Origin of the sequence: Bacillus cereus group sp. BfR-BA-01309 (genome assembly GCF_022664315.1) — a bacterium.
Lineage (GTDB): Bacteria > Bacillota > Bacilli > Bacillales > Bacillaceae_G > Bacillus_A > Bacillus_A mobilis.
On record NZ_JAKUHE010000018.1, the window covers coordinates 1 to 81,982 of the forward strand.

Sequence of the window (81,982 nt, forward strand, 5' to 3'; positions counted from 1 at the left end):
AGAGAGGTCACACCCGTTCCCATACCGAACACGGAAGTTAAGCTCTCTAGCGCCGATGGTAGTTGGGACCTTGTCCCTGTGAGAGTAGGACATCGCCAAGCAAAAACCTAAGTCGAATCGACTTAGGTTTTTTTTGTGTTTATTTTTATATAACCTTAAAGAAGAAAAAAGAATGAAAATAAGGCTATTCAAAGTAATAGCAATGATTTTTTGTTTTTCAGGTTTTCCGAGTGCTCTTAAAATAATCCTTATGATAGGAAACGTTAAAAAAAAGTGTGATGTGATATAAAGGAGTATTTGATCATTACAGCAATAACTGCGATACAAAAGAATAAATGAGAAAGAGTGTAGTTGTTTTTTTGTTATTGTTCTCCTTATAAAATGAATATAAACGATTATATGTAAGATAGATTTCTAGAAATATATGTTCTAATTTCTTATCCTTCTTGCATATAGTTACAATTATTCTTTTGAATATAACTAAAACACGAACGTTATTGGTAAGTAATAAAAAAACATTCGATTATTTGTTGACATTGTTTATGAAATATTGTTAATATAGCCATAGAAAGAATAATATATAAGACCTCATATAATCGCGGGGATATGGCCTGCAAGTCTCTACCTAACGACCGTTATTCGTTAGACTATGAGGGAAAGTCACTCGGTATTTTTCTATTCACAAGGGATACGTATGCCTGAGTAGAGCACTTTCTCTCATAGTAAAAGAGAAACTGTTCTATTTCAGGCTTTTTTTATTTGAATCGGGGGGATTCTAATATGAAATCACTAGTTGGAGTCATAATGGGAAGCACGTCAGACTGGGAAACAATGAAATATGCTTGTGACATTTTAGATGAATTAAATATACCGTATGAGAAAAAAGTTGTATCAGCTCATCGGACTCCGGATTATATGTTTGAATATGCAGAAACGGCTCGTGAACGTGGATTGAAAGTTATTATTGCTGGAGCTGGTGGAGCAGCGCATTTACCAGGAATGGTTGCAGCGAAGACGAATCTTCCTGTAATCGGAGTTCCAGTTCAATCAAAAGCGTTAAACGGCTTAGATTCATTATTATCCATCGTCCAAATGCCAGGAGGGGTTCCGGTTGCAACTGTTGCAATTGGTAAGGCTGGTTCAACAAATGCTGGTTTACTTGCTGCACAAATACTTGGATCATTCCATGATGATATACATGATGCATTAGAATTGAGAAGAGAAGCAATTGAAAAAGATGTGCGCGAAGGTAGTGAGCTAGTATGACGAGAATCATTTTACCTGGAAAAACAATCGGCATTATTGGAGGCGGCCAGCTAGGAAGAATGATGGCACTGGCTGCTAAGGAGATGGGATATAAAATTGCTGTTTTAGATCCTACAAAAAATTCACCATGTGCGCAAGTTGCTGATATTGAAATTGTTGCATCATATGACGATTTAAAAGCAATTCAGCATTTAGCAGAGATCAGTGATGTCGTCACATATGAATTTGAGAATATTGATTATAGATGTTTACAATGGCTAGAAAAACATGCTTACTTACCGCAAGGCAGTCAGTTGTTAAGTAAAACGCAAAATCGTTTTACAGAAAAGAATGCAATTGAAAAAGCGGGATTACCAGTAGCAACGTATAGATTGGTTCAAACGCAAGAGCAGCTTACTGAAGCAATCGCCGAGTTATCATATCCTTCCGTCTTAAAAACAACGACAGGTGGATATGATGGGAAAGGGCAAGTTGTTTTAAGAAGTGAAGCTGACGTTGATAAGGCGCGAGAGCTTGCAAATGCAGCAGAGTGTATTTTAGAGAAATGGGTGCCTTTTGAAAAAGAAGTATCAGTTATTGTCATTCGTAGTGTAAGTGGTGAAACGAAAGTATTTCCGGTAGCGGAAAATATTCATGTAAATAACATTTTGCATGAATCTATCGTTCCAGCTCGCATTACAGAAGAACTTTCTCAAAAAGCAATTGCTTATGCAAAAGTGCTCGCGGATGAACTAGAACTTGTGGGAACACTAGCGGTAGAGATGTTTGCTACAGCTGATGGTGAGATTTACATTAATGAATTAGCGCCAAGACCTCACAATTCAGGACACTATACACAGGATGCATGTGAAACGAGTCAGTTTGGTCAACATATTCGAGCAATCTGTAATTTACCTCTTGGAGAAACAAATTTGTTAAAACCAGTTGTCATGGTAAACATTTTAGGCGAACATATAGAAGGGGTCCTAAGACAAGTGAATAGATTAACCGGGTGCTATTTACACTTGTATGGAAAAGAAGAAGCAAAAGCGCAGCGAAAAATGGGGCATGTTAATATTTTAAATGATAATATTGAAGTCGCTCTAGAAAAAGCGAAGAGTTTGCATATTTGGGACCATCAAGAACAACTGTTGGAGGGAAAAAAATGATTAGTCGTTATACACGCCCAGAAATGGGTGCAATTTGGACGGAAGAGAACAAATTTAAAGCGTGGTTAGAAGTTGAGATTTTAGCTTGTGAAGCATGGGCTGAGCTTGGCGATATTCCAAAAGAAGATGTTAAAAAAATTCGTGAGCATGCATCATTTGATATTGATCGTATTTATGAAATTGAAAAAGAGACACGTCATGATGTAGTTGCATTCACTCGTGCTGTATCAGAAACACCAACATTAGGTGAGGAACGTAAATGGGTTCATTACGGTTTAACATCTACAGACGTAGTAGATACAGCGTTATCTTATATCTTAAAACAAGCGAATGAAATCATATTAAAAGACTTAGAAAACTTTGTAAGCATTTTAGCTAACAAAGCGAAAGAGCATAAGTACACGATCATGATGGGAAGAACACACGGTGTTCATGCAGAACCAACAACATTTGGTTTAAAACTTGGTCTTTGGTATGAAGAAATGAAACGTAACGTAGAGCGTTTCAAACAAGCTGCTGATACAGTTCGCGTTGGTAAATTATCTGGTGCGGTTGGTACATACGCAAATATCGATCCATTCGTAGAAAAGTATGTTTGTGAAAACTTAGGCTTAGAAGCAGCGCCAATTTCAACACAAACATTGCAACGTGATCGCCATGCTCATTACATGTCAACACTTGCACTAATTGCAACATCTATCGAAAAGATGGCAGTTGAGATCCGTGGTTTACAAAAGAGTGAAACACGTGAAGTTGAAGAAGCTTTCGCAAAAGGCCAAAAAGGTTCTTCTGCAATGCCACATAAGCGTAATCCAATCGGATCTGAAAACATGACTGGTTTAGCTCGTGTTATCCGTGGTTATATGATGACAGCTTATGAAAATGTTCCATTATGGCATGAGCGTGATATTTCTCACTCTTCAGCAGAACGCGTAATTTTACCAGATGCTACAATCGCGTTAAATTACATGTTAAATCGCTTTGGTAATATCGTTAAAAACTTAACTGTATACCCAGAGAATATGAAACGCAATATGACAAGAACATACGGCTTAATTTATTCTCAGCGCGTAATGCTTACATTAATCGATAAAGGTATGGTACGTGAAGAAGCTTATGATATCGTACAGCCTAAAGCGATGGAAGCTTGGGAAACACAAGTACAATTTAAAGAGCTTGTAGAAGCTGATGAGCGTATTACGAGCAAGTTAACACAAGAAGAAATTAATGAATGCTTCAACTATGAGCATCATATGCAACACGTTGATACAATCTTTGAACGCCTAGGATTAAACGAAGCGTAAAATTTCATATGGCACAGAATAGAGTCATTCTGTGCCATTCTTTATAAAAACATTATTCACATTTTTCAAACTACAGGGGGCTTGCGAAATGCAAAAGCTAGAATTGCTGTATGAAGGTAAGGCAAAAAGAATTTATCGTACAGAATCAGCAGATATGGTTTGGGTAGAGTATAAAGATAGTGCGACTGCTTTCAATGGGGAGAAAAAAGAGACGATTACAGGAAAAGGTCGTTTGAACAATGAGATTACAACTTTATTGTTCAGAAAGTTACAAGAAGTAGGAATTAAAACACATTTTGTTGAGAAGTTATCTGAGATAGAGCAACTTGTTAAAAAAGTGAGTATTATTCCTTTAGAAGTTGTCACAAGAAATGTAATTGCAGGAAGTCTTTCAAAACGATTAGGAATGGAAGAGGGAACTGCACTTGCAGAACCAATCGTAGAATTTTACTTCAAAGATGATGATTTAGGAGATCCGCTTGTAACGGAAGATCATATTCGTGTATTAAACGTTGCATCGCCAGAGCAAGTAAGCGTATTACGAGAAATGGCTCTACAAATCAATCAAGTGTTGATTGATCATTTCGCAAGCTGTCGTGTAAGATTAGTAGATTTTAAATTAGAGTTTGGTGTAACGGAAGAGGGAGAAATTATTTTAGCGGATGAAATTTCACCAGATACTTGCCGTTTATGGGATGAAACGAGCAATGAAAAGTTTGATAAAGACGTATTCCGTCGCGATCTTGGAAATTTAACAGATGCTTATGAAGAGATTTTAAAACGTTTAGGGGGAATTTCACATGTATAAAGTTAAGGTATATGTAACATTAAGAGAAAGCGTATTAGATCCACAAGGAACAGCGGTAAAAGGAGCACTTCATAGTCTTTCATTTACAGAAGTACAAGACGTTCGAATCGGAAAATACATGGAACTAACAATTGATAAATCGGTATCTGACCTTGACGCAAAGGTAAAAGAAATGTGTGAAAAACTATTAGCAAACGTTGTAATGGAAGACTTCCGTTATGAAGTTGAGGAGGTTGTCGCACAGTGAAATTTGCCGTAATAGTATTTCCAGGTTCGAACTGTGATGTTGATATGTTCCATGCAATTAAAGATGAGCTCGGCGAAGAAGTAGATTACGTTTGGCACGATACAGAGAATTTAGATGAATATGATGCAATCTTACTACCAGGTGGATTCTCTTACGGTGACTACTTACGCTGCGGTGCTATTTCTCGCTTTGCGAATGCAATGAAAGCAGTGCAAAAAGCTGCTGAGCAAGGAAAGCCGATTTTAGGTATATGTAATGGATTCCAGATTCTTGTTGAATCAGGATTACTACCAGGAGCGTTAATGAGAAACGAAAACTTAAAATTCATGTGTCGCACTGTTCAGTTGCGAGTTGAAAATAATGAAACGATGTTTACATCACAATATGAAAAAGATGAAGTAATCAATATTCCAATCGCGCATGGTGAGGGTAATTACTATTGTGATGAAGAAACGCTAAAAAGATTAGAAGAGAATAATCAAATCGCATTCCGTTACGTAGAAAATCCGAATGGAAGCGTTTCAGATATTGCTGGTATTGTAAACGAAAAAGGAAATGTACTTGGTATGATGCCACACCCAGAGCGTGCTGTAGACGAATTACTTGGCGGTGCTGAAGGGTTAAAAGTCTTTCAATCTATCTTAAAACAGTGGAGGGAAACATATGTCGTTAATGCTTGAACCAAATCCAACACAAATTAAAGAAGAGCGCATATATGCGGAAATGGGGCTAACAGACGAAGAGTTTGCTATGGTTGAAAAGATTTTAGGCCGTCTGCCGAATTATACAGAAACAGGATTATTCTCTGTTATGTGGTCTGAACATTGCAGTTATAAAAATTCAAAACCAGTACTTCGAAAATTCCCAACAACAGGTGAGCGCGTTCTGCAAGGACCTGGGGAAGGTGCTGGAATTGTAGATATCGGTGATAATCAAGCGGTTGTATTTAAAATGGAAAGTCACAACCACCCATCTGCTATTGAACCATATCAAGGAGCAGCAACAGGCGTTGGTGGTATTATCCGCGACGTATTCTCTATGGGAGCACGCCCAGTAGCTCTATTAAACTCACTTCGCTTCGGTGAATTACAGTCACCACGTGTGAAATATTTATTCGAAGAAGTAGTAGCAGGGATTGCAGGATACGGTAACTGTATCGGCATTCCGACTGTTGGCGGCGAAGTACAGTTTGATCCATGTTATGAAGGGAATCCACTTGTAAATGCAATGTGCGTAGGCTTAATTAACCACGAAGATATTAAAAAAGGGCAAGCGCACGGTGCTGGAAATACAGTAATGTACGTAGGAGCATCAACTGGTCGTGACGGTATTCACGGTGCAACATTCGCATCTGAAGAGTTATCTGAAAGCTCAGAAGCGAAGCGCCCAGCAGTTCAAGTAGGAGATCCATTTATGGAGAAACTTCTGATTGAAGCTTGCTTAGAACTTATTCAGTCGGATGCACTTGTTGGAATTCAAGATATGGGTGCAGCTGGTTTAACATCATCTTCTGCAGAAATGGCAAGTAAAGCGGGAATGGGTATTGAAATGTACTTAGATGATGTACCGCAGCGTGAAACAGGAATGACACCATATGAAATGATGCTATCTGAATCACAAGAACGTATGCTAATTGTTGTGAAAAAGGGTAGAGAGCAAGAGATAGTAGATTTATTTGAGAAGTATGGTCTTGCAGCCGTTACGATGGGGAAAGTAACGGAAGACAAAATGCTTCGCTTATTCCATAAAGGTGAAAAGGTAGCTGAAGTACCAGCAGATGCTCTTGCAGAAGAAGCACCGATTTATCATAAACCATCAAAAGAAGCAGCATACTTTGCTGAATTCCAGGCAATGAAAATGGAAACACCAAAAGTAGAAAATTATAAAGAAACATTATTCGCTCTATTACAACAACCGACGATTGCAAGTAAAGAGTGGGTTTATGATCAATATGATTATCAAGTTCGCACAAGCACAGTTGTTACACCAGGTTCAGATGCAGCAGTTGTACGTGTACGCGGTACGGAAAAAGGATTAGCAATGACGACAGATTGTAACTCTCGCTACATTTATTTAGATCCAGAAGTGGGCGGTAAAATTGCAGTAGCAGAGGCAGCACGTAATATCGTATGTTCTGGGGGAGAGCCACTTGCAATTACAGATTGCTTAAACTTCGGTAATCCAGAAAAACCAGAGATCTTCTGGCAAATTGAGAAATCAGTAGATGGTATGAGTGAAGCTTGTCGTACATTACAAACGCCAGTTATCGGCGGAAACGTATCAATGTATAACGAACGTAGTGGTGAAGCTGTATATCCAACACCGACAGTTGGGATGGTTGGACTTGTACACGATTTAAAACATGTAACAACACAAGAATTTAAGCAAGCTGGCGATTTAGTTTATGTAATTGGAGAGACGAAAGCTGAGTTTGGTGGAAGTGAATTACAGAAAATGATTCACGGCAAAATTTTCGGTCAATCACCAAGCATCGATCTAGATGTAGAATTAAAGCGTCAAAAACAAGTATTAGCAGCGATTCAAGCTGGCCTTGTTCAATCTGCTCATGATGTTGCAGAAGGTGGTTTAGCAGTTGCGATTTCAGAAAGTGCGATTGGTGCTAAGGGCTTAGGTGCTACTGTGAAATTAGATGGAGAAGCAACAGCCGTATTATTCGCTGAATCACAATCTCGCTTCGTTATAACTGTAAAACATGAAAATAAGGAAGCGTTCGAGAAAGCGGTAGAAGCAATTCAAGTTGGAGAAGTGACAAATACAAATGAAGTAACAATTCATAATGAAGAAAATGAAGTATTACTTACAGCAAATGTAGATGAAATGAGAAAGGCTTGGAAAGGGGCAATCCCATGCTTGCTGAAATAAAGGGGTTAAATGAAGAATGTGGCGTTTTTGGAATTTGGGGGCATGAAAATGCAGCACAAGTTTCGTATTACGGATTGCATAGTTTGCAGCACCGTGGACAAGAAGGCGCAGGCATTGTCGTAAATAATGGTGAGAAAATTGTCGGTCACAAGGGGTTAGGTTTAATATCGGAAGTATTTTCAAGAGGTGAGCTAGAAGGCTTAAACGGAAAATCAGCAATTGGACACGTACGATATGCGACAGCTGGCGGAAGTGAAGTTGCTAACGTTCAACCATTATTATTCCGTTTTTCTGATCATAGTATGGCATTAGCTCATAACGGAAACTTAATTAATGCAAAAATGCTTCGCCGCGAATTAGAAGCAGAGGGAAGTATTTTTCAAACAAGTTCAGATACAGAAGTACTTTTACATCTTATTAAACGTAGTACGAAAGATTCATTAATTGAGAGTGTAAAAGAGGCTCTAAATAAGGTGAAAGGTGCGTTTGCATATCTTTTACTAACTGGAAATGAAATGATCGTTGCGCTAGATCCGAATGGATTCCGTCCTCTTTCAATTGGAAAGATGGGGGATGCTTACGTTGTAGCATCGGAAACATGTGCTTTCGATGTAGTAGGTGCAACATACATTCGTGATGTAGAACCAGGTGAACTACTTATCATCAATGATGAAGGAATTCACGTAGATCGTTTTACAAATGAAGTAGATCATGCAATTTGTAGTATGGAGTACATTTACTTTGCACGTCCAGATTCTAACATTGCAGGTATTAACGTCCATGCAGCACGTAAAAACATGGGAAAACGTTTGGCGGTAGAAGCTCCTATTGAAGCTGATGTTGTTACTGGCGTGCCAGACTCTAGTATTTCGGCAGCAATTGGTTATGCGGAGGCAACAGGTATTCCATATGAGTTAGGATTAATTAAAAATCGTTACGTTGGACGTACGTTTATTCAACCTTCTCAAGAACTGCGAGAGCAAGGGGTTAAGATGAAGCTTTCAGCAGTAAGAGGTGTAGTTGAAGGAAAACGAGTTGTTATGATTGACGATTCTATCGTAAGAGGAACAACGAGTAAACGAATTGTTCGTATGCTTCGTGAGGCTGGAGCGACAGAAGTTCACGTAAGAATTGCGTCACCACCTCTGAAATATCCATGCTTCTATGGCATTGATATTCAAACGAGAAAAGAATTAATTGCAGCAAATCATACAGTAGAAGAAATTCGTGAAATAATCGGTGCAGACTCATTAACATTTTTAAGTGAAGATGGATTAGTAGATGCAATTGGACGTCCATATGAAGGGAAATATGGCGGTCTATGTATGGCGTACTTCAATGGAGATTACCCAACAGCTCTTTATGATTATGAGCAAGAGCTTTTAGAAAGTATGAAATAAGAAGAAAAAGGCTTCTACTTCTTTTGATGTAGAAGCTAGCTTCTTTCTTACAACGGCCGGCCCTAGATAGGGAGAAATTAAAAGACGAGGTGTAGATAACGATGGCGAATGCATATAAGCAAGCAGGAGTAGATATTGAAGCTGGATATGAAGCGGTATCTCGCATGAAAAAACACGTACAAACAACAATGAGAAAAGAAGTGCTAGGCGGTTTAGGCGGTTTTGGAGGTATGTTTGATCTATCAAAATTTGCATTAGAAGAACCTGTATTAGTATCTGGAACAGATGGCGTGGGAACGAAATTGATGCTCGCTTTTATGGCAGATAAACATGACACAATTGGTATTGATGCAGTAGCAATGTGTGTAAATGATATTGTTGTCCAAGGAGCAGAGCCGCTTTTCTTCCTTGATTATATTGCTTGTGGTAAAGCTGAACCTAGTAAAATTGAAAACATCGTCAAAGGTATATCAGAGGGCTGTCGCCAAGCTGGTTGTGCATTAATTGGTGGAGAAACAGCTGAAATGCCAGGGATGTATTCTACGGAAGAATACGATTTAGCTGGTTTTACAGTTGGTATTGTTGATAAAAAGAAAATTGTAACAGGTGAAAAAATTGAAGCTGGTCACGTATTAATTGGCTTAGCATCTAGCGGTATTCATAGTAACGGCTATTCTTTAGTACGAAAAGTATTACTAGAAGATGGAGCACTATCTTTAGATCGCATTTACGGACGTTTAGAACTACCTCTTGGTGAAGAATTATTAAAACCAACGAAAATTTATGTCAAACCTATTTTAGAACTATTGAAGAAATATGAAGTATACGGTATGGCGCATATTACAGGTGGCGGATTCATTGAAAATATTCCACGTATGTTACCAGAAGGAATCGGTGCAGAAATTGAATTAGGATCTTGGAAAATTCAACCGATCTTCAGTTTACTTCAAGAAGTTGGAAAACTAGAAGAGAAAGAAATGTTCAATATTTTTAACATGGGTATTGGTATGGTAGTAGCGGTGAAGGAAGAAGAGGCAAAAGATATTGTTCGTCTACTTGAAGAGCAAGGAGAAACAGCTAGTATTATTGGACGTACTGTACAAGGGGCTGGCGTTACCTTTAATGGGGGAGCGACACTATGAGTAGATTAGCAGTTTTTGCTTCTGGGAGCGGCTCTAACTTTCAATCTCTTATCAATGCGGTAGAAGAAAAAAGGTTAGACGCCGATATTAGTTTATTAGTATGTGATAAACCAGAAGCACGCGCTGTTGGACGAGCACATTATCATCATATCCCATGTTTCGCTTTTTCAGCGAAAGCATATGGGTCAAAAGAAGCGTTTGAAAAAGAAATATTAAAGAAGCTAGAAGAGTATGAAATTGATTATGTTATTTTAGCTGGATATATGCGTTTAATTGGACCGACTTTACTAGAAGCTTACGGCGGAAGGATTATTAATATTCATCCATCACTACTGCCGAGTTTTCCAGGGAAAGATGCTGTTGGTCAAGCGTTAGAAGCAGGTGTAAAAGTAACTGGAGTAACGATTCATTATGTAGATGCAGGTATGGATACAGGGCCAATTATTGCGCAAGAAGCGGTAGTTGTTTCTGAAGGGGATACGAGAGAAAGCTTACAAAAGAAAATTCAACAAGTTGAACATAAATTATACGTAAATACAGTGAATCAAATTGTTCAATCTGTGAAAGAACCAACTGTTAACTAACATACAACCAGGGGTGAAGGATAGATGAAAAAGCGTGCATTAGTAAGTGTTTCAGATAAAACAGGAGTAGTAGAATTTGTTAAAGGTTTACTAGAACAAGGGATCGAAGTTATATCAACAGGTGGTACGAAAAAATTACTAGAAGAAAACGGCTTACAAGTAATCGGTATTTCTGAAGTAACTGGGTTCCCGGAAATTATGGATGGTCGTGTAAAAACATTACATCCAAATATTCATGGTGGTCTATTAGCAGTTCGCGATAATGAAACGCATGTAGCGCAAATGAATGAGTTAGGTATGGAGCCAATTGATTATGTTGTTGTTAACTTATACCCATTCAAAGAAACAATCGCTAAGCCTGATGTAACATTTGCTGATGCAATTGAAAATATTGATATCGGTGGTCCAACAATGATTCGCTCTGCTGCGAAAAATCATAAATTTGTATCGGTAATTGTAGATCCAGTAGATTATGATGTTGTATTAACAGAACTGAAAGAGAACGGTGAAGTAAAAGAAGAAACGAAACGTAAATTAGCAGCGAAAGTATTCCGCCATACAGCGGCATATGATGCGTTAATCTCTAACTATTTAACAGAGCAAATGGGTGAAGAAAGCCCAGAAACATTAACAGTAACATTTGAGAAAAAACAAGATTTGCGTTATGGAGAAAATCCACATCAAAAAGCAACATTCTATAAAGCACCATTCGCTGTAACTTCTTCTGTTGCATACGCAGAACAATTACACGGTAAAGAATTATCTTATAACAATATTAACGATGCAGATGCAGCGCTTAGTATCGTGAAAGAATTTACAGAACCAGCAGTAGTAGCGGTAAAACATATGAATCCATGTGGTGTTGGAGTAGGAACTGATATTCATGAAGCATACACACGCGCTTATGAAGCAGATCCAGTATCCATTTTTGGTGGTATTATTGCAGCAAATCGTGAAATTGACAAAGCTACAGCTGAAAAGTTACATGAAATTTTCTTAGAAATTGTTATCGCTCCTTCGTTCTCACAAGAAGCTTTAGACGTATTGCAAAGCAAGAAGAACTTACGCTTACTAACTGTAGATATTGAAAAATCGACAAGTGCAAGTAAAAAATTAACTTCTGTACAAGGTGGTCTTCTTGTTCAAGAGGAAGATACGTTATCATTAGATGGAAGTACAATTTCAATTCCGACAAAACGTGAACCGTCAGAGCAAGAGTGGAAAGATTTAAAACTAGCTTGGAAAGTTGTAAAACATGTGAAATCAAATGCAATTGTTTTAGCGAATGATAACATGACAGTTGGTGTAGGTGCGGGACAGATGAACCGTGTAGGTTCTGCGAAAATCGCAATTACACAAGCTGGTGAAAAGGCACAAGGTAGCGCACTTGCATCTGATGCTTTCTTCCCAATGCCAGATACAGTAGAAGAAGCAGCAAAAGCAGGAATTACAGCAATCATTCAACCAGGCGGATCAATCCGTGACGAAGATTCTATCAAAGTGGCAGATAAGTATGGGATTGCTATGGTGTTCACTGGCGTACGTCATTTCAAACACTAATAGAGGATGTTTAAAAGGTCCGGTCAAGATAACTGTCGCATGTCGTCGTTGCATTGCCAGTGCGGTACTCATGTAGGAAAGCTACACTCCGTGTCCTCCTGGCGAATGCGCCTCGACCTGCTTGGTTCTCTTGATCCTCCCTTTTAAACTTTTATTGATATGAAAACAAACTAGGAGCATAGCTTCTAGTTTGTACTTATTTAAGTATTGGGGGATGAAATATGAATGTTTTAGTAATCGGACGCGGTGGGCGTGAGCATGCTTTAGCTTGGAAGTTTGCGCAATCTGAAAAGGTAGAAAAGGTATATGTAGCACCGGGTAATGAAGGTATGCGCGATGTTGCAACACCAGTTGATATTGATGAAAATGATTTTAATGCATTAGTTCTATTTGCCAAAGAGAATAAGGTTGAGTTAACTTTCGTTGGACCAGAAATTCCACTTATGAATGGAATTGTTGATCGTTTTAAAGAAGAGGGACTTCGTGTATTTGGTCCAAATAAGGCGGCTGCTGTTATTGAAGGTAGTAAGGCTTTTACGAAAGAATTGATGAAAAAGTATGATATTCCAACTGCGGCATATGAAACTTTTACAGATTATGAAGAAGCAGTACAGTACATTCAAAAAGTTGGTGCACCGATTGTTATTAAGGCAGATGGATTAGCTGCTGGTAAAGGTGTAACAGTAGCAATGACACTAGAAGAGGCACTACAAGCTGCGAAGGAAATGTTACAAGATGTAAAGTTCGGCGAAGCAAGTAAGAAGGTTGTTATTGAAGAGTTTTTAGATGGACAAGAATTTTCATTAATGGCATTTGTGAATGGGACAATTGTGCATCCGATGGTAATTGCGCAAGATCATAAACGTGCTTTTGATGGTGATAAAGGTCCAAATACAGGCGGAATGGGCGCGTACTCTCCAGTACCACAAATTCCAGAATCAGCAGTGCAAGAGGCGATAAAAACGGTATTACATCCAACTGCTAAAGCGATGATTGCAGAAAACCGTTCATTTACAGGGATTTTATATGCGGGACTTATTTTAACAAATGATGGCCCAAAGGTAATTGAATTTAATGCCCGCTTTGGCGATCCTGAAACAGAAGTAGTATTACCTCGCTTAGAAAATGATTTAGTTGATGTATGTAACGCTGTATTAGATGAAAGTGAGTTAACGTTACAATGGTCAGAGGAAGCAGTAATTGGTGTTGTACTTGCTTCGAAAGGATATCCAGAAGCATATAAAAAAGGTGACATTATTAACGGATTAGACGCATTGCGAGATGTGATTGTTTTCCATTCAGGCACAGCGATGAAGCATGGTGACTTTGTAACAAACGGTGGCCGTGTACTATTTGTTGCTTGTAAGGCAAATAGTTTACAAGAAGCGAAAGATAAGGTATATAAAGAAATCGGCAAAATTGAGAGTGATGGTCTATTTTACCGAAGTGATATAGGATATCGTGCAATTGGGCATGAGATGACGAGAAGCTAGTAATATTAAATTTTTTAGTGGTAAGAAAAGCGGAGAATGATGTAGGTCATTCTCCGCTTTTCATGTTATTTTATTTAGGAATTTTTACAAGATCGATAATGTCAGGGCATTGTAATTGATAAGTTATTGCTGTTGATGAAACTTTCTTTGAAATTTTTTGGCAACTACTATTGGAATATCGAATTTCTTTGTTTTCTGTATTTCGGTCGCTTATTTTTGAGTAATCAACATCATAATACAAAGAGGTTGTCTCTCTCCCTTTTTTTACCATTAAATCTATGATGAGAGGTTCATCTTTTTCGTTAAATCGGGTGATGCGAATGGCGTGACTCTTATTTGAATTATATTTTTTAATGAAGGTATCTAATTTTTCGATATTGTAAACTGTGTCATTCTTTTGAATGACATCACCATATTTTTCGGCGGTTTCAAAACTATATTCTTTATTGGATGTATCAATCGTTGGTCGTTTATTTGAGCAAGCGACAAGATTGAATGAGAGTAGTACAATGATGAATAAACTCGTTCTTTTATAGTAATGTTTTATAGGCAAAGCGAACCACCTCTATTAATAATGTTATATTTGTATTTTAGAATATAATTACAAAGAAAACATCATCATTGTATTAAAAAAATCCCGCTGATTTCTCAGCGGGATTTTTTATGCATCTTTATCTTTTTTCAATTTTCCTTTTTGCTTTGCCATTTCTCGAAGCAAATATTCGATGTGTGCATTGACGCTACGAAACTCATCATTCGCCCATTTTTCGATGACAGCGTGTAATTCAGGATCAATACGTAATGGAAAGCTTTTCTTTTTAGCCATAATGATTTACAACCTTTTAGTAGAGGCTTCCTGTATTAATAACTGGTTGCGCACCTTTATCTGAAACGATGGCAACTAATAAATTGTTCACCATATTTGCTTTACGCTCGTCATCGAGTTCCAGTACGCCTTCCTCATCTAACATATGGATTGAATCTTTTGCCATCTTCACAGCACCTTCAACAATCTCTTTTCTAGCAGCTAATACTGCTTTTGCTTGTTGACGCTGTAGCATTGCATGGGCAATTTCTGTTGCGTAAGCTAAGTGTGTTAAACGAGTTTCTAATACTTCTACGCCAGCGATTTCAAGGCGTGCTTCTAACTCACGTTTTAATTCTTCAGAGATTTCTTCCGTATTTCCGCGTAACGTGATGCAAGTTTCATCTTGGAAATTGTCATAAGGATATTTTGTTGCAACGTGGCGGATTGCTGTTTCACTTTGAATTTCTACAAATCGATCGTAATGTTCAACACCGAACATTGCTTTTGCAGAATCAACTACTTTATATACGATAACGGCTGCAATTTCGATCGGATTTCCCTCAACATCGTTTACTTTTAATTTCTTACTATTAAAGTTTTCCACACGTAACGATACAGTTTGACGGAATGCGAACGGAATCGTTAAAAATAAACCATTTTGACGAATTGTTCCTAAGTAATTACCGAAAAACGTAATGACTTTCGCTTGGTTTGGTTGAACAATACCAATACCTGTAGCAAGAACTACGGCTAAAATAATAGTTAATGCTGCTCCTATGAAAATTTCTTGTATAAGGAAAAATACACCGATAGCGGCTAAAATCAAAATTCCAATAATCCCAAGAAAACCATTAACATAAAAAACTTGTTTTTCTTTCATATGATCGCCTCCTGATATAAAAATGATATCACTTTTATATCACTTTAAGCAAGAGGTTTACACCTAATTTTCTGAATTTTATTGTTGGGTATCTCTTATGTATATTTTAAGGTTCAAAATAAGAATATACGTTCTGTTTTGTGGTAAAATAAAGAAGACTTAACCGCCCACTGCAGCAGCTAAGTCCCTTTGAGAGCATCTTGCATCGTGACAAATGATTCAAAGCGGTTTTGCCAGGATTATATCTTCAATCGCTGACTCAATCTCTTTGTCAGAAGCGTCAAAACTTCCATTTGACCGTGGTTTGTCGTGATTGGAAGTTTGATTCACTTCTTCTTTAGCATGTCCCTTTTCAGTAAAATTCATGCTAGGCATTTTAAATGCCCCCATATTCATGTATTTTCCGAATTTCCACATTTCAACAACAGGGCAGAAACGAACAATTCCCTCTGCGATTTTCATTGCACCAATCCATAGCAAGACGTTAGACCAAGTGCACCACGGCTTGCGTACAAGTTTAGCACTACTACAGCCGAAGAGGATAAGTCCGAGTGTAATTCGAATTAGGGCATTTATTGTACCGATGTTTTGCTTCATTAGAAAAACACTCCTTTTTATGAAAGTTGAAATAGATAATACTATTTCTCTTATTAGTATCCCATGTGATTTTGGGGATATGTAATCCAACATTTGACGTTGAAAAAGATGTTGGAATGTGCGTGTGTGTAAGTAGCTTTTTTTGTTATAATGAAAGAATGCATAAAAGGAAGTTCAAAATTAAATCCTCTAGTTTGAAAAAATATGGAAGAGGGAATTCCAAACTTAATTCTCCGTTTTAAACAAATATTTAAGATGAAGTTAAAAAATCCTAATGAAAATAAACTGTTATTTTGAACAGAAATATATATAAATAGAGAAAAGAAAGGGTGTTTTCATGTACGATATTTCCGGGTGGAAACATGTATTTAAGCTTGATCCAAATAAGGAGTTAAGTGATGAACATTTAGAAATGATTTGTGAGTCTGGAACAGATGCTGTTATTGTGGGCGGAAGTGATGGAGTGACAATTGATAATGTACTGCACATGCTAGTTAGTATTCGTAGATATGCAGTTCCTTGTGTGTTAGAGGTTTCTGATGTAGAAGCAATTACACCAGGATTTGATTTTTATTACATCCCAAGCGTTTTAAATAGCCGAAAAGTGGAATGGGTAACAGGCGTTCATCATGAGGCTTTGAAAGAATTTGGGGATATTATGGATTGGGACGAAATTTTCATGGAAGGGTATTGTGTTTTAAATCCTGAAGCGAAAGTAGCCCAGCTTACAGATGCGAAATGTGATGTAACAGAAGATGATGTGATTGCATACGCGCGTTTAGCAGACAAGCTATTACGTTTACCGATATTTTATTTAGAATATAGCGGTACGTATGGAGATGTTGAACTTGTTAAAAATGTAAAAGCAGAATTAAAACAAGCGAAGTTGTATTACGGAGGCGGTATTTCTAATGCAGAACAAGCGAAAGAAATGGCGCAGTATGCTGATACAGTAGTTGTTGGAAATATTATTTATGATGATATAAAATCCGCGTTAAAAACAGTTAAAGCAGTAAAAGGAGAGTAGGTGCAGGCATATATGAGTAAGACAGATAGATTATTGAATGGTTTAAATCCGCAGCAACAAAAAGCAGTACAAACAACGAACGGACCACTTCTATTAATGGCAGGTGCAGGTAGTGGTAAAACACGTGTGTTAACACATCGTATTGCGTATTTACTTGGTGAAAAAGGTGTAGCACCATGGAATGTACTAGCTATTACCTTTACAAATAAAGCGGCTCGTGAAATGCGTGAGCGTATTGATACACTTGTCGGACCAGAAGCAGAAGATATTTGGATTTCTACGTTCCACTCTATGTGTGTACGTATTTTAAGACGTGATATCGATCGTATTGGTATTAATCGTAACTTTACAATCTTAGATTCAGGCGATCAGTTAACGGTTGTGAAGAAAATCATGAAAGAACGTAATATTGATCCGAAGAAATTTGAGCCACGCTCTATTTTAGCGGGTATTAGTAATGCGAAAAATGAATTATTATCTGCAGATAAATATGCAAAGAAAATTACAATAGCTGATCCATATGAAAAATTAACGAGCGATGTATATACAGAATATCAAAAACGTCTTTTGAAAAATAACTCATTAGACTTTGATGATTTAATTATGACAACGATTCAGTTATTTGAACGTGTTCCAGAAGTACTAGAGTTTTATCAGCGCAAGTTCCAATATATTCACGTGGATGAGTATCAAGATACGAACAAAGCGCAGTACCTTCTTGTTAAACATTTAGCAGCACGTTTTAAAAATTTATGCGTTGTAGGTGACTCAGATCAGTCTATTTATCGCTGGCGTGGGGCTGACATTTCTAACATTTTGTCATTTGAAAAAGACTATGAGAATGCGCAAGTTATTCTATTAGAACAAAACTATCGTTCGTCACAAAATATTTTAAATGCAGCGAATGCTGTTATTGAAAAAAATTCAAACCGTAAACCGAAGAAATTATGGACAGATAATCAAGTTGGAAGCAAAATCTCGTATTACCGTGCTGCAACGGAAAAAGACGAAGCGTATTTTGTTGCGAAAAAAATTCGTGACGATATTCAAATGGGAAAAAGAAAATATACTGATTTTGCAGTGTTATATCGTACAAATGCGCAATCTCGTATGGTCGAGGAGATTTTCCTGAAATCTAATATTCCTTACAAAATTGTCGGCGGTACAAAGTTCTACGATCGTAAAGAGATTAAAGATATTTTGGCGTATTTACGTTTAATTGGGAATCCAGATGATGAGATTAGTTTCGCACGTATTATTAACATGCCAAAGCGCGGAATTGGTGCGACTTCTATCGATAAAATTATTAATTACGGCGTACAAAATGGAATTTCATTAACTGCTGTATTCGATGAGATTGAGCATGTTGGAGTAAGTGCAAAAATTACAAAGGCAGTAAAAGAATTCGCAGGTTTATTACACAACTGGGTAAATATGCAAGAGTATTTATCTGTTACGGAATTGGTAGAAGAAGTTATTGAAAAAACAGGCTATCGCGATATGTTGAAAAACGAGCGTACTTTAGAAGCGGAAGGTCGTCTAGAGAACTTAGATGAGTTTTTATCTGTTACGCAAACATTTGAATCTCAAAGCGAAGATAAGAGCCTTGTTGCATTCTTAACAGACTTAGCGCTTGTTGCTGATATTGATCGTGTCGATGAAGATCCAACTGCTGGTGAGGAAGTTATTTTAATGACGATGCACTCAGCGAAAGGGTTAGAGTTCCCAGTTGTCTTTATTGTAGGGTTAGAGGAAGGAATATTCCCGCATACTCGTTCTCTAATGGAAGAAGATGAAATGCAAGAAGAGCGTCGCCTTGCTTATGTAGGTATTACGCGTGCAGAAGAAGAGTTATATTTATCCAATGCACAAATGCGTACTTTATTTGGTCGAACAAGTATGAACGCTGCCTCTCGATTTATTACAGAAATCCCGGCAGAGCTAGTAGAATCGTTAAATGAAACAGCGCCGAAGCGTGAAACTTCGTTTGGTGCAAAAGGCAGAACGGCTAGTAACAGCAGAACGACAATGACAACTACAACACGCTCTCGTTCAGCTTTCGCGAGTCCTGCAGCTAAGACGACAGGTGGCGAGCAAATCGGCTGGGCAGTAGGAGATAAAGCTTCCCACCAAAAATGGGGAGTCGGTACAGTTGTCAGTGTAAAAGGTGAAGGTGATGCAAAAGAATTAGATATTGCGTTCCCAAGCCCAATTGGTGTTAAACGTTTGTTAGCAAAATTTGCACCTGTGACGAAACAATAGGAAAGGAATGAGGATATGTCAAAAGAGATAGCAAAACAACGTATAGAAGAACTGCGTGATTTGTTAAATACATTTAACTATCAGTATCACGTATTAGACAATCCTTCTGTTTCTGATGCGGAGTATGACCGTAATATGCAAGAGCTTATAAAATTAGAAGCAGAGAATCCAGAGTTTATGAGTGAGGACTCTCCCTCCATTCGCGTTGGGGGAACTGTTCTTGATATATTTGAAAAAGTAACACATAAATCACCGATGTTAAGTTTAGGAAATGCATTTAACGAAGGAGATTTACGTGATTTCGATCGACGAGTACGCCAAGGAATTGATGATGCGAATGTAAGATATATATGCGAATTAAAAATTGACGGACTTGCTGTTTCACTTCATTATGAAAAAGGACGCTTCATTCAAGGAGCAACACGTGGTGATGGTGTAACAGGTGAAGATATTACCCAAAATTTAAAAACGATTAAAGCGATCCCGCTTCGTTTAAATGAAGAAGTAACGTTAGAAGCACGAGGCGAAGCTTATATGCCGAAGCATTCATTCGTTAAATTAAATGAAGAAAAAGAACAAAATGGTGAAGATGTATTTGCGAATCCGCGTAATGCGGCGGCAGGTTCAATACGCCAACTTGATCCAAAAATTGCAGCGAAGCGTAACTTATCTATGTTTGTGTATGGTCTTGCGAATGTAGAAGAAAAAACAATTCCATCACATAGTGAATCGCTTGATTTCTTAGGTGAACTTGGATTCAAAACAAATCCAAATCGTCGTACATGTGAAACAATTGAAGAAGTTATAGCTTATGTAGAAGAATGGCAAGAAAAACGCCCGCATCTTGATTATGAGATTGATGGAATCGTTATAAAAGTAGATGATGTTGCTCTTCAAGAAAGTTTAGGAACTACAGCAAAGAGTCCAAGATGGGCAATTGCTTATAAATTCCCGGCTGAAGAAGTTGTAACAAGATTAACAGGTATTGAATTAAGTGTTGGTCGTACAGGGGTTGTAACACCGACAGCAGAGCTAGAGCCAGTGCGAGTGGCTGGTACTATCGTTCGTCGTGCTTCTTTACATAACGAAGATTTAATTCGTGAAAAGGACATTCGAATTGGTGACTATGTTGTAGTGAAAAAGGCCGGAGATATTATTCCTGAAGTTGTGAACGTTATTTTCGATAAGCGTACTGGTGAGGAAGAAGAATATCATATGCCAACGCATTGCCCAGCATGTGAGAGTGAACTAGTTCGTTTAGAAGAAGAGGTAGCACTTCGTTGTATAAATCCAACTTGTCCAGCTCAAATTCGAGAAGGGTTAATTCATTTCGTTTCAAGAAATGCAATGAATATTGATGGACTTGGAGAACGTGTCATTACACAACTCTTTGATGCGGATTATATTCGTACATTTGCTAATTTATATTCGTTGACGAAAGAGCAATTATTGCAGTTAGAACGATTCGGTGAAAAATCAGCAACGAATTTAGTGCAAGCAATTGAGAATTCTAAAGAAAACTCATTAGAGCGATTACTATTCGGTCTTGGTATTCGCCATGTCGGAGCAAAAGCAGCACGTACATTTGCAGAGCATTTTGAAACGATGGATGCACTTGTGAAAGCAACGGAAGAAGAGCTAAAAGCAATTAACGAGATTGGTGAAAAAATGGCTCAATCCGTCGTGACGTATTTTGATAATGAAGACGTATTAGAGCTATTACAACAATTTAAAGAGTATGGCGTGAATATGGCATACAAAGGTATAAAAATTGCTGATTTACAAAATGTTGAGTCGTACTTCGCAGGAAAAACTGTCGTTTTAACAGGGAAATTAGAAGTTATGGGACGTAGTGAAGCGAAGAAGAAGATTGAGGCATTAGGTGGAAAAGTAACAGGAAGTGTTAGTAAAAGTACGGATTTAGTTGTTGCAGGTGAAGCAGCGGGTTCGAAATTAGCACAAGCAGAGAAGCATAATGTTGAGGTTTGGAATGAAGAGAGGTTCTTACAAGAGCTAAATAAGTAAGAGGTGCAAACTTACCATGAAAAAAATAGCATTAGCGGTATTAAGCCTTGGTCTACTTGTAAGTGGATGTAGTGCAGGTGCCGATAAAGATGAAAAAGTGGTTGAGAAATCGGGGAAAGCAAAAGAACAAGCAATCGTTCCGAAGTACTCTATTTCGGATGAATATTATAAGACGACTATTCCATTTGACGCAGGAGCTGCACGTGGTTTAGTTGTACAAGGAGTAAGTAATCGTCTTGATATAGATGAATTTGAAACAGGATTAATGCGTATTGCAAAAGAATCCTTTAGTACGAAAGATCATTTCTTTAAAGGTGGAAGTGCTCTAGATACTCAAAATGTGCAGATGCTTGTTAAAAGAAAGCGTACAGATGCTGAACAAAAGGAACTAGAGGACAAGTTAAAAAAAGATGCCGTTAAATTTCCTAACATTGGGTTAAACCCAGCGTTAGGTGGAGGATCAGAATCATTAGAGGAAAAAAATAAAAAAAATCCAATATATATTTCAAATATTTTAGAGCATGATTATTATGTGAAAAAAGGTGAAACAGATGAACTCCAAGGTATTGTAGTTGGTTTAGCAATGAATTCGGTTCACTATTACGAGGAAGAGCATGGTTATCCGCGTGAAACTAAAATCGAGCAAGAAAAAATGTTAGCCGAAGGGAAAAAAATGGCGCAAGAAGTCTTGAAATTTATGCATGAAAAAAAACCTGACACAAAAAATGTTCCGATAACGTTTGCGATGTATCGTCAGGCTCCAAAGTCTTCGCTCGTACCAGGTAACTTTGTCTCTTATGCGAATGTAGAAAAAGGTAGTGAAAAGGTTGAGGATTGGAAACAAATTAATGAGAAGTATTATTTGTTCCCATCTGAACAAGCGAAAACAGATAATAAACGTGAAGATCTTGCGAGAGTATCGAACTTTAAAGCGAAACTAAGCGATTATTTCCAGGGCGACTATACAGCTGTTATCGGTACTGGTATGTATAGAGACGATGAATTAAGGGAAATAAAGCTTGATATTCCGGTCCAGTTTAATGGGAAAGCAGAAATAATTGGCTTTACACAATATGTAGCTGGGCTTGTGACAGAATACTTCCCGAATTATATGAAAGTACAAGTAACGATTAAATCTGTAGAACGCCCAGAAGCGATTATTATACGTGAAGCGAAGCAAGATGAACCATTTGTGAAAATTTTAGATTAAATAGGAGGGCCGTTCCTTTATGGAACGGCTTTTTTTCTTGAATAATTTTGTTATAATTTAAAATGTTATAAATAATGGGGGTAAGGGGTAAGCACATGGAAGAATTAAGTTTTCAAGTCATTATTTTATTAATTGCATTCGGCTTTTTAGCAGCTTTTATTGATTCAGTTGTTGGCGGTGGAGGATTAATTTCGCTTCCTGCACTTATGTTTGTTGGTCTACCACCAGCTTCGGCAATTGCAACAAATAAATTAGCGGCAACGATGGGGACGTTTACGAGTGCAATTTATTTTATTCGATCAGGAAAGGTCGATTTTAAAATTGTAGGAAAGTTAATCCCGTTAACTATTATAGGGGCGGTCTCAGGTGCTTTAGTAGTAAAGTTTATTCCGCCGGATATTTTACGTCCGTTAGTGCTTGTGATGTTGGTGTTTATTGCTATTTATATTATTGCAAAAAAGGATTGGGGAAGTGTATCTACCTATAAGAAGATGACGAAAAGAAAAACATTAATATTTTTCTTTGTTATTTTGATGATAGGGTTTTACGACGGTTTTTTTGGACCAGGGACAGGATCCTTTTTAATTTTTGCATTTTTATTAATTGGTTTGGATTTTATTCAAGCGGCAGCATCTGGAAAACTTTTGAACTTTGTTAGTAATATCGTATCTTTAATTACTTTTTTATTTTTAGACGTAATTCATTTTGAATACGGTATTATTATGGGATTGTCGATGATTTTTGGCGCTTATTTTGGATCGAAGTTTGCAGTCCAAAAAGGTGTTGGATATGTAAGAACTTTATTTTTATTAGTAACTATTTTATTGATTGGAAAAAATATTTTGGAATATACTCATATTTTGTAGAGTTATACGTATGTATAACTCTATTTTTTTATTATATTTTAAAAATTTATTAATTTTTAAAATATAAGTCTAGGAATATTTGAATAAATCTAAATTATCGTGTAGAATAATGTTGTAAAATGTAAACGTTTTTCTAAGGGGAGGCTAAAAAAATGGTAGTAGCATACAAACATGAGCCATTTACAGATTTTTCAGTGGAGGCTAACAAATTAGCGTTTGAAGAAGGTTTAAAGAAAGTAGAATCTTATCTTGGACAAGACTATCCATTAATTATTGGGGGAGAAAAAATCACTACAGAAGACAAAATTGTTTCTGTAAACCCTGCAAATAAAGAGGAACTTGTTGGTCGCGTTTCAAAAGCAAGCCGTGAGTTAGCTGAAAAAGCAATGCAAGTAGCGGATGAAACATTCCAAACTTGGAGAAAATCAAAGCCAGAAATGCGTGCAGACATTTTATTCCGCGCTGCAGCAATCGTTCGTCGCAGAAAGCATGAATTCTCTGCTATTCTTGTAAAAGAAGCAGGTAAACCATGGAATGAGGCAGATGCTGATACAGCAGAAGCAATCGACTTTATGGAATATTATGGTCGTCAAATGTTAAAATTAAAAGACGGTATTCCAGTAGAAAGCCGTCCAATTGAATATAATCGTTTCTCTTACATTCCATTAGGAGTAGGTGTTATCATTTCTCCTTGGAACTTCCCATTCGCAATTATGGCAGGTATGACAACAGCTGCTTTAGTTTCTGGTAACACAGTATTACTAAAACCAGCTAGTACAACTCCTGTAGTAGCAGCGAAATTCATGGAAGTATTAGAAGAAGCTGGCTTACCAGCTGGCGTAGTAAACTTCGTTCCAGGTAATGGTTCTGAAGTTGGTGACTACTTAGTAGATCACCCTCGTACACGTTTCGTGAGCTTCACTGGATCTCGTGATGTAGGTATCCGTATTTATGAGCGTGCAGCGAAAGTAAACCCAGGCCAAATTTGGTTAAAACGCGTTATCGCTGAAATGGGTGGTAAAGATACAATCGTTGTTGATAAAGAAGCAGATCTTGAATTAGCAGCTAAATCTATCGTTGCATCAGCATTCGGATTCTCAGGACAAAAATGTTCTGCATGTTCTCGTGCAGTAATCCATGAAGATGTATACGATCACGTATTAAATCGTGCTGTTGAATTAACGAAAGAATTAACAGTTGCTAACCCAGCTGTATTAGGTACAAACATGGGTCCTGTTAATGACCAAGCTGCATTCGATAAAGTAATGAGCTATGTTGCAATTGGTAAAGAAGAAGGTAGAATCTTAGCAGGTGGCGAAGGAGACGACTCTAAAGGCTGGTTCATCCAACCAACAATCGTTGCTGACGTTGCAGAAGATGCTCGCTTAATGAAAGAAGAAATCTTCGGACCAGTAGTAGCATTCTGTAAAGCAAAAGACTTTGATCATGCACTAGCAATTGCAAACAATACAGAATACGGTTTAACAGGTGCTGTTGTTACTAATAACCGTGACCATATTGAAAAAGCACGTGAAGAATTCCATGTGGGTAACTTATACTTTAACCGTGGATGTACTGGTGCAATCGTAGGTTACCAACCATTCGGTGGCTTTAACATGTCTGGTACAGACTCTAAAGCTGGTGGCCCTGACTACTTAGCGCTTCACATGCAAGCAAAAACTACTTCTGAAACTTTATAAGAAATAGTAGGAGAGATCTTCGCAGTCTGCGAAGATCTCTTTTTTTTTTTTTGGGGAAATTTCTATATATGGATTAAGATAGATATACCTAGAAAAACTAATAAGGTTTACTTCAGTAAATAAGATATATTATATTTGTTGAATAGATTCTCTTTAAGGACAAGAAAAGTAGGTGAACAAAGTGGGAAAATATCAATTGGATTACAAGAGTCAGGTAGCTGTGGCAAAGTTTCATGAAAAACAGACGCCTGCCAAATTTGATAAAAAGCAACAAATTGAAAATTTGCGTGCGGAGTATTTGAAAAAGAAGCAAAAACAAACAGATAAATAATATGTTATGTTTTTGATAGGAGAAACTAGTTCTAATTACCACATATTACCGTTTGGTGATTAGAACTAGCTAAACCCTATTCATATCGGGATAAACATGTAAATAGAAACAAAACAACGAGAAAAATTGACTTATTAGTCATATTTTTTAGTATTCATTTTAAGGATTTCCTGTATAATACAATTTGAAAGAAAATCTATGGTTTGACAAGAAACACTCTTTTCGGTTTTGCTCACTGAATGGAGTGTTTTTTTGTAGCTAAAAACTCCTCTGTACTCACTACATTTGCATATACTCCATTTAAACTAGCTAAAATTGTGTTATGAATATAAACGGCTGGTATTGTAGCATTCTTAAAAGAAAGATCTTTTGTCGCACAAGCATCATGTATAACGGTACATGGAAAGCCGAAATCAAAAGCAGCCCTTACGGTAGCATCAATACACATATGAGTCATCATCCCGCATATGAAGATGTGCTCAATATTTAAACGTTGTAATTGTTCTAGAAGATCGGTTTCGCGAAAACTATTTGGATAATGTTTGAGTATAACGGTTTCTTCTCTAAGTGGACGTACGCTTTCATGAATATGTACACCTTCTGTATTAGGTAGGAAAAAAGTAGCGTCATCTTTAATTGCTACATGTTGGATATGAAAAATAGGTTCGTTTTTCGTTCTAAAGAGTTGTAGTAGCTGACTAGCGTATTCGCTTGCTTCTACTGGATTACGCAACTCCATCTTTCCATGTGGAAAATAATCATTTTGAATATCAACGAGTAAAAGAGCTGTTTTCATATATTTATCTTCCTCCGATTTCATATTCAAATAATGGTATTCAATTTATCCGACATTAACGGGCAGTAAAACTCCCACCTCAAAATTCGGCTGGAGCAAAGAAGTTAGGTGGGAGATCAACTGTCCGTAAATGTCCGATTGGTGAGGGCTGATAATCAGTGGGGGATGAACAAAACCCCCACTGATTATAGTTTCACTTTATAGGGAGGATTCTCCTTTTAAAAAATATGAAGGAAAAGAATTTTACATAACTTTAAAAATCACTATTGTAGTGTGATTTTTTTATTTGAAAATTTTAATAGAATAATAATTAATATTTTTCTAAAAAATGTATTGACTCTTATTATTCTGAGTTCTATAATAAGAATTAATTAAACGACAATTAAATCGATACATTCTTATCCAGAGAGGTGGAGGGACTGGCCCTACGATACCTCAGCAACGGGTTTTTTAATACCGTGCTAACTCCAGCAAGCCTTATAAAGGCTTGGAAGATGAGAAGATGTGACCGAGTACATACAAGTGCTCTCCTTCTTATCTTTATGTTTGATAAGAGGGAGAGCACTTTTTATTTTACCTCGAAAGCTCTACTCCAAGTTTTTACAGCATATAGGAGGGAAGAAAATGATTTCTTTTAAGAACGTAAGTAAAGTATATGAATCAGGTGGGCAATCTGTTCATGCGGTGGAAGACGTAACATTATCAGTTGAGAAGGGCGAAATTTTTGGCATTATCGGTTTTAGTGGCGCTGGAAAGAGTACGTTGTTACGCTTAGTAAATATGCTAGAGAGACCGACGGCAGGAACGATTTCAATAGATGATAAAGATATTACATTACTATCGACGAAAGAATTACGGAAGCTAAGGCAAAGAATCGGGATGATTTTTCAAAGTTTTAATTTATTTAATTCAAGAACAGTGTTTGGAAATATTGCGTACCCATTAAAGTTAGCGAAAGTACCAAAGAATGAGATAAAAGAAAGAGTAAATGAACTGCTGAAGTTTGTGGGATTAGAAGATAAAGCAAACTATTATCCAGAGCAATTATCAGGCGGCCAAAAGCAACGTGTTGGTATTGCTAGGGCACTTGCAACATCACCGGATATTCTTATATGTGATGAGGCAACATCAGCCTTAGATCCAGAAACAACGACAGAGATATTAAACTTATTAAAGAAAGTAAATCGAGAATATAATGTAACAATTCTTCTTATTACACATGAAATGCACGTTGTGAAAGAAATTTGTCACCGTGTAGCTGTAATGGAGAAGGGAAAGGTTATTGAAGAAGGAAAACTGTTTGACGTTTTCACACAACCGAAAACAAAGACGACTCAAAACTTTGTACGTTCTATTATCAATGATCATTTACCAGAAAGTGTTCTAGCGAAAATTCAAAATGGAGGACAGATTTATCGCTTAACATTTACTGGTGAGGAGACAGGGCAACCAGTACTATCATATATCGCAAAAAACTATAACGTCGATGTAAACGTGCTTTACGGAAATATTATTGAACTTCAAAATGTGCTATTTGGAAACCTTCTTGTAGAACTGCAAGGTGAGCAAAAAGAAATCCAAAAAGCATTACAACATCTAAGACTGCAAGTGCAGCTGAAGGAGGTAGAAGCTCATGCGAGTTGATTGGAGTATATTTTGGCCTCGCATAGTAGAGGCGACGGGGGATACCCTCTTAATGGTAATCGTAACCCTTATATTCGCTACAATCCTCGGTATACCTCTAGGTTTACTGTTGTATGTAACGAGAAAAGGAAACTTTTTAGAAAATAAATGGGTCTTTTCTATTCTTAATATCATTATTAATACAATTCGTCCGGTTCCATTCATTATCTTCTTAGTAGCTTTAAGTCCACTAACAAGAAGCGTTATTGGAACGACGATTGGAACAGCAGCAGCGATTTTCCCAATGACGTTAGTTGCATCAATCGGTATTGCGAGAATGGTTGAAACAAATCTTGTTTCAGTTCCAAAGGGAGTCATTGAAGCAGCGCAAGCAATGGGTGCTTCACCAATTAGAATTGTTTTTGAAATTCTTGTACCAGAAGCGTTAGCACCATTGATTTTAGGAGTTACATTTATGACAGTTGGTTTAATTGAATTTTCTGCAGTTGCTGGGCTTGTCGGTGGTGGTGGCCTTGGTGACTTAGCGATGACATATGGTTATCTACGCTTTGATACATCAGTTATGTTCGTAACGGTCGTTTTACTTATTATTCTCGTACAGGTAGCTCAAAATTTAGGAAACTACTTTGCGAAAGTCTTTTTACGCAGATCATAAACAGGAAGAGGGGAAAAGAAAATGAAGAAAATTTTAGCATTTGCATTATCAGCAATTGTAGGAATTTCAGCATTAAGCGGCTGCTCAAGTGGGGACACGGGGGCAGGAGCGAAAGAGAAAACAGTTCGCGTAGGTGTAACCGGAACAGATGGAGACGCTTGGGAAATTTTAAAGAAAAAAGCTGAAAAAGAAGGAATTAAAATTAAACTGGTTGAGTTCTCTGATTACACAACGCCAAATAAAGCGTTAGCTGATGGAGATATTGAACTAAACTCATTCCAGCATATTGCTTTCTTAGAGCAATTTAAGAAGGAGCATAAGCTAGATATTACAGCTGTTGGTACAACGCAAATTGCGCCAATGGGCTTATACTCTGAAAAACATAAGAAAGCAAGTGAAATCCCAGATGGTTCAGAAATTGCGATTCCAAATGATCCAACGAACCAAGCGCGTGCATTAAAACTTCTTGATGCAGCTGGATTAGTAAAGCTTAAGAAAGACTTTGGCTTATTCGGAGATCCAAGCGGCATTGCTGAAAATCCGAAGAAGTTAAAAATTACACCGGTTATCGCACAGCAAACACCTCGTGTATTAAAAGACGTTGCAGCTTCAGTTATTAATAACGGTGTTGCTGGTCAAGCTGGATTAGATCCAGCGAAGGATCCGATTTTCTTAGAAGATCCAAAGAATGAAAATGCGAAGCCATATATTAATATTTTTGCAGCTCGTACGAAAGATAAAGATGATCCAACACTGAAAAAAGTAATTGAACTCTATCATTCAAAAGAAGTAACAGATGCAATTAAGAAAGAAACAAATGATGGTTCCATTTCAGTAGATCTTTCACTTGAGGAGCTTGAAAAAATCGTAAAATAATTATTGGGTTTAACGATTAACAGTAGGAACCCCTCCGCTGTTAGCTCGTTCAACATATAATCTACTTAACAAACAAAACCCTAATTCTGTACCTTCCAATTCTGTATAACGTAGAATCCAATGTTTGTTAAGTAGAGTGATGGACTAGGAGTTTTCCTGGTCTTTTTTTATGGATGAAAGCAGCTAGCAAATAGTAAGGTAATCCAAATTATAACAGGATAAGAAAATAAGCTAAAAATGAGTGTAATTATGAATTGTTTTTTATGCATGAGGTGTTTTTCGAATGAAAAAAAGAAAATAGAAAAGATCATAATGAAAACTGCTGATATTACGCCAGGATTATACGAACGATATATGAAAAACAAAATAATATGTTGAACAGAGTTGAAGAATATAGCCCCTTGTATAAAAATAACCCAGTATATAGAAGACAAGAAGTTTAGTTGATATAGAAAGACGATAAGTAATACAAAGATTGTTAATGCGGAAATGGCAATGAAAAATTGCTGGCTTGTTATAAAATGAATTGAAAATTGATTAGCAAGATATTGCGGCATTTGGAAAGATTCTTCAAGGTTATGAATGAAAAATAACAAGGGAATAATCCAAAGCATAATAGTGGAATGTTTTTTCAACAACTTATATCACTCCAATATGGAGATAGAAAGCCTAGAAAGGCCTTCTATCCAGAGATGTTCATTCAATTATAATACTTTTTAAATCATCTTCTTGGTGCTCTCGTTCTTTCGGATAGGCAGCTAGCTCCTCTTGTAAAATATTTAGCATTTGCTTAGCTGATTGCTGGATTGGGGCGGGTAATTCTTCTAATATATTCATACCGACTTTTATTTTTGCATGAATTATCTTCCTTAGTAATTCCTCACGCATGCACTACACCTCCAAATCGAATGTTTAGTACATCATCTTCGAATTTTGCTCCTTGAATAGAAAGGTGTGTTAACGTTTTGGGTAATGTGATGTTTCGTTTAACAGAACCAGCACGAATGATAAGCTCGTCACCTTTTTGATTTAATGCAAGCTCACTTTTGTTAGAGAAGGGAATGGACAGAACGAAAATATACTCATCGCCATCTTTTTTTACATATTGAGTGCGACCGTTAAATTTCACTTTTGTAGGAGAAGAATCTGATTTAAATAAAGCATCTCCTACACGCTCTAACATAGACAAACCAACAACTTCTTGTTCAAACATAGGAGCTTCGTAAATAGGAAGTGGATCGAAACTATTTTGAATTAATGTTTTATATTTCTTTTGCGTATCTTTCCATGCTTGAAAATAAGGATCGGTGACAGTGTTAGGGATGACGCGGTTAATCATAATCGCATCTACGTTATAATCGTATAAATTTAAATACGTGAAGCTGCGCTGAGCCTCTTTAATGACCATTTTTTCGGGATTTACAACGATGCGGATACTTGTTACGTCTCGGTTTGATAAAATATCTCTCATTTCTCCAAGCTGTTCAAGTGTATTTGTTAATTCGTCCATAATATCATCGGTTGGAAGGGGGACACCAAGAAGTGGTTGAGCTACAGGGCGAACAACTTTTAAAACTTTTCTTTTAATAGGAAAGAGTTTTTCCATCCACCAGCCAAGCATGTCTGGAAAGCTGAGCATTGCTAATGTTTCTCCTGTTGGAGCACAATCAATGATAATAACATCATATGTGTTTTGTTTATAATAATCGAGTACGCGGAGTAAGCTAATTAAATCTTCCATACCAGGAAACATCGTTAACTCTTCTGCTGTAATATCATCAGATGCTTTGGAAGTGAAGAGTAGTGTAATATATTTCTGTAATTTCCCCCAGCCTTTTTCCATCTCATAAATCGTATTAATTTCTTGTGCCCACAAATTTTTACGAATTTCTAGTGGCTCAGAAGATAACTTTATACCAAATGAGTCTCCTAAACTATGGGCTGGGTCTGTGCTCATTACTAATGTTTTTAATCCTTGTTTTGCGCTTTGAAGTGCTGTTGCTGCTGAAATGCTAGTTTTTCCTACGCCGCCTTTACCTGTATACAAAATAATTCTCATCATTCTATCCCCTTTATTTCGAGTGTCGGATATTACGAGTTACGAAATATTTTTTTGAATAAAAACCCTAGTAGGGTTTTATTCAATCGGAATGTTTTTCATTTTAGGTGTAGAAACCTTTTCTTCTGTTTTTTGCTGTGACGTAGCAATGTGGTTCATAATCTTTTGGAAGATTTGTAGTAAGAATGCTTTTTCTTCTTCTGATAATGCTTCTGTCACTAGGCTAAAGTAATGGGCTGCATTTTGTTTTACTTCTTGAACGAGCATTACGCCGTTTTCTGTTAAACGAATTAATACAATGCGTCGGTCATTTTCATCACGGTACCTTTCGATATATCCCTTTTTTACAAGGCGATTTACAACACCCGTCGTTGTACTCATTGGTATATCAAGAAGGTCAGCGATTTTTGTCATTGTAATATCTGTATTTCGTTCCATCCAAAGTAAACAAAATATTTCTGTTTTAGAAAGTGTTAAATCTAGGCTTACCCATTCCTCAGGATAGAAAAGTTTCTTGGCGTTATCTAGCAGTAAGTCTAAAAAATGTTCGTATTGCAACAATTAATTCCACTCCCGTATATTTCGAGGTTCGTAATATTTATTTTTATTTTATGTAGAATAGAAATAAATGTCAATGTTTTTAACTGTTTTTTTCAGATTAAACAGAAAACTAACTTTAAAATAGTATTGTTTTATGGTAGATTTATAAATATAAAACTAGAATTTACATAAAAATCCATCATGGTAAATATACTTATCTATAATGGATGTACAGCTAACGAGGGGGAGAACGATGAGAAGACGTAATACGCAAGCGTTCACGTTTTTAGCATGGACTTCATTTGTTTGTGCGCTTTCAGGTATGCTAATTGGAATTTATACGTTAGATGAAACGCTTAGTGTAAAAGGATATTATTTAATTGGAACATTATTTTTAACGATGTCTTGTTTTGTATTACAAAAAACAATTCGTGATAATGAAGAAGATAACGAGAGATTTCCGAAAAATAAACCGTTAGATAAAGAGTAAATCGTAAAGAAAGGCATTCGCCTTTCTTTTTTTATGTAAAAATGCAGTAAGTGCCGTGTGTTGACTTGCTTGAAGTACTGAAAATTTGGTATCATCAATAGTATTGTAGATTGAACGATATATTATGGAGGTGGCCTAGCCGTGTCAAGAATTTCCGTTGAGAATGTAAAGCACGTAGCACATTTAGCACGTCTTGCAATTACTGATCAAGAAGCTGAAAAATTTCAAAAACAACTAGATGCAATTGTTACATTTGCAGAACAGTTAAATGAATTAGATACAACTGATGTAAAACCAACAACTCATGTATTAACTATGAAAAATGTTATGCGTGAAGATGTACCAGAAAAAGGTTTACCAGTCGAAGAAGTATTAAAAAATGCACCGGATCACAAAGATAATCAAATCCGTGTTCCAGCAGTATTAGAATAGAGGAGGGGAATTTCGATGTCATTATTTGATCATTCCGTATCAGAGTTACATAAGAAGTTAAACAACAAAGAAATTTCCGTTACGGATTTAGTAGAAGAATCTTACAAACGTATTGCGGATGTTGAAGATAACGTAAAAGCTTTTCTTACATTAGATGAAGAAAACGCACGCGCGAAAGCGAAAGAATTAGACGCGAAAATTGGTGCTGAAGATAATGGTTTATTATTCGGTATGCCAATTGGTGTGAAAGATAACATTGTAACTAACGGTCTTCGTACTACTTGTGCGAGCAAAATGTTAGCAAACTTTGATCCAATTTATGATGCAACAGTTGTGCAAAAGCTAAAAGCTGCTGACACAGTTACAATCGGTAAATTAAATATGGACGAGTTTGCAATGGGTTCTTCAAATGAAAACTCAGGTTTCTACGCTACGAAAAATCCATGGAACTTAGATTACGTTCCAGGCGGATCTAGTGGTGGTTCTGCGGCAGCTGTAGCAGCAGGAGAAGTATTATTCTCTCTAGGTTCTGATACGGGTGGTTCTATCCGTCAGCCAGCTGCATATTGCGGCGTTGTAGGTTTAAAACCAACCTATGGACGTGTATCTCGTTACGGATTAGTTGCATTCGCATCTTCACTTGACCAAATCGGACCGATTACACGTACAGTAGAAGATAATGCATACTTATTACAAGCTATTTCAGGTATTGACCGTATGGATGCAACTTCTGCAAACGTTGAAGTAGGAAACTACTTATCTGGTTTAACAGGCGACGTTAAAGGTTTACGTATTGCTGTACCGAAAGAATACTTAGGAGAAGGTGTTGGCGAAGAAGCTCGTGAGTCAGTACTAGCTGCTTTAAAAGTATTAGAAGGTATGGGCGCAACTTGGGAGGAAGTATCTCTTCCACACTCTAAATACGCTCTAGCAACGTATTACTTATTATCTTCTTCTGAAGCATCTGCTAACCTTTCACGCTTTGATGGCGTACGTTACGGTGTTCGTTCTGATAATGTAAATAATTTATTAGACCTTTACAAAAACACACGTAGCGAAGGTTTCGGTGATGAAGTAAAACGTCGTATTATGCTTGGTACATTTGCACTTAGCTCTGGTTACTATGATGCATACTACAAAAAAGCACAACAAGTACGTACATTAATTAAAAACGACTTTGAAAATGTATTTGCTAACTACGATGTTATTATTGGACCAACAACGCCAACTCCGGCATTTAAAGTGGGCGAAAAAGTTGATGATCCAATGACAATGTATGCAAACGATATTTTAACAATCCCAGTAAACTTAGCGGGTGTTCCAGCGATTTCTGTTCCATGTGGATTTGGTGCTAACAACATGCCACTTGGTCTACAAATCATTGGTAAACACTTCGATGAAGCGACAATTTACCGCGTTGCACATGCGTTTGAGCAAGCAACAGACTATCATACAAAAAAAGCAAGTCTGTAAGGAGGCGAGCATAGATGAATTTAGAAACAATTATTGGTTTAGAGGTTCACGTTGAGTTAAAAACAAATTCGAAAATTTTCTCTGCGAGTCCAACAGAATTCGGAGCGGAGCCAAATACACAAACAAGTGTAATTGACTTAGGATACCCAGGGGTACTTCCTACTTTAAATAAAGAAGCAGTTAACTTTGCAATGAAAGCTGCAATGGCATTAAACTGTGAAATCGCAACGGAAACGAAGTTTGACCGTAAAAACTATTTCTACCCAGATAATCCGAAAGCTTACCAAATTTCTCAATTCGATAAGCCAATCGGTGAAAATGGTTGGATTGAAATCGAAGTAGACGGTAAAAAGAAACGTATCGGTATTACACGTCTTCATTTAGAAGAAGATGCTGGTAAATCAACGCATACAGCTGATGGTTCATTAGTAGACTACAACCGTCAAGGTATGCCTTTAATCGAGATCGTATCTGAGCCAGATATGCGTACGCCAGAAGAAGCATATGCATACTTAGAGAAGTTAAAATCAATCATTCAATACACTGGCGTATCTGATTGTAAGATGGAAGAAGGTTCCTTGCGTTGTGATGCGAACATTTCCCTTCGTCCTGTTGGACAAGAGAAGTTCGGTACAAAAGCGGAACTGAAAAACTTAAACTCATTCACTTACGTACAAAAAGGTCTTGAGCACGAGCAAGTGCGCCAAGAGAAAGAATTGTTATCTGGTGGTATCATCCAACAAGAAACACGTCGTTATGATGAAGCAACGAAGAAAACAATCTTAATGCGTGTGAAAGAGGGATCTGACGATTACCGTTACTTCCCAGAGCCAGACTTAGTTGAACTTTACATCGATGATGAGTGGAAAGAAGAAATTCGTGCTTCGATTCCAGAACTTCCAGATGCACGTAAAGCTCGCTACGTTGCAGAAATTGGCTTACCGGCTTATGATGCACACGTATTAACATTAACGAAAGAGATGTCTGATTTCTTTGAAGCAACTGTTGCAGACGGTGCTGATGCGAAATTAACATCAAACTGGTTAATGGGTGAAGTGCTTGCATACTTAAACAAGCAACAAAAAGAATTAAAAGACGTTGCATTAACGCCTGCTGGTTTATCTAAAATGGTTCAATTAATTGAAAAAGGTACAATTTCTTCTAAAATCGCGAAGAAAGTATTTAACGAATTAATTGAAAAAGGTGGAGACCCAGAAGAAATCGTTAAAGCGAAAGGTCTTGTTCAAATTTCTGACGAGGGTACACTTCGTAAAGTTGTAACAGAAATTCTTGATAACAATGAACAATCTATCGAAGACTTTAAAAACGGTAAAGACCGTGCAATTGGCTTCTTAGTTGGTCAAATTATGAAGGCTACAAAAGGACAAGCAAATCCACCGCTTGTTAACAAAATCTTACTTGAAGAGATTAATAAGCGATAATAGTAATAACTTTTAAAGATTAAGCAGAAAAACACCCGTACATGGGTGTTTTTCTAGGTTAATCAAACGTTTGTTTAAATGAGAGAAGATCATTTAAACAAACGTTTGATTAACTGTCAAAAGTGGAAAAATGTTTGTATAGCAACTATGGTATGATAGTTGCAAAAAGGTGGGAATAATGATAAATCTAGACATAGAGGTTTTTTTCATCTCATGAAATAATAGATAATTATTATTCGTTATATGTAAATTGTTGTGAGGAAATAGATGGACATAAATTTTTTGTCAAATAAAACAAAACCATTGAAATGAATGTTTACTTTTGATGGACTACACGAATCGGGTTCTTACTGCCTGTTTGAGCGGGATAAAAGAAGGATAGGAAGATGAGAGGAGGTAGGCATGGGAATACTGAATAGAAGTTCGGTATGTTCTTTTTCGATACATAAAGAAATTTCCTGTGCTAATAAATGATGAAGCGAGCAAGAATTATTTATAATCCTACTTCTGGGCGCGAGCTATTTAAGAAGAGCTTACCGGAAGTATTACAAAAATTAGAACAAGCTGGATATGAAGCGTCTTGTCATGCGACAACTGGTCCTGGCGATGCGACTGTGGCAGCGAGGCAAGCTGCGGATCGTAAATTTGATGTTGTTATTGCAGCTGGTGGTGATGGTACATTAAATGAAGTAGTGAACGGTTTAGTTGGACATGAACATCGTCCGAAGTTTGGAATTATTCCAGTTGGAACGACAAATGATTTTGCGCGTGCGATTGGTGTACCTCGTGCGATTGAAGAGGCTGCGGATATTATTTGTGAAGGGAAAACAGTTCCGTTAGATCTTGGTAGAGCGAATGATACATATTTCATTAATATCGCTGGTGGCGGCCGTATTACAGAATTAACATATGAAGTACCAAGTAAGCTAAAGACAGTATTAGGCCAACTTGCTTACTATTTAAAAGGAATCGAAATGTTACCATCATTACATCCAACATATGTTGAAATTGAGTATGATGGAAAGATGCTACAAGAAGAAATTACGATGTTTTTAATTACGAATACTCGTTCAGTGGGTGGCTTTGAAAAGGTAGCACCATATGCATCAATTAACGATGGATTATTTGATTTATTAGTACTGAAAAAAGGTTCTATTGCTGACTTAATTAAAGCAGCAACACAAGCGCAGCGTGGTGAACATATTAACAATCCAAAAGTGCTATACACACAAGCAAATCGAATTAAAGTGCATTCACCAGATAAATTAATGATTAACTTAGATGGTGAATACGGTGGAGATGCACCGATGGAATTCGAAAATATATATCATTGTCTGGAACTATTTGTTCCTGAACATCAAGAGGATGCCCTGTAAAGGCATCCTTTTTATTATATAGAGGAATTGTAAATTGGAAGTTAGTTTGATTTTTATGGTATTTTTACAATTCGTTTATGTTATATCCATACTTTATTGATACACTGGAGGAGATAAGAAACGAGAGGTAGTGTGCTATGGAGAAGGTAAAAGCAATATTATTTGATAAAGATGGGACATTAATGGATTTTCATTCAATTTGGATAAAAGTAGCTGAAGAACTGGTGGCAGAATGTATAAATTTATATCAACTTCCAAAGTCAATGCAGCCTACTGTATTAAAAGAAATCGGTGTGGATGGGGCATTTGTGAACCCTCATAGCGCAATAGCGGCAGGAACAAGCCTTGATGTTGCAAAAGGGCTTTGTAAGTATATTACGTCATCTAAGGAAGAAGAGATGCATGAGTGGGTAAGTGAAAAATTATTTTCCCTTATGTACGAGCACCGTTCCTATATGAGAATGACGGCAGATTTACCAAGAATTTTACAAAGCTTAAAGAATAGAGGATTTATTTTAGGCGTTGTTACAGCTGATGATTTCGCACCGACAGAATTATTTTTAAAACAGTATCAATTAGAGTCTTATTTTGATTATGTTGTAGCTTCAGATACGTTTCCGGCACAAAAGCCAGATAAAAGAATTGTAGAATCGTTTTGTGAAATGTTTCATTTAGAGGCGTGTGAAGTAGCAGTCGTTGGAGATACTCCAACTGATTTACATTTAGCGAAAAATGGCGGCGATTGCTATGCAATTGGAGTACTATCTGGTACAGGGGATCGTCAAACTTTAGAACCACTTGCGGATTTAGTAGTACAATCTGTTGAGGATTTTATTTCTCATTCAGGTGAGTTTATTTGGGAACAAGGAAAGTCTAATGTGTAAGAAAAATAAGTCTATAAAGACTCTTAATGAGTCTTTATAGACTTGTTTTTTATGCTGAAATAGAAGGCATGTAGGATGAATGCTGGAAAAGAATGTTGGCATACATTTTGCAATGTAAAAAGAAAATAATGTAAAGAAAAGGATGGGGTACGTAATGAACACAAAAAAATTTGCTAAAGTAAATGAACAAATTCCTGGACCGAAAGCAGCGTCTTTATTAGAACGCCGCCAAAATATAGTACCAAAAGGAGTAAGTAACGGCATCCCAACGTTTGTACAATCTGCAAGTGGTGCTCTTGTAACAGATGTTGATGGCAATCAGTACATTGATTTCGCGGGAGCAATCGGAACAATAAACGTAGGGCATTGTCATCCAGCTGTTAAAGAGGCGCTCCATAAACAAGTAGATCAATACATTCATACTGGATTTAACGTCATGATGTATGAGCCATATATTGAATTAGCAGAAAAACTTGCAGCATTAGCACCGGGAAGTTTTGATAAGCAAGTACTATTTTTAAATAGTGGTGCAGAAGCAGTTGAGAACGCTGTGAAAATCGCTCGTAAATATACAAAAAGACCTGGTATTATCGCGTTTTCTAAAGGATTCCATGGGCGTACATTAATGACAATGACGATGACAAGTAAAGTAAAACCATATAAATTTGGATTTGGCCCATTTGCGCCTGAAGTCTATAAAGCACCATTCCCGTACGAATATCGCCGCCCAGAAGGATTAACGGAAGAGCAGTATGATGACTTTATGATTGAAGAGTTTAAGAATTTCTTCATATCAGAAGTAGCACCAGAAACAATTGCAGCCGTTGTAATGGAACCTGTTCAAGGGGAAGGTGGATTTATCGTTCCAAGTAAGAGGTTTGTGCAAGAAGTACGCAATATTTGTTCAGAACACGGCATCCTATTTGTAGCGGATGAAATTCAAACAGGATTTAGTCGTACAGGAAAATATTTTGCCATTGATCATTATGATGTCGTTCCAGATTTAATTACGGTATCTAAATCATTAGGCGCTGGTGTACCGATTAGTGGTGTTATTGGACGCAAGGAAATTATGAATGAGTCTGCACCGGGAGAGCTTGGTGGAACGTACGCAGGAAGCCCGCTAGGATGTGTAGCAGCATTGGCAGTACTTGATGTAATAGAGAAAGAGAATTTAAATGATAGAGCGATAGAATTAGGAAAAGTCGTAATGAACCGATTCGAAGAGATGAAAAATAAATATAATTGCATTGGTGATGTGCGTGGTTTAGGGGCAATGTGTGCATTCGAGCTCGTTCAAGATCGTAAGACGAAAGCACCTGATAAAACGTTAACAGCTAACTTGTGTTCAGAAGCAAACAAACGTGGATTACTTCTACTATCAGCAGGGACATACGGTAATGTTATTCGTGTGTTAATGCCATTAGTTATTACAGATGAGCAACTTGAAGAAGGATTAACAATTATTGAAGAATCATTGCAAGTCTGTTATGAGAAAGCAAATACTGCGCATGTTTAAAGGCTAAATAATAAATCGCAAACATTCTAGCTGACTCTATATAAAATACAGAAAATTCACTTTATAATAAAGGTAGTGAAGTGAATCGATGGATTGGAAGTTAGGGGTGGCTAGGATGGTTGCAGAAAAGGAACGAATGTTAATGGATTTACAAGATGTATTTGAATATGCGTTTGACGAAATTTTTGTAACTGACGAAAAGGGAATCGTTGTGCGTGTAAATAGTACATGTGAAGGGCACTATCAATTAGCTGCTAAAGAGTTAGTAGGTAAGCATGTAAAAGAATTGCAGAAGGATGGTATCTTTTATCCATCGGCAACGTTAGAAGTAATTGAAAAAAAGAGACCGATTGAACTCGTTCAAACGACAAAATCAGGAGAGTATTTACATGTTCGTACAAGGCCTGTTTTTGATGATGAGGGGAATTTAAGAAGAGTAATTAGTTACTCTCGTGATCTTACAGAACTCTACCAATTACGTCAAAAGGTAGAGGAAATGGATAATCAGTTAAAAACATATAAAAAAGAATTAAGAGAAACGTATGAGCATGAAGGACTTATTTTTAAAAGTATCGCTATGCAAAAAATAGTCGAGACAATTAAGAAAGTATCTGTGGTAGATAGTACAGTTCTCGTTTTAGGTGAGACAGGAGTAGGGAAGAGTCGATTAGTACGTCATTTACATGAAGTGAGTAACCGGAAGAATGAAAGTTTCTATGAAATTAACTGTGCGGCATTGCCAACGAATTTAATTGAATCAGAGCTTTTTGGATACTCAGGTGGATCTTTTACGGGTGCGAATCGTGAAGGGAAAAAGGGACTATTAGAATCCGCGCATAAAGGAACTCTTTTCTTAGATGAAATTGGCGAAATGCCGCTTGAAATTCAAGCGAAGCTCTTGCAAGTGTTGCAGGAGAAGACATTTCGCCCTATTGGCGGAAGAGAATTAAAAAAAGTGGATGTGAGAATTGTAGCGGCAACAAATCGAGATTTAAGTATGATGGTGAAACAGGGAACATTCCGGAAAGATTTATATTATCGTCTGAATGTCATTCCAATTTTAATTCCGCCACTCAGGGAAAGAACCGAAGACATTTTGCCACTCATTTATCATTATTTACAGCACTTTAATGAGAAATATGGCCGGAATGTAAAATTAGCACCTAGCACATTGCAAATGTTTGTTGGTTACCCTTGGGAAGGAAATAATAGAGAAATTGAAAATGTGATTGAGCGAATTGTTATAACTGTTGACGATATCGTTACGATAGAAGATTTGCCAATAGCGATGCAAGAATCAACGGTTGAACAGTCCGGTCAAAGTCTCTATAAAATGTTAGAAGAAGTAGAACGGAATATTATTTTGAAAGCATATAAAACATACGGATCGAGTTATAAAGTAGCGGAGTTTTTAAAAATAAGTCAATCTGCTGCCACTAGGAAAATAAAGAAACTTATAGAGGAGGAAGAAAACATTGGATAAAAAAGCGACGTTTGTAAATATAGAGAAAAAGGCGATGTATATAAATGGTGAGTGGATTACATTGCAAGAACAAATCGAGGTAAATAATCCAGCAACGAAGGAAATATTTGCGACGGTACCAAGGGGCGGAGTAACAGAAGCAAAGCAAGCTGTTGATGCGGCCCATGAAGCTTTTAAATCATGGTCTAAGTTAACAGCAGCAGACCGTGCAGTGAAGTTGAAAAAATGGTTCACACTTATTGATGAAAATAAAGAAGAGATTGCAGCAATCATGACGAGAGAACAAGGAAAGCCGTTTGCAGAAGCACTTGGTGAAGTGAATTATGCAAATAGCTTTGTTGAATGGTATGCAGAAGAAGGAAAACGCGTATACGGTGAAATGATTCCTGCTTCTCATCCGAATAAACGTATTTTAGTTATGAAGCAACCAGTTGGAGTTATGGCAGCTATTACACCTTGGAATTTCCCGGCTGCTATGATTACGAGAAAGGTAGCCCCGGCGCTTGCAGCAGGATGTACAGCAGTTGTAAAACCTGCAAGTCAAACGCCGTTAACTGCGTTGAAATTAGCTGAATTAGCTCATGAAGCGGACATTCCAAAAGGCGTAATAAATATTGTAACAGGCAGTGCGAAAGCAATTGCTGATACGTGGATGAAAGATGGACGTGTTCGAAAGGTTTCCTTTACAGGATCAACGGAAATTGGGAAGGAATTAATGGCCAGTGCTGCACAAACGATGAAAAAGGTTTCACTTGAGTTAGGTGGTCACGCGCCGTTTATTGTTATGAACGATGCGGACTTAGATAAAGCGGTAGAGGCGGTAATCGGTTCGAAATTCCGTAACGCAGGACAAACGTGTATATGTACAAACCGAGTATTTGTTCAGGAAGAAGTATATGAAGTATTTGCAGAGAAGTTTCAAAAGGCAGTAGGACAGTTGAAAGTAGGAGACGGTTTCGGTGACGGAACGACTGTAGGACCACTTATTGACGAGAATGCAGTTTCGAAAGTACAGGAACATATTGAGGATGCTATTCAAAAGGGTGGAACAGTTTTATTTGGTGGTCAAAAGGTTGCAGAGCTAGATGGACACTTTATGCAACCAACTGTAATTGGGTTGGCGAACGATACGATGCTTTGTATGAATGAAGAAACATTCGGACCAGTGGCACCAGTTGCGAAATTTAAAACGGTTGAAGAAGTAATTGAACGTGCAAATAATACACCATACGGTTTAGCTGCATATATTTTTACAAAAGATATTAGTCAAGCATTCCAAATTAGTGAAGCATTAGAGTACGGCATTATCGGATTAAATGATGGTCTTCCATCAGTTGCACAAGCACCGTTCGGTGGCTTTAAAGAGAGTGGTATTGGCCGCGAAGGAGGCCATTTCGGTATCGAGGAATATTTAGAAATTAAATATATTTCATTAGGGCTATAAGTAGTATACTAGAATCTCTATAAGGTAACAGAGAAGGAGATTCTAGTATGGTATATTGGCTATTATTACTCGTAACAATTATTTTTGAAGTAGCTGGAACAATTGCGATGAAATTATCGAATGGTTTAACAAAGCTCGTTCCAAGTGTACTGATTTTCGTATTTTATGGAATTTGTTTTAGCGTATTTGCTATTGTTGTCAAAAAAATTCATTTAAGTATCGCTTATGCCATTTGGTCTGGTGTAGGAACATTACTTATTACAATCATTAGCGTGTATTTCTTTAAAGAGCACATTAGCTTATTCCAAGCATTTTGTATTCTCTTTATTGTTTTAGGAGTAATTGGACTTAAGGTTTCATCGGCATCATAAAAGGCTATCTTCCGGTGTGGAAGATAGCCTTTTATTTGTGTTAAAATGCCCAGTTACCTTTACGGAAGATTGGTTCATGTCTTCCATCACCTGTAATACCATCGATATCAAGCTCAGCTGATCCGATCATAAAGTCGTTGTGTGTAATACTAGTATTTGCTCCATTTTCAGCAAGTTCTTCTTTAGACATTGTTTTTCCGCCAACTAAGTTGAAAGCATAAGCACTTCCGATTGCAAGGTGGCAAGATGCGTTTTCATCAAATAGCGTATTGTAGAATAAAATATTTGTGTTTGAAATTGGTGAGTCATGAGGTACTAAAGCCACTTCTCCTAAGAAGTGAGAACCTTCATCTGTTTCTACTAAATGTTTTAAAGCTTCTTCACCAGTTTCAGCTTTATAGTCTACGATACGTCCGTTTTCAAATGTTAACGTGAAATTATCGATAATGTTACCTGCAAATGCTAACGGTTTTGTGCTAGATACTTGACCGTTTACACCTGTTTTAAGTGGCATTGTAAATACTTCTTCAGTTGGAATGTTCGCCATAAATGGTACGTTCTTTTCATTTAAGCTACCAGCACCAGCCCATACATGCTTTTCTGGAAGTTCGATTGTTAAATCTGTTCCAGGACCTGTATAGTGAAGAGCTTTATAATGCTTTTCGTTTAAGTAATCAACTTTTGTATGTAACGTTTCATCGTGTTCTTTCCATGCTTCCACAGGATTTTCTAAATCAGCACGAGTAGCTTTGAAAATAGCATCCCATAGTTTTGCTTCCTGTTCTTCTGGTGCAACGTCAGGGAATACTTTCGCAGCCCATTCTTTCGTAGGAACAGAAATGACACACCAGCTTACTTTATCAGCTTGTACGTAATCACGGTATACTTTCATTGCTTCACCAGCTACTTTATGAGCTGTTGCTATACGAGTTGCTTCTACACCTTTTAATAAATCAGGGTTTTCTGCATAAATAGACATAAATGCAGCGCCTTCTTTTGCTAATTCTTCACGAGCGTGTGCTTTCCAAGTTGGGAATTCAGCGAATGCTTCTTCAGGAGCTAGATCGAACTTTAAGCGTGTTAACGTCTCATCATTCCAATCCACATATACGTGTTTTGCACCAGATTTATATGCTTTTTCTGTAACGAGGCGTACAAATTGTACAGCTTCAAGAGGTGCACTAATTGATAATGTTTGTCCTGGTTGAATATTAACACCAACATTGACTGCAAGAGCAGCATATTTCTCTAACGTTTGTTCAAATGACATATGTATAATCTCCTTTAATTTGAAAGATTTCTTACTATATATAATACAAGAAAATTCAAAAAATATATATAAATATAGCGTAAAAAGAGAGCTCAAAATATATTGAGCTCTCATCGTTATTTAATCGAAGAAGCAAATTGTTCTACAGTCGTCGAATTGTGTATGCGAACACGCTTCATTTTTAACAACTCATCGGGTTCACCTTTTGTGATGAACTTTCCGGGTTTTGTTGTCGTCGCAAATTGATAATATTTTTTCGTTTCTGCAACGACTTTATCATCTACATGACCGAATGGATAAGCAACTGCGATAACGGGCTTACCTGTTATTTTTTCTAGCTTTTCTTTCGATCCCTTTAATTCTTCTTCATAGTTTGTAATCTTCGGTAAGTCTGCATGCGTTGCAGTATGAGATTGCATGGAGAAAATGCCGGAATCAACCATTTCTTTTATGTCAGATGTAGACAGTGATCCTTCTACATCAACGTTATCAACAATCATATATTCTGTTGCTGTTGGTTTAAACGTATCGTTTTTTAGCTTTTGCAAAATATGAAATGCATTCATATTATTTTTCATACCGTCATCAAATGTAACAAAGATAGGTTTATTCACTTTATTTATATCGCCCCAGCGTTCAAAAGTTAGTAATGTATAATCATTGTCTTTTAAATATTTCATTTGGGCTTCGAAGTTAGCGGGGGATACGAATAAATCTTTAATGCCTTGTCCGTGATAATCATCGATTGCATGGTACATAAGAACGGGAACCTTTTGCTCGAAAGCAATAGCAGATTTTGTGAGCGGAATGGTTTTCCCATCTTCTTTCATTCCTATTGCTTCAATTTGAAACTCACCGCGTTTTCCTTCAAATTCTTTTATGTCAAAAGGCATTGTAAACTGTTTATCCTTTTCTTTAGAAGAAAAAGATTTAGTGTGTTCCTTTCCGTCAGCTGTGCGCCAAATTTTATATTGTACCTCAGTTAAAGTATCCTTTATATCTGTCATATGAATAGTAGTATTTGTAGATTCATGTGTAATTGGAGTATAAGAAATTTTACCCTGTTCTTGTACGGTCACTTCTTGTTTCTTAGTCTCTTGAACCTTTTTCTCTTTTTTAGGTTCAGGACTTACGTTGCTACTGTTACAGCCAGCTAAAATGGCAGATGTACATAAAGCGATTACTGCGTATTTTCTCATAAAATCACCTTCTATTGTGTATTATGTTGCATACGTATTTAAAATCCCCACCGCTGTAAGAGCGGTGGGGACATACCCTTGTTCATCATATCATTTTAGTAATGAGATAGGTTAGTGACTTTCAATAAATCTATTCGTTCGTCTTCTAGTGAAGTTTACTTTATCCTGCTATTTGTGGGCAGTAAGACCCCACCTCAAAATTCAGTGAAAACAAAGAGGTCAGGTGAGAGCTGATTAAAGTTTCACTTTATAAGAGATATGAATTGTTCCATCGATGTATTAGGCCCTACAAAATGGCGTTTAATTAAGTACTGCTCGTTTGGCATCCCTTTTGTAATGTGATTGCCGTGATCAGTAGTTACTGCGAACTCATAGTGTTTTTTTGTTTCTTCAACAGCTAGATCATTATAAGAACCTACTGGATAGGCGAGAGCGATGACCTTTTTACCAGTAAGGGCTTCGATTTTTTCTTTCGAACTACGTAATTCCTCATCATAATTACTGGAATGAGCCATCATCGTATGATTAGCAGTATGTGATTGAATAGAAAAAATGCCTGAATCCATCATTTGTTTTATCTCATCTGTTGATAGACGATTTGGTTTGTCTATCTCATTTGCAGTAAGAAATTCAGTAGCCGTAGGTTGAAATCTATCATCCTTTAATTTTTGTAAAATATGAAGAGCGTTCATATTATTTTTTCGACCATCATCCATTGTTACAAAAACAGGTTTATTTACACGATTTATATCATTCCAACGTTCAAACGTAAGCATCGTATAACCGTTATTTTTTAAATATTGCATATGCTTTTCGAATTGTTCAGGTGGTACGTATAAACCGTAATCCCCATCATTTGGTCCAGGGTATTTTTCAATTGCATGGTACATTAATACGGGTACACTTTGCTGGAATGTAATTTTAGATGTTATTAGATTTGTTTCAGTATTATCTTCTTTGATTCCTACTGTTTCAATTTGGAATTCGCCACGTTTTAAATGAAATGATTTTAAATGTAGTGGGAGGGCAAAGTCACGTTCTTTTTCTTGTGAAGTAAAAGTTTGTTTGCTTTCAGGACCATCAGCAGTACGCCAAATATTGTAACGTACTTGTTTGAATGAATCTCTTAAATCCTTTGTATAAAGCGTGGTGTTTTGTGCGTTATATTCATACGGATCCCATGTAATAATCCCTTGTGTTAAAGGAAGTTCAACTGCTTTCGCTTTTTTTTGTTCAACTGTTTGTTTCACCGTAGCTTCTTTTATTTGTTTATCACTAGTGCTACTAGTGTTACAACCTACGAGAATAGCAGAAGAAAGTAAAGCGATATATGTATATTTTTTCATTCTATCATCCTTCTATTGTGTTTTAATTATCATCAATTATGTCATGCAATCATCATTTGTATAAGTGACACTAACTCAAATTTTCGATTTTAAAAATTTGAATTATACCCTTGTACATCATATCACTATAGAATATATAGGGGAATACATTTTTGGGATAATTAGGAAAAAACTTATATTTTTCTGGTGGGATTTACATAAGCATACATATAGAAGAAAGTAAAAAAACTCCACCTAAATTTCCTTTTGGAAAAGGAGAAGTAAGGTGGAGTTTTTTATTAAATAAACAATCCAGCGATTGTTGCAGATAAAATAGAAGCAAGTGTTGATGCAAATAGCATTTTCCAACCAAATTTAGAAACGATGCTTCCTTGTTTTTCAGAAAGGGCACGGATTGTACCTACAATCGCACCAATTTGGCTAATACTTGCGAAGCTAATTAAGAATACTGTAACGATTCCAACTGTACGTGGAGATAATGTTGCTGCAACATCTTTTAAATCAAGAATTGCTACAAACTCGTTTAATACAATCTTCGTACCCATAATACCACCAGCTGGGATAATATCTTGAGTTGGAATACCCATTAAGAACGCGAATGGAGAAAGTATATAACCGAAGATTTGTTGTAAAGTAACAGCATATCCCATTGCACCTGAAGCTGCGCTAATTACGTAGTTTACAACTTCCATTACACCGATGAAGGCAATCATTAATGCGGCAACGATACCAGCTACCTTTAAACCATCAAGCGCACCGTTAATCATTGCGCCGATAAAGCTGTCTCCGAATAAAGTTCTATCAAATTTTTGAATCACTTCATCTTCTTTCTTCGTATCAACTGGTGTTAATAGCGAACAAACGATCAAGCTTGAGAATAAGTTTAGCGGAAGAGCTGCTAGTACATATTTCGCATCTAACATCATTACGTATGATGCTGTAACAGAAGCAGAAACGGAACTCATCGCAGAACAACAAATGATAAACATACGGTTTTTGTTAAAATGCTGTAAATCGTTTTTAATAACGATTAACGCTTCACTTGAACCGAAGAATACAGAGTTTACTGCGTGGAATGACTCGACGCGTGGTAAACCAGTAATTTTTGAAATGGCACCGCCGACAACGCGAACGATGAATGGTAAAACACCTAAATAGCTAAAGATAGAAAGTAGTGCTGAGAAAAATACGATAATTAATAGTACGTTTAAGAAAAAGACAAAATCTCTTTGAATTCCATTAAAGAGAAAATCGACACCTGTCGTACCAAGTTTAATTAGTTTGTTGAAAACTTTACCAATGAAAATAATGATTTGTTGACCAATCTTTGTGCCAAACATAAACCAACCGATTAAAATTTGAAAACCAATCATAATAGCAATTGCACGGAAGTTGATTTTACTTCTATTGTTTGACAAAGCAAAGCATAAACCTAAAACGACAAGAATACCGATAATGCTCATTACATATTGCATGTAGTTGCCCCTTTCAGAAGTTCGTATAAAGTTTGTACATAAAACGCTCGTTATATTACTAAAAATAAAACAAAGAGGTTTTATGTCATACGTAAGATGTCTGACCTTTTAGAAAAATAAAAATAAAAAAAGACCCATATGGATTCACTTTCATCTATGAGAGAAAGCTAATCAATATGAGTCTTTTTTTGCACATAGGCTAATATTCATTAGTTTTCCCCATAGTCCAGCAATTTAAGGTTGCCGGGTAGAAACTCTCGATCCATATTATCGAATATATATGAGGTAACATCGTCCGTATTAAATTAGTAGTAGCGTAACATTAACAGAGAACTATCGTCAATAGCTTTTTTTCTTCCGATAGAAATAGACCATATAAGTATGATAAAATGTAACGCAGTGTTATGAAAAAGAGAGGTCGGAAAATGAGTACAAAAATGACGCCACCAGTTGAGAAAAACGAGTTTATAGATGTAGTATTTGAAGATTTAACACATGATGGTGCCGGTGTTGCGAAAGTAAAGGGCTATCCTATTTTCGTTAAAAACGGATTACCAGGTGAAGAAGCACAAATTAAAATTATTAAAGTGAAGAAAAACTTCGCATTCGGTCGTTTAATGAAACTTCATACAGAAAGCCCATATCGTAAAGATGCAGAATGCCCAGTGTACAATCAGTGCGGCGGTTGTCAGCTTCAGCATTTAACATATGAAGGACAATTACAAGCGAAAGAAAAACAAGTACGTGACGTTATGCAGCGTATTGGCGGATTAAGCGATGTTCCTGTGCACCCTGTACTTGGCATGAAGAACCCATGGGTATACCGTAACAAAGCACAAGTACCAATTGGCGAACGTGAAGGTGGACTTGTCGCTGGTTTCTATCGCCAAGGAACACATGACATCATTAATATGGAATCATGTTTAATTCAGGCTGAAGAAAACGATACATTAATCCAGGAAGTAAAACGTATTTGTGAAAAACACGGTATTTCGGCATATAACGAAGAACGTAATAAAGGAACACTTCGCCATGTAATGGCTCGTTACGGACAAGTAACAGGGGAAATTATGCTTGTCTTTATTACTCGTACAGCAGAATTACCAAACAAGAAAGCAATCATTGAAGAAATTGCTGCAAAATTCCCAGAAGTAAAATCGATTGTTCAAAACGTAAACACGAAACGTACAAACGTAATCTTCGGAGACACAACGAAAGTACTGTACGGATCAGAATATATTTATGACTTTATCGGTGACATTAAATTTGCAATTTCAGCACGTTCATTCTATCAAGTAAATCCAGAACAAACGAAAGTGCTATACGATAAAACGTTAGAATACGCAAAACTAGATGGCAACGAAACAGTAATTGATGCCTATTGTGGAATTGGATCAATCTCCTTATTCCTAGCGCAAAAAGCGAAAAAAGTGTACGGCGTTGAAATCGTCCCAGAAGCAATCGAGGACGCAAACCGAAACGCAGCACTAAACAACATGACAAACGCTGAATTTGGCGTAGGAGAAGCAGAAGTAGTTATTCCAAAATGGTACAAAGAAGGCATAATCGCCGACACAATGGTCGTAGATCCACCGCGTAAAGGTTGTGATGATGCACTACTAAACACAATCATCGACATGAAACCAAAACGCGTCGTATACGTATCATGTAACCCAGCAACATTAGCACGTGACTTAAAAGTACTAGAAGAAGGCGGATATAAAACGCAGGAAGTACAACCTGTTGATATGTTCCCGCATACGACTCATGTGGAGTGTGTGGCTTGGCTGAAGTTGGTATAATAGGAAAGCAGTTGATATAGGAAAATCTATACCATCTGCTTTTTGGTTTATCCCGCTTTAATGGGCAGTAAGACCCCCACCTCAAAATTCAACGAAAGCAAAGAATTTAGGTGGGGAATCAACTGCCCATAAAAGTCCGATTGGTTCAACTAATAACCAGTGGGGGATGAAGAAAACCCCCACTGATTAAAGTTTCACTTTATTGAGAGTTTGAAATTGCATTCATATTGAGAGGATTTGAATTTGAAATGATAGATAATTTTTGGCGTGATTTACCACGACCATTTTTCGTACTTGCACCAATGGAAGATGTGACAGATGTTGTTTTCCGTCACGTAGTAAGTGAAGCTGGTTGTCCAGACGTATTCTTCACAGAGTTCACAAACTCGGATAGTTATTGTCATCCAGAAGGTATGAAAAGTGTACGTGGCCGTTTAATTTTTACAGAAGATGAACAACCGATCGTGGCGCATATTTGGGGAGATAATCCTGAATATTTCCGTCAAATGAGTATTGGTATGGCAGAGCTAGGATTTAAAGGCATCGATATTAACATGGGTTGCCCTGTACCGAACGTTGCATCAAGAGGAAAAGGTAGTGGCCTTATTCTACGCCCAGACGTTGCGGCAGAACTTATTCAAGCAGCAAAAGCGGGCGGACTACCTGTCAGCGTAAAGACGCGACTGGGCTTTAAAGAGTTAAGCGAATGGGAAGATTGGTTAACGCATATTTTCAAACAAGATATCGCAAACCTTTCTATTCACTTACGTACAAGAGAAGAAATGAGCCAAGTGGATGCGCATTGGGAACTAATTCCGGAAATTAAAAAATTACGTGACCGTATCGCACCAAATACACTAATAACAATCAACGGAGACATTCCTGACCGTAAAATCGGACTAGAACTTGCTGAAAAATACGGCATTGATGGTGTTATGATCGGACGAGGTATCTTTAAAAATCCATTTGCTTTCGAAAAAGAGCCAAGAGAGCATAGCAGTAAAGAACATCTAGATCTTTTAAGACTACAACTTGATCTTCAAGATCAATATGCAGAAGTATTACCACGCTCCATCACAGGACTACATCGCTTCTTCAAAATTTATGTAAAAGGCTTCCCTGGAGCTGCTGAATTAAGAAATCAATTGATGAGCACAAAATCAACTGATGAAGTACGCGCATTACTTGATAAGTTTGAGGCGAGTGTGAATGTGGTAGAAGGTAGTGAAACGGTGTAACTTTTGAAAGTTACACTGTTTCATTTTAATTAAGGTGAACCGTATCATAAGTAAGGGCGGTATTCTATTCTATGTAAAAATACGAGCAAGAAAAGAATGCAGGAGAAAATCGAAAGTGGTAGGTTGATCTGGATTTTCAATGATAGTATCATGTTTATTTATTATGCCTATAATTGGAGGCGATGTGAATGTTAAGTGATCAGGCGAGATATTCTAGGCTCGCGAATATAACAAAAATAATAAATACAAAATTAGAACTACGTGAAGTATTACAGCGTGTAACAATGGCGATATCAGAGGAGATTGTTAAGTGTAACTCTGTTGGAATTTATTTACCCCAGGAAGATGGAACCTTTAGAGGATTTGCAGGAAAACCAAAGACCATAAATGGCGTAACGCTCGATACCCAGGTAATTGATCCTGAAATAGACTTACTGGCAAAAGAGGTTATTGAAACAAAAAAAACGATTTATATCCCTGATACGTCAAAGGATGATCGGCCGGATTCGAGACCAGTTGCTGCGTTCAAAATTAAGTCCTTATTAGCTCTGCCTATATCATTTGGGCAAGAGTTATTTGGTTTGGTTTTTTTATTTGATTATGGAGTTCCAATGAACTTAACAGATTCAGAAATCCAAAGTGTTGAAGCTTATGTAAATATGGCGGCGGTCGCGATTCAAAATGCGAATAATTTAGCACAAAAGGAAAACCTTATTGCAGAGAAGCAGCTGTTACTAAATGTTACCCGTGATTTATCAATGTGTTCCTCGATACAGGAGAGTTTTGATAAATGTTTTTTTTACTTAGGACAGATTTTAGAGAGTAAAAACATGGTAGCCCACCTTTTAGACCCCCTAGACAAAACAATGATTAAAACAACGAAGTTAAGCAAGGACTGTGGTTGGACAGAAGCGGATTGGATGGAGAAAAGCTATGAAGCCAAGATCCAAGAGGTTATCCAAACAAAAAATATAGATAGTAAGGGTCTACTGATGATTCCATTGGTTTCAATGGGAGAAATATTAGGGGTAATTGTTGTTGGCAAAGAGGGAAAAGCTCACAATTATGATAACTCCAAAATACAACTGGCAAAATCTATCGTTGATGCAACAGCGCCTACGTTTTCAAACTTGTTATATATGGATCGGCTTGAAAGCATGGTGGAAGAGCGAACGAGAGAACTAGCTGTTGCTAATGAAAAAGTTACAAGTGTGATTGAAAGTATTACGGATGGATTCTTTACTTTAAATAATACATGGGAATTTACGTACGTAAATAAGCATCAATATTTTCCACAAAGAAAAACAGCAAAAGATGTATTAGGCAAGAATATATGGGAGGTTTTCCCGAGTAGCGTTGACGAAGTCATGTATAAGGAACTTCATCGTGTAATGTCAGAGCGAAATACAGTATATTTTGAATTTTTTTCTACCTCTGATGAATATTGGCACGAAGTTATTGCATATCCGTATGATGATGGTATTTGTTGTATTTTTAAAAACATAACGGAAAAAAAGCAATATGAGCAGGAATTGAAAAGATTATCCAACATAGATTTAATAGGACAAATGGCAGCTGGCATTAGCCATGAGATTAGAAATCCAATGACAACAGTACGAGGATTTTTGCAGTTATTAAAAGAAGAGCCTGCCTATGAGAAACATAATAAGCACTTTAATTTAATGATTGAAGAACTTGACCGTGCCAACTCTATTATTACTGAATTTCTCTCAATGGGTAATACAAGGAAATCGGATTTACAGATGTTAGATTTAAATTCAATTATTCGCGATATTATTCCTTTAATAAAGATTGATACGCATAATCAAAATAAATATATTCAAGTCGATACAAGTGACATTCCGGAATTACTTTTAAATCGTAATGAGATACGGCAATTATTAATAAACTTATACCGTAATGGCTTAGAAGCGATGGACACAGAGAAAGTTCTAACCATTAGCACATACAAAGAAGATCGAGATTGTGTGGTGCTTGCAGTGCGTGATCAAGGAAATGGTATCAGGCCTGAAGTATTAGAGAAACTGGGTACTCCATTTTACACGACCAAAGATAATGGGACAGGATTGGGATTAGGTATATGTTATGCCATTGCTGCCCGTCATAATGCAAAAATAGAAATTCAAACGGGATCCGAAGGCACTACCTTTTTTGTTAAATTTAATTATGAAAATAATAAAAAATAAATTTATTTAGATTAGTTTTGTTGAACTGTACCACAAATATTCATATTTGAGTTGCATAAAAAAATGGACAAATTTATATCAGGTTTGTCCATTTTCAATTGTGTTAATTAATAGTGAATTCCCAACAGAGGTTTCGTTCAGCATCTTTATAATCAATTAAATAATTCAATATTGATCTTTTCCCATATTAACTCTAGTATCAGTATGATTTAATTGGAAGAAAATATGAAATGAAAATACCTAAACAGCATATGTTGCGGTTTTAAAATCATCCCCACCAGCATTAATCCACCTAAGACTACAAAACCTCCCCCTAAAATGTTAAAGTAGTAACTTAACGACATTCATTTATACATGCTAAAAGCATTACTATAATCAACATTTCAGGAGGCAAAACAATGGCAATGAGCAACAATGATATATTAAAAAGAGTAAGGTACGCTTTAGATATAAGAGATATAGATATGGTAGAAATCTTTAAACTTGGTGGTATGGAAGTAACGAAAGAAGACGTAGTTGATATGCTTACAAAAATAAAGAGAGCGCCTCAGCATGAAGCTGAAAATGATGATGTGGTCGAAGATGAGTACGTATTAACATGCGATATGATGATGTTAGAGGCATTTTTCAATGGATTTATTACTTTAAAAAGAGGGAAGCAAGATCCGAAACCAGGACAACCTGCACCTGTACAAAGCAAAGAGAGTGCGAATAACCTTCTTCTAAAGAAAATGAAAATCGCACTATCTTTAACGAGTGAGGATGTACTTGATATATTAGATAGCGTAGGCGTTACGGTGACTAAGGGAGAACTAGGCGCTCTATTAAGAAAAAAAGGTCATAAAAATTACAAAGAGTGCGGCGATAGATACGCAAGGAATTTCATTAAAGGATTAGGTGTTAAGTATAGAGGGTAATGAATCTGCTAAAGTGGTAAATGATATAATAGGTAGAGTAGGGCGTTCGTATCCTACTCTTTTTTATTTGTAAAATAATACGTTAGGTGATGAAATGGTACATACATATTTAAGTGAGACGATTAATTTTCATATAACTTATAAGAAAAAAAAGTCGGTGCGTCTTTTTGTAGATTCGTACGGAAATGTGGAAGTGCAGGCTCCAAAGGGAACACCTGTTGAATACTTAGTCCAGTTGCTAGAGGAGAAATGGGATTGGATTCAGAAAACACGTAAGGAAATGCAAGAGCGAGCGCTTGGACCGCAGGAAAAGGAGTACGATCAAGGAGAGGGCTTTCTATATTTAGGCAATACGTATCCGATACAGATTTCTCAAGATGCAAATATTACGCAAGACAGTGCAGTACTTGAAGGAGATAAGCTACACATTTATGTGAAAGAGCTTAAGGATGAGAAAATCCAGCAGGCTTTAAAACGATTTTACTATAAGCAGTGTAAGTCATTAGTAGAGAAGAGTATTAAAGTGCATCAAAGTAACTTCAAAACAAAACCGCGTTCTATTCGTATTACAGATAGTAGTCGTACGTGGGGAACTTGTGATTCAAATCTACAATTAACATTCAATTGGAAACTAGCGATGGCACCACAGCGAGTAATTGATTACGTAGTTGTTCATGAAATGTGCCATATGGTTCATTTAAATCATGATCGATCTTTTTGGCGTCTTGTCGGGAAAATAATGCCTGATTATAAGGAAATGGAGAATTGGTTAGCATTATCTAGTTGGAAGATGACGGTTTAGTAATGCGCTTTATATAGGTTGCGATTATTGGCAATGTGTGTCGGTAAGTCGATATATTTCAAAAATCGCTGATATATTCAAGTAAGAAAAAGGAGATGTCACAGCAGACATCTCCTTTTTCTTACTTAGCAATTATCGTCCAAATTTCACAACAAAATCTTCGTCTATTTTCTCCATTTCATACCCACGATACCCCTCTGAAAGCAACGCCTGTTGTCCATCAGCATCGCTCATCAGAACGTTCTCAATCTCCGTCCAATCTCTCTCCTTGTCCCCACGTAATTCCTTCACAAACACATATCGCATACTCCCGCCATATTTCTTCTTCAGTGCAGCAACTTTCATCCCTTGCGCGAACTTATCCTTCAAACTCGGAATGTTAAAAGGGGCAACAGTGCAACAAACATAGTCGTATTTGCTATCTTCTTTTTGTAATTCGTCCATAATAACTGTAGCTAATATTTTTTGCATCCCATTTCCTCGGCTGTTGGGATGAACATTTGAGATTTCTTGATAGATGACGCGGTGTAGTTCGCTTTCTGCTATACCAATATCAAGTCCTAAATGTTCATCGTCAATAGGAGGGACGAGTAGGGCACGAAATGCGATGAGTTCGTTTTCGATAAAAGCACCGATCATCATGCCATTTCCTTCTAGAATGTATTGAAATTCTTCTAACGAGAGTGGTTGTAGGCGACTTTTATCCTCTAGCGCTGCAACTACAACGTTTTGTAGTGATAAGATTTGATCGATGTGCTCTAGTGATAGTAATGTAACGTGAAATGGCTCGTTATTTTGTTTTAATGATCCTTTGTATAGAACTGTCATGTGTTAGTCCTCCTTTAGCGTACAACGTCTTGAAAGACGGTTAGTTCTTGTAATGTATCTTCATTTATTTCAATGCCCAGTCCTGGCTTTTCGTTTAAGCGAATAAATGGTACGTCGTAATGCAAGTTTCCGATGTCTTTCGTGAACTTTAATGGACCTGTAAGTTCAACGCTCGTAATGATTTTTTTCGAGAAAGCGACATGGAATCCTGCGGAAGAGGCAACGGATGATTCGACCATGGATCCAACTTGGCATTCAATGCCGGCCATTTCTGCTTGGTGAGCGAGTTTTACAGCGGGATATATGCCACCGCACTTCATTAGTTTGATATTTACTTTATCAGCCGCGTCTAATTTAATGATTTGGCGCATTTCACGAGAACCTTTTAATCCTTCATCAATCATAAGCGGAAGGTCTGTTTTCGAACGAATGTGAGCCATTGCGTCAATATCGTCTGCGGCAACAGGCTGTTCAATCCAATCGATGTTTACATGACCTAATGAACGAAGTGCCGTTAATGTGTTGGCGCTATTTTTCCACCCTTGGTTTACATCAACACGAATCGCAATATCATTGCCTACACGTTCACGTACCGCTTCAATTCTTTTTACATCTTCTTTTACATTCGTACCGACTTTCATTTTGAAAGATTGGTAACCTTTTTGAATCATGGAAGCCGCTTCTTCAGCCATGTCTTCAGGTTCGGCGATACTTAAGACGTGAGTGACAGGGAAGTCTTCATGGTAGCGACCGCCAATTAATTGATATACAGGTTGATTTAGTTTTTTGCCCATTATATCAAAACAAGCAATATCAATCGCGGCCTTCGCAGTAGGCACACCGTAAATTGTATTGTCCATCATATCGTGTATTTTCTCAATATTCATTGGATTTTGCCCGATGAGCGCAGGAGCAAGTGTATGTTTTAAGGTATGGAAAGTACTTTCCCATGATTCGCCTGTAACGTGATCATCAGCAACACCTTCACCGTAACCGATAATCCCTTCATCTGTTTCCATTTTGACGATAATAGAAGGCATATCAGAATAAGAACCATAACTAATAACAAACGGATTGCGAAGCGGTAAACGAATTGCATAAAGATGAATAGCTGTAATTTTCATTAGGTAGAGACCCCTTCCTGTTTACAATAGTTTTGTACATTTGATATAGTTGACGTTAAATAGTCGTTAATTAATGATAAGGAGTTAGAGAAATGATGATAAAAATTGCAGTCGTCGGTTCAAAAGAGTTTATGGAGACACTTTTACCTATTGCTCATAAACTAGAAGAAATAGAGATTGATCCATATATTTACCTTCATCCAGCAGAATCTTCTGAATTATTGAAGCGCTTAAAGCCTTGTGACTTCATCTTTTTCTCAGGTGCTTTACCTTATTATATGGCAAAAGAAATAAGAGAACAATTACGAATTCCAAGTACGTATTTACAGCAAGACGAGACAACTGTCGTATCTTCCATTCTTTCTGTCATGTATCACCAAGGAATTCAACCACATAAAATTTCAATTGATTTAGTAGATCGCTCATTCATTACAAATGTGTTCCATGATATCGGTATAAAAGAAAGTCCACAAGTGTTTGATTATGAAAATATGCTGTGGAGTAAAAATGAAATAAATAGAGTTACGGATTTTCATATAGCTAAATATCAATCAGGAGAAGTTCATTTAGCTTTAACTAGTATTCACGCTGTCTATGATGAACTTCAAAAAGTAGGTATTCCTTCAGAGCGTATGATAGATCCGAAGCAATCTATTATACATGGGTTAAAAGATGCAAAAATAAAAGCTGAGTTAGTAAAAAGCCATTCAGCTACTGTCGGTGCTTGTATGATTTCTTCTTTAGAATTACGAGAAGGTTTGCTTGAGCAATTAGATGCCATTTCAAAAGCACTACATGGTTCATTTAAAAAAGTTGATGAAATGACGTTCATTTTGTATACGACGCGTGGTGATATTGAATCGATTATAAAAACAAATATGATAAATACTTTATTTGCGAGTATAGAGGGAACGATAGCTATTGGATTTGGTTACGGGAAAACTGTGAAAGAAGCGGAGCAAAATGCTAAAATCGCTCAAAGTTTCGCGAAGAATAATCCAATAGACCACTGCTTTTATATACTAACAAGTGATAAAGAACTATTTGGCCCGTTCCCGAAAGAACAGAGAGTACAAAGTTTGAAGAATGAAAACCCGGAACTCATGAAAATAGCGAAGGAAACGAAACTTAGTCCAGCAAACTTATCAAAAATTATTCAATTTAGTCAATCACATCCGTCATTGAAGTTTACAGCAGCAGATCTTTCTGAATACTTACAAGTGACTCGCCGATCAACAGAAAGGTTATTAAAGAAACTAGTTGATTATGGGTATGCTCATATTTGCGGCGAGGAAATGCCCTATCAACAAGGGCGCCCTCGCGCAATATATGAACTGAATTTACCGTTATCTTTAAGCTTCTAATTGAGCTTGTTGTTTTTTTAGTAGTTCTGCTTTTTCAATGTCTGATAGTTTCGTAATTGTGAGACCAGTTATGCCGTAAAGGATTGAAATAATAGGTACGATGAAATTCAATATAGCATAAGGAGCATATTCGAATGCGCCAACTCCAAGTGTTGCGAGTATAAATACACCACATGTATTCCATGGTACGAAGACAGAAGTTAATGTTCCGCCATCTTCTAATGCTCTGGATAAATTTTTAGAATGTAGTCCTTTTTCTGTGTATGCATTTGCGTACATTCTTGAAGGAACAACAATCGAAATATATTGTTCAGAGCAAGTAAGGTTGGTTGCAAAGCAAGATGCGATAGTAGAAGCGATAAGTCCTTTTGCTGATGTCGCTAATTTTAAAATTTGATTTACAATTGAGCGAAGAATGCCAGTATGTTCTAGTACCCCTCCGAAAGTCATAGCGACAATTGTCATAGAAACTGTATTCATCATCGAATCTAAGCCACCGCGGTTAAAGAGTTCGTCTACTAGCTTGTTGCCAGTGTCTATGACAAATCCATTTTGGAGTGCACCGACAGATGCGGAGACAGAACCGCCTTGAATAAAGACTTGTGATAAGAATCCTAAAATAATACCTACGAGAATAGCTGGGATCGCAGGAACCTTTTTAGCGACCAATACCATAACGACTACAGGTATAATTAATAGGAAAGGTGAGATAACAAAGTTTTGTTGCAATACTTGTAACGTTTGATCGATACCTTTTGCATCAATATTGTTATCGCCGAAGCTTCTTCCTAAGAACGCATAAACGATAAGAGTAATAAGTAAACCTGGAATTGTAGTAAATAACATATGACGAATATGTGTGAATAGATCTGTATTTGTTAATCCTGCAGCTAAGTTTGTTGTGTCTGAAAGCGGTGACATTTTATCGCCGAAATAAGAACCGGAAATGATAGCACCGGCAACCATTGGAGCTGGGATTCCCATACTTAGGCCAATTCCCATTCCTGCAACACCAATTGTTCCCATTGTAGACCAAGAGCTACCGATAGCTAATGCAACAATAGAACAAATAATTGTAATTGAAACTAAAAATAGCGATGGAGTTAAAAGATTTAAACCGTAATAAATCATTGTTGCGACGATTCCGCCGCCAATCCAAGCACCAATCGTTAAACCTACTAGAATAATGATAACGATAGCGGGTAATGCGAGGCGAATTCCTTTATACATTGCTTCTTCAATATCGTGCCATTTGTAACCGTAACGCCAAGCTACGATAGAAGCAACGGTAGTACCGATAATAAGTGGGACGTGAGGGCTTTGTTTTAATACAACAATTGTGACCATCATAACTGCAACTGTAACGATAACAGGGATCATTGCTACGCCAAAAGGTATTTCTTTTTTCATAAACTGCCTCCTCATTATGTATGTTTTTATTTTTTGAATTGTCGCAAAATAGACGTTATTAAATTATAATAACTAAAAACTGATATGAGCGTCAATAAAAAACAGAAAATAAGGAATGTTCTATCGTTATGAAGTGAGTGGAAATAAGTTGTCGATCGTATTTAAAAATAAACAATTGACTTTTTTCTTAAAATTCAATATGTTCATAAAAACATCTGTTTTTCATAAGTATAATTAACCTGAATGGTTTTGGAATTTGGGAAGGAGAATGTAGCTTTGAAAACATTAGAACTACAAGAGCGTTTAACTGAAATTTTTCAGCATTTACATGAAAACCCTGAAGTGAGTTGGAAAGAGTATGAAACGACAGCGTATATTACTAACTTTTTAAAAGAAGAAGGAATTTCATATAAAATATTTGATGATTGCCCAGGCGTGATTGCTGAAATCGGAAGCGGGAATCCAGTTATTGCGATTCGTGCCGATATGGATGCACTATGGCAAGAAGTGGACGGAGAATTTAAAGCGAATCATTCATGTGGTCACGATGCTCATATGACAATTGTGATGGGGCTTATTTTACAATTGAAAAATATGAGATGGAATAGTGGAACAGTTAGATTTATTTTTCAGCCGGCAGAGGAAAAAGGAAATGGTTCTTTAAAGATGGTAGAGAAGGGTGCTGTGGATGATGCGGATTTCCTATTCGGTGTTCATTTGCGACCGATCGAAGAACTGCCTTTGAAACAAGCTGCCCCATCTATTCGTCACGGAGCAGCAGGATTTTTAGAAGGAACGATTCATGGAGATGATGCACATGGGGCACGTCCGCATCAAGGGGTAAATGCAATTGATGTCATTTCTATGATTAACATCGGTTTAAAAAATATATGGCTACCACCGCAAAGTTCATATTCAGTGAAGATGACGAGGTGCCAAGCTGGTGGAGATAATTTAAATATTATTCCGGGGAACGGCCATTTTAGCTTAGATGTTCGAGCAGAAAATAACATATTATTAAATGAATTGAAGCAAAAAATAGAGCGAGTAATTCTGTCGGCTGAATCAATGGGATCTAAAGTATCGTATGAGTGGATCGATCTCGCACCAGGAGCTGAAGTGTCAGAAGAAGCTGAGCGCTTTATGCGAAAAGGAATTCTTGAAGTATACGGGGAAGAGGGATGCACTGGACCACTGTATACGACAGGGAGCGATGATTTCCATTACTACACAGTGAAGAGACCGCATTTAAAAGCTGTCATGCTTGGACTAGGGGCAAACCTACAACCTGGATTACACCATCCGTATATGAAGTTCGATCATAGTTGTATTATGGACGGAGTAGAAATATTGAAACAAACTGTATGGAAAGTATTAGAGGACAGGGGCTAGATAGCTCCTGTTTTTTTGTCGTGAATTGTCGTTAAGTCGATATTCCTTGTCGAAACGTCGATATATTGAAAAAATCGTTGATATATTTGAAGTTATGATAGATATATTCAGAAAATCGTCGATATAATTTCACGTACCAGTTAATCCAATGAAAAATGAGTCTCCAGTACATGGTGTATAATAATAAGTACCATTTCTTAATAGGAGAAAATCAATGAACGAACAATATTATGATGCAGTTTTACATATAAAAACTGTCGGTGAGCAAAAGGGCTTTAACAAGTCTATGCACTATCACCGTTATGAACCGACGCCATATAGCGGATTAGATGAACTATTAAATCAGTATGAAATAAGAAGTAGCGACCGAGTTGTAGACTTTGGATGCGGAAAAGGACGATTAAACTTTTACATGCACCATAAGTGTGGCGCTTCAGCGGTTGGAATTGAAATGAATGAAGAGTTTTATAAAGAAGCAATGGATAATCTAGAGCGCTATGCAAGAAAGGTAAGAAAAGGTAAAGATAAAATTGATTTTGAATGTTGTTTAGCGCAGGAATATGAAATTGATCCGCGTGATAACCGGTTTTATTTCTTTAATCCATTTTCTGTACAAGTGTTTATGAATGTAGTAAATAACATTTTGCTTTCGGTAGAAGAGGCGGAGAGAGAAGTCGATATTATTTTATACTATCCTTCTGAAGATTATATTTTCTTCTTGGAGAATCAGACAGCGTTTGAGTTGAAGAGGGAAGTAAGGTTGCCAGGGGCTTATGGGAAGAATGGGAATGAGAGGTTTTTAGTTTATACATTAAGATTATAAAAAAGCAGGTGCCAAGGCACCTGCTTTTCTTTACTCACGTCTATATAATTAGTTACGGATTAAGTAATCAAATGCACCTAAAGCTGCGTTTGCACCTGAGCCCATAGAGATGATGATTTGTTTGTACGGATTATTTGTACAGTCACCTGCTGCAAACACTCCTGGTACGTTTGTAGCACCGTGCTTGTCTGTTACGATTTCACCGCGAGCGCGTTCAACTGTTTCGCCTAACCAGTCTGTGTTTGGCACAAGACCGATTTGTACGAATACACCTTGTAATTCAACGTGATGAACTTCTTCAGTTTCACGATCGATGTAAGAAATACCGTTTACTTTATCAGTACCAGTGATTTCTTTCGTTTGAACGTTTTTCAGAACAGTTACGTTTGGTAAGCTGTTAAGACGCTCTTGTAATACAGCATCAGCTTTTAATTCTGGCATGAATTCAAGAACAGTTACGTGCTTAACAATACCTGCTAAGTCGATAGCTGCTTCAATACCAGAGTTACCTCCGCCGATAACTGCTACGTCTTTTCCAATGAATAATGGACCGTCACAGTGTGGGCAGTATGCTACACCTTTATTTTTGAACTCAGCTTCACCCGGTACGCCAACGTTACGCCAGCGAGCACCTGTTGAAATGATTACGCTCTTACTTTTCAGAATAGCGCCGTTTTCAAGCTCCACTTCAATAAGTTCTTTTTTCTCTAAACGTTTTGCACGTTGTAGATTCATTACATCGATGTTGTATTCTTTTACGTGCTCTTCAAGGCTTGCTACTAGCTTAGGACCTTCAGTGCGTTTTACGCTGATGAAGTTCTCAATACCCATAGTATCCATTACTTGACCACCGAAGCGCTCAGCAACGATACCAGTACGGATGCCTTTACGTGCTGCATAAATTGCCGCACTTGCACCAGCAGGGCCGCCACCAACAACAAGAACATCGTATGGATCTTTATCAGAAAGCTCTGATGCATCTGGACCGTTACCCATTTTAGCTAAAATTTCTTCAAGAGTCATACGACCGCTTCCGAAAGATTCGCCGTTTAGGAAAACTGTTGGTACTGCCATGATGTCTTTGCTTTCTACTTCCTCTTTGAATGCAGCGCCATCAATCATAGTATGTGTAATACCAGAGTTTAGAACGCTCATTACGTTAAGAGCTTGTACAACATCAGGACAGTTATGACAACTTAGGCTGATATAAGATTCAAAATGATATTCGCCTTGAATGTTTTTAATTTGATCGATTAATTTTTGTTCAACTTTTGGAGCGCGTCCACTTACTTGTAGTAAAGCTAACACTAATGAAGTAAATTCGTGTCCTAATGGAATACCAGCGAATACGACACCAGTGTCTTCACCAGGGCGATTTACGCTAAAGCTTGGTGTTCTCTCTAATTCAACTTTTTCTACTGTAATCTTAGATGACATAGTAGCTAATTCGTCTACTAGAGCTAACATATCTTTAGATACGTCGTCGTCTCCAGCGCTTACTTTAAGTAAAATATCGTTCTCCATTAACTGAAGGTATTGGGATAGTTGTGTTTTTATATCTGCATCTAGTATCATTTTGATCGAACTCCTTAGATTTTGCCTACAAGGTCAAGGCTTGGTTTAAGTGTTGCAGAACCCTCTTGCCATTTAGCTGGGCAAACTTCACCTGGGTTGTTACGTACGTATTGAGCTGCTTTAATTTTGTTAACAAGAATGCTTGCGTCACGGCCGATACCGTCAGCATTGATTTCCATAGATTGGATAACGCCGTCTGGATCGATGATGAATGTACCACGAGCAGCAAGACCTTCTTCTTCCATTAAAACGTTGAAGTTTGTAGTGATTGTGCGAGTTGGGTCACCAATCATAATGTATTCGATTTTGCCGATAGTTTCTGAGCTATCATGCCATGCTTTGTGAGTGAAGTGAGTGTCTGTAGATACAGAGTATACTTCAACGCCTAAGTCTTTAAGAGCTGCGTATTGGTTTTGTAAGTCTTCAAGTTCAGTTGGACAAACGAATGTGAAGTCAGCTGGGTAGAAACAAACTACACTCCATTTTCCTTTTAAACTTTCGTCAGTAACTTGGATAAATTCTCCATTATGGTAAGCATTAGCTTTAAACGGTTTTACTTCTGTGCCGATTAATAACATATTAAAATTCCTCCTAAATGTTGGTTTTGAGCATCAAAAAATAGTGTGCTCATAAAATATATTTTTTAATTAACTATAATAATTCTAATTCGATATTAATTATCATATAGAAGTGGTTATTTTGTCAAGAGAATAAACCAACTTTATATCAATTTAATTAATATTTATTCTCAATTGAGGTTGTTAGAGAATGAAAAGGTAGTTTTCATGTAATCGATTTTCAACGAGTATGTAAAAGAGTAGTGCGTATGTTAGAGACATGGCGTAAGTATAAATTGTTAGGAAGGGAATATTTCTTAGGAGTTGTGGATTTGAAAAGGGATTGCTTATTTCTATTTTACAAAGAATTGTGTGATAAATAAAATAAAATGAATTAGAATCTTTTTGAACAATTTATGTCATCTCAAATATATAATTAGGAAGCATATTGCAACGATATAGAAACATTGACTCAAGATGTTAACAAGATATAATAAAACCTAGATATACCTTTCAAAAAGAAGAAGATATAATATAGGATGAAAAAATTTTACCCTATTATTTTTATAGCTTTTAGAAAACGCTTACAATTAGTGTGGAGGGGAAACCATGTCTAAGTTCACGAAGTATTTTTTAATGGAAGCTAGCGATGTGATTGTGTATGTGAAAGAGAAATTATCTAGGTTTGAGGATGCAAAGGGGTTGCAGTGTAAAGAAATAGGCGATGGTAATTTAAATTATGTATTCCGCGTTTGGGATGAACAAAAGAATATTTCTGTCATTGTAAAGCAAGCTGGGCATACAGCACGCATTTCAGATGAGTTTAAGTTGTCGACGAATCGTATTCGTATAGAATCAGATGTTTTGCAGTTAGAGGAAGAGTTAGCACCTGGGCTTGTTCCAGAGGTGTATTTGTTTGATAGTGTGATGAATTGTTGCGTAATGGAAGATTTATCTGATCACACTATATTGCGTACAGCACTTATAAATCATCAAATGTTTCCAAATCTTGCGGATGATTTAACTACTTTTATGGTAAATACTCTTCTATTAACATCAGATGTTGTAATGAATCATAAAGAGAAGAAGGAACTTGTGAAAAATTATATAAATCCTGAGTTATGTGAAATTACAGAAGACCTCGTCTACGCTGAGCCATTTAAAAATCATAATAAGCGTAACGAGTTATTTCCGTTAAATGAAGGATGGATTAGAGAGCATATTTATAGTGATAAAGAGCTTCGTATGGAAGTAGCAAAACTTAAGTTTTCTTTTATGACGAATGCACAGGCGCTTATTCACGGTGATTTACATACTGGTTCTGTTTTTGTAAGAGATGATTCTACAAAGGTTATTGATCCTGAGTTTGCTTTTTATGGACCGATGGGATATGACGTTGGGAATGTAATGGCGAATGTAATGTTTGCTTGGGTAAATGCAGATGCAACCATGCCGCCCGGGGCTGAGAAAGATACGTATATAGATTGGCTACAATCAACAATGGTAGAGGTAATTGATTTATTTAAGAAGAAGTTTTTAGACGCTTGGAATATTCATGTGACCGAGATTATGGCGAAGGAAGAAGGATTTAACGAAGTATATTTACAATCTGTATTAGAGGATACGGCTGCAGTGACGGGCCTTGAGTTAATTCGTCGTATTGTGGGGCTAGCGAAAGTAAAGGATATTACTTGTATCGAGAACGAAGAAGCACGTGCTAGAGCAGAACGCATTTGTCTTCAAGTAGCGAAGAAATTTATTTTACAGGCGAATCAATATAAAACAGGTACAAGCTTTGTAGAAACGTTAAAAGAACAGTCCATGCACTATGCGAAGTAAGGGGAGAAGATGATGGAAGAACAATTAATACCAATTCAGTGGAAAGATGATGCTTTAGTTTTATTGGATCAAACATTACTACCGAATGAGATTGTCTATGAATCTTTCAAGACAGCTGAAAGTGTGTGGGATGCCATTCAAGTAATGAAAGTAAGAGGGGCGCCAGCGATTGGTGTTTCAGCAGCTTATGGTGTGTATTTAGGAGCAAAGGAAGTTACTCAAAATACGGTGGAAGAATTGATAGAGGAAGTAAAAAAGGTATGTGCATACTTAGCAACATCAAGACCGACAGCAGTAAATTTATTTTGGGCACTTGAAAGAATGGAAGCAGTCGCGACAGAGAACGGACACTTATCAATCGCCCAGTTGAAAGATAGATTACTAGAAGAGGCAAAAGAGATTCATAGAGAAGATGAAGAAATTAACCGTCAAATTGGAGAACATGCACTAACATTATTCCATGATGGAATGGGAGTATTAACACATTGTAATGCAGGTGCATTAGCGACGACTAAGTATGGTACTGCGACAGCTCCAATGTACTTAGCGAAAGAAAAAGGATGGGACTTGAAAATCTATTCAGATGAAACACGTCCTAGATTACAAGGTTCAACGTTAACAGCATTAGAACTACAGCGAGCGGGGATTGATGTTACTGTTATTACGGATAATATGGCAGCTATGGTCATGTCACAAGGAAAGATTGATGCGGTGATTGTTGGATGCGACCGTGTGGCAGCTAATGGTGATGTAGCAAATAAAATTGGGACATTAGGCGTATCTATTTTAGCGAAATACTACAACATTCCGTTTTATGTAGCAGCACCAACACCGACAATCGACTTAAAAACACCGACAGGAAAAGAAATTCCGATCGAGGAAAGAGATGCTTCTGAAGTGATTAATCGCTTCGGACAATATTCTGCTCCGAAAGAAAGTAAAGTATATAATCCGGCATTTGATGTCACGCCACATGAAAATATAACAGCGATTATTACGGAAAAAGGAATTGTAAAAGCACCGTTTACGGAGAACTTAAAAAGTTTATTTCAATAAGTAGCTAGAGTTAAAAAGGCAGTCATCATAAGCTTCATACTTAGGGGGATGTATATGTTATTACAAAAAGAAAGAGAAGAAATTGTAGCGTATGGAAAGAAAATGATTTCTAGCGGTTTAACAAAGGGGACAGGCGGCAATATTAGTATTTTCAATCGCGAGCAAGGTCTTGTTGCCATTAGCCCAAGTGGCTTAGAGTATTATGAAACAAAACCTGAGGATGTAGTTATATTAAACTTAGATGGTGAAGTGGTAGAGGGAGAGAGAAAACCATCAAGTGAGCTCGATATGCACCTTATTTATTATAGAAAGCGTGAAGATATAAATGCGCTTGTGCATACACATTCTCCTTACGCAAAGACGATTGCATCATTAGGATGGGAACTTCCTGCAGTATCGTATTTAATTGCTTTCGCAGGCCCGAATGTACGCTGTGCACCGTATGAAACATTTGGTACGAAGCAATTAGCAGATGCAGCTTTTGAGGGCATGATTAATCGTCGTGCCGTTTTACTTGAGAACCATGGTTTAATTGCAGGTGCAAATAACATAAAAATGGCGTTTACTGTTGCAGAAGAAATTGAGTTTTGTGCGCAAATTTATTATCAAACGAAAAGCGTTGGAGAACCGAAGTTATTGCCAGAAGATGAGATGGCCAATTTGGCGAAGAAGTTTGAAGGGTATGGGCAGCAATAGAATGAAATAAAAACACCCTCAAGAAAAAATCTTGAGGGTGTTTCTTACGCCTTTTTAAGCAACAAATACATAAAGTAAGGAGCGCCAATTAAAGCAACGACAATACCAGCTGGAATACCGTTAGGATCGACGATATTACGTCCGATTGTGTCTGCTAATAGCAATAGCCATCCGCCGATTAAAAGAGCGATAGGCATGAAAATTTGATGTCTTGGACCTACTAAAGATTTTGCGATATGAGGAGCCATTAGTCCGACAAAGCTAATTCCGCCTGTTACGGAAACAGCTGCAGCTGCAAGCGCAACGGCTGCGACTAATAAGTATCTGCGTTCTTTTTCAATTTCAATTCCAACACCGATTGCGACTGGTTCGTTTAATGCTAGAATGTTTAATCGATTTGCTTTATAGAAAACGAACGGAATTAATACGATTAACCACGGGAGCATTGCGAAAACGAAGACCCAGTCATCTCCCCAAATGTTTCCCGCGATCCACTTGGCGATAAAGTCCACTTTCATACGATCAGCGGATGAAATAAGGACAATCATCATTCCAGATAGTGCAAATGAAAAACCAATACCAGTTAATGTTAATCGGATTGGCTGAAGTCCAGTTGATTTGCTATATGAAAATACGTAGATTAGAACAGCTGTAAGAAAAGCCCCGATAAACCCAACGACTGGTAGTAAGTAAAGAAATGAACCTACATCTATTGGAAAGTATAAAAAGAAAATAGCAACAGCAACACCGGCTCCAGAGTTGATACCGAGAATACCAGGTTCCGCTAAATCATTTCGGGTAATTCCTTGTAGGATAGCACCTGATAAAGCGAGAGCCATACCAGCTAATAATGTAATAACAATTCTAGGTAGTCGTAAAGAGTATAAAACAAACTCCTCTTTAAAAGTCCCTTGTCCCATTAATGTTGGGAGTAGTCGATCATAAGATAAAGATGCGGAACCGAGTCCCATTCCAACTACAATGGTTGTGATGGTTAGTATAAGTAAAGCGAGTATAATAAGACGTTGTTTTCTTAGAATAGATTGCATCATGAGAATGTTTTTCCTCCTCTACGTACAACGAATAGGAAGAATGGCAGCCCTACAATTGCGACAATAGCGGCAACTGGTGTTTCGTACGGAGCGTTAATAGTACGTCCGACTGTATCTGCAAGTAGCATAAAGGAAGCTCCAGCAATTGCTGACATCGGTATAACAAAACGGTAGTCCGGCCCAACAATTGGACGTACCATATGAGGTACCATTAAGCCGATAAATGCCATATTTCCGACAAGCGCTACAGACGCACCAGCAAGTAATATAATAATGATAAATAGAATGGTTTTAATAACAATAATTTTTTGACCTAGTCCAATAGCAACTTCTTCACTGAAACTAAGAACTGTCAATTTTTTTGCCAGTAAGATAGCGATAAAGATACTAATTGAAATGACTGGAATAATAATTTTTAATTGGCCCCAAGTTGTTCCAATTACGCCCCCAGCAGTCCAAAGTGATACCTCTTGTGAAATTTTGAAGTAAATGCCGACTCCTTCTGAAATTGCGAGTAGAAATGCTGAAACGGCAGCACCGGCTAATACAATTCGAAGAGGGGACAGCCCGCCTTTTTTCACCATACCAATTCCAAATACCATAATCGCACCGATTGCAGCACCGACAAAGCAAGCTAATGTTAAGTAAAGATAGCTGATGGAAGGGTTGAAAGCAAGTGTCAGTGCAAGTGCAGCATTTGCTCCACCAGATAATCCTAATAGTCCAGGATCTGCAAGTGGATTTCGTGTTAACCCTTGCATAATTGCTCCAGAAACAGCAAGTCCAGCTCCTACAAAAATTGCAGCTACTTCACGTGGTAAACGAATTTCTCGAATAATAGATATTTTGTCCCCTTTAGCAGAAGAAGTGAGCGCTAACCATACATCTTTTATTGAAGTATCGGCAGCCCCTAATACCATTGCCACCATAAAAATAAGAAAGAATGCAATTATGCTCAAAATGAGTTTGTATGTAAAAGCTATAGAACGTGGATTGTCGTGATCTTTTGTCATTCGTTTCACATCTTTTCTGTTCATAGAATAAAGGAAGAGGAATTCTTAATTTAAGAATTCCTCATGTTTGTATTATTTACCAAGAAAGCTCTTCTTGAAGAAGTCTAGTTGGAAGTCTAATGTAAGTGGATCATTGAAATAGAATTCCATCATGTTTGCTTCGTATACGCGATTATTTTTTACTGCTGGGATGTTTTTATATGATTCTGTCTCTTGGAATGAGTTATCAGTATCTTTGTTTTTACTTACGATTAAGTAATCACCAGCAAACTCAGGTAATACCTCAGTAGATAATGCGTAGTAACCTTCTTTTAATGCTTTTTCTTTTACTTTTTCAGGCATTTTTAATTTCATTTCTTGGTACAGAATTTCTGTTCCACGGCCCCAGTTTTCGCCGTATACATAAAGCTGTTTGTTGAAGTTTTCTACAACAGAAACTGTTGCATCTTCCCCGATTTTTGCTTTAATTTCTTTACCAGCGTCTTGTGCACGTTTCTTGAAGTCATCAACCCAAGTTTTTGCTTCTTTTTCTTTGTTTAATAACTTACCGATTTCTAAATGCTGTGTTAAGTAATCAACTTTTCCGTAAGTGTATGTTACAGTAGGAGCGATTTTCTTTAACTTATCAGCATTTTTAATATTTGATAAACCAATGATTAAATCTGGATTTAGTTCAGCGATTTTTTCAACGTTTTCATCTGATACTTCAGCAACATCTTTCAGTTTGCTATCAAAACGTGGGTTTTGTTTAGACCATGAATCTACCCCAACAAGATTTACTCCTAATGACATTACGTTACCAGCGAATGATGATAAAACAACAACGCGTTTTGGATTTGCAGGAACTTCTACTTTACCATTTTCAGATTGGTATGTAATTGTTTCTGATTTACTACCTTTTGCATCGTTCTTTTTGTCTGTAGAGCCATTGCTACAAGCGCTCATAACAAGAACGAAAAGAACTGTTAGTGAAATAAATAACTTTTTCATCGTCTTTCTCCTTTAACATAGATGATATGTGTATACAATAATTTGTTTAACTGCAATCTGTTTGAAAGAGTAGTGGTAATGCAAAATGCTTATTAAAAATCTTGAATATGAGATTTTACAATATAGTATTAACCATATTAGTGAAAGAAGATGTAATCTCAAATTTGCTAATTATTAACAAAATGATAATGATTATCACTATTGATTCTTTAAATAATATAATTTTATCTAGGTGTATTGTCAATAGCAATTTTGATTGTAAATTTTGCGGAAACAGGTTATATTTTATTGAGAATGATAATCAATGATTAGTAGCTGAGGAGTGAAGGTGAATGAATAGAGAAGAATTGTTTGATGTAACCGTGATAGGCGGGGGACCTGCAGGGCTTTATTCAGCTTTTTATAGTGGACTCAGAGAGATGAAAACGAAAATAATAGAATTTCAACCACAGTTAGGTGGAAAAATACATGTTTATCCGGAGAAGATGATTTGGGATATTGGCGGATTATTACCGGTTACTGGTGAAAAATTAATTGAGCAACTTGTACAACAAGGGTTAACATTTCAGCCTGAAGTGGTAGTAAATACAAAAATAGAATCGATTATTCGTAACGAAGATGGCACTTTTACGTTAAAGGCGAGCAATGGAGAAGAACACTTTTCAAAAACAGTGATCGTTGCAACTGGAAGCGGTATATTGAATCCACAAAAGTTATCAATTGAAGGTGCGGAGCGATTTGAAGTATCAAACTTAAATTATACAGTTAAATCGTTAAAACGTTTCAAAGATAAAACGGTCATTATTTCAGGCGGAGGTAACTCTGCAATTGATTGGGCAAATGAGTTAGAACCAATTGCGAAAAAAGTTTATTTAACATATAGAAAAGAAGAATTATCTGGTCATGAAGCACAAGTGAAGCAACTTATGAACAGCTCAGCGGAGTGTTTCTTTAATACCTCTATTACAAAATTAATTGCTGGTGATAATCATGAAGCAATTGAATATGTAGAATTAACAAATCACGAGACAGGTGAAGTTGCCCATTTACCTATTGATGAAGTGATTATTAATCATGGATATGAGCGTGACATTACATTATTAGAAAATAGTGAGTTAGATGTTGCCATTATAGATAATTATTATATTGCAGGTAATGCAAATAGTGAGTCTTCAGTAGATGGATTATATGCTGCGGGAGATATTTTAAAGCATGAAGGGAAATTACACTTAATTGCGGGAGCGTTCCAAGATGCTGGAAATGCTGTAAATAAAGCGAAACAATTTATTCAACCAGATGCAAGCGAGTATGGAATGGTTTCTTCGCATAATGAAGTATTTAAGAAGAGAAATCGTGAATTGATTAAGCAGATGATGAAATAATAAAAAACAAGTATACCCCCATTTACTTCTCTATTCGAGTGATAAGTAAATGGGGGTTTTCCTGTTTACTATATTTTCAATCATTATAATGACACCGGTTTCATCAGTTCATGTGATATGAACGTTTTATTTGTAAATCTTCCTAGAAAACAATGAATCTATGTTTTGCTGACACAGAACAGTATTACATTATGCTGTGCCTTTAGCTCGTTCGTTAGGAAATGGCATATTTAATATAGACGCAATGTACTGTTTTCCATGCATTCGAGCTAATGATTCTAATATTTGACGGACGCGTTTTGTAAGATGTCCTTGTCCCTTTATAGCTTCACAATATGCGTCATAGAAAGCGTATTTAGCCCAAAGGAAATCATCTTGTTGGAATAAAAAATGATTTTTGTACCATTCCCCAATTGTATGGTAACAATTGTTTTCATGTATTGCTGAGCTTTGAGAAAGAATACGATCAGATAAAGATGTAGTTAAATGAGAAATTGTGTTTTCTGTTTCAACCTGTAATGTTTTTTCTAACATTGTAATGATGTGACGAGTAGCCATATGTTAACTCTCCTTTGTGTAAATGGGTAGTACCATTCTATATTTAAAAAATCCTTACTATATTATTATACAATATATGGAATGCATCCACCTTCTTTTTAAATTGCATTTACAAAATCTTTTTTATTTGTTTACAAAAATAAAGTAAGATACAGTATATAGGAAAAAACAATAAAGGAATGAATGCGTTGTATATAACAGTAGAAGAAGCTGCGGAGTATTTGAATTTACCAAAGTCGTATATTGAAGAGCTAATTCAGCAAAAGAAAATTCGTGCACTGTTTGATGGAGAGCAATATTTATTAAATAAAGAACAATTCAATACACATTTAGAACAAATGGAGAAATATAAGCATTTAGTGGAAGAAATATTGAACGAACCAATTCCAGAAGATATGGATGTTAAAGACGAAGATTAAACGATGGGAAATCCCGTATGAAGATATACAGAAATGTATCTTCATACGGGATTTTTTTTGTGAAGATGCCAAATGTAACAGACCTTAAGCATTTTGTAAGAGTTTGATAGGTAATAGTCTACCATGTTAAAAGCATATTTTTTTCTAGCTAGGACAAACATAGAGAACGTAACCTGTACAGATACATATACTATCAGTGCAAAAGCTTATAAATTAATGGAAGGGGTTTTCTCGTGAGTTTATTTCATTGTGATTTTCTGAAAGATTTAATTGGATCTTTTGTGAGAGTAAACAGAGGTGGTCCAGAATCTCAAAAAGGGACAATAGTCGCAGTATGTTCGGATTACTTTGTATTAAAGAATGAAAAAGGAGAGCTCTATTACTATCAGATTCGTCATCTGAAAAGTGTTACAAAAAATGCGAAAGATTGTAAAGCAGATGATTGCGGATGGTTTGAATGTGAATGTGAAGATGACTTTGAAAAGCTACTTCAAAGCTTCAAGTATCGCTGGGTGAAAATTAATCGTGGGGGTCCGGAGAAAGTTGAAGGTATTTTACAAGATGTGTCTTGTGAATTCGTGACATTAATTGTAAAAGAAGAAGTTATATTAGTTGCAGTATCTCATATTAAGAGTGTCACAGTAGAGTGCGGAGAGAGCGAAGAAAGCAAAGAAAGCAATAGTGAAAGCACTTCTTCAGGTCGAGATCGCGCACAAAGACAATCAAGTAGAGGAAGATAATAAGAAAGGAGGATATAAATTTGGAGAGTGTATTATGCTGTGAGCAAATTAAGTGCTTAGTTGGTGAGACTGTAAAAGTAAATCTTCGTGGACCAGAGAGTCGAGTGGGGGTACTTGTATCGTTAGGAAGAGATTATCTTACATTACAACTTCCTCTTGGTGAATTAGTATATTACCAATTGAAACACGTGAAGAGTCTAGTTAAGAAAGTGAAAGAAAGTAAATGTGGCGATTGCTATGTTTCATGTTTCTGCTCTGATGATGATACTTTTGTCGATGTATTACGTGACTTGAAGTATAAGTGGGTAAAGATTAATCGTGGCGGCCCAGAGTGTGTGGAAGGTTTATTAAGTGAAGTGCATGAAGAATGTATTACACTAGTAAACTGTGATGAAGTCATTTATATCATTAATTATCATATTAAGAGTGTGAGTCAAGTAGTGAAATGTAAAAAGAATGAAGATGAATAATGTTTAATAAATAAGAGGGGCATTATGAGGGAAAGAGAAGAACAATTTCTTATTTCGATAGTATGAAAAGGAATTACTTACTATTCAGACAGAACATTGCCCTGATTATTTTTTTGAAATGGAAGATAGGAAAGTTGAAATCCATAGGAAGGAGGATATAGATGAATGAGTTGAATAAAAGTATTGGAGAAAATATATATGTTAAATTAATCGGTGAAAAGAGATTTAAAGGTGTATTAATTGATGTAGGAAATGATATCGTTGTTCTTTACAATGGACAAGACTACGTATATATATCTTTATACCATGTACAATACTATAAATTTTTAAGACCACATGATGAAGAAGTATCAAAACCAGATGTTGATTCTGTAATTAAGAGGGAATCACCTTCCATTTCTTTGAGAAAAGTATTAAGTACGTCTAAAGGAATTTTTACAGAAGTTTATGTAGCAGGAAATGCTCCAATACATGGTTATGTTACAAGTGTAATGAACGATTATATTGTTTTTTATAGTCCAGTTTATAAAACAGTATATATATCTTTAAAGCATTTAAAATGGTTAATTCCGTATAAAGAAAATCAAGTCCCTTACGCCCTCAATAAAAATGAACTCCCCGTGAATCCGTTAAATATTACGTTAGCTAGAACATTTGAAGAACAGCTTATTAAAATGGCTGGGAAAATTATGGTGTTCGATTTAGGTGAGGAATATAATAAAATCGGAAAGATGGCGAAGATTGATGAAGGGCATATTGAAATATTAAAAGCGCGCGATGCAAAAATGTATGTAAATATTCAACATGTAAAATCTGTCCATTGTCCGTAGACGAGTTGAAAGGGCTGGCTTTTTCTTTTAGATGCAAAAGAAAAGGTCGAGCCTATTTATTTAGTTTGATTTGGATGTGAGGGGAAAAATGAATTGAATATAAATGTATTAGCCTGATCTAAGGAGAGCTAATCTTGTGCAAAATTATAAAAATATGTACGAGCCATCTTTTAGTATATTCAATTTATTTTTTGGAGGGAGAACTGTTCAACTATTATATTAAAGGGGTTTTGTTGGTGGAACAGTTTTCAAATTCGTCATCGATTACATTACTTGGTAGTGCTGGTGGAGCAGCAAAAGCAGTTTTAGCCATTTTAAATCAAGCGATAGTAAATGAAAAAGATCCGATTTATGAAGCGATAAGGAATGTTCAATTTCATTTGGTTGATATAAAACAAAAAGATAGGACTTATTATGATGAGTTGTTTCCGAATTTGAAAGATCAATTGTTTTTATATGAAATTGACCTTCAAGATGTAGTGAAATTCAAACAACATTTGAAAGAAAAAAGTACGGGTGTTGTTATTGATGTTTCAGGTGCAGATACGATTAGAGTATTAAGCTGTTGTAATGAACTTGGAATTTGTTATATTAATTCAGCTTTGGAAAATGAAGCAGTAGATCAGGATGATAGTTTAATCGGTTTTCAGCTTACGGAAAGATATACGAGGTTTGAGAAGGAGAAAGCGAAATTTACAAATACAAAAGCAATTATAGGCTCAGGTATGAATCCAGGTGTTGTGCAATGGATGGTTGTTGAACTTATGAAGGAACGTCCAAATGAAAAACCAAAAGCATGCTATATAGTAGAACATGATACTTCATTTTTGAATGATGAAGCACTGATAAAGCCTCATACACTTTATGCTTCATGGGCAGTAGAGCGATTTCTAGATGAAGCGATATGGAGTTATCCGATGTATATGAGTCATCATCGTCCCCTTTACTTTTATGAAGATGTATATGCTTCAGAGTATAAAGTAAAGTTAGGAGAGAAAGAGTTTCATGGTTGTTTAATGCCACATGAGGAAGTTTTAATTTTAGGGAAAAACTTCAATATGGAAGTAGGCTTTTTGTACCGAATTAATGAGTATACGACTAATGTAATTAGACAGAACTTAGACCAAGTAGAAGATTTATGGAATTGGAATCGTAAAGTATTTAATCCAGCGGAAGAAGAGATTGCAGGGGAGGACCTAGTTGGTGTGCTACTCGTTTATGAAAATAGCGAGACGTATATGTACAATGTAATGAATAGTAGCCAAGTTTTTCATAAATATAAAACGAATGCAACTTACTTTCAAGTAGGGTGCGGGATTTATGCAGGCTTGTGCAGTTTATTATTAGATCACTTTGAACAAGGTGCTTACTATGTCGAGGAATTATTATTAAATACAGAGAGTAAGTACGGCGAATATCTAAATTTATATATGAATAATTTTGTAATAGGACATAATAATTTTACGGATGGCCTGTTACATGATCGGGTAAGATGGATATAAGTTATAACGAAAGGGAAGGGGAGATCTCCTTCCTTTTCATATGATCAGGTTGTATATTGCCCTGAGAGCAATTTCATACTTATAATTTAATGAGATAATCTGTAAAGTTTTTGTATGGATCATGAGGAGTATTTATATGAACAAATTTAAAAGCTTGATATATGAGGAAAGAGAAGCTTTAAAAGTATTTGTATTATTATTCTATATTATATTTTTTTTATATGACGTTATTTATTATTTTGTGTATCCAGCCATGGACATTAACGGGGCAAGGATAGGATGGCCTGAAGGTGGAATGGGGATAGGTTTGTATATATTAGTAATATCTTTATTTCCTATTTCGATATACCTTCAGAAAAAAGGTTACGTATATTTCGTAAAATATTTGTTTTTAATTGGTTATATGTTTATTGATCTTATTAATAATCTAATGATTTATTTAAACAGTGATCGTGTTTTTGAAAATGGGAATATGGTTGAAATATTTTTAATTTTATTTGCACCGATATTTGTGAATAGAAAATATTTTTATTTAGTTTCTTTTAGCGTAATTGGAAAGTATGTATTTTTCACGTTACTATTACAAGATGAAAAAGTTGTAATCCCGCTTGTTTTATGTGTATTCTTTTTTATTATTTCGCATTCTTTGTTAAAACGATTTCAATCGTATGTAAGAACAGTTGTTGAGATGATGAACAATATAAAGGAGACGGAAAATCTTGCTGTAATTGGAACTATGTCTACAACAATCGCACATGAAATTCGAAATCCATTAACAGCTTTAAAAGGATTTACACAAATGCAAAAAGAAAGAAACCCTGCAGATATGATGAGCTACGATATTATGTTACAAGAAATTGAAAGAATTAACGGGTTTGTTAGTGAATTGATGTTATTAGGAAAACCGAAACCAACGAATTATGAATGGTGTAATATACAGGAAATCCTTTTATATGTTGTACAGCTAATGGAAAGTTATGCAGCGCAATATAGAGTGAGATTTCATTTGCAAGTAGATGGGAATCTACCTGTTATAAATGGTGATGATAAACAATTAAAACAAGTGTTATTAAATGTTATTAAAAATGGAATAGAATCAATGCCAGAAGGTGGAGATATTCATATCCATGCATATCAAAAAACGGAAGGGCATTTGTGCATGTCTGTTGAAGACCAAGGCTTTGGTATAGAGAAGGAGAAGCTAGAGAAGATCGGAAAGGCTTTTTATACAACAAAAGAGAATGGTACGGGACTTGGGCTAATGATTACATATAAAATTATTAATGAACATCAAGGAAGTATCGCGATTCAAAGTAGCGTGGGACTAGGAACGAAAGTGGAAATTTCTTTACCGACAGTATAATGTGCTAGGAGAGAATATTTTTCAGAAAAGTGTTCTTGTTGTGTAAATATAAACATTTTATAAAATGTTTCAAGAAGGGTTTTTTTTATAAAATACTTCGTTTATAATGGAGGAAAATATCGACATGAGATTTGTTATTCATGTAACGGTTCGGTAGTGTTAGGAAAAGAAGGGGTGCACGCGCATCCTTTTTTCTATGCAGATATTATGAAAGAGGTGGTATGATGGAATTAACATTAAATTCGACTGTATGTTTACACACGATTCAATTTAGAAAAGAGCAAAAGAATTATATTGTAAAAGATACAATTACAGGAGAAAAATATGAAATGCCGCCACTTTGGATTGATGCATTGGCAATGATGCGTGACGGTTTTTTATTGGGAGAAATTGAGGAGAAATTAAAAGAAGAGTATCCAGACGAAGAAATAAATATGTTAGCATTTACGAGGCAACTGTTAGAGCTAGAACTTGTCGGAATGGTAGATGGAGAAGAAATAGCTTGTACAAAGAAAAGAGAGAAAGATTATTTAGCTTGGTTACGTCCTCGTGTTGAGCAATTCTTTCTTAGTTTAAATAAAAAAAATAGAAGCAAAGGTCAATGATGATCTTTGCTTTTTTTGTATAGTTTGTTTAAAAAATTACAGCGAATGCCCTGGCAAAAGCACCATCGCTATCTTTAATCTGTAAAGGTGCCGCTGAGAAAAAGAAACGTTTCGTGTGAATGGCATCTAAGTTTGTTAAGTTTTCAATTAAATAAATATTATTCCCAAGTAGTATGTGATGAATTGGTGATGTTTCTGTCGTTACCTCATCAGGAGAAATGAAATCTAGGCCGACCGATTTTATTTTTAATTGAACTAATTCCTCGGCTAATTCTTCAGAAAGATAAAAAGCTTCTTGCTCATATGCCTCTGTATTCCATTTAGTAGATAGATTGGAATGGAAAATAACAATATCCCCTTCTTTTATGTCAGCATTGTGCAATACTTCTTTAGGTATTTTTCGTTCTTGTACATGAGTTACATCAATAAGAACCGCCTCGCCTACAAATTGATCTAGGGGTAATTGATCAATAGTCATTGCGCCTGAAATGAAATGAGCAGGGGCATCACAATGCGTGCCAACATGAACGACAGAATGAAAATCTGTAACTTGATAGCCTGTCTCTTCAACGCTTGTAATGGCTCCTAAATTGATTTTTGGTGTTCCAGGGAATTGGGACATATTGTTTTCAAATGTTTGTGATAGGTCAATTACTTTCACTTTACATACCTCCAATATATGTTTTGAAATAAAAAAACTCACCTTTCGTAATCAAGAAAGATGAGTTTTGCACACAATAGTTACGTTTTATCTTTCAAAATGCAATGCATTTTGCAGGAATTAGCACCTATTCAGTTTGTATAAACTGAGGTTGCTGGGCTTCAAAGGGCCGGTCCCTCTGCCTCTCTTGATAAAGACATATTTAATTTTAGTTCTGAATATTCATTGTATTTAAATTGTAATTCATTTCCTTTTTTCGTGCAATACAAAATAGGTATTCACCCAAATAAAGATGCTCGCATATTGTAGCTTATGTAAATAGAATGCTGCGAAGGAGTGAGTGCAGTGACAGGGACTGTATTGAATTATTATGCTGGTGGAAATACAGCTAGAGGATTTCATAATTTATACGATGAGAATTTAAAAGGGTTAGACAGATTATTTATTTTAAAGGGTGGCCCTGGAACGGGGAAATCTTCTTTAATTAAGGCAATAGGTCGTGAATGGGTTGAAAAAGATTATGATATTGAATTTTTACATTGTTCTTCCGATAATAAATCGGTTGATGGTGTAATTATCCCGAAGTTAAAAGTAGGAATTGTTGATGGAACATCTCCGCATGTTATCGAGCCGAAAATGCCAGGAGTTGTTGAGGAGTATATCAATTTAGGGGTTGCTTGGGACTCAGATAAATTAAGAAAGCAGAAGGTGGAAATTGAACGATTTGTTTCAGAGGCAAGCAAAGCTTTTCAAACTGCCTACGCTTGCTTTCACGAGGCGCTAATTATACATGATGAGTGGGAGAAAATATATATTAATAACATTGATTTTAATAAAGCAAATGAACTAACTGATCAGCTGATTCAGAAGCTCTTTACGGATAAAGGCGGGAAACAATCGCTTGTGAAACATCGCTTTTTAGGAGCGGCTACACCAAAAGGAGCAGTTGATTTTGTTCCTAATTTAACAGAAGGATTACCACATCGTTATTTTATAAAAGGGCGCCCAGGCTCTGGGAAATCAACTATGCTCAAAAAATTAGCTAAGGCAGCAGAAGAAAAAGGCTTTGCGGTTGAAGTATATCATTGTGGATTTGATCCAAATAGTCTTGATATGGTTATCGTAAGAGAGTTAGGGTTTGCAATTTTTGATAGTACCGCACCACATGAATATTTTCCAAGCCGTGAAGGTGATGAAGTTATAGATATGTATGCCCTAATCGTGACACCAGGGACAGATGAGAAGTATGCGACAGAAATTCGCGACGTGTCAATTCAATATAAAGCAAAAATGAATGAGGCGATGTCTTTCTTAGCGAAAGCGAAATCAGTTCGTGATAAATTAGAACGAATTTATATTGCAGCTATGGATTTTTCAAAAGTAGATGCATATAAAGAGGAGATTCAAAAAGAGTTTGAACGAATTGCGGTTAGTGTAACAGAAAAGAACAAGTAAAAAAATAAGGGATGTTGGCAGGCTGTCGGGAATTTTCTGACAGCTATTTTAGTATGTAGTAAACTTAGTAATATATTTGTCGAATTTCCAAGGAAATAATCAAAAAATGGAGAGGGTATGAAATGAGAGAGAAAATTAAAACGGAGTTAGCAAGAATTGAAAAAGAGAATGATGTAAAAATCTTATTTGCAGTAGAATCAGGAAGTCGTGCTTGGGGATTTCCATCGAAAGATAGCGATTATGATGTTAGATTTGTTTATATGCATCCGGTAGAGTGGTATTTATCAATTCATGATAAACGAGATGTAATTGAGTATCCAATTAGTGATGATTTAGATATAAGTGGATGGGATATTAAAAAGGCGTTACAACTATTTGCAAAATCAAACCCAGCTTTACTTGAATGGATTCGATCACCGATTTTTTATTCGAAAAACACTCATTTTCCAGAACAACTTCAGCAAATGAGTGATAAGCATTTTGACCCAAAAGCAACGATATATCATTACTTACATATGGCTTCAAAAAATTATCGTGAATTTTTACAAGGCGAGAATGTAAAATTGAAAAAGTACTTTTATGTATTGCGTCCTATTTTAGCTTGTAAGTGGCTAGAGGAGAAAACAACTTTGCCTCCCGTAGAATTCGATCGATTGATTACAGAATTATCATTAGAACGTAGCGTATTAGATGAAATTGAACAGTTATTAATAAAGAAAAAGGCAGGTACTGAATTAGATATTGGATTAAAAATTGAGGTTTTGAATCAATTTTTAGAAGAACAAATTCATTACTATCAGCAATATGTAAAAGGAATTGAAAAGGGATCAGGGATTGATATTGAGAGTTTAAATACATTGTTTCGAGATATGTTGTTTGCAGTATATGAAAAAGAGCACAAGTGAGTGAAGTGACCCCTAAAAGTTAGACACGGTTATTTCATTAGGCAGCTTGATCCAAATGAGTCCGGTATTGTACCGGGCTCATTTTTAATTTT

At 36.6% G+C, this 81,982-nt stretch carries 76 protein-coding genes, 1 rRNA gene and 4 riboswitches; of the genes, 54 read left to right on the top strand and 23 right to left on the bottom strand.

Annotated features, from left to right (window positions below):
- From rrf to purD, 13 genes are all read left to right on the top strand, one after another.
- Positions 1-101, top strand: a 5S ribosomal RNA gene (gene rrf / locus MR115_RS24695); the annotation flags it as partial.
- 467 nt (positions 102-568) lie between these two features.
- A riboswitch (purine riboswitch) is annotated at positions 569-670 on the top strand.
- Between the two features lie 110 nt (positions 671-780).
- Positions 781-1,266 carry a 5-(carboxyamino)imidazole ribonucleotide mutase gene (gene purE, locus MR115_RS24700; protein WP_000839367.1) on the top strand — a complete coding sequence of 162 codons (486 nt, stop codon included), beginning with the start codon at positions 781-783 and terminating at the stop codon, positions 1,264-1,266.
- Positions 1,263-2,414, top strand: coding sequence for a 5-(carboxyamino)imidazole ribonucleotide synthase (purK, locus tag MR115_RS24705; RefSeq protein ID WP_061680296.1), 1,152 nt, complete (start codon positions 1,263-1,265; stop codon positions 2,412-2,414). The genes purE and purK overlap by 4 nt, the downstream gene beginning before the upstream one ends.
- Positions 2,411-3,718 (top strand): adenylosuccinate lyase, encoded by a 1,308-nt coding sequence (gene purB / locus MR115_RS24710; protein WP_000625687.1) that lies wholly within the window; start codon positions 2,411-2,413, stop codon positions 3,716-3,718. The genes purK and purB overlap by 4 nt, the downstream gene beginning before the upstream one ends.
- An 88-nt stretch (positions 3,719-3,806) precedes the next feature.
- Complete coding sequence (gene purC / locus MR115_RS24715) at positions 3,807-4,526, top strand: phosphoribosylaminoimidazolesuccinocarboxamide synthase (protein WP_242243079.1); 720 nt, start codon at positions 3,807-3,809, stop codon at positions 4,524-4,526.
- Positions 4,519-4,773, top strand: a complete 255-nt coding sequence (purS, locus tag MR115_RS24720) for a phosphoribosylformylglycinamidine synthase subunit PurS (RefSeq protein WP_000278820.1) — start codon at positions 4,519-4,521, stop codon at positions 4,771-4,773. Before purC ends, purS begins: the two co-directional genes overlap by 8 nt.
- Positions 4,770-5,453: a phosphoribosylformylglycinamidine synthase subunit PurQ gene (gene purQ, locus MR115_RS24725; RefSeq protein WP_242243080.1), complete on the top strand. Its 684-nt coding sequence runs from the start codon at positions 4,770-4,772 to the stop codon at positions 5,451-5,453. The genes purS and purQ overlap by 4 nt, the downstream gene beginning before the upstream one ends.
- Complete coding sequence (gene purL, locus MR115_RS24730) at positions 5,437-7,656, top strand: phosphoribosylformylglycinamidine synthase II (RefSeq protein ID WP_242243081.1); 2,220 nt, start codon at positions 5,437-5,439, stop codon at positions 7,654-7,656. Before purQ ends, purL begins: the two co-directional genes overlap by 17 nt.
- The gene (gene purF / locus MR115_RS24735; protein WP_061680300.1) at positions 7,641-9,056 is read left to right on the top strand and encodes an amidophosphoribosyltransferase; all 1,416 of its coding nucleotides are present in this window, start codon (positions 7,641-7,643) and stop codon (positions 9,054-9,056) included. Before purL ends, purF begins: the two co-directional genes overlap by 16 nt.
- 101 nt (positions 9,057-9,157) lie before the next feature.
- Entirely contained in the window at positions 9,158-10,198 is a 1,041-nt protein-coding gene (gene purM / locus MR115_RS24740; RefSeq protein WP_098375562.1) for a phosphoribosylformylglycinamidine cyclo-ligase, read from the top strand.
- Complete coding sequence (purN, locus tag MR115_RS24745; protein WP_000088565.1) at positions 10,195-10,782, top strand: phosphoribosylglycinamide formyltransferase; 588 nt, start codon at positions 10,195-10,197, stop codon at positions 10,780-10,782. The genes purM and purN overlap by 4 nt, the downstream gene beginning before the upstream one ends.
- A gap of 24 nt (positions 10,783-10,806) precedes the next feature.
- Positions 10,807-12,342 (top strand): bifunctional phosphoribosylaminoimidazolecarboxamide formyltransferase/IMP cyclohydrolase, encoded by a 1,536-nt coding sequence (gene purH / locus MR115_RS24750; RefSeq protein ID WP_242243082.1) that lies wholly within the window; start codon positions 10,807-10,809, stop codon positions 12,340-12,342.
- A 221-nt stretch (positions 12,343-12,563) separates the two neighbouring features.
- The gene (gene purD, locus MR115_RS24755) at positions 12,564-13,835 is read left to right on the top strand and encodes a phosphoribosylamine--glycine ligase (protein ID WP_242243083.1); all 1,272 of its coding nucleotides are present in this window, start codon (positions 12,564-12,566) and stop codon (positions 13,833-13,835) included.
- A gap of 70 nt (positions 13,836-13,905) precedes the next feature.
- On the opposite strand, the gene MR115_RS24760 is transcribed toward purD, so the two are convergent.
- The 4 genes from MR115_RS24760 to MR115_RS24775 form a co-directional block, all read right to left on the bottom strand.
- Positions 13,906-14,388, bottom strand: a complete 483-nt coding sequence (locus tag MR115_RS24760; protein WP_242243084.1) for a DUF4362 domain-containing protein — start codon at positions 14,386-14,388, stop codon at positions 13,906-13,908.
- A gap of 108 nt (positions 14,389-14,496) precedes the next feature.
- On the bottom strand, positions 14,497-14,661 hold the full coding sequence (locus MR115_RS24765) for a type II toxin-antitoxin system antitoxin (RefSeq protein WP_001085171.1): 165 nt from the start codon (positions 14,659-14,661) through the stop codon (positions 14,497-14,499).
- 16 nt (positions 14,662-14,677) lie between these two features.
- On the bottom strand, positions 14,678-15,523 hold the full coding sequence (locus MR115_RS24770; protein ID WP_242243085.1) for an SPFH domain-containing protein: 846 nt from the start codon (positions 15,521-15,523) through the stop codon (positions 14,678-14,680).
- 219 nt (positions 15,524-15,742) lie between these two features.
- Complete coding sequence (locus MR115_RS24775) at positions 15,743-16,120, bottom strand: YgaP family membrane protein (RefSeq protein WP_000812333.1); 378 nt, start codon at positions 16,118-16,120, stop codon at positions 15,743-15,745.
- A 337-nt stretch (positions 16,121-16,457) separates the two neighbouring features.
- Between MR115_RS24775 and pcrB the strand changes: the two genes are divergently transcribed.
- From pcrB to MR115_RS24810, 7 genes are all read left to right on the top strand, one after another.
- Positions 16,458-17,147, top strand: a complete 690-nt coding sequence (pcrB, locus tag MR115_RS24780) for a heptaprenylglyceryl phosphate synthase (protein ID WP_000272092.1) — start codon at positions 16,458-16,460, stop codon at positions 17,145-17,147.
- Between the two features lie 12 nt (positions 17,148-17,159).
- Positions 17,160-19,409: a DNA helicase PcrA gene (gene pcrA / locus MR115_RS24785; RefSeq protein ID WP_063261867.1), complete on the top strand. Its 2,250-nt coding sequence runs from the start codon at positions 17,160-17,162 to the stop codon at positions 19,407-19,409.
- A 15-nt stretch (positions 19,410-19,424) separates the two neighbouring features.
- Positions 19,425-21,434 carry an NAD-dependent DNA ligase LigA gene (gene ligA, locus MR115_RS24790; protein WP_242243086.1) on the top strand — a complete coding sequence of 670 codons (2,010 nt, stop codon included), beginning with the start codon at positions 19,425-19,427 and terminating at the stop codon, positions 21,432-21,434.
- Positions 21,435-21,450: 16 nt separating this feature from the next.
- Positions 21,451-22,644, top strand: a complete 1,194-nt coding sequence (locus MR115_RS24795; RefSeq protein ID WP_061679438.1) for a CamS family sex pheromone protein — start codon at positions 21,451-21,453, stop codon at positions 22,642-22,644.
- A 95-nt stretch (positions 22,645-22,739) separates the two neighbouring features.
- A complete protein-coding gene (locus tag MR115_RS24800) occupies positions 22,740-23,510 on the top strand; it encodes a TSUP family transporter (protein ID WP_061679437.1) in 771 nt (256 codons plus the stop codon).
- Positions 23,511-23,662: 152 nt separating this feature from the next.
- Entirely contained in the window at positions 23,663-25,210 is a 1,548-nt protein-coding gene (pruA, locus tag MR115_RS24805) for an L-glutamate gamma-semialdehyde dehydrogenase (protein ID WP_000259556.1), read from the top strand.
- A gap of 181 nt (positions 25,211-25,391) precedes the next feature.
- Complete coding sequence (locus MR115_RS24810) at positions 25,392-25,541, top strand: hypothetical protein (RefSeq protein ID WP_000521652.1); 150 nt, start codon at positions 25,392-25,394, stop codon at positions 25,539-25,541.
- A gap of 232 nt (positions 25,542-25,773) precedes the next feature.
- Here the strand turns inward: MR115_RS24810 and MR115_RS24815 are convergent, their stop codons facing one another.
- Positions 25,774-26,337: a cysteine hydrolase family protein gene (locus MR115_RS24815; protein ID WP_242243087.1), complete on the bottom strand. Its 564-nt coding sequence runs from the start codon at positions 26,335-26,337 to the stop codon at positions 25,774-25,776.
- Between the two features lie 395 nt (positions 26,338-26,732).
- A riboswitch (SAM riboswitch) is annotated at positions 26,733-26,838 on the top strand.
- A gap of 123 nt (positions 26,839-26,961) precedes the next feature.
- Between MR115_RS24815 and MR115_RS24820 the strand changes: the two genes are divergently transcribed.
- Genes MR115_RS24820 through MR115_RS24830 form a run of 3 tightly spaced genes read left to right on the top strand, consistent with a single transcriptional unit; the run spans position 26,962 to position 29,512 of the window.
- Complete coding sequence (locus MR115_RS24820) at positions 26,962-27,981, top strand: methionine ABC transporter ATP-binding protein (protein ID WP_242243088.1); 1,020 nt, start codon at positions 26,962-26,964, stop codon at positions 27,979-27,981.
- The gene (locus MR115_RS24825; RefSeq protein WP_061679433.1) at positions 27,971-28,636 is read left to right on the top strand and encodes a methionine ABC transporter permease; all 666 of its coding nucleotides are present in this window, start codon (positions 27,971-27,973) and stop codon (positions 28,634-28,636) included. The genes MR115_RS24820 and MR115_RS24825 overlap by 11 nt, the downstream gene beginning before the upstream one ends.
- A gap of 21 nt (positions 28,637-28,657) precedes the next feature.
- Positions 28,658-29,512, top strand: coding sequence for a MetQ/NlpA family ABC transporter substrate-binding protein (locus MR115_RS24830; protein ID WP_242243089.1), 855 nt, complete (start codon positions 28,658-28,660; stop codon positions 29,510-29,512).
- A gap of 167 nt (positions 29,513-29,679) precedes the next feature.
- Here MR115_RS24830 and MR115_RS24835 read toward each other — a convergent pair whose 3' ends face one another.
- The 4 genes from MR115_RS24835 to MR115_RS24850 all read right to left on the bottom strand — a co-directional run bounded on the left by MR115_RS24835 (position 29,680) and on the right by MR115_RS24850 (position 32,132).
- Complete coding sequence (locus MR115_RS24835) at positions 29,680-30,150, bottom strand: HXXEE domain-containing protein (protein ID WP_097819423.1); 471 nt, start codon at positions 30,148-30,150, stop codon at positions 29,680-29,682.
- Positions 30,151-30,208: 58 nt separating this feature from the next.
- A complete protein-coding gene (locus MR115_RS24840; protein WP_071722792.1) occupies positions 30,209-30,400 on the bottom strand; it encodes a DUF3926 domain-containing protein in 192 nt (63 codons plus the stop codon).
- Positions 30,393-31,574: an ArsA family ATPase gene (locus MR115_RS24845; RefSeq protein WP_242243090.1), complete on the bottom strand. Its 1,182-nt coding sequence runs from the start codon at positions 31,572-31,574 to the stop codon at positions 30,393-30,395. Before MR115_RS24845 ends, MR115_RS24840 begins: the two co-directional genes overlap by 8 nt.
- 75 nt (positions 31,575-31,649) lie before the next feature.
- Complete coding sequence (locus MR115_RS24850; RefSeq protein ID WP_242243091.1) at positions 31,650-32,132, bottom strand: MarR family winged helix-turn-helix transcriptional regulator; 483 nt, start codon at positions 32,130-32,132, stop codon at positions 31,650-31,652.
- A 232-nt stretch (positions 32,133-32,364) separates the two neighbouring features.
- On the opposite strand from MR115_RS24850, the gene MR115_RS24855 reads away from it, so the two are divergent.
- From MR115_RS24855 to MR115_RS24900, 10 genes are all read left to right on the top strand, one after another.
- The gene (locus tag MR115_RS24855; protein ID WP_001254393.1) at positions 32,365-32,601 is read left to right on the top strand and encodes a YiaA/YiaB family inner membrane protein; all 237 of its coding nucleotides are present in this window, start codon (positions 32,365-32,367) and stop codon (positions 32,599-32,601) included.
- Positions 32,602-32,742: 141 nt separating this feature from the next.
- A complete protein-coding gene (gene gatC, locus MR115_RS24860) occupies positions 32,743-33,033 on the top strand; it encodes an Asp-tRNA(Asn)/Glu-tRNA(Gln) amidotransferase subunit GatC (protein WP_000086999.1) in 291 nt (96 codons plus the stop codon).
- 15 nt (positions 33,034-33,048) lie between these two features.
- Positions 33,049-34,506: an Asp-tRNA(Asn)/Glu-tRNA(Gln) amidotransferase subunit GatA gene (gene gatA, locus MR115_RS24865; protein ID WP_242243092.1), complete on the top strand. Its 1,458-nt coding sequence runs from the start codon at positions 33,049-33,051 to the stop codon at positions 34,504-34,506.
- A gap of 14 nt (positions 34,507-34,520) precedes the next feature.
- On the top strand, positions 34,521-35,948 hold the full coding sequence (gene gatB, locus MR115_RS24870) for an Asp-tRNA(Asn)/Glu-tRNA(Gln) amidotransferase subunit GatB (protein ID WP_046958896.1): 1,428 nt from the start codon (positions 34,521-34,523) through the stop codon (positions 35,946-35,948).
- 470 nt (positions 35,949-36,418) lie between these two features.
- Positions 36,419-37,324: a diacylglycerol kinase gene (locus tag MR115_RS24875; protein WP_061679429.1), complete on the top strand. Its 906-nt coding sequence runs from the start codon at positions 36,419-36,421 to the stop codon at positions 37,322-37,324.
- 137 nt (positions 37,325-37,461) lie between these two features.
- Entirely contained in the window at positions 37,462-38,208 is a 747-nt protein-coding gene (locus tag MR115_RS24880) for an HAD family hydrolase (RefSeq protein WP_242243093.1), read from the top strand.
- Between the two features lie 154 nt (positions 38,209-38,362).
- Entirely contained in the window at positions 38,363-39,727 is a 1,365-nt protein-coding gene (gene gabT, locus MR115_RS24885) for a 4-aminobutyrate--2-oxoglutarate transaminase (RefSeq protein ID WP_242243094.1), read from the top strand.
- Between the two features lie 115 nt (positions 39,728-39,842).
- Positions 39,843-41,210, top strand: a complete 1,368-nt coding sequence (locus tag MR115_RS24890) for a sigma-54 interaction domain-containing protein (protein ID WP_242243095.1) — start codon at positions 39,843-39,845, stop codon at positions 41,208-41,210.
- Complete coding sequence (gene gabD, locus MR115_RS24895) at positions 41,203-42,654, top strand: NADP-dependent succinate-semialdehyde dehydrogenase (RefSeq protein WP_242243096.1); 1,452 nt, start codon at positions 41,203-41,205, stop codon at positions 42,652-42,654. Before MR115_RS24890 ends, gabD begins: the two co-directional genes overlap by 8 nt.
- A 47-nt stretch (positions 42,655-42,701) precedes the next feature.
- Positions 42,702-43,025 carry a DMT family transporter gene (locus MR115_RS24900; RefSeq protein ID WP_000263262.1) on the top strand — a complete coding sequence of 108 codons (324 nt, stop codon included), beginning with the start codon at positions 42,702-42,704 and terminating at the stop codon, positions 43,023-43,025.
- A gap of 40 nt (positions 43,026-43,065) precedes the next feature.
- Here MR115_RS24900 and MR115_RS24905 read toward each other — a convergent pair whose 3' ends face one another.
- The 4 genes from MR115_RS24905 to MR115_RS24920 form a co-directional block, all read right to left on the bottom strand.
- Positions 43,066-44,295, bottom strand: coding sequence for an aminopeptidase (locus tag MR115_RS24905; protein ID WP_242243097.1), 1,230 nt, complete (start codon positions 44,293-44,295; stop codon positions 43,066-43,068).
- 116 nt (positions 44,296-44,411) lie between these two features.
- Positions 44,412-45,494, bottom strand: coding sequence for a polysaccharide deacetylase family protein (locus MR115_RS24910; protein ID WP_242243098.1), 1,083 nt, complete (start codon positions 45,492-45,494; stop codon positions 44,412-44,414).
- A gap of 242 nt (positions 45,495-45,736) precedes the next feature.
- Positions 45,737-46,840 (bottom strand): polysaccharide deacetylase family protein, encoded by a 1,104-nt coding sequence (locus MR115_RS24915; RefSeq protein WP_242243099.1) that lies wholly within the window; start codon positions 46,838-46,840, stop codon positions 45,737-45,739.
- A 278-nt stretch (positions 46,841-47,118) separates the two neighbouring features.
- Entirely contained in the window at positions 47,119-48,315 is a 1,197-nt protein-coding gene (locus MR115_RS24920; RefSeq protein ID WP_063262714.1) for a NupC/NupG family nucleoside CNT transporter, read from the bottom strand.
- Between the two features lie 202 nt (positions 48,316-48,517).
- Positions 48,518-48,619: riboswitch (purine riboswitch) on the bottom strand.
- Positions 48,620-48,740: 121 nt separating this feature from the next.
- Between MR115_RS24920 and rlmD the strand changes: the two genes are divergently transcribed.
- From rlmD to MR115_RS24945, 5 genes are all read left to right on the top strand, one after another.
- Complete coding sequence (rlmD, locus tag MR115_RS24925) at positions 48,741-50,117, top strand: 23S rRNA (uracil(1939)-C(5))-methyltransferase RlmD (protein WP_242243100.1); 1,377 nt, start codon at positions 48,741-48,743, stop codon at positions 50,115-50,117.
- A 248-nt stretch (positions 50,118-50,365) separates the two neighbouring features.
- Positions 50,366-51,355 (top strand): tRNA dihydrouridine synthase, encoded by a 990-nt coding sequence (locus tag MR115_RS24930; RefSeq protein ID WP_242243101.1) that lies wholly within the window; start codon positions 50,366-50,368, stop codon positions 51,353-51,355.
- Between the two features lie 188 nt (positions 51,356-51,543).
- On the top strand, positions 51,544-53,562 hold the full coding sequence (locus MR115_RS24935) for a GAF domain-containing sensor histidine kinase (protein WP_242243102.1): 2,019 nt from the start codon (positions 51,544-51,546) through the stop codon (positions 53,560-53,562).
- Positions 53,563-53,960: 398 nt separating this feature from the next.
- Positions 53,961-54,479, top strand: coding sequence for a YehS family protein (locus tag MR115_RS24940; protein ID WP_242243103.1), 519 nt, complete (start codon positions 53,961-53,963; stop codon positions 54,477-54,479).
- Positions 54,480-54,573: 94 nt separating this feature from the next.
- Positions 54,574-55,281 carry a M48 family metallopeptidase gene (locus MR115_RS24945; RefSeq protein ID WP_242243104.1) on the top strand — a complete coding sequence of 236 codons (708 nt, stop codon included), beginning with the start codon at positions 54,574-54,576 and terminating at the stop codon, positions 55,279-55,281.
- Between the two features lie 132 nt (positions 55,282-55,413).
- Here the strand turns inward: MR115_RS24945 and MR115_RS24950 are convergent, their stop codons facing one another.
- Together MR115_RS24950 and MR115_RS24955 are read right to left on the bottom strand one after the other, a co-directional pair.
- Entirely contained in the window at positions 55,414-56,109 is a 696-nt protein-coding gene (locus MR115_RS24950) for a GNAT family N-acetyltransferase (RefSeq protein ID WP_242243105.1), read from the bottom strand.
- Between the two features lie 14 nt (positions 56,110-56,123).
- Complete coding sequence (locus MR115_RS24955; protein ID WP_242243106.1) at positions 56,124-57,233, bottom strand: mandelate racemase/muconate lactonizing enzyme family protein; 1,110 nt, start codon at positions 57,231-57,233, stop codon at positions 56,124-56,126.
- A gap of 92 nt (positions 57,234-57,325) precedes the next feature.
- On the opposite strand from MR115_RS24955, the gene MR115_RS24960 reads away from it, so the two are divergent.
- The gene (locus MR115_RS24960; protein ID WP_242243107.1) at positions 57,326-58,597 is read left to right on the top strand and encodes a transcriptional regulator; all 1,272 of its coding nucleotides are present in this window, start codon (positions 57,326-57,328) and stop codon (positions 58,595-58,597) included.
- Here the strand turns inward: MR115_RS24960 and nhaC are convergent.
- Complete coding sequence (gene nhaC / locus MR115_RS24965) at positions 58,586-60,007, bottom strand: Na+/H+ antiporter NhaC (RefSeq protein WP_242243108.1); 1,422 nt, start codon at positions 60,005-60,007, stop codon at positions 58,586-58,588. The two genes, MR115_RS24960 and nhaC, sit on opposite strands and share 12 nt — an antisense overlap.
- Positions 60,008-60,283: 276 nt before the next feature.
- Here nhaC and MR115_RS24970 point away from each other — a divergent pair, with 276 nt between their 5' ends.
- Together MR115_RS24970 and MR115_RS24975 are read left to right on the top strand one after the other, a co-directional pair.
- Positions 60,284-61,399, top strand: coding sequence for a M20 peptidase aminoacylase family protein (locus MR115_RS24970; protein ID WP_242243109.1), 1,116 nt, complete (start codon positions 60,284-60,286; stop codon positions 61,397-61,399).
- Positions 61,400-61,613: 214 nt separating this feature from the next.
- Positions 61,614-62,222, top strand: a complete 609-nt coding sequence (locus MR115_RS24975; protein WP_242243110.1) for an SAM-dependent methyltransferase — start codon at positions 61,614-61,616, stop codon at positions 62,220-62,222.
- 48 nt (positions 62,223-62,270) lie between these two features.
- Here the strand turns inward: MR115_RS24975 and ahpF are convergent, their stop codons facing one another.
- Both ahpF and ahpC read right to left on the bottom strand, forming a co-directional pair.
- Complete coding sequence (ahpF, locus tag MR115_RS24980; RefSeq protein ID WP_242243111.1) at positions 62,271-63,797, bottom strand: alkyl hydroperoxide reductase subunit F; 1,527 nt, start codon at positions 63,795-63,797, stop codon at positions 62,271-62,273.
- Positions 63,798-63,811: 14 nt separating this feature from the next.
- Positions 63,812-64,375, bottom strand: a complete 564-nt coding sequence (ahpC, locus tag MR115_RS24985) for an alkyl hydroperoxide reductase subunit C (protein ID WP_000924417.1) — start codon at positions 64,373-64,375, stop codon at positions 63,812-63,814.
- A gap of 588 nt (positions 64,376-64,963) precedes the next feature.
- Here ahpC and mtnK point away from each other — a divergent pair.
- From mtnK to MR115_RS25000, 3 genes are read left to right on the top strand one after another with little or no spacing between them, the layout of a single operon-like run.
- Positions 64,964-66,193, top strand: a complete 1,230-nt coding sequence (mtnK, locus tag MR115_RS24990) for an S-methyl-5-thioribose kinase (protein WP_242243112.1) — start codon at positions 64,964-64,966, stop codon at positions 66,191-66,193.
- Positions 66,194-66,205: 12 nt separating this feature from the next.
- The gene (gene mtnA / locus MR115_RS24995; protein ID WP_242243113.1) at positions 66,206-67,249 is read left to right on the top strand and encodes an S-methyl-5-thioribose-1-phosphate isomerase; all 1,044 of its coding nucleotides are present in this window, start codon (positions 66,206-66,208) and stop codon (positions 67,247-67,249) included.
- 54 nt (positions 67,250-67,303) lie between these two features.
- Positions 67,304-67,945: an L-fuculose-phosphate aldolase gene (locus MR115_RS25000; protein ID WP_242243114.1), complete on the top strand. Its 642-nt coding sequence runs from the start codon at positions 67,304-67,306 to the stop codon at positions 67,943-67,945.
- 44 nt (positions 67,946-67,989) lie between these two features.
- Here the strand turns inward: MR115_RS25000 and MR115_RS25005 are convergent, their stop codons facing one another.
- The 3 genes from MR115_RS25005 to MR115_RS25015 are packed head-to-tail and all read right to left on the bottom strand — an operon-like array spanning position 67,990 to position 71,000.
- The gene (locus MR115_RS25005; RefSeq protein ID WP_242243115.1) at positions 67,990-68,997 is read right to left on the bottom strand and encodes a FecCD family ABC transporter permease; all 1,008 of its coding nucleotides are present in this window, start codon (positions 68,995-68,997) and stop codon (positions 67,990-67,992) included.
- Positions 68,994-70,034, bottom strand: coding sequence for a FecCD family ABC transporter permease (locus tag MR115_RS25010; protein WP_242243116.1), 1,041 nt, complete (start codon positions 70,032-70,034; stop codon positions 68,994-68,996). Before MR115_RS25010 ends, MR115_RS25005 begins: the two co-directional genes overlap by 4 nt.
- 48 nt (positions 70,035-70,082) lie before the next feature.
- On the bottom strand, positions 70,083-71,000 hold the full coding sequence (locus MR115_RS25015) for an iron-hydroxamate ABC transporter substrate-binding protein (RefSeq protein ID WP_097819448.1): 918 nt from the start codon (positions 70,998-71,000) through the stop codon (positions 70,083-70,085).
- A 332-nt stretch (positions 71,001-71,332) separates the two neighbouring features.
- On the opposite strand from MR115_RS25015, the gene MR115_RS25020 reads away from it, so the two are divergent.
- Positions 71,333-72,382 carry an NAD(P)/FAD-dependent oxidoreductase gene (locus tag MR115_RS25020; RefSeq protein ID WP_061678060.1) on the top strand — a complete coding sequence of 350 codons (1,050 nt, stop codon included), beginning with the start codon at positions 71,333-71,335 and terminating at the stop codon, positions 72,380-72,382.
- A 189-nt stretch (positions 72,383-72,571) separates the two neighbouring features.
- On the opposite strand, the gene MR115_RS25025 is transcribed toward MR115_RS25020, so the two are convergent.
- The gene (locus tag MR115_RS25025) at positions 72,572-72,940 is read right to left on the bottom strand and encodes a hypothetical protein (protein WP_097819450.1); all 369 of its coding nucleotides are present in this window, start codon (positions 72,938-72,940) and stop codon (positions 72,572-72,574) included.
- A gap of 179 nt (positions 72,941-73,119) precedes the next feature.
- On the opposite strand from MR115_RS25025, the gene MR115_RS25030 reads away from it, so the two are divergent.
- The 7 genes from MR115_RS25030 to MR115_RS25060 all read left to right on the top strand — a co-directional run bounded on the left by MR115_RS25030 (position 73,120) and on the right by MR115_RS25060 (position 78,869).
- Complete coding sequence (locus MR115_RS25030) at positions 73,120-73,359, top strand: helix-turn-helix domain-containing protein (RefSeq protein WP_080467727.1); 240 nt, start codon at positions 73,120-73,122, stop codon at positions 73,357-73,359.
- A 233-nt stretch (positions 73,360-73,592) separates the two neighbouring features.
- A complete protein-coding gene (locus tag MR115_RS25035) occupies positions 73,593-74,099 on the top strand; it encodes a hypothetical protein (protein ID WP_061678058.1) in 507 nt (168 codons plus the stop codon).
- 20 nt (positions 74,100-74,119) lie between these two features.
- Positions 74,120-74,569, top strand: a complete 450-nt coding sequence (locus tag MR115_RS25040) for a hypothetical protein (protein WP_061678057.1) — start codon at positions 74,120-74,122, stop codon at positions 74,567-74,569.
- Positions 74,570-74,730: 161 nt separating this feature from the next.
- Complete coding sequence (locus MR115_RS25045; protein ID WP_242243117.1) at positions 74,731-75,399, top strand: LSm family protein; 669 nt, start codon at positions 74,731-74,733, stop codon at positions 75,397-75,399.
- A 236-nt stretch (positions 75,400-75,635) separates the two neighbouring features.
- Positions 75,636-76,901, top strand: a complete 1,266-nt coding sequence (locus MR115_RS25050; protein ID WP_242243118.1) for an S-adenosylmethionine decarboxylase related protein — start codon at positions 75,636-75,638, stop codon at positions 76,899-76,901.
- A 136-nt stretch (positions 76,902-77,037) separates the two neighbouring features.
- Positions 77,038-78,264: an ATP-binding protein gene (locus MR115_RS25055; RefSeq protein WP_097819455.1), complete on the top strand. Its 1,227-nt coding sequence runs from the start codon at positions 77,038-77,040 to the stop codon at positions 78,262-78,264.
- 224 nt (positions 78,265-78,488) lie between these two features.
- Positions 78,489-78,869: a hypothetical protein gene (locus tag MR115_RS25060; protein WP_061678053.1), complete on the top strand. Its 381-nt coding sequence runs from the start codon at positions 78,489-78,491 to the stop codon at positions 78,867-78,869.
- A 28-nt stretch (positions 78,870-78,897) separates the two neighbouring features.
- Here the strand turns inward: MR115_RS25060 and MR115_RS25065 are convergent, their stop codons facing one another.
- The gene (locus tag MR115_RS25065; RefSeq protein WP_242243119.1) at positions 78,898-79,530 is read right to left on the bottom strand and encodes a cyclase family protein; all 633 of its coding nucleotides are present in this window, start codon (positions 79,528-79,530) and stop codon (positions 78,898-78,900) included.
- 84 nt (positions 79,531-79,614) lie between these two features.
- Positions 79,615-79,727, bottom strand: a riboswitch (SAM riboswitch).
- 148 nt (positions 79,728-79,875) lie between these two features.
- Here MR115_RS25065 and MR115_RS25070 point away from each other — a divergent pair.
- Positions 79,876-80,985 carry a PRK06851 family protein gene (locus MR115_RS25070; protein ID WP_097819457.1) on the top strand — a complete coding sequence of 370 codons (1,110 nt, stop codon included), beginning with the start codon at positions 79,876-79,878 and terminating at the stop codon, positions 80,983-80,985.
- Positions 80,986-81,107: 122 nt separating this feature from the next.
- Entirely contained in the window at positions 81,108-81,890 is a 783-nt protein-coding gene (locus tag MR115_RS25075; RefSeq protein WP_242243120.1) for a nucleotidyltransferase domain-containing protein, read from the top strand.
- Positions 81,891-81,982 lie beyond the last annotated feature (92 nt).

Bases quoted from the DNA above. Each gene is read 5' to 3' on its own strand.
- purE (WP_000839367.1), top strand. From the start codon at position 781: ATGAAATCACTAGTTGGAGTCATAATGGGAAGCACGTCAGACTGGGAA.
- purK (WP_061680296.1), top strand. From the start codon at position 1,263: ATGACGAGAATCATTTTACCTGGAAAAACAATCGGCATTATTGGAGGC.
- purB (WP_000625687.1), top strand. From the start codon at position 2,411: ATGATTAGTCGTTATACACGCCCAGAAATGGGTGCAATTTGGACGGAA.
- purC (WP_242243079.1), top strand. From the start codon at position 3,807: ATGCAAAAGCTAGAATTGCTGTATGAAGGTAAGGCAAAAAGAATTTAT.
- purS (WP_000278820.1), top strand. From the start codon at position 4,519: ATGTATAAAGTTAAGGTATATGTAACATTAAGAGAAAGCGTATTAGAT.
- purL (WP_242243081.1), top strand. From the start codon at position 5,437: ATGTCGTTAATGCTTGAACCAAATCCAACACAAATTAAAGAAGAGCGC.
- purF (WP_061680300.1), top strand. From the start codon at position 7,641: ATGCTTGCTGAAATAAAGGGGTTAAATGAAGAATGTGGCGTTTTTGGA.
- purM (WP_098375562.1), top strand. From the start codon at position 9,158: ATGGCGAATGCATATAAGCAAGCAGGAGTAGATATTGAAGCTGGATAT.
- purN (WP_000088565.1), top strand. From the start codon at position 10,195: ATGAGTAGATTAGCAGTTTTTGCTTCTGGGAGCGGCTCTAACTTTCAA.
- purH (WP_242243082.1), top strand. From the start codon at position 10,807: ATGAAAAAGCGTGCATTAGTAAGTGTTTCAGATAAAACAGGAGTAGTA.
- purD (WP_242243083.1), top strand. From the start codon at position 12,564: ATGAATGTTTTAGTAATCGGACGCGGTGGGCGTGAGCATGCTTTAGCT.
- MR115_RS24765 (WP_001085171.1), bottom strand. From the start codon at position 14,661: ATGGCTAAAAAGAAAAGCTTTCCATTACGTATTGATCCTGAATTACAC.
- MR115_RS24770 (WP_242243085.1), bottom strand. From the start codon at position 15,523: ATGAAAGAAAAACAAGTTTTTTATGTTAATGGTTTTCTTGGGATTATT.
- MR115_RS24775 (WP_000812333.1), bottom strand. From the start codon at position 16,120: ATGAAGCAAAACATCGGTACAATAAATGCCCTAATTCGAATTACACTC.
- pcrB (WP_000272092.1), top strand. From the start codon at position 16,458: ATGTACGATATTTCCGGGTGGAAACATGTATTTAAGCTTGATCCAAAT.
- pcrA (WP_063261867.1), top strand. From the start codon at position 17,160: ATGAGTAAGACAGATAGATTATTGAATGGTTTAAATCCGCAGCAACAA.
- ligA (WP_242243086.1), top strand. From the start codon at position 19,425: ATGTCAAAAGAGATAGCAAAACAACGTATAGAAGAACTGCGTGATTTG.
- MR115_RS24795 (WP_061679438.1), top strand. From the start codon at position 21,451: ATGAAAAAAATAGCATTAGCGGTATTAAGCCTTGGTCTACTTGTAAGT.
- MR115_RS24800 (WP_061679437.1), top strand. From the start codon at position 22,740: ATGGAAGAATTAAGTTTTCAAGTCATTATTTTATTAATTGCATTCGGC.
- pruA (WP_000259556.1), top strand. From the start codon at position 23,663: ATGGTAGTAGCATACAAACATGAGCCATTTACAGATTTTTCAGTGGAG.
- MR115_RS24815 (WP_242243087.1), bottom strand. From the start codon at position 26,337: ATGAAAACAGCTCTTTTACTCGTTGATATTCAAAATGATTATTTTCCA.
- MR115_RS24820 (WP_242243088.1), top strand. From the start codon at position 26,962: ATGATTTCTTTTAAGAACGTAAGTAAAGTATATGAATCAGGTGGGCAA.
- MR115_RS24825 (WP_061679433.1), top strand. From the start codon at position 27,971: ATGCGAGTTGATTGGAGTATATTTTGGCCTCGCATAGTAGAGGCGACG.
- MR115_RS24830 (WP_242243089.1), top strand. From the start codon at position 28,658: ATGAAGAAAATTTTAGCATTTGCATTATCAGCAATTGTAGGAATTTCA.
- MR115_RS24840 (WP_071722792.1), bottom strand. From the start codon at position 30,400: ATGCGTGAGGAATTACTAAGGAAGATAATTCATGCAAAAATAAAAGTC.
- MR115_RS24845 (WP_242243090.1), bottom strand. From the start codon at position 31,574: ATGATGAGAATTATTTTGTATACAGGTAAAGGCGGCGTAGGAAAAACT.
- MR115_RS24855 (WP_001254393.1), top strand. From the start codon at position 32,365: ATGAGAAGACGTAATACGCAAGCGTTCACGTTTTTAGCATGGACTTCA.
- gatA (WP_242243092.1), top strand. From the start codon at position 33,049: ATGTCATTATTTGATCATTCCGTATCAGAGTTACATAAGAAGTTAAAC.
- gatB (WP_046958896.1), top strand. From the start codon at position 34,521: ATGAATTTAGAAACAATTATTGGTTTAGAGGTTCACGTTGAGTTAAAA.
- MR115_RS24875 (WP_061679429.1), top strand. From the start codon at position 36,419: ATGATGAAGCGAGCAAGAATTATTTATAATCCTACTTCTGGGCGCGAG.
- MR115_RS24880 (WP_242243093.1), top strand. From the start codon at position 37,462: ATGGAGAAGGTAAAAGCAATATTATTTGATAAAGATGGGACATTAATG.
- gabT (WP_242243094.1), top strand. From the start codon at position 38,363: ATGAACACAAAAAAATTTGCTAAAGTAAATGAACAAATTCCTGGACCG.
- MR115_RS24890 (WP_242243095.1), top strand. From the start codon at position 39,843: ATGGTTGCAGAAAAGGAACGAATGTTAATGGATTTACAAGATGTATTT.
- MR115_RS24900 (WP_000263262.1), top strand. From the start codon at position 42,702: ATGGTATATTGGCTATTATTACTCGTAACAATTATTTTTGAAGTAGCT.
- MR115_RS24905 (WP_242243097.1), bottom strand. From the start codon at position 44,295: ATGTCATTTGAACAAACGTTAGAGAAATATGCTGCTCTTGCAGTCAAT.
- MR115_RS24910 (WP_242243098.1), bottom strand. From the start codon at position 45,494: ATGAGAAAATACGCAGTAATCGCTTTATGTACATCTGCCATTTTAGCT.
- MR115_RS24915 (WP_242243099.1), bottom strand. From the start codon at position 46,840: ATGAAAAAATATACATATATCGCTTTACTTTCTTCTGCTATTCTCGTA.
- MR115_RS24920 (WP_063262714.1), bottom strand. From the start codon at position 48,315: ATGCAATATGTAATGAGCATTATCGGTATTCTTGTCGTTTTAGGTTTA.
- rlmD (WP_242243100.1), top strand. From the start codon at position 48,741: ATGAGTACAAAAATGACGCCACCAGTTGAGAAAAACGAGTTTATAGAT.
- MR115_RS24930 (WP_242243101.1), top strand. From the start codon at position 50,366: ATGATAGATAATTTTTGGCGTGATTTACCACGACCATTTTTCGTACTT.
- MR115_RS24935 (WP_242243102.1), top strand. From the start codon at position 51,544: ATGTTAAGTGATCAGGCGAGATATTCTAGGCTCGCGAATATAACAAAA.
- MR115_RS24940 (WP_242243103.1), top strand. From the start codon at position 53,961: ATGGCAATGAGCAACAATGATATATTAAAAAGAGTAAGGTACGCTTTA.
- MR115_RS24945 (WP_242243104.1), top strand. From the start codon at position 54,574: ATGGTACATACATATTTAAGTGAGACGATTAATTTTCATATAACTTAT.
- MR115_RS24950 (WP_242243105.1), bottom strand. From the start codon at position 56,109: ATGACAGTTCTATACAAAGGATCATTAAAACAAAATAACGAGCCATTT.
- MR115_RS24955 (WP_242243106.1), bottom strand. From the start codon at position 57,233: ATGAAAATTACAGCTATTCATCTTTATGCAATTCGTTTACCGCTTCGC.
- MR115_RS24960 (WP_242243107.1), top strand. From the start codon at position 57,326: ATGATGATAAAAATTGCAGTCGTCGGTTCAAAAGAGTTTATGGAGACA.
- nhaC (WP_242243108.1), bottom strand. From the start codon at position 60,007: ATGAAAAAAGAAATACCTTTTGGCGTAGCAATGATCCCTGTTATCGTT.
- MR115_RS24975 (WP_242243110.1), top strand. From the start codon at position 61,614: ATGAACGAACAATATTATGATGCAGTTTTACATATAAAAACTGTCGGT.
- ahpF (WP_242243111.1), bottom strand. From the start codon at position 63,797: ATGATACTAGATGCAGATATAAAAACACAACTATCCCAATACCTTCAG.
- ahpC (WP_000924417.1), bottom strand. From the start codon at position 64,375: ATGTTATTAATCGGCACAGAAGTAAAACCGTTTAAAGCTAATGCTTAC.
- mtnK (WP_242243112.1), top strand. From the start codon at position 64,964: ATGTCTAAGTTCACGAAGTATTTTTTAATGGAAGCTAGCGATGTGATT.
- mtnA (WP_242243113.1), top strand. From the start codon at position 66,206: ATGGAAGAACAATTAATACCAATTCAGTGGAAAGATGATGCTTTAGTT.
- MR115_RS25000 (WP_242243114.1), top strand. From the start codon at position 67,304: ATGTTATTACAAAAAGAAAGAGAAGAAATTGTAGCGTATGGAAAGAAA.
- MR115_RS25005 (WP_242243115.1), bottom strand. From the start codon at position 68,997: ATGATGCAATCTATTCTAAGAAAACAACGTCTTATTATACTCGCTTTA.
- MR115_RS25010 (WP_242243116.1), bottom strand. From the start codon at position 70,034: ATGAACAGAAAAGATGTGAAACGAATGACAAAAGATCACGACAATCCA.
- MR115_RS25015 (WP_097819448.1), bottom strand. From the start codon at position 71,000: ATGAAAAAGTTATTTATTTCACTAACAGTTCTTTTCGTTCTTGTTATG.
- MR115_RS25020 (WP_061678060.1), top strand. From the start codon at position 71,333: ATGAATAGAGAAGAATTGTTTGATGTAACCGTGATAGGCGGGGGACCT.
- MR115_RS25025 (WP_097819450.1), bottom strand. From the start codon at position 72,940: ATGGCTACTCGTCACATCATTACAATGTTAGAAAAAACATTACAGGTT.
- MR115_RS25030 (WP_080467727.1), top strand. From the start codon at position 73,120: ATGAATGCGTTGTATATAACAGTAGAAGAAGCTGCGGAGTATTTGAAT.
- MR115_RS25045 (WP_242243117.1), top strand. From the start codon at position 74,731: ATGAATGAGTTGAATAAAAGTATTGGAGAAAATATATATGTTAAATTA.
- MR115_RS25055 (WP_097819455.1), top strand. From the start codon at position 77,038: ATGAACAAATTTAAAAGCTTGATATATGAGGAAAGAGAAGCTTTAAAA.
- MR115_RS25060 (WP_061678053.1), top strand. From the start codon at position 78,489: ATGGAATTAACATTAAATTCGACTGTATGTTTACACACGATTCAATTT.
- MR115_RS25075 (WP_242243120.1), top strand. From the start codon at position 81,108: ATGAGAGAGAAAATTAAAACGGAGTTAGCAAGAATTGAAAAAGAGAAT.